The 115,343-nt window shown below is 40.0% G+C and carries 106 protein-coding genes, 6 tRNA genes and 1 pseudogene (2 of these 113 running past the window's edge); 60 read left to right on the top strand and 53 right to left on the bottom strand.

Features of this window, described 5'->3' with window-relative positions; all coding sequences use genetic code 11:
- The 4 genes from sufB to sufD form a co-directional block, all read left to right on the top strand.
- On the top strand, nt 1-281 hold the end of the coding sequence (sufB, locus tag ACGE0T_RS00625; RefSeq protein WP_459188641.1) for a Fe-S cluster assembly protein SufB. It extends 1,165 nt beyond the left edge of the window; 281 of the gene's 1,446 nt are visible here — the last part of the coding sequence; the start codon falls outside the window, past its left edge; its stop codon occupies nt 279-281.
- 196 nt (nt 282-477) lie between these two features.
- Entirely contained in the window at nt 478-1,230 is a 753-nt protein-coding gene (gene sufC, locus ACGE0T_RS00630) for a Fe-S cluster assembly ATPase SufC (RefSeq protein WP_459188642.1), read from the top strand.
- 82 nt (nt 1,231-1,312) lie between these two features.
- Complete coding sequence (locus tag ACGE0T_RS00635) at nt 1,313-1,753, top strand: GxxExxY protein (protein ID WP_459188643.1); 441 nt, start codon at nt 1,313-1,315, stop codon at nt 1,751-1,753.
- Nucleotides 1,754-1,756: 3 nt separating this feature from the next.
- Nucleotides 1,757-3,100, top strand: coding sequence for a Fe-S cluster assembly protein SufD (gene sufD, locus ACGE0T_RS00640; RefSeq protein ID WP_459188644.1), 1,344 nt, complete (start codon nt 1,757-1,759; stop codon nt 3,098-3,100).
- Between the two features lie 157 nt (nt 3,101-3,257).
- Here the strand turns inward: sufD and ACGE0T_RS00645 are convergent.
- The 7 genes and pseudogenes from ACGE0T_RS00645 to ACGE0T_RS00675 form a co-directional block, all read right to left on the bottom strand.
- Nucleotides 3,258-5,096, bottom strand: a pseudogene (locus ACGE0T_RS00645) (glycoside hydrolase family 13 protein).
- Nucleotides 5,097-5,158: 62 nt separating this feature from the next.
- Nucleotides 5,159-7,420 (bottom strand): ATP-binding cassette domain-containing protein, encoded by a 2,262-nt coding sequence (locus ACGE0T_RS00650; RefSeq protein WP_459188645.1) that lies wholly within the window; start codon nt 7,418-7,420, stop codon nt 5,159-5,161.
- Between the two features lie 114 nt (nt 7,421-7,534).
- The gene (locus tag ACGE0T_RS00655; RefSeq protein ID WP_459188646.1) at nt 7,535-7,705 is read right to left on the bottom strand and encodes a hypothetical protein; all 171 of its coding nucleotides are present in this window, start codon (nt 7,703-7,705) and stop codon (nt 7,535-7,537) included.
- Nucleotides 7,698-8,273 carry a zeta toxin family protein gene (locus ACGE0T_RS00660; protein WP_459188647.1) on the bottom strand — a complete coding sequence of 192 codons (576 nt, stop codon included), beginning with the start codon at nt 8,271-8,273 and terminating at the stop codon, nt 7,698-7,700. The genes ACGE0T_RS00655 and ACGE0T_RS00660 overlap by 8 nt, the downstream gene beginning before the upstream one ends.
- A gap of 162 nt (nt 8,274-8,435) precedes the next feature.
- Nucleotides 8,436-9,563, bottom strand: coding sequence for a radical SAM family heme chaperone HemW (hemW, locus tag ACGE0T_RS00665; protein ID WP_459188648.1), 1,128 nt, complete (start codon nt 9,561-9,563; stop codon nt 8,436-8,438).
- A 175-nt stretch (nt 9,564-9,738) separates the two neighbouring features.
- The gene (locus ACGE0T_RS00670; protein WP_459188649.1) at nt 9,739-10,125 is read right to left on the bottom strand and encodes an RNA recognition motif domain-containing protein; all 387 of its coding nucleotides are present in this window, start codon (nt 10,123-10,125) and stop codon (nt 9,739-9,741) included.
- A gap of 20 nt (nt 10,126-10,145) precedes the next feature.
- Complete coding sequence (locus ACGE0T_RS00675) at nt 10,146-10,589, bottom strand: cold-shock protein (protein WP_459188650.1); 444 nt, start codon at nt 10,587-10,589, stop codon at nt 10,146-10,148.
- Nucleotides 10,590-10,916: 327 nt separating this feature from the next.
- On the opposite strand from ACGE0T_RS00675, the gene ACGE0T_RS00680 reads away from it, so the two are divergent.
- The 3 genes from ACGE0T_RS00680 to ACGE0T_RS00690 are packed head-to-tail and all read left to right on the top strand — an operon-like array spanning nt 10,917 to nt 13,177.
- Complete coding sequence (locus ACGE0T_RS00680; RefSeq protein WP_459188651.1) at nt 10,917-12,131, top strand: aminotransferase class V-fold PLP-dependent enzyme; 1,215 nt, start codon at nt 10,917-10,919, stop codon at nt 12,129-12,131.
- Between the two features lie 24 nt (nt 12,132-12,155).
- Entirely contained in the window at nt 12,156-12,557 is a 402-nt protein-coding gene (locus tag ACGE0T_RS00685; protein WP_459188652.1) for a VanZ family protein, read from the top strand.
- 20 nt (nt 12,558-12,577) lie between these two features.
- A complete protein-coding gene (locus ACGE0T_RS00690) occupies nt 12,578-13,177 on the top strand; it encodes a ribonuclease HII (RefSeq protein WP_459188653.1) in 600 nt (199 codons plus the stop codon).
- A gap of 243 nt (nt 13,178-13,420) precedes the next feature.
- On the opposite strand, the gene nagB is transcribed toward ACGE0T_RS00690, so the two are convergent.
- The 5 genes from nagB to ACGE0T_RS00715 all read right to left on the bottom strand — a co-directional run bounded on the left by nagB (nt 13,421) and on the right by ACGE0T_RS00715 (nt 18,381).
- Nucleotides 13,421-14,233, bottom strand: coding sequence for a glucosamine-6-phosphate deaminase (gene nagB, locus ACGE0T_RS00695; protein ID WP_459188654.1), 813 nt, complete (start codon nt 14,231-14,233; stop codon nt 13,421-13,423).
- A gap of 72 nt (nt 14,234-14,305) precedes the next feature.
- A complete protein-coding gene (locus tag ACGE0T_RS00700; RefSeq protein WP_459188655.1) occupies nt 14,306-15,502 on the bottom strand; it encodes an FprA family A-type flavoprotein in 1,197 nt (398 codons plus the stop codon).
- Between the two features lie 91 nt (nt 15,503-15,593).
- Nucleotides 15,594-16,421, bottom strand: a complete 828-nt coding sequence (gene lgt / locus ACGE0T_RS00705; protein WP_459188656.1) for a prolipoprotein diacylglyceryl transferase — start codon at nt 16,419-16,421, stop codon at nt 15,594-15,596.
- 92 nt (nt 16,422-16,513) lie between these two features.
- Complete coding sequence (locus ACGE0T_RS00710; protein WP_459188657.1) at nt 16,514-17,410, bottom strand: diaminopimelate dehydrogenase; 897 nt, start codon at nt 17,408-17,410, stop codon at nt 16,514-16,516.
- A 167-nt stretch (nt 17,411-17,577) separates the two neighbouring features.
- On the bottom strand, nt 17,578-18,381 hold the full coding sequence (locus tag ACGE0T_RS00715) for a S24 family peptidase (protein ID WP_459188658.1): 804 nt from the start codon (nt 18,379-18,381) through the stop codon (nt 17,578-17,580).
- A 187-nt stretch (nt 18,382-18,568) separates the two neighbouring features.
- Between ACGE0T_RS00715 and ACGE0T_RS00720 the strand changes: the two genes are divergently transcribed.
- From ACGE0T_RS00720 to ACGE0T_RS00790, 15 genes are all read left to right on the top strand, one after another.
- Nucleotides 18,569-18,763 carry a hypothetical protein gene (locus ACGE0T_RS00720; RefSeq protein WP_459188659.1) on the top strand — a complete coding sequence of 65 codons (195 nt, stop codon included), beginning with the start codon at nt 18,569-18,571 and terminating at the stop codon, nt 18,761-18,763.
- 58 nt (nt 18,764-18,821) lie between these two features.
- The gene (locus tag ACGE0T_RS00725) at nt 18,822-19,037 is read left to right on the top strand and encodes a hypothetical protein (protein WP_459188660.1); all 216 of its coding nucleotides are present in this window, start codon (nt 18,822-18,824) and stop codon (nt 19,035-19,037) included.
- Nucleotides 19,038-19,397: 360 nt separating this feature from the next.
- Nucleotides 19,398-19,898, top strand: coding sequence for a hypothetical protein (locus tag ACGE0T_RS00730; protein ID WP_459188661.1), 501 nt, complete (start codon nt 19,398-19,400; stop codon nt 19,896-19,898).
- Between the two features lie 5 nt (nt 19,899-19,903).
- Nucleotides 19,904-20,389, top strand: a complete 486-nt coding sequence (locus ACGE0T_RS00735; RefSeq protein ID WP_459188662.1) for a hypothetical protein — start codon at nt 19,904-19,906, stop codon at nt 20,387-20,389.
- On the top strand, nt 20,332-20,640 hold the full coding sequence (locus tag ACGE0T_RS00740; RefSeq protein WP_459188663.1) for a hypothetical protein: 309 nt from the start codon (nt 20,332-20,334) through the stop codon (nt 20,638-20,640). The genes ACGE0T_RS00735 and ACGE0T_RS00740 overlap by 58 nt, the downstream gene beginning before the upstream one ends.
- Before the next feature lie 84 nt (nt 20,641-20,724).
- Complete coding sequence (locus tag ACGE0T_RS00745) at nt 20,725-23,358, top strand: hypothetical protein (RefSeq protein WP_459188664.1); 2,634 nt, start codon at nt 20,725-20,727, stop codon at nt 23,356-23,358.
- Nucleotides 23,355-24,275, top strand: a complete 921-nt coding sequence (locus ACGE0T_RS00750) for a hypothetical protein (RefSeq protein ID WP_459188665.1) — start codon at nt 23,355-23,357, stop codon at nt 24,273-24,275. Before ACGE0T_RS00745 ends, ACGE0T_RS00750 begins: the two co-directional genes overlap by 4 nt.
- A gap of 4 nt (nt 24,276-24,279) precedes the next feature.
- Entirely contained in the window at nt 24,280-26,763 is a 2,484-nt protein-coding gene (locus tag ACGE0T_RS00755) for a pyocin knob domain-containing S74 family peptidase (protein ID WP_459188666.1), read from the top strand.
- Between the two features lie 3 nt (nt 26,764-26,766).
- Entirely contained in the window at nt 26,767-27,279 is a 513-nt protein-coding gene (locus ACGE0T_RS00760; protein WP_459188667.1) for a hypothetical protein, read from the top strand.
- Nucleotides 27,280-27,290: 11 nt separating this feature from the next.
- Nucleotides 27,291-30,407, top strand: coding sequence for a hypothetical protein (locus tag ACGE0T_RS00765; protein ID WP_459188668.1), 3,117 nt, complete (start codon nt 27,291-27,293; stop codon nt 30,405-30,407).
- Between the two features lie 350 nt (nt 30,408-30,757).
- Nucleotides 30,758-31,363 carry a hypothetical protein gene (locus ACGE0T_RS00770; protein WP_459188669.1) on the top strand — a complete coding sequence of 202 codons (606 nt, stop codon included), beginning with the start codon at nt 30,758-30,760 and terminating at the stop codon, nt 31,361-31,363.
- A gap of 12 nt (nt 31,364-31,375) precedes the next feature.
- A complete protein-coding gene (locus tag ACGE0T_RS00775) occupies nt 31,376-31,777 on the top strand; it encodes a D-Ala-D-Ala carboxypeptidase family metallohydrolase (RefSeq protein WP_459188670.1) in 402 nt (133 codons plus the stop codon).
- A 1-nt stretch (nt 31,778) separates the two neighbouring features.
- On the top strand, nt 31,779-32,159 hold the full coding sequence (locus tag ACGE0T_RS00780; RefSeq protein ID WP_459188671.1) for a hypothetical protein: 381 nt from the start codon (nt 31,779-31,781) through the stop codon (nt 32,157-32,159).
- A gap of 180 nt (nt 32,160-32,339) precedes the next feature.
- Entirely contained in the window at nt 32,340-33,284 is a 945-nt protein-coding gene (locus tag ACGE0T_RS00785; protein ID WP_459188672.1) for a hypothetical protein, read from the top strand.
- A gap of 84 nt (nt 33,285-33,368) precedes the next feature.
- Complete coding sequence (locus ACGE0T_RS00790; protein WP_459188673.1) at nt 33,369-33,770, top strand: hypothetical protein; 402 nt, start codon at nt 33,369-33,371, stop codon at nt 33,768-33,770.
- A gap of 287 nt (nt 33,771-34,057) precedes the next feature.
- On the opposite strand, the gene ACGE0T_RS00795 is transcribed toward ACGE0T_RS00790, so the two are convergent.
- Together ACGE0T_RS00795 and recO are read right to left on the bottom strand one after the other, a co-directional pair.
- A tRNA-Arg gene (locus ACGE0T_RS00795) sits at nt 34,058-34,129 on the bottom strand.
- An 84-nt stretch (nt 34,130-34,213) separates the two neighbouring features.
- Complete coding sequence (recO, locus tag ACGE0T_RS00800) at nt 34,214-34,939, bottom strand: DNA repair protein RecO (RefSeq protein WP_459188674.1); 726 nt, start codon at nt 34,937-34,939, stop codon at nt 34,214-34,216.
- Between the two features lie 437 nt (nt 34,940-35,376).
- Between recO and ACGE0T_RS00805 the strand changes: the two genes are divergently transcribed.
- The 4 genes from ACGE0T_RS00805 to ACGE0T_RS00820 all read left to right on the top strand — a co-directional run bounded on the left by ACGE0T_RS00805 (nt 35,377) and on the right by ACGE0T_RS00820 (nt 41,446).
- Nucleotides 35,377-36,483 (top strand): helix-turn-helix domain-containing protein, encoded by a 1,107-nt coding sequence (locus ACGE0T_RS00805; RefSeq protein ID WP_459188675.1) that lies wholly within the window; start codon nt 35,377-35,379, stop codon nt 36,481-36,483.
- Between the two features lie 200 nt (nt 36,484-36,683).
- Nucleotides 36,684-38,162 (top strand): leucine-rich repeat protein, encoded by a 1,479-nt coding sequence (locus tag ACGE0T_RS00810; RefSeq protein WP_459188676.1) that lies wholly within the window; start codon nt 36,684-36,686, stop codon nt 38,160-38,162.
- Between the two features lie 789 nt (nt 38,163-38,951).
- Nucleotides 38,952-40,187: a tyrosine-type recombinase/integrase gene (locus tag ACGE0T_RS00815; RefSeq protein ID WP_459188677.1), complete on the top strand. Its 1,236-nt coding sequence runs from the start codon at nt 38,952-38,954 to the stop codon at nt 40,185-40,187.
- Between the two features lie 20 nt (nt 40,188-40,207).
- Complete coding sequence (locus ACGE0T_RS00820) at nt 40,208-41,446, top strand: site-specific integrase (protein WP_459188678.1); 1,239 nt, start codon at nt 40,208-40,210, stop codon at nt 41,444-41,446.
- Nucleotides 41,447-41,797: 351 nt separating this feature from the next.
- On the opposite strand, the gene ACGE0T_RS00825 is transcribed toward ACGE0T_RS00820, so the two are convergent.
- The 9 genes from ACGE0T_RS00825 to ACGE0T_RS00865 form a co-directional block, all read right to left on the bottom strand.
- Nucleotides 41,798-43,267, bottom strand: a complete 1,470-nt coding sequence (locus ACGE0T_RS00825) for a PqqD family peptide modification chaperone (RefSeq protein WP_459188679.1) — start codon at nt 43,265-43,267, stop codon at nt 41,798-41,800.
- A gap of 395 nt (nt 43,268-43,662) precedes the next feature.
- On the bottom strand, nt 43,663-44,067 hold the full coding sequence (locus ACGE0T_RS00830; RefSeq protein ID WP_459190390.1) for a GNAT family N-acetyltransferase: 405 nt from the start codon (nt 44,065-44,067) through the stop codon (nt 43,663-43,665).
- The gene (locus ACGE0T_RS00835) at nt 44,067-45,002 is read right to left on the bottom strand and encodes a DUF5712 family protein (protein WP_459188680.1); all 936 of its coding nucleotides are present in this window, start codon (nt 45,000-45,002) and stop codon (nt 44,067-44,069) included. Before ACGE0T_RS00835 ends, ACGE0T_RS00830 begins: the two co-directional genes overlap by 1 nt.
- A 4-nt stretch (nt 45,003-45,006) precedes the next feature.
- On the bottom strand, nt 45,007-45,591 hold the full coding sequence (locus ACGE0T_RS00840) for a BfmA/BtgA family mobilization protein (RefSeq protein WP_459188681.1): 585 nt from the start codon (nt 45,589-45,591) through the stop codon (nt 45,007-45,009).
- A 254-nt stretch (nt 45,592-45,845) separates the two neighbouring features.
- Nucleotides 45,846-46,196: a helix-turn-helix domain-containing protein gene (locus ACGE0T_RS00845; protein WP_459188682.1), complete on the bottom strand. Its 351-nt coding sequence runs from the start codon at nt 46,194-46,196 to the stop codon at nt 45,846-45,848.
- 148 nt (nt 46,197-46,344) lie between these two features.
- On the bottom strand, nt 46,345-46,812 hold the full coding sequence (locus ACGE0T_RS00850) for a hypothetical protein (protein WP_459188683.1): 468 nt from the start codon (nt 46,810-46,812) through the stop codon (nt 46,345-46,347).
- Nucleotides 46,769-46,996, bottom strand: a complete 228-nt coding sequence (locus ACGE0T_RS00855) for a hypothetical protein (protein WP_196039596.1) — start codon at nt 46,994-46,996, stop codon at nt 46,769-46,771. The genes ACGE0T_RS00850 and ACGE0T_RS00855 overlap by 44 nt, the downstream gene beginning before the upstream one ends.
- A gap of 93 nt (nt 46,997-47,089) precedes the next feature.
- Nucleotides 47,090-47,767, bottom strand: coding sequence for a haloacid dehalogenase type II (locus ACGE0T_RS00860; RefSeq protein ID WP_459188684.1), 678 nt, complete (start codon nt 47,765-47,767; stop codon nt 47,090-47,092).
- Nucleotides 47,768-47,822: 55 nt separating this feature from the next.
- A complete protein-coding gene (locus tag ACGE0T_RS00865; RefSeq protein WP_120151894.1) occupies nt 47,823-48,416 on the bottom strand; it encodes a TetR/AcrR family transcriptional regulator in 594 nt (197 codons plus the stop codon).
- Nucleotides 48,417-48,609: 193 nt separating this feature from the next.
- Between ACGE0T_RS00865 and ACGE0T_RS00870 the strand changes: the two genes are divergently transcribed.
- The 15 genes from ACGE0T_RS00870 (at nt 48,610) to ACGE0T_RS00940 (ending at nt 61,687) form a co-directional block, all read left to right on the top strand.
- A complete protein-coding gene (locus tag ACGE0T_RS00870) occupies nt 48,610-49,029 on the top strand; it encodes a helix-turn-helix transcriptional regulator (protein WP_459188685.1) in 420 nt (139 codons plus the stop codon).
- Nucleotides 49,030-49,376: 347 nt separating this feature from the next.
- Nucleotides 49,377-49,772 (top strand): DUF2721 domain-containing protein, encoded by a 396-nt coding sequence (locus ACGE0T_RS00875; RefSeq protein ID WP_459188686.1) that lies wholly within the window; start codon nt 49,377-49,379, stop codon nt 49,770-49,772.
- A 131-nt stretch (nt 49,773-49,903) separates the two neighbouring features.
- Nucleotides 49,904-49,975 (top strand) — tRNA-Glu (locus ACGE0T_RS00880).
- A gap of 44 nt (nt 49,976-50,019) precedes the next feature.
- Entirely contained in the window at nt 50,020-50,274 is a 255-nt protein-coding gene (gene rpsT, locus ACGE0T_RS00885) for a 30S ribosomal protein S20 (protein WP_459188687.1), read from the top strand.
- Nucleotides 50,275-50,339: 65 nt separating this feature from the next.
- Nucleotides 50,340-50,411, top strand: a tRNA-Glu gene (locus ACGE0T_RS00890).
- Nucleotides 50,412-50,578: 167 nt separating this feature from the next.
- Nucleotides 50,579-52,534, top strand: coding sequence for a DNA topoisomerase (ATP-hydrolyzing) subunit B (gene gyrB / locus ACGE0T_RS00895; protein ID WP_459188688.1), 1,956 nt, complete (start codon nt 50,579-50,581; stop codon nt 52,532-52,534).
- 76 nt (nt 52,535-52,610) lie between these two features.
- Nucleotides 52,611-54,386 (top strand): membrane dipeptidase, encoded by a 1,776-nt coding sequence (locus ACGE0T_RS00900; protein WP_459188689.1) that lies wholly within the window; start codon nt 52,611-52,613, stop codon nt 54,384-54,386.
- 16 nt (nt 54,387-54,402) lie between these two features.
- Nucleotides 54,403-56,253: a membrane dipeptidase gene (locus ACGE0T_RS00905; RefSeq protein ID WP_459188690.1), complete on the top strand. Its 1,851-nt coding sequence runs from the start codon at nt 54,403-54,405 to the stop codon at nt 56,251-56,253.
- 10 nt (nt 56,254-56,263) lie between these two features.
- Nucleotides 56,264-57,262, top strand: coding sequence for a M20 family metallopeptidase (locus ACGE0T_RS00910; protein WP_459188691.1), 999 nt, complete (start codon nt 56,264-56,266; stop codon nt 57,260-57,262).
- Between the two features lie 11 nt (nt 57,263-57,273).
- Nucleotides 57,274-57,699 carry a SufE family protein gene (locus tag ACGE0T_RS00915; RefSeq protein ID WP_459188692.1) on the top strand — a complete coding sequence of 142 codons (426 nt, stop codon included), beginning with the start codon at nt 57,274-57,276 and terminating at the stop codon, nt 57,697-57,699.
- 121 nt (nt 57,700-57,820) lie between these two features.
- Complete coding sequence (locus tag ACGE0T_RS00920) at nt 57,821-58,126, top strand: STAS domain-containing protein (protein WP_459188693.1); 306 nt, start codon at nt 57,821-57,823, stop codon at nt 58,124-58,126.
- Nucleotides 58,127-58,146: 20 nt separating this feature from the next.
- Nucleotides 58,147-58,557, top strand: coding sequence for an ATP-binding protein (locus tag ACGE0T_RS00925; protein ID WP_459188694.1), 411 nt, complete (start codon nt 58,147-58,149; stop codon nt 58,555-58,557).
- 1 nt (nt 58,558) lies between these two features.
- Entirely contained in the window at nt 58,559-59,680 is a 1,122-nt protein-coding gene (locus tag ACGE0T_RS00930; RefSeq protein ID WP_459188695.1) for a sensor histidine kinase, read from the top strand.
- Nucleotides 59,673-60,503: a sensor histidine kinase gene (locus tag ACGE0T_RS00935; RefSeq protein WP_459188696.1), complete on the top strand. Its 831-nt coding sequence runs from the start codon at nt 59,673-59,675 to the stop codon at nt 60,501-60,503. Before ACGE0T_RS00930 ends, ACGE0T_RS00935 begins: the two co-directional genes overlap by 8 nt.
- Nucleotides 60,504-60,523: 20 nt before the next feature.
- Nucleotides 60,524-61,687 (top strand): PP2C family protein-serine/threonine phosphatase, encoded by a 1,164-nt coding sequence (locus ACGE0T_RS00940; protein ID WP_459188697.1) that lies wholly within the window; start codon nt 60,524-60,526, stop codon nt 61,685-61,687.
- 81 nt (nt 61,688-61,768) lie between these two features.
- On the opposite strand, the gene ACGE0T_RS00945 is transcribed toward ACGE0T_RS00940, so the two are convergent.
- The 4 genes from ACGE0T_RS00945 to ACGE0T_RS00960 all read right to left on the bottom strand — a co-directional run bounded on the left by ACGE0T_RS00945 (nt 61,769) and on the right by ACGE0T_RS00960 (nt 68,027).
- Nucleotides 61,769-62,599 (bottom strand): hypothetical protein, encoded by an 831-nt coding sequence (locus ACGE0T_RS00945; protein ID WP_459188698.1) that lies wholly within the window; start codon nt 62,597-62,599, stop codon nt 61,769-61,771.
- Nucleotides 62,600-62,636: 37 nt separating this feature from the next.
- Nucleotides 62,637-65,549, bottom strand: coding sequence for an ATP-binding cassette domain-containing protein (locus ACGE0T_RS00950; RefSeq protein ID WP_459188699.1), 2,913 nt, complete (start codon nt 65,547-65,549; stop codon nt 62,637-62,639).
- A gap of 185 nt (nt 65,550-65,734) precedes the next feature.
- Entirely contained in the window at nt 65,735-67,528 is a 1,794-nt protein-coding gene (gene argS, locus ACGE0T_RS00955; protein WP_459188700.1) for an arginine--tRNA ligase, read from the bottom strand.
- 226 nt (nt 67,529-67,754) lie between these two features.
- Nucleotides 67,755-68,027 carry an HU family DNA-binding protein gene (locus tag ACGE0T_RS00960; protein ID WP_459188701.1) on the bottom strand — a complete coding sequence of 91 codons (273 nt, stop codon included), beginning with the start codon at nt 68,025-68,027 and terminating at the stop codon, nt 67,755-67,757.
- A gap of 187 nt (nt 68,028-68,214) precedes the next feature.
- Here ACGE0T_RS00960 and ACGE0T_RS00965 point away from each other — a divergent pair, with 187 nt between their 5' ends.
- The 6 genes from ACGE0T_RS00965 (at nt 68,215) to ACGE0T_RS00990 (ending at nt 74,694) form a co-directional block, all read left to right on the top strand.
- Complete coding sequence (locus ACGE0T_RS00965) at nt 68,215-68,925, top strand: rhomboid family intramembrane serine protease (RefSeq protein WP_459188702.1); 711 nt, start codon at nt 68,215-68,217, stop codon at nt 68,923-68,925.
- Entirely contained in the window at nt 68,906-69,784 is an 879-nt protein-coding gene (locus ACGE0T_RS00970; RefSeq protein ID WP_459188703.1) for a rhomboid family intramembrane serine protease, read from the top strand. Before ACGE0T_RS00965 ends, ACGE0T_RS00970 begins: the two co-directional genes overlap by 20 nt.
- Complete coding sequence (locus ACGE0T_RS00975; protein ID WP_459188704.1) at nt 69,781-70,893, top strand: endonuclease/exonuclease/phosphatase family protein; 1,113 nt, start codon at nt 69,781-69,783, stop codon at nt 70,891-70,893. The genes ACGE0T_RS00970 and ACGE0T_RS00975 overlap by 4 nt, the downstream gene beginning before the upstream one ends.
- 55 nt (nt 70,894-70,948) lie before the next feature.
- Nucleotides 70,949-71,716 (top strand): hypothetical protein, encoded by a 768-nt coding sequence (locus ACGE0T_RS00980; RefSeq protein WP_459188705.1) that lies wholly within the window; start codon nt 70,949-70,951, stop codon nt 71,714-71,716.
- A gap of 840 nt (nt 71,717-72,556) precedes the next feature.
- The gene (locus ACGE0T_RS00985) at nt 72,557-73,054 is read left to right on the top strand and encodes a hypothetical protein (protein ID WP_459190391.1); all 498 of its coding nucleotides are present in this window, start codon (nt 72,557-72,559) and stop codon (nt 73,052-73,054) included.
- A 26-nt stretch (nt 73,055-73,080) separates the two neighbouring features.
- Nucleotides 73,081-74,694, top strand: coding sequence for a flotillin family protein (locus tag ACGE0T_RS00990; RefSeq protein WP_459188706.1), 1,614 nt, complete (start codon nt 73,081-73,083; stop codon nt 74,692-74,694).
- 86 nt (nt 74,695-74,780) lie between these two features.
- Here ACGE0T_RS00990 and ACGE0T_RS00995 read toward each other — a convergent pair whose 3' ends face one another.
- Complete coding sequence (locus tag ACGE0T_RS00995; RefSeq protein WP_459188707.1) at nt 74,781-75,347, bottom strand: DUF4468 domain-containing protein; 567 nt, start codon at nt 75,345-75,347, stop codon at nt 74,781-74,783.
- 6 nt (nt 75,348-75,353) lie between these two features.
- Nucleotides 75,354-76,349 carry a DUF4468 domain-containing protein gene (locus ACGE0T_RS01000; RefSeq protein WP_459188708.1) on the bottom strand — a complete coding sequence of 332 codons (996 nt, stop codon included), beginning with the start codon at nt 76,347-76,349 and terminating at the stop codon, nt 75,354-75,356.
- A 162-nt stretch (nt 76,350-76,511) separates the two neighbouring features.
- Between ACGE0T_RS01000 and secDF the strand changes: the two genes are divergently transcribed.
- From secDF to hutH, 6 genes are all read left to right on the top strand, one after another.
- Nucleotides 76,512-79,508 carry a protein translocase subunit SecDF gene (secDF, locus tag ACGE0T_RS01005; RefSeq protein WP_459188709.1) on the top strand — a complete coding sequence of 999 codons (2,997 nt, stop codon included), beginning with the start codon at nt 76,512-76,514 and terminating at the stop codon, nt 79,506-79,508.
- A 203-nt stretch (nt 79,509-79,711) separates the two neighbouring features.
- Nucleotides 79,712-81,715, top strand: coding sequence for a urocanate hydratase (locus ACGE0T_RS01010; protein ID WP_459188710.1), 2,004 nt, complete (start codon nt 79,712-79,714; stop codon nt 81,713-81,715).
- Nucleotides 81,712-82,617 carry a glutamate formimidoyltransferase gene (gene ftcD / locus ACGE0T_RS01015; protein ID WP_459188711.1) on the top strand — a complete coding sequence of 302 codons (906 nt, stop codon included), beginning with the start codon at nt 81,712-81,714 and terminating at the stop codon, nt 82,615-82,617. Before ACGE0T_RS01010 ends, ftcD begins: the two co-directional genes overlap by 4 nt.
- Nucleotides 82,618-82,619: 2 nt before the next feature.
- On the top strand, nt 82,620-83,870 hold the full coding sequence (hutI, locus tag ACGE0T_RS01020) for an imidazolonepropionase (RefSeq protein ID WP_459188712.1): 1,251 nt from the start codon (nt 82,620-82,622) through the stop codon (nt 83,868-83,870).
- An 11-nt stretch (nt 83,871-83,881) separates the two neighbouring features.
- Nucleotides 83,882-84,505 (top strand): cyclodeaminase/cyclohydrolase family protein, encoded by a 624-nt coding sequence (locus ACGE0T_RS01025; RefSeq protein WP_459188713.1) that lies wholly within the window; start codon nt 83,882-83,884, stop codon nt 84,503-84,505.
- Nucleotides 84,506-84,507: 2 nt separating this feature from the next.
- Nucleotides 84,508-85,998 (top strand): histidine ammonia-lyase, encoded by a 1,491-nt coding sequence (gene hutH, locus ACGE0T_RS01030; RefSeq protein ID WP_459188714.1) that lies wholly within the window; start codon nt 84,508-84,510, stop codon nt 85,996-85,998.
- Nucleotides 85,999-86,083: 85 nt separating this feature from the next.
- Here the strand turns inward: hutH and ACGE0T_RS01035 are convergent, their stop codons facing one another.
- The 13 genes from ACGE0T_RS01035 to ACGE0T_RS01095 all read right to left on the bottom strand — a co-directional run bounded on the left by ACGE0T_RS01035 (nt 86,084) and on the right by ACGE0T_RS01095 (nt 98,798).
- Nucleotides 86,084-87,193, bottom strand: a complete 1,110-nt coding sequence (locus tag ACGE0T_RS01035) for an Mrp/NBP35 family ATP-binding protein (protein ID WP_459188715.1) — start codon at nt 87,191-87,193, stop codon at nt 86,084-86,086.
- A gap of 27 nt (nt 87,194-87,220) precedes the next feature.
- Nucleotides 87,221-87,979, bottom strand: a complete 759-nt coding sequence (trmB, locus tag ACGE0T_RS01040) for a tRNA (guanosine(46)-N7)-methyltransferase TrmB (protein ID WP_459188716.1) — start codon at nt 87,977-87,979, stop codon at nt 87,221-87,223.
- Nucleotides 87,980-88,045: 66 nt separating this feature from the next.
- Entirely contained in the window at nt 88,046-89,545 is a 1,500-nt protein-coding gene (locus ACGE0T_RS01045) for an L-lactate permease (RefSeq protein ID WP_459188717.1), read from the bottom strand.
- Nucleotides 89,546-89,909: 364 nt separating this feature from the next.
- Nucleotides 89,910-91,118, bottom strand: a complete 1,209-nt coding sequence (locus ACGE0T_RS01050; protein ID WP_459188718.1) for a S41 family peptidase — start codon at nt 91,116-91,118, stop codon at nt 89,910-89,912.
- A 36-nt stretch (nt 91,119-91,154) separates the two neighbouring features.
- Nucleotides 91,155-91,877 carry a porin family protein gene (locus ACGE0T_RS01055; protein ID WP_459188719.1) on the bottom strand — a complete coding sequence of 241 codons (723 nt, stop codon included), beginning with the start codon at nt 91,875-91,877 and terminating at the stop codon, nt 91,155-91,157.
- An 80-nt stretch (nt 91,878-91,957) separates the two neighbouring features.
- Nucleotides 91,958-92,031: transfer RNA gene (locus ACGE0T_RS01060), tRNA-Asn, on the bottom strand.
- Between the two features lie 35 nt (nt 92,032-92,066).
- Nucleotides 92,067-92,140, bottom strand: a tRNA-Asn gene (locus ACGE0T_RS01065).
- Between the two features lie 132 nt (nt 92,141-92,272).
- Nucleotides 92,273-92,443 carry a hypothetical protein gene (locus ACGE0T_RS01070; RefSeq protein WP_459188720.1) on the bottom strand — a complete coding sequence of 57 codons (171 nt, stop codon included), beginning with the start codon at nt 92,441-92,443 and terminating at the stop codon, nt 92,273-92,275.
- Nucleotides 92,444-92,449: 6 nt separating this feature from the next.
- Entirely contained in the window at nt 92,450-92,629 is a 180-nt protein-coding gene (locus tag ACGE0T_RS01075; RefSeq protein ID WP_459188721.1) for a hypothetical protein, read from the bottom strand.
- 45 nt (nt 92,630-92,674) lie between these two features.
- Nucleotides 92,675-94,885, bottom strand: coding sequence for a peptidase domain-containing ABC transporter (locus ACGE0T_RS01080; protein WP_459188722.1), 2,211 nt, complete (start codon nt 94,883-94,885; stop codon nt 92,675-92,677).
- Complete coding sequence (locus ACGE0T_RS01085) at nt 94,885-97,191, bottom strand: outer membrane beta-barrel protein (protein ID WP_459188723.1); 2,307 nt, start codon at nt 97,189-97,191, stop codon at nt 94,885-94,887. The genes ACGE0T_RS01080 and ACGE0T_RS01085 overlap by 1 nt, the downstream gene beginning before the upstream one ends.
- A complete protein-coding gene (locus tag ACGE0T_RS01090) occupies nt 97,181-98,524 on the bottom strand; it encodes a radical SAM protein (protein ID WP_459188724.1) in 1,344 nt (447 codons plus the stop codon). Before ACGE0T_RS01090 ends, ACGE0T_RS01085 begins: the two co-directional genes overlap by 11 nt.
- 58 nt (nt 98,525-98,582) lie before the next feature.
- A complete protein-coding gene (locus ACGE0T_RS01095) occupies nt 98,583-98,798 on the bottom strand; it encodes a hypothetical protein (protein ID WP_459188725.1) in 216 nt (71 codons plus the stop codon).
- 498 nt (nt 98,799-99,296) lie between these two features.
- Between ACGE0T_RS01095 and ACGE0T_RS01100 the strand changes: the two genes are divergently transcribed.
- A complete protein-coding gene (locus ACGE0T_RS01100) occupies nt 99,297-99,707 on the top strand; it encodes a hypothetical protein (protein ID WP_459188726.1) in 411 nt (136 codons plus the stop codon).
- Nucleotides 99,695-100,054 (top strand): hypothetical protein, encoded by a 360-nt coding sequence (locus tag ACGE0T_RS01105; protein ID WP_459188727.1) that lies wholly within the window; start codon nt 99,695-99,697, stop codon nt 100,052-100,054. The genes ACGE0T_RS01100 and ACGE0T_RS01105 overlap by 13 nt, the downstream gene beginning before the upstream one ends.
- Nucleotides 100,055-100,162: 108 nt before the next feature.
- On the opposite strand, the gene ACGE0T_RS01110 is transcribed toward ACGE0T_RS01105, so the two are convergent.
- The 5 genes from ACGE0T_RS01110 to ACGE0T_RS01130 all read right to left on the bottom strand — a co-directional run bounded on the left by ACGE0T_RS01110 (nt 100,163) and on the right by ACGE0T_RS01130 (nt 104,543).
- Complete coding sequence (locus tag ACGE0T_RS01110) at nt 100,163-102,490, bottom strand: outer membrane beta-barrel protein (RefSeq protein WP_459188728.1); 2,328 nt, start codon at nt 102,488-102,490, stop codon at nt 100,163-100,165.
- Nucleotides 102,490-103,824 carry a radical SAM protein gene (locus tag ACGE0T_RS01115; protein ID WP_459188729.1) on the bottom strand — a complete coding sequence of 445 codons (1,335 nt, stop codon included), beginning with the start codon at nt 103,822-103,824 and terminating at the stop codon, nt 102,490-102,492. The genes ACGE0T_RS01110 and ACGE0T_RS01115 overlap by 1 nt, the downstream gene beginning before the upstream one ends.
- Before the next feature lie 60 nt (nt 103,825-103,884).
- Entirely contained in the window at nt 103,885-104,052 is a 168-nt protein-coding gene (locus ACGE0T_RS01120; protein ID WP_459188730.1) for a hypothetical protein, read from the bottom strand.
- A 27-nt stretch (nt 104,053-104,079) separates the two neighbouring features.
- Entirely contained in the window at nt 104,080-104,232 is a 153-nt protein-coding gene (locus tag ACGE0T_RS01125) for a hypothetical protein (protein ID WP_459188731.1), read from the bottom strand.
- A gap of 113 nt (nt 104,233-104,345) precedes the next feature.
- Entirely contained in the window at nt 104,346-104,543 is a 198-nt protein-coding gene (locus ACGE0T_RS01130) for a hypothetical protein (protein ID WP_459188732.1), read from the bottom strand.
- A gap of 105 nt (nt 104,544-104,648) precedes the next feature.
- Between ACGE0T_RS01130 and ACGE0T_RS01135 the strand changes: the two genes are divergently transcribed.
- Nucleotides 104,649-106,010: a sensor histidine kinase gene (locus ACGE0T_RS01135; RefSeq protein WP_459188733.1), complete on the top strand. Its 1,362-nt coding sequence runs from the start codon at nt 104,649-104,651 to the stop codon at nt 106,008-106,010.
- Nucleotides 106,011-106,911: 901 nt separating this feature from the next.
- Here the strand turns inward: ACGE0T_RS01135 and ACGE0T_RS01140 are convergent.
- From ACGE0T_RS01140 to ACGE0T_RS01160, 5 genes are all read right to left on the bottom strand, one after another.
- Entirely contained in the window at nt 106,912-107,259 is a 348-nt protein-coding gene (locus ACGE0T_RS01140) for a hypothetical protein (protein ID WP_459188734.1), read from the bottom strand.
- 93 nt (nt 107,260-107,352) lie between these two features.
- On the bottom strand, nt 107,353-107,610 hold the full coding sequence (locus ACGE0T_RS01145) for a hypothetical protein (RefSeq protein ID WP_459188735.1): 258 nt from the start codon (nt 107,608-107,610) through the stop codon (nt 107,353-107,355).
- Entirely contained in the window at nt 107,595-107,774 is a 180-nt protein-coding gene (locus ACGE0T_RS01150) for a hypothetical protein (RefSeq protein ID WP_459188736.1), read from the bottom strand. The genes ACGE0T_RS01145 and ACGE0T_RS01150 overlap by 16 nt, the downstream gene beginning before the upstream one ends.
- 209 nt (nt 107,775-107,983) lie before the next feature.
- Nucleotides 107,984-109,318, bottom strand: coding sequence for a hypothetical protein (locus ACGE0T_RS01155; RefSeq protein WP_459188737.1), 1,335 nt, complete (start codon nt 109,316-109,318; stop codon nt 107,984-107,986).
- A 717-nt stretch (nt 109,319-110,035) separates the two neighbouring features.
- The gene (locus ACGE0T_RS01160; RefSeq protein WP_459188738.1) at nt 110,036-111,403 is read right to left on the bottom strand and encodes a hypothetical protein; all 1,368 of its coding nucleotides are present in this window, start codon (nt 111,401-111,403) and stop codon (nt 110,036-110,038) included.
- Between the two features lie 187 nt (nt 111,404-111,590).
- Here ACGE0T_RS01160 and ACGE0T_RS01165 point away from each other — a divergent pair, with 187 nt between their 5' ends.
- Both ACGE0T_RS01165 and ACGE0T_RS01170 read left to right on the top strand, forming a co-directional pair.
- Entirely contained in the window at nt 111,591-112,268 is a 678-nt protein-coding gene (locus tag ACGE0T_RS01165; protein ID WP_459188739.1) for a response regulator transcription factor, read from the top strand.
- Between the two features lie 511 nt (nt 112,269-112,779).
- The gene (locus ACGE0T_RS01170; RefSeq protein WP_459188740.1) at nt 112,780-113,898 is read left to right on the top strand and encodes a linear amide C-N hydrolase; all 1,119 of its coding nucleotides are present in this window, start codon (nt 112,780-112,782) and stop codon (nt 113,896-113,898) included.
- 77 nt (nt 113,899-113,975) lie between these two features.
- On the opposite strand, the gene ACGE0T_RS01175 is transcribed toward ACGE0T_RS01170, so the two are convergent.
- Nucleotides 113,976-114,049 (bottom strand) — tRNA-Asn (locus ACGE0T_RS01175).
- 106 nt (nt 114,050-114,155) lie between these two features.
- On the opposite strand from ACGE0T_RS01175, the gene ACGE0T_RS01180 reads away from it, so the two are divergent.
- Entirely contained in the window at nt 114,156-115,133 is a 978-nt protein-coding gene (locus ACGE0T_RS01180; RefSeq protein WP_459188741.1) for an adenosine kinase, read from the top strand.
- Nucleotides 115,134-115,187: 54 nt separating this feature from the next.
- On the top strand, nt 115,188-115,343 hold the start of the coding sequence (locus ACGE0T_RS01185; RefSeq protein WP_459190392.1) for a S41 family peptidase. 1,599 nt of this gene lie beyond the right edge of the window; only the first 156 of its 1,755 coding nucleotides appear in the window; it begins with the start codon at nt 115,188-115,190; its stop codon lies beyond the right edge, outside the window.

Genomic DNA, 115,343 nt, shown 5'->3' on the forward strand with positions numbered 1-115,343 from the left:
GCCAGTGCGATAGTCTGCTGCTTAGTTCCACCAGCGGGGCGCATACGTTCCCCTATGCCGATATCCAGAATGAAACGGCTGTTGTGGAGCACGAAGCAACGACCAGCAAGATTAGCGAAGAGCAGTTGTTCTACTGCCAACAGCGCGGTATCTCGGTCGAAGAAGCCGTGGGGCTGATTGTAAACGGTTATGCCCGCGAGGTGATGAACAAGCTCCCGATGGAGTTTGCCGTCGAAGCGCAGAAGCTGCTGACCATCTCCCTGGAGGGAAGCGTAGGATAAGACAGTACTGGTGAAGCAGTGCAGCATTGTTATGCTGCATGGCGCAGCAGACGAATGCTGGATAGTGCAGTATAGCAATGCTGCACAGTCGATACAGGACTGTTGACAGCAGGGCATCAACGCTGTATGGCTCCATACCTCCCGGGCGGGGAGAAACAGTGAATAACGAGAAGTATAACAAGCAATAACAATAGAGATGTTAGAGATAAAGAACTTACATGCCAACGTGAATGGCAAAGAGATATTGAAAGGCATCGACCTTTCCGTGAAGGCGGGCGAGGTACATGCCATCATGGGACCGAACGGTTCCGGGAAAAGTACGCTGAGCAGCGTGCTGGTAGGTAATCCGACTTTCGAAGTGACGGAAGGTGAAGTTATTTTCAACGGCAAAAACCTGCTGGAACTCGAACCGGAAGACCGTAGCCGCGAAGGTATCTTCCTGAGTTTCCAGTATCCGGTGGAGATTCCGGGGGTCAGCATGGTGAACTTCATGCGTGCGGCCCTGAACGAACATCGCAAATACAAAGGCCTGGAGCCTGTATCGGCTACCGACTTCCTGAAACTGATGCGCGAAAAGCGGGCCATCGTCGAACTGGACAACAAGCTGGCAAGCCGCAGCGTAAACGAAGGCTTCTCCGGTGGAGAAAAGAAACGCAACGAGATTTTCCAGATGGCGATGCTCGAACCGAAACTGGCTATCCTGGATGAAACGGACAGCGGACTGGACATCGACGCCCTCCGCATCGTAGCCAACGGTGTAAACCAACTGCGCACGCCGGAGAATGCAGCCATCGTCATCACCCACTACCAGCGTCTGCTGGATTACATCAAGCCGGATGTAGTGCACGTCCTCTACAAAGGCCGCATCGTAAAAACCGCCGGCCCGGAACTCGCCCTCGAACTCGAAGAAAAGGGCTATGACTGGATTAAGAAGGAGATGGGTGATTAAGAAATAAAGATAATAAGCAGACGCAGAGTTTATTGTTTGACGCGGATGATGCGGAAAACGCGGATTTTAAAGAATATGGATTATGTTGCATGAACAGGAGACAAGGGATATACTGAATGCTTTTTATGAAGTCTATAATGAATTGGGTTATGGATTTCTGGAGCAGGTATATCAGAATGCTTTCTATAAAGAATTACAGAAGCGGGAGATTCCTTGTGTTCCGCAACAGCCTATCAATGTCTACTACAAGGGGCAGCTTGTAGGACATTATATTACAGATATAGTTGTTGACGATACGATTATATTAGAATTGAAGGCTGTAAGTGCTCTTAAAGAAGAGCATGAATTACAATTGGTTAATTATCTGAAAGCAACAAGTATGGAGGTTGGTCTTTTGCTTAACTTCGGGAAAAAACCGGAGTTCAGGCGCAAGATATTCTCGGAAGAATACCGTGAGTCTTTAAAATCCGCGTTTTCCGCGTCATCCGCGTCAAATACTAATTCCGCGTCAAATAATGAGTAGCATATGAAAGCAGAACAACAATATATCGATCTCTTTGCGCAGTGTGAGGACTTGATTTGCCGCCATGCTGCGGGGGTGATGAATGCTCCGAGGGCAGAGGCTTTTGCCGACTTTGAGCGGGTGGGATTCCCTTCGGTGAAGAGTGAAGATTATAAGTATACCGACGTGGCACAGTCGTTTGCGCCGGACTACGGTTTGAATATTAACCGCCTATCCATTCCGGTGAATCCTTACGATGTGTTCCGCTGTGACGTACCGAACCTCAGTACTTCGCTCTATTTTGTGGTGAACGATACATTCTACGACAAGATGTTGCCGAAAGCCCATCTTCCCGAAGGCGTGTATGCCGGCGGGTTGAACGCTTTTGCCGAGCAGTATCCCGAGATAGCCGCCCGCTATTATGCCAAGGCAGCCTCTTCGAAACATGACGGCATTATCGCCCTGAATACGATGCTGGCACAGGACGGCTTCGTGCTCTATGTGCCGAAAGGCGTTGTGGTGGAGCGTCCGGTTCAGTTGGTCAATATTTTCCGCAGCGATGTGGATACGATGGCAAACCGCCGCATCCTTGTCATCATGGAAGCACAATCCAATGCCAAGCTGCTGGTTTGCGACCATAGCATAGACGATGTGAAGTTCCTTGCCACCCAGGTGGTGGAAGTGTTTGCCGGCGAAGGCGCCTACTTCGATTATTACGACCTGGAGGAAAGCAGCGATTCTACCACCCGTTTCTCTTCCGTCCATGTGAAACAGGAGGCAGGCAGTAATGTGCTGGTAAACGGTATCACCCTGAATAACGGGCTTACCCGCAACAACTATTATGTCGAACTGAACGGCGAACAGGCGGAAGCGACCCTCTGCGGAATGTCTATCCTCGATAAGGAACAGCAGGTGGACAGCTATAGCCATATCACCCATGCCGCACCCTACTGTACCAGCAACGAACTGTTTAAGAATGTCCTCGACGACCAGGCCGTAGGTGCATTCAGCGGACGTATCCTGGTGAAGGAAGGCGCACAGAAAACGGCCGCTTACCAGACCAACCGCAACCTCTGTGCAACCCGCGAAGCCCGCATGTACAGCAAACCCCAGTTGGAAATCTATGCCGATGATGTGAAATGCTCGCATGGCATGACTACGGGACAGTTGGACGAAAATGCCCTGTTCTATATGCAGAGCCGTGGTATTCCCCGCGACGAGGCACGTATGTTGCTGAGTGTTGCGTTTACTTCCGATGTAATCGACTATGTGCGGATGGATGCGTTGAAAGACCGCCTGCATAAGTTGGTGGAGAAGCGTTTCCGCGGCGAGTTGGCACGTTGTGCCGGATGCCGGATTTGTAAGTAAGTATCTAAGCAAAAGATATTACCGAACGCAGACGACGCAGAATACGCAGACAAACGCAGATAATAATTAAAATAAATTAGTCTGCGTAAATCTGCGTATTCTGCGTCGTCTGCGTTCAGTAATGTGATGAAACTCGCCTGTTGTTTTTTGTATGCGGCTATAGTTCGAGTATCAGGATGTCTTTCGGCAGGAGTTCGACGGGCTGTGTCAGATGAACCGTCTTTCCTGTGATAATATCCCTGCCTTTCTTCTTCCTGTGCAGGATTTCCGCATAGCGGTCTAACGGGAGGCTGACTTCCCGGCTGCTTCCGTTCATCATAATCACTACGCTTTTCCTGTTGAGGCGGCGTTCGTATACATATACACTTTGGTTTACCATGAAGTGCTTCATTTTGCCTCTGGCTATGATGTCATTCCCTTTCCGCTATTTCAACAGCTTCTGCATAAAGTTCCATGCTTCATTCTGTATATCGGTGCGTCCGGAGGCTTCAAACAGGTTCTTTTCGTCTTCGGCCCAGCCTCCGGGGAAGTCGCGGCGGATGTAGCCGTCGCCGTTTTCTTTGCTGCCGTTCATCAGTAATTCCTGCCCGTAGTAAAGCTGGGGGATACCCGGAATGGTCAGCAGGAAGGTGATGGCTTGCTTGAAGGCATCCAGATTCTCCGGCATGCCCGGCAGGAAGCGGTCCGTATCGTGGTTCTCGAGGAAACGCAGCACGTTGTAAATATCCGGATAGACAAAGTCGTAGCATAAATGTTCGAATAAAGTATGTAGCCCGCCGGCCCAGGTCGTTTCTTCGTGGAACGCTTTGCTGGTAATATTCAGCAGGCGGAAATCCATGACCGATTTGAGATGGGTGTTTTTCCCTTTATTCAACCGGCTGCCTCTTTGCCAGAAGGCGGAACCGATGGTGTGGTTCATCCACGCTTCCCCTACGATATTGAAGTCGGGGTATTCGTTCATTACTTCCATGCACCATTCCCGCATCATGTCTGCATCGGCATAGGGATAGGTATCTTGCCGGATGCCGTTGATGCCCGCATATTCAATCCACCAGATAGAGTTCTGGATGAGGTAGCGGGCAACGTGCGGATTCTTCTGGTTCAGGTCGGGCATAGACTGGACAAACCAACCGTCGGTCATTGTTTCGAGGTCGTACTTCGAGGCGTAGGGGTCGAAGAAGACTTCCTTGTCGTGGTTCGTCTGGACGTAGTGGTCCGGATTATTGAACCAGTCGTGACAGGGGATTTCCTGTACCCAGGGATGCGAACTGCCGCAATGGTTGAACACCATATCCATGATTACCCGCAATCCTTTCCGGTGGGCTTTCTTTATCAGACGGAGATAGTCATCGTTCGTTCCGAAGCGGGCGTCCACCTTGTAGAAGTCGGTGATGGCGTATCCGTGATAAGAATGGCCTTCCATATCGTTCTCCAGAACGGGGGTGAGCCAGAGGGCTGTAACGCCTAAGTCCTCGATATAATCCAAATGGTTTTCTATACCTGCCAGGTCGCCCCCGTGGCGTGCTCCCGGGTCTTCCCGGTCTACTTTATAGGGCATCCGCATGGGGATGACATTATTTCCCGGATTTCCTTTGGCGAAGCGGTCGGGCATAATCAGGTAGATAACGTCCGATGAATCGAAGCCTTTCACGGCGGAAGCGTTCTTTTTGCGTTTTTTCAGTTCATAGGGGTAAGAAATAGAAACTTCCCTTCTCCTGAAAGTGATATTGAAGTTGCCCGGTTTGGCCCCGGCAAGGTCGAGGTAGAGCAGGAGATAGTTCGGATTGTCCAAAGTTACGGTACGGGTAATGCGGATACCCGGATAGTCAATCTCCGGGCTGTAGCTGGAGATGTTCGTCCCGTAAACCATCAGTTGCAATTCCGGGTTCTTCATTCCACTCCACCAGAAAGCAGGCTCAATCTGTATAGTCTCTGCTGTTGCGGAGCTTTTGGAGAATAAAGCTAAGAGTATGCTTAGATATAGATTTCGGTTCATCTTGTTCGTTTTTTTATTCACATCTGGCGTTAAATGTAGTAAGATATTTGGTATAACTGCTATCAGGGCGGAGGTAATTCCTGTTTCAGATAGCTTGCTGTGACTGATTTCTTGCAATCCAGCATATCGGATGGCGTGCCGGCGAATAGCAGTTGCCCGCCTCTTTCGCCTCCTCCGGGACCCAGTTCGATGACGTAGTCGGCTGCTTTCAAGACGTCGAGGTTATGCTCAATCAGGAAAATGGTATTTCCCTGCTCCACCATAGAGTCGAACAGGTTGATGATGTGGCGGATGTCTTTCACATGTAGTCCGTCTGTCGGCTCGTCCAGAATAAACAGGCTGCCCTTGTTGTTGAGGTAAGAGGCCAGTTTTACCCGTTGCAACTCTCCGCCCGAAAGGGTTGAAAGCGCCTGGTTCAGATGCAGGTAGCCGAGTCCTACCAGCATAAGGGGACGCAGCTTTTCTTCGATAACCGTACCAGCAAAACGAAGGGAGGCTTTCCGGACGGTCAGGTCCATGACTTCTGCGATGTTCAATCCTTCTACCGTGTATTGCAAGGCTTCCGGGGAGTATCTGAGTCCGCCGCAGGCTTCGCATACCATTTCGATGGCATCCATAAAAGCCATGTCGGATACGATAACCCCTTTCCCGCCACAGACGGGGCATCCCCCTTTGCCGTTGAAGGTAAACAGGTTGAGGTTTACTTTATTCTGTTTGGCAAACAACTTGCGTATGTCGTCGGCAACGCCCAGATAAGTAGCCGGGGTGGAACGCAGGCTGATGCCTATATTCTTCTGGCTGATGTAGATTACTTCTTCCGGATACGTGTTCCGGAAACATTCCATCAATGAGCTTTTACCGGAACCGGCTACCCCTGCAATAACGGTGAGGATGCCTAAGGGGAAGCGGACGGTGAGGTCTTTTAGGTTGTGTTCGCCGGCATGTTCCAATGTGTACCAACCGGAAGGGGTGTGGACAGACTTTTTTAGCGGGGATTTCTCGGTTATCATCTGTCCTGTCAGTGTTTGGCTTTCCAGGAGTCCGGCGTAGGTGCCTTCGTACAGGATTTGTCCGCCGTCCATTCCCGAGCCGGGGCCCATATCTACGATGTGGTCGGCTATTTGTATCATTTCTTTGTGATGCTCGACCAGCAGGACGGTATTGCCGTGGTCGCGCAGTTTGCGGACGGAGGCTTTCAGCAGGTGTATGTCGTGGCTGTGCAGTCCTACGCTGGGTTCGTCCAGTACATACAGCATATCCGATAGGGAGGAGTTGATGTATTTGGCTATTTTGCAGCGTTGGGCTTCTCCGCCGGAGAGGGTTCCCATATTGCGTTCGAGTGTCAGATAGCCCAGCCCTATTTCTTCCAAGGCGGACAAGCGCCCGGCGATTGCCTGTTTCAGGTCTGCCGAGAGTGGGTCGTGGATGTTTTCCAGCCATTGCAGGATATCGGGGATAGACATCCGGGTTACCTCTGCTATGTTTTTGCCTCCGATACGGCAGGAGAGTACGGTGGGGTTGAGCCGTGCGCCGTTGCAATCCGGACAAGTGCCCATTGTAACCATGGGTTCCAGCAGCTTTTGATGCAGTTTGCCTTCTTCAGAGTTGATGATGCTTCGGTACATGCGTGTTACCAGTCCTTCGTATTTGGCTGTTTTGGGCCATCCGGCAGGCGGGTTCTTTAAACGGATTTGCGGGGAATAGAGGAATAAGTCCAGTTCCTCTTTGCTATAATCCTTGATTTTCTTGTCCAGGTCGAACAGGCCGCTATTGGCATATCGTATCCATCTCCATTCCCCGGGCTGGAAAGCAACGTAATGGATAACGTCTTCTTCGTTCAGTGATTTGTTGAAATCGACCAGCTTGTGGACATCCAACTCCCGGACTTCTCCTAATCCGTCGCACCGTGTACACCGTCCCTGCGGATGGTTGAATGAGAACGTATCCGAGTAACCGACAAACGGTTTTCCCACCCGCGAAAACAGCAAGCGCAGCAGTGAGTAAATATCCGTGTAAGTCCCAACCGTGGAGCGTGCATTCGGTGCAGGCTTGCGCTGGTCTATTACAATGGCTACCGGCAGATGCTCTATCTTATCTACATGCGGACGTCCGTATTTGGGCAAGTATTGTTGTACGAAACTGGGAAATGTTTCATTGAGTTCGCGCCGTGAACTGGCTGCTATCGTATCTAATACCAAAGAAGATTTCCCGGAACCGGATACTCCCGTGAATATGGAAATCTGCTTTTTAGGTATTTTCAGGGAGATATGCTTTAGGTTGTTCTCGTAGGCGCCGGTGATATGGATGTAGTTTTGTTCTGACATGAGGATTGTTTTAGTTGACAGTTGACAAGTGACAGTTGACAATTAAAATACAGCTTGAAATGCAAAAAGGCGGACAATCCGTGGACCGTCCGCCTTTTCTTATATTTTTTATAGTTAGAATAAACCTTTGTCTAAATCAGCAGCTTTTACACGGAAAATGTTTCCATTGCGTGAAAAAACCAGCTCACCGTTTTCTTTCTTTTTTTCGTTTACTAAACGTTGAAAAGCAATACTGGCACCTTTAACTATATTCTCTTCAAATTCTCTTATTTCTTGTTCACTCATGTTGTTCAAGTTTACAGTAAATATCCGGATTATATATCTCTTTTTTGTCGCTCTTGAATCCTTTGGCTATAACAGCCATCGGAGACATCGAGTTGTCCGTAATCATCCAATAATCACTAATAGGGAGATATAGTTCAAAGAGGTTATGTATACCCGCTTCATAACGACGGCGGATAGTACTTTCCGGAATATTATGCCCTCCGGCTGCAACTCTCATTTTAACTCGTTCCACTGCCAGGTCCGGCGTATTCAGCCAGAAATAGAGCAATGTAACATAATAACCTTCCCTTTGTGCTTCTCTTATCAAGTTCGCCACTGAACGAGTGGCCAGCGTGGTTTCCATTGCAAAAGTCTCACCAGCAGCGATGAGTTCTTTAATGCGCTTATACATAATTCGGCTTGCTTCTATGGCGACCGCGATGTTATCAGCATTAAAAGGGGAAAGCCCCTTGGCAATCTCGTCGGAATTAACAAATTCTTTACATTTCAACATTTCCGGTAGAATAGTAAAAGAAGCTGTAGTTTTTCCTGCCCCGTTGCATCCTGATATTATGTATAAATATGGCACCTTTTGCTGTTTTTGATGGGGCAAATATAGAGAATAGTTTTTTATGTTGGTTATTTTTCTTCTCAAAAATCGTGAAAATGTGCAATTTTGAGGTGTTTTAACTACTTATTTGCTAAAAAATTAGCTTTTAGCCTTCATTATTAACGATTCGGACGAATATACTTATATGTATAATAAGTCGCTCATGATGCCATCGGAAATGAAAATACCTTTCCGGGAAAGCGTTAATATGTTGTCCTTTTGCTCCAGTAGCCCTTGTTCCTGGTAGGGCTTTGCCTGTTTGAGGCAATAATCCAACATCTTGTCTCCAAACAAATGCCGGATGTCGTCTGTTTTGATGCCCCACATTGTACGCAGTCCGGTGATGATGAAGTCGTTATAGCGGGTTCTTTTGTCCAGTTTTTCTTTTTCTATTTCAGGTTTCCCATCCGAAATACCTTTCAGATAAAGAGGGAGCGAAGAGATGTTCCATTCCCGTTCCACTCCATTGAAAGAATGGGCGGAAGGTCCCAGTCCCAGATACTTTTTGCCGGTCCAGTAAGAGCTGTTGTGCATAGAAAAATAGCCGGGGCGTGCGAAATTGGATATTTCATAATGCTGGTATCCGGCTGCTGTCAGCCTGTCTATTAATGTGGAGAATAAAGAAACACTCAGTTCTTCATCGGCTTGCTGTACTTTTCCTGCCTGCATCAGTTTGTGAAGTGCTGTACCTTCTTCATAAATCAGATGGTAAGCGGATATATGGGGAATATCGAGGCGGATGACTTTTTCAAGGTTGGATTCCCATTCACCGAGTGTCTGACCGGGTAATCCGTATATCAGGTCGATACTTATATTATGTAGCCCGTTTTCTTTGCAAAGTTCAACGGCACGTAATGCCTGCTCTTTAGTATGGCGACGGTTCAGGAAGCGGAGGTCTTCTGCCTTAAAACTTTGTACCCCCATACTGACCCGGTTGAATGGTAGTGTCCGGAGTTCTTTTACGTATTGGGGCGTCATGTCATCCGGATTGGCTTCGAGAGTAATTTCTTTGCATGAATTGATGTCGAACAGTTGTCCGATAGCGTCGAAAATACGTTTGAAATCTGAGGAGTGTAGTTGGGAGGGGGTTCCTCCTCCGAAATAGATCGTTTCTAATGGCTCTCCGTTTATGTAATCGTGGCGTAGCTCCATTTCCCTGATAATTGCATTTATGTACGGTTCTTTATACTTCATTTCCGTATTCGAGAAGAAGTCGCAGTATAAACACCGTTTGGCGCAAAAAGGTATATGTATGTATAAACCAGCCATTGTATTATCCGAATAAGCGGGTTGCTATTTTTTGTTTGTCATGCAAAGGTAAAGATAAAAAACGAAAAGAGATAATGCCCAAGGTGAAGTTGCCGGAAATGAAAAGGCTGCCGGACTTGGAGTTAACTCCGTAAGTCCTGGCAGCCTTTTTTATTTTTTGACACCCAAAGGGAGATTAATATCTTCCGCGGTTGTATCCTCCGTTATCTCCACGGTCGCGATTGTAGCCACCGCCTCCGCCGCGGTTACCGCCACCACGGTAGCCACCGCCACCGCCATAACCGCCACCGCCGTTGTTAAAGCCTCTTGATGGTCTTTCTGTTTTGGGGCGTGCTACGGTTACGTTTATTGTTTTACCTTCAAATTCTGTTTCATGCAGTTCGTCGATTGCTTTCTGCCCTTCGCTATCGTTAGGCATTTCCACAAAACCGAATCCACGTGAACGTCCTGTTTCACGGTCGGTTATGATTTTAACCGAATCAACTTCGCCATATTGTGAGAATAATTCTTGTAAGCCGTCCGCGCTTGTGCCCCAGCTTAAATTTGAAACATAAATGTTCATTTTTTTGTTTGTTAAAATTGTTATTTAATGAGTGAAATCCGTACAGCGTTCATACCCCGCATGCCACGTTCTATTTCGAATGTTACTTTATCACCTTCGGCTATTCCGTCAAAAGCCATGGAAGCATGGAAAAAATATTTTTCATTATTTTCTGCATCTTTTATAAAACCATAGCCTTTAGATGTATTAAAAAATTCTACACGCCCGTTCAAGGGCAGAATTTCTTCTGTCTCTGTCTTTTTAGGGACAGATATCGCTATTGTTGAGGCATCAATTTCTTCTTTAGGCGCAATGTCCTGAGGAGTGGAATGAATAACCCCGTTTTCGTCGACATAAGCAAGCATTTCTTCAAAACTACGGCTTCCGCTGACGGAACGTTCTTCTTTTCGTTTCTGCTTGTCTTGTCTTTTTTGCTGTTTAATCTTTTCTCTGTCTCTTTTTCCTGTTGTAATTCTTTTTGTCATTTTAAATTAATATAATATATATCGCAGGCATACGTACAATCTGTATGTCTGCAATTTGTTTTGTTTTGAACAAAAGAGCTGATTATGATTCAATTTGGGGATGGTGTGGTCCGCAATAATAAAGCGGAATCAAGCATGCTCAAGAAGATTTCAGAATAACCCTGATTGTTTTTGTACAAACATACGGATAAAATTTTGTAAATCCATTCATTCTATGTTTTTTTGAGATATAGAAACTTAATACATTATATTTTCGCTCTTATTCACAATAAAAAGACGTTCAAACATCGTATCTTTGACACCGTGATAAAACAAAAAGATATGGTTATGTTTAATGTTGAGTCCATACGGAAAGATTTTCCTATTTTGGAACATAAGATATACGATAAGCCTCTTATTTATTTTGATAACGGAGCGACTACCCAGAAACCCCGTTGTGTGGTAGAAAAGATAGAAGACGGTTATTATAATGTAAATGCCAATATCCACCGCGGAGTTCATTTCCTGAGCCAGGCAGCTACAGAGGCTCATGAAGAAGCAAGGCGTACCGTGCAGCATTTTTTGAATGCCCGTTCATCCAACGAAATAATTTTTACACGTGGTACTACGGAAGCGATTAACCTGGTTGCTTCTTCTTTTACCGACGAGTGCATGTCGGCAGGTGATGAAGTAATAGTATCCGTTATGGAACATCATTCCAATATCGTTCCCTGGCAGATACAGGCTGCCCGCAAAGGTATTACCCTGAAAGTCATCCCGATGAATGAAAAGGGTGAGCTTTGTATGGATACCTACCGCAACCTTTTCTCTGAGCGTACGCGTCTGGTTTCGGTTACGCATGTTTCCAATGTATTGGGAACCGTCAATCCGGTAAAGGAAATGATAGAAGAAGCTCATCTGCATGATGTTCCGGTTTTGATAGACGGTGCACAGTCCGTACCTCATATGAAAGTGGATGTACAGGACCTGGATGCAGAGTTTTATGTCTTCTCTGGTCATAAAATATATGGGCCTACTGGTATCGGCGTTCTGTATGGCAAAGAAGAATGGCTGGATAAACTACCCCCATACCAGGGTGGCGGCGAAATGATTGCCACAGTTTCTTTCGACAAGACCGTATTTAATGAGCTTCCATTTAAATTTGAAGCGGGAACCCCCGACTATATAGGAAGTACAGCCCTGGCAGAAGCACTTCGCTATGTGGAACGGGTAGGCATAAACAATATTGCTGCCTATGAAGAAGAATTGCTTCATTATGCAACTGATAAACTGAAAGCGATAGAAGGAATGCGCATTTTCGGTCAGGCAGCTCACAAAAGCGGAGTTCTGTCATTCCTTGTAGGAAATATTCACCATTATGACATGGGAATGTTGCTGGACCGTCTGGGAATAGCAGTCCGTACCGGTCATCACTGTGCCCAACCGTTGATGCATGCTTTGGGAATAGAGGGTACTGTCCGTGCCTCTTTCTCTTTCTATAATACGAAAGAAGAGATAGACGTTTTCGCAGCAGGAGTAGAGCGTGTCCGGAAAATGTTTTAAAAATAAACCTTTGAAAAAGTTTTTATGTGGTATTATCTGAAGAAGTATCCGATATCATTAACGATTATTGCAATTGTTATTTATTTATCCTTTTTTAAACCACCGTCATTGGATGTCGGGAAGATTCCGAATCTGGACAAGTTGGTACATATATGTATGTATGGAGGAGTATCGGGAATGCTATGGATTGAGTTTCTGTTGAACCATCGCCGCTATGAAGATGTATTATGGCATGCTTGGATTGGGGCGGTACTTTGCCCGATAGCCATGAGTGGCATCATTGAAATCCTTCAGGAATATTGTACGACTTACCGGGGTGGGGACTGGTTCGATTTCCTTGCCAATACAATCGGGGTGACATTGGCTACGCTGGTTGCTTATTTTATCATCCGCCCGTGGATGATAAAGAAAAAAACAAACGAATAATTCAATAACAAAAACTCCTTATGTTACTTCCTTTTTTAGAAGCAAACCGTATAGAAGCCGGTTGCGATGAGGCCGGGCGGGGATGCCTTGCCGGTTCGGTGTATGCTGCGGCGGTTATCCTGCCTCCCGATTTTCAGAATGAGGACCTGAACGACAGCAAGCAGTTGAGTGAGAAAAAGCGTTATGCGCTTCGTCCTATTATCGAGCGGGAGGCAATTGCATGGGCGGTAGGAGTGGTAACCCCGGAAGAGATAGACAAAATAAATATACTGAAGGCTTCTTTCCTTGCAATGCACCGGGCGATAGAGCAATTGAAGGTGAAACCCGAGCATCTGTTGATAGATGGAAACCGTTTTACTCCTTATCCGGATATTTCGCATACCACTGTCGTGAAAGGAGATGGTAAATATTTGAGTATTGCCGCCGCTTCTATCTTGGCAAAGACCTATCGCGATGATTATATGAATGCTTTGGCCGAAGAATATCCTGCTTATCATTGGAATGAAAATAAGGGATATCCCACAAAAGCCCACCGGGAGGCTATCCGGGACAACGGAATCACTCCTTATCACCGTAAGACTTTCACCTTGCTTCCTGAACAATTGGAATTGAATTTTTAATACATTCTATTATTCGTTTCCATCGGGCATTTGCGAGGCTTTTTATTAAAGCACCTGTTGCGGGAAGTCGAACAGTACTGTTGCAGTACCCGCAACAACATTATTGCGAGTGTCGCAACAGGGGTATTGCGAATACCTTAACAGTACTGCTTGCATGAGAAAACAAAAAAGACCAAGTTCAGCCGAACCCAGTCCTTTTTTATCTATATGGCGGATTGTCCGCCCTTTATGTCCTGTGAAATATTATTTCAGTAAAGTGCAGGGACAAAGATTATCTTTTTCAATATCTTTGAAATAGTTATAAGTACCCACCTTTATCTCGGCACAAGCAGCTTCATCGGCTACGATGATACCTTTCGGGTGCAATTGCAATGCAGTGATTGTCCACATCTGGTTTACTGCACCTTCTACTACCTGCTGTAAAGCGCGGGCCTTATTGTGACCGTTTACCATAATCAGTACTTCTTTTGCATCCAGTACGGTACCTACACCAACTGTTACGGAAGTCTTTGGCACTTTGTTTACATCATTATCAAAGAAACGTGAGTTTGCAATGATCGTATCTGTAGTCAATGTTTTTACACGTGTACGTGAAGACAGGGAAGAGCCCGGTTCGTTGAATGCGATATGTCCGTCTGGGCCGATACCTCCGAGGAATAGATCGACGCCGCCTACAGCTTTCATTTTAGCTTCGTAAGCATTACATTCAGCTTCCAGGTCAGGAGCGTTACCGTTCAGGATATTTACGTTTTCCGGTTTGATGTCGATATGGCTGAAGAAATTGTTCCACATGAAAGAGTGGTAACTTTCAGGATGGTCTTTCGGCAATCCTACATATTCGTCCATATTAAAAGTGATGATATGCTGGAAGGAGATAACTCCTTGTTTATTCAATTCAATCAGGTTTTTGTACATTCCCAGGGGTGAAGAACCGGTAGGCAAGCCCAGTACAAATGGTTTTTCTGCTGTCGGATTCGCTTTTTTAATCTTTGCAGCCACATAATTGGCAGCCCATTTGGAAAGCTGCTCGTAATTAGGTTCAATAATAAGTCTCATAACGTGTTTTTTTTATAGGAGATTGAAAGCTGCCATACGGCGGCCGGCAATCTCCAGCGTTTATAAATAAGATTATCTTTTGCTTTTCAATTGTTCTGCCATAGCGAGACCCAGTTCACGGCAAGCGTAATATTTATCCGCTTTCAGCCCTTGTTTCTGTTCAACAGGCACACCTACGGTTTCCCATTTCATCTTTTCGCCGAATGCGGCCAGACGTTTTACGGCGGCACCCGCCCAGGTAAATGAACCGAAATAACCGTACAGGCGGTTTTTCACTTCACGCATTTCTATTTTGCTTAAGATTGCTTCCACTTCGGGGAAAAGGCTGTTGCTATAAGTCGGGCTGCCTACTATCAAAGCGTTATATTTGAATACATCCTTTAATATATAAGAAGCCGGGGTCTTGCTGACGTTGTGCATAACGATGTTTTTGATACCGCCTTCAGACAGGGCAGAGGCTATCGCTTCCGCCATCTGTTCGGTATTTCCATACATGCTGCCATAAAGAATAACCACGCCTTCTTCTCCTTCATAACGGCTCAGCCGGTCGTAAATATCTATAGCTTTAGCAATGTGTTCGCGCCAGACAGGACCATGTGTGGAACAAATGGTTTGAATGTCCAGTGCCGACAATTTTTGAAGGGCACGCTGTACCGGATTTCCATATTTACCGACAATATTGGAATAGTAGCGAATCATTTCTTCCCAGAAATGTTCGGTGTTCATATCGGTGTCGATAATTCCGCCATCCAATGTTCCGTATGTACCGAAAGCATCGGCAGAGAAAAGTATTTTATCTGTAGCATCATATGTCACCATAACCTCCGGCCAGTGTACCATCGGCGCCATATAGAAAGCCAATTGATGGTGCCCGATGTTCAGAGTATCCCCTTCTTTCACTTCATGCAATCCGGTAGTGATGCCATGATAACCATCCAGCATTCCGAATGTCTGCTTGTTGCCGATAATCTGTACGTCGGGATATTGCTGGCGCAACAGGCGGATGCTTCCGGCATGGTCCGGTTCCATATGGTTCACGATTAAGTAATCGAGCGTCCGTCCGTCCAGGGCATCTGCTATTTTTTTTAGGAAAATATCAGAATAACAAACGTCTACGGTATCGACGAGAACTGTTTTTTCATCAACAATCAGATAGGAGTTATATGATACGCCGTAAGGAAGCGGCCACATGTTTTCGAACAACGCTTTTTGGCGGTCGTTTACCCCTACATAATAAATTTTATCTGCGATTTCTTTTAACTTGTACATCTTTATTCAGTTGATAGTTGGCAGTTGGCAAGGGGCAGTTGCAAAGAATATTTGAGAGTCTAAACTGTGCTTGCCGGCTGTCAACTAAAAATTAAATTAGTTTACTTTTTTTTCTTAATGCTCTCCAGACGAAATAACAACCCATAAGCACGAACGGAATACTGAGCCATTGTCCCATATTCAGCATCATATCTGCTTCAAACTCTTCCTGATTGTTTTTCAGGAATTCGATGAAAAAGCGTGAACCGAATATGCAAATCATAAATACTCCGAATATTAACCCCTCTTTTTTCCATGCCTCTTTTTTGAAATAGAGCCACATACAAAGCGCGAATGTAGCAAGGTAGCAGCCTGCTTCATAGAGTTGTGTCGGATGGCTCGGGACTGTGAATATGGGTTCTGCTCCCTGTCTCCAGGCGTGCAGGTTTTCTATAAAACGGAATCCCCAAGGCTTATCGGTCGGATGACCGTATATCTCATGGTTCATCAGGTTTCCTAAGCGTATCATTGCGGCAACGAGTCCGGTAGGTACTACCAGTTTGTCGAACGCCCATAGCATGCTGCGGTGGCTGACACGTTTGGAATAGAAATAAATGGCGATGATGATACCCAGTGTACCTCCATGGCTGGCAAGCCCGCCTTCCCAAACCTTTAAGATTTCTACAGGATGGGCTAAATAATAACCGGGGTCATAAAAAAGGACATGCCCTAACCGGGCACCAACTACTGTTCCTATAATTGTATACAATAACAAGGAATCAATCCAGGCAGGATTCAGTTTTTCCTTTTTCCACATCTTTTCCACTATCATGTAACCGATAGCAAAACCGATGGCAAAAGCCAATCCGTACCAACGTATTTCACGCGAGCCGATAGTGAAAATAGCGGGATCGGCTGTCCAGGTAATAAAATCAAGCATATTCTTTTAAGTTGACAGTTGACAGTTGACAGTTGACAGTTAAAAATACAGTTCGAAAACTGTCAACTGTCCCTTGTCAACTGTCAGCTAAATTATACGAGTCTGCGTATCAGGCTTTCTTTCTCTCCGTAAAGCATGTCGATAACCGGTAGTTCGATCATTGTATAAGCTCCAGGCTGTTGTTTGAAGCTTGCGCGGGCAACGGAAACGAGGATTTGTGCAGTCAATGCCGGGTTGTTTATCTTCATGTCGAACTCAACCAGCTGATTCTGAGTTTTTCCAGAAACGCCTTTGCGTACAAGATTTACACCGTGTCCCATATCCAACAGGTTGTCTACACATTCCACCTGCATAACGTGTGTTTCATCGTGTGCGAAATAATCGTCAGCCTTGATAGCTGCTGCTACCTGTTTGAAATCGTAACCGTCTTTTACTTCGATATAGACCATCCGGCGATGAACGCCTGTGCCTAAAGGTATTGTCATGGACAAAGCTGCTTTTACGCCTTCGATAGCTTTAACGGCAACGGTGTGTCCCATACTCATGCCCGGGCCGAAGTTTGTATATGTGATACCTTTCGGAACCATCGCTTCCAACAGGGCACGAACTACAGAGTCGCTTCCCGGGTCCCATCCGGCAGAGATTACAGCTACTGTGTTGTGAGCTTTGGCAACTGCATCCAGCGATTTGCGCAAATCTACAATACCTCCGTGAATATCGAAGCTATCCACTGTGTTGATGCCTAAAGCCAAAATCTCTTTAGCAAAAGTCTCAACGCTGCGGGTAGGAGTAGCCAGTACAGCTACATCTACATTTTCCAGTTTAGTGATATGATCTGTTACGGTATGAGCTTTTAATTCGTCCGGGATATCGTTCGGGTTACGACGTACAACACCGGCTACTTCAAAATCGGGAGCGGCTTCCAAAGCCTCCAATACATACTTTCCAATATTGCCATATCCAACAATGGCAGCTCTAATCTTTTTCATACTTTAGTTTTAACTTTTTCTCAATCGCAAAAGTAGTTATAATTAAGTGATTGACAAGGTGGGTAGGTGTTGTTTTTGCTTAAAAAGAAGACGATACTATACTTTTATTAAGATAAAATAGACCGTCTTCGTACTGTTGATTCGTAAAATATGGCTATTGTGATTCGTTATTTCGGATTTATAGCTTTTCTGAATTGTTGGAACTGGGCTGATAAATCCTCCAAGCGGTCTTCCAGCTCAGCTTGTTTACGATAATATGTATCTTGAATATTAGGAATTTTTGCAGTGAAGTACCATTCGGCAAACCATATTGTGTTTATCTCTTCTTCATATAAGTTGAAATTGGAATAGTTTTGCTTATCCGCATTATCAGACATACATACAATAAATCCATGTTGCCGGAATCTGTTTTTCAGCCGTTTTACATAGGATCTTCCTTCTGAATCACTGACTACATACACGTAATTATCACGTATGCTTTCCCATTCGGAACGTTCCAGTTTATATATAATCAAGTACCCGCCATCCAGAATGGAAGGAGTCATGCTTTGCCCTTTGATACGGACACATAGATATTCACGCCCGTTTTTTGCCATGGTCTGAGGTAAGGAAATACATTCTACTTCCTCTATGAAGTCTGCATTATAATATCCGGCTCCTGCAGCAACAGAAATGTCTACAATTGGGATATGTATACATTCTGTTTCTTTTTCAGTGTGATTAAACTGGATGGGAGCCGGGTATATAGATTGCCCTTTTAGCATGGAACCGCGCCCGGCAAGTAACCAGGCTTCAGAGTATTGGGGATAATTTTCAACAATGGCTTGCAGCCACTTGCTTTGTATATCTGTTCCATTATGGATGGCACGAGACAAAACTCCTTTACTTGCTCCGATTGTTTTTTCAAACGCAGTGATTTTTATCCCCTCATTTATAGCTATCTTCTCTATTCTCTGTAAAATCGTGTCCATAATGTTGAAAATTATTTTCTATTACATTTGTTTTGTTGAAAATTATAAACTAATATTGCATCGTGCTTTTGTTGAAATAATGCCCTAAAGGTAGAAAATTTTATCCAAACTCTCCTGTTTAAAGATATTATATGTGATGAAGAAACAATTTTAATGAATAGCGGCATACCGCATAATATAGAAAGATATGGTCAAGATTAAGCAAGAAAAGAAAATTCCAACCCCAAAAGAGCGGGCAGAAATGGTACGGTTAGAAAAAGAAAGTGACAGAATTTTAGGATTATTGTCCGGTAATCCGACAAATAAAGGATTAATAGACGAACTTAACCGGATCGATATAGCTTATATCCGTTTGTCAGGCGAACTATCGATGGACTATTAGCTGTATGCTAAATATGTTCATACCAAATTTTGATGGATTCAATAACCACTGTCAGCTTATGTCTTATAATAGTAAAAATAGATTATTACGAATAATCGAAATACAGAATCTTGTGTTGGAACGTAAACGGAAAGGCATTACCCAGTTGCATGTTTACGAGACGGAGATATACCCCCGTTATTTCATCTCTTATGCAACTTTCAACCGTTATTTAGCTTATCCTGCCAAACAGGAATTGAGAAACATGGAAAAGAAAAAGGTTTGTGAAGGATAAATCTTTTATCATGTATACTTGTATAGTAATGTAGTCTTTAGTTTCTGATATTAGAATTTGTGGAAAATCAAGTCCTTGTATTTTTGTATATTTAAAAAGGGAAGCTTAAAAAAATAGGCTTCCCTTTGTTTTTGTGTATTGGTTTCCAGCGTTTGTTTTCCATAGCTGATAATAAAAATTATCATGTTTCAAACTTTGTTTTGAGCGAGTCCTTTATGACCTTTTCTTTGCTTCTGTAATCGGTTACAAACAAAATCCGGAGCCACTCCGGAGTCTGTGTAAATAGCATTACAAGCTGTGGAGCAGATATGTGGCAACAATAATAATTCAACATTTTATTAATTAAAAAAACAAACAGAAATGGCAAAATTTATTTTAGGTGCAAAATTAGTAAAACATGGTACACCGACAGCAGACGGAGGAATGGCAACAACATTAGATAAACAACTTCAACCATATCAGGAAACTGTGACTTTTGAAGATGAAGAGGGCGAAGTTGTAAAGCATTATCTGCAAGGATCACGTTATCCTTTCCTTACAATCTATAATGCGGCAGGAACTACCTTGAAATTCTCCGTGCCGATGGATAATGACAATCTGAAAGAGTGGATGGGGGGAGAAATTGTAAATGGCCAGTGGAAGGCTCCGCGTGGTAATTACCAGACAACCCGCAGTTTGCTTTTAAATACTGAATTCGACATTCCTATACGTATTCCGAAGGCAACCTGTTATGGTGTACGGAAGTTTGGAGCTAAAGCTACTGATATGTCTTTGATAGAAATCACTGCTATAGTAGAATTGCCCGATAAAGCGGATGAAGCTCCGATGCTAATAGGTGAAGTAGAAAATCCGGAAGCTTAAGGAATATGGAAAAGCGGTTAACTGAACAGCAAAAAACAGAGATTGAACTTAAAACAATCGATACCTTGCTGGATCAGGGCGTGCAGGTAACATTACCTGCACCCCGCTGTCTCCGGATATTTGGAAAACGTGCTATCCGTTTTCTTGTAAAGCGTCCTGACAGTGAAACCCTGTTCCGCATTTCCGGTCTGTATCTCCATATGCAACGTATGGCAACAACATTGGAACCCGGCAATATCAATGAGGCGCATCGTATGATTTATGAATGTATGATTCCTTCCAGTCGTATTGTTGCTTATGGGATACTTCCTTATTGCACGCCTTTAGGTATTCGTAATCGTTTGTTGGCATGGTTTCTGAGACGAAATTTAGATACACGCCAAATGACGGAATTATGGGTAATGTTGGCAAGTCTTTCGGGGGCTCATGATTTTTGCAACTATATCAGGTCAATATCAGCTCTGAGGATAACGAAGCCGAAGACGACCTGAGCCATGGTGAAAAGGGAGTTAAGGGGCACGTCGAAGGCTCCCATAGCCCTTTCGGACTCATCTATCAGATTGCTAAAGATACGGGTTGGAGTATGGAATATATAAAAAAAATTCCTTATCCGACATTGGTAATGATGCTTGCAGATGCTCCCAGATATGTAAGTAGTAGTGAAGACAAACCTGTTAGAATTACATCAAAAGAACAATTGTTTGGGATGTTTGGCAGGAAGGGAGAACATGTTCATCGTTGATAGCAGTGTGATAATACCAATCGACAAAGGCGGTGTCTTTTTCTGAGAGAAGCCTTTATTCATAAATATAATATCAAATTTATAATGGAACCAATCAAATTAGAAACTATAGCAGAAGGTGAAATCAGCAAAGAACTGGATAAAATACAGTTGGCTGTCGAAGGTATAGGTGATGTCAGTTATACTTCCTTCAAACGTTTACAGGACTGTAGTAACGAAGCGCTCGGCGGCTTGAACCGCGATATTCAGGAGATGATTACGGTTTATCGGAATTATGTTGCTGAATTGCGTAAGAATGAGATTGCAATGGAAGAGCTTAGGGAGAAAGTGAAACAGGGTACTGTTTCTAATGATGATTTTTCGTCTTCCCAATCCCGGTTATCTGTACAACAAGCCGATCTGAAGCAGAAAGCATTAGAATTATGTAATAAAATAGAACAGGAAGTTAAACAGACCTGGAAAATTACAGAGGCTATTAATAAGAAATCTTCAGCAATCACTTTACTGAATGAAAATTATGCGGATTTAAATAATCATCTTAAGTCTGTATCTGGCCTGCAAGCTTTAGGTTTAGAAAAGGATGGCAAGAGTATCCCTTTAGATGAACTGAAAGAAAAAGTGAAATTGCTGAAAGAGCAATATGATATAATAAATGCTTATGAGGAGGGTGAAGGGGCACTTGCGGCAAGAGAAGACTTCAATGGGCTAAAAGCGAATGGCCGGGATTTTACGGATTTTTTGAATAGAGGCATAGATGAACTGAGAAATAAACCAGACCGAACAGATGATGATAATATAAATTTAGGATGGCTTTATAAAACACGTGATGAAACTTCTTCCAATCCGGAGATTGTGGACTTTAAACAATCATTGGCTGAAAAGAGAGCTTTTTATAAAGAAAATCTGGATTTGTATATGGATTATCTTCAAAGTACACGTAGCCTTTGGGAGAAAGACATTACCTTGACCGGTAAGCAGAAAGTAGAAGTCGTTGATGTGGAAATCAAGGATGTGAAAGACGAGCAGCAGAAGAATCTGGATAATTTGCTGAAAAACTATCAGAGCTTTACTACTAAAATGGCAAGTTTAGACAAGGACTACCAAAGGGACATGGAGATTTTAGAGGAAGCAAGTCGATCTTCAACTGAAGAAAAAGAGAAAGATCGTTATAATGAAATAATGGCGTCCCGAACCAATGCTTACCAAACTTCGTTGACAGCATTGATATCTGATAATTCTGATTTTTCCAAGGTCCTTTTTGGCGACATGGAAAACCTTTCCCGATCTGCTTTGAAAAAAGCTATAAATGAAGCTAAACAGTTTGTTGCTGAGAGGAAGCAAATGATGGGGGAACTTTCTCCGGAACAACAAACCCTTATCTCTAAAATAGAGAAAGGAATTGATGCGGCTGAAAAAGAGAGCAGTAGTCGTTTGCCTGAAAAATTGAAGGCTACATCTTCTGCTCTTTCTGAGTGTGCTAAACTGGCAGAAGTTTTTGACAGTGATCTTGCCGATGTAATACAAACTGCGGCTGATGTTGCTGCAGCAGCTGAAAGTATTGCTACCGGTATTGCTAAAATGGGGCAAGGTAAATATTTAGAGGGGGCAGCGAGTATGCTTTCCGGTGTTACAAGCCTTATTAGTGGAATAGGTAAGCGGCTGAAAGAAAATAAAAAGGTTCGTGAAGAATATGAAAAAGGTTTGGTTGAAACCTACAGTAAGGAAATAGGATATAATGCTGTTTTGCGTGAGCGCCTCCGTCTTCAAAAGCAGATAGGTGAAACCAGTCTGGAATATTTTGACCGGATGCAAAATGAATTGGTACGACAGCAAGGTTCTATTCAGAATGAATACGATGAGGTCTGGCAGAAACTAATGGGAGAAGAGTATATTTCTGGTAAGGGATATCGGCATGGTACTTGGTTCCGTAAAGCAAAAACATGGAATGAATATGATAGTCTGGCTGGTAAAAGTTATGAAGAAATAGAAAGCCTTTATTCTCAGGAGAAACTGGAAGGTGAAGCGAAAATCCTGTTTGAACGACTTAAAGCTTTGAAAGAAGAAGGGGCTAATGTTGCTGAAATGATGAAAAATCTGGAGCAGGAGATGCAACAGGCATGGACAGGGACAACAGCTTCTTCTATAGCAGATAGTATTGCTCAGGGATTAATGAATGGCAAGAAAAGTGCAGCAGATTTTGCCAATGATTTTGAAGGTTTGATGCGGAGTGCAATGATACAGGCTATCAAGATGAAATATCTTGAGAAGCCTTTGCAGGATTGGTATGCCGCTTTTGCTGATGTTGCAGGATCAGAGAATGGATTGGATAAAGAGAATATCGCACGATTAAAAAATCAATATGATAGTATCATTGAAAATGCAGGAAAGGCTGCAGCAGATATTGAAAAGGTAACAGGATTGCAACTCGCTCCGGATGCAGGTAGAGAAGCAATAGCAAAGGGAATAGAAAGTATGAGCCAGGAAAGTGCAAATGAATTGAATGGGCGTTTTTCTGCGTTACAATATATTACCAGCAATATCGATACTCATGTCTCCAACATACAGTCTGTACTTTATCTGGCAGCCGAAAGATGGGTGATGATAGAAGAAAATACTCGTTATTGTCGTCGTCTGGAAGCTATTGAGGCAGATATACGTGGTATGAAAGGTGGAATAGATTCCATGGTGAATAAAGGAATATTAATGCGTACACAATGAATGGGACTTTTTATATAGATGGCATTGATGCCTATGAAGAATATGGAATCCGGATTACCAATGGTGGTTATAATGATTTTTTGATTTTCCCGGAGTTGGCAGAGCCTGTTAAAAATGACTGGCCGGAAGAGGACGGAGTGGAAGTTGACTTGGAGAATCCTGTGTTAAAACCGAAAGAAGTGGCTATTACTTTTGTTTCACATCTTCCTTTTAAATCATCCTACGATTTCATTAAATATTTGCTTGATCCTGGGTATCATGCATTTAAGATACCCGTATTGAACAGGGAATGGAGACTACGTTTATTATCGCATCCGGATAACAGAGAGTGGGGGGAGAAAACTTCTTTGACATTGACTTTTGCTGAAGATTTGCCGGATAGACCGGATTATCTCAACTCTTTTATTCCAGGTATTTTTATTCCGAAGTCGGATTACGAACTGGATGATATTTCTTTTGAGCGGTATGGTATTGTGGTTGAAGATGGACTGGATGCCGTGTTGAAATCTCCGACAGTGAAACAAAACTTGTCTCGTGCATTTTCTGGTAGTGATGGGCGTTTGTACGATGTAGGTATGGTGATGCTACAGCCTAAAGATGTGACTCTTAAATGTGTGATGGCTACTGATTCTCTGGAACATTTCTGGCAATGTTATGACGCTTTTTTTCATGCTTTGATACAACCGGGTGAACGTAAACTCTTTTGTAATTGGAGCTATGAAGAATATCCTTGCTATTATAAAAAATGCTCAGGTGTTAACATTGTAAATCTGGGCAAGCCGATTGTGGTAGAGTTTAATCTGACACTTGCATTTACGGTGTTCCGCACAAACGAAAAAGATTATTTTCTTGCAACAGAAAGTGATGAATTAATAGTAACAGAAGATAATGAATTTTATATAGACTTAAAAGAATAAAGATATGCCGATTAAAAGAAGAAAAATATCAGAATTGGAAGAAGCTAAGGATTTGACTGGCTTTTTTACGATAGGTTACCGAGTACTAAACGGGGTAAAGAAGAGTGTTAAGTATGGACTTGAGCATATTCAAACTGCTTACGAGAATATGCTTAAAGCGATGGATGAAGCCAAAGAAGCTACAACGGACATGCGCCTACTTGAGGCGACCGTTCAAGAAAATGAGGAAGATCGTGAAACAGTCGAAAGTCGGCGTGATGCTTCTGAACAGGGACGCTGTAATGAGGAAGAAAAACGTGTAGAAGCAGAAAATATCCGTAAGATAGCAGAAAGTAAACGAGTTGAAGCAGAATCAGGACGTGTTACGGAAGAAGATGCTCGACATAATTCTGAATTAGTCCGTATAAATGCGGAATCTTTACGTGTTAGCCAGGAGAATACTCGGAAGGTTACGGAGACAAATCGAGTAAATGTGGAGGCTACTCGTGTAGCAGAGGAAGGTAAACGTGTTATAGCAGAAAAAGGACGTGTTGATGCTGAAGCTATTCGTATTGCAGAATTTACTACATTAAAACAAAATGCAGAAACAGCGACATCTGATGCAAATGAAACGGCGAATCACCCGACTTATATAGGTACGGACCATTACGTATACAAATGGAATAAATCAACCAAGGCTTATGATAAAATGGATATTTATTGTAAGGGTGATGCATTCAGTATAAAGAGAGTGTATTCTTCTATTGCTGCTTTACAGGCGGATGTAAACAATATGGAAGTTGAGATTGGAGATTTCGTATTAGTCAATACAAATAATGTGGAGGATCCGGATAATGCAAAATTGTATGTTAAAAACAAAAAGATTGACGGGACATACTCTTATGATTTTCTGGTTGATATGTCTGGGGCAATTGGCTTTACGGGAAAAACTCCCCAGATTTCGATAGGGACTGTATCCAAAGGTTCAAATCCTGTTGTCACTCTTTCGGAAGATGGTGTTGATGGTGATGGAAACCCCAAGTATAAATTAAATCTTGTATTGCCCCAGGGGGAAAAAGGCGAGGCTCCTGTTTTAGAAGTAGGAACTGTTACAACTGGAACGTCAGGAAGTCAGGCATCTGCTACATTGGAACCAAATGGTTTAACATCAACCGGTGCTCCCAAATACCGTTTAAATATGGCTATCCCACAAGGACCACAGGGTACAGGAAACATGCAGGTATCTGTATCTGGGCTGGTCTCGGGAAAAACTTATCTGTTCAAACCTTCTGCTAATAATAGCGCTGTTGGTACACTTGTGGAGTTTTCACAAGCTCAGGCAGATTGGGATGTAACGGATACAAGTCTTCCTTCTTTTATAAAAAATAAACCATCTTCGTTCACTCCATCTGCACATAAGCATAAGAAAAGTGAGATAACTGATTTTCCAACTTCGATGCCTGCGTCGGATGTTTATGATTGGGCTAAACAACAGAATAAACCGTCTTACACAGCTTCGGAAGTTGGCGCATTGCCTTCTGATGGTATTGCTAATGCTGCTATAAAGTTACAGACAGCAAGGGCTATTAATGGTGTCGCTTTTGACGGGACCAAAGATATCGGCATTAATTATCTGTACCCAGCTCCAATATTTGCTAATATGAATCTTAATGCTATTACAGTACCGGGAATGTATTATTGTGGAGCCAATGATATTGCATCAACTGTTGTGAATAGTCCTACAAATCATGCATTTTCTTTGCTTGTAGAGCAACATGCAGGATTTAAACAAACTGTTACTACTTATGATTCGGATACAACACAAATAAAAACATATAGTCGAAATTATAATGGACAGCAATGGACAGCTTGGTATAGAATATATACAACAGTAGATAATCCAATTATGGATGATATTGGAGACGCTACTCAAGGTCCGGTTGCTTTAGTGCATGGTTCTTACAAAAGGAAGGTTATAGTTTGTGCTACTAAACCAGATGGTTGGGTTAGTAGAATCGCATTAGGTATATTTGGCCAAAGAGGTTCTTTTGGACCCTGTTTATTATCAGTTGGAATTAATGATTCTGGTACTTCATACAGAGATTTCGTATTTTATAATAGTGGACAATTACATTGTGAAGGTGGTTTCTTTAAAGATTCAGATATTAGGTTGAAGAAAGACATTAAACCACTTAATCATACTTTAGATCAGATTCTAGCAATACCTACTGCTAGTTTTATTATGGATGGTACTCGACAGATCGGTACTATTGCCCAGAAAATAGAAAAAATTTGTCCTGAAATTGTCTCTGATGGTGTTAAAAGAAAATCTGAAGTTCCTGATAATGATGATTGGGAAGTAGAAATTAGAGAAGATAAAGGAGAAAAAATAGAGTATGTAAAGACTAAGAAGGTAGAGTATGAAATGCTGGCAGTTCTTGCACTTGAAGGACTTAAGTTGCTTAATCGAAAGGTTGAAGATTTGAGAAATGAAATATTAAATAAATGAGATATGGCATCAAATGAGATAGCTTCAGTTAAGATGTTACATGATAAATTTGGTTCTGGATATTGGTATCAGTGGGATGAGGCATATTGTGTTATGAATAATGAAATACCTAAAAATGTATTTGATGTTATTGGTAACTATGGTGATACAGAGTGCGTTAAAATAGATGATATAATAAAGAAAGAAGTCAATACAACAGATTACTATATAAGCACAAACACGCGTGGCCTTTATTGGCAAGGTACAGATACTACGACAAAACAGATAATAGTCACATCTTCAAAGCGATATTTTACGAATGGTGTATTAACGAAAACAGAACCAATCGATTGGGACTACACCATAGATGGAGATGAATATCGTTTCGTTTTCAATAGAGTGGGAAATATTTTAAGGGTTAATCCAATTTCTCGTAATCCTTCGGCTAGTGCTTGGAATGTCGGTATAACATTTTCCACAGTTCCTGCGGGTGACCATGTCATCGTAGGATTATCACAAGATAAAATCATAATTTAAAATAGATAAATATGACTATATACGATAAAACAGGCAAGCAAATACTCGACATACAGGTAGACGATAGTAGCTACCGGTATCGTGCAATTAAACAAGGAGATAAGGTTTATCTTTATTTTTCCTTGACTGAACATGTAGAAATACCTTTAGGTGCCTATGTTGACTATCAGGGACAGCGTTATATCCTTTCTCAACCGGAGAACTTGACAAAGCATTACAGTCGGAATATCGAATATACGGTCGAGTTCTGGGGCTGGTGGGAACTATTGTACAGGACCAAATACAAACTGTTATCAGAGAAACCTCATAAGTTGAAATTCAGTTTAACGGCAACGCCTCAAGCCTTCATACGGTTAATGATTGATAATCTGAATTTGCATGATTCAGGTTGGAGGTTTGGAACCAGTGTTGAAGCGACAGAAAAGCTGTTCTCATTCTCCCATGAGAGCTGTATTGATGTCCTTAACCGACTTGCGAATGAGTTTAATACAGAGTTTGAATTTGAAGGAAAAACGATTCACTTTTGCAAAGTTGAGAAGTTCAAGGACTCCCCAATATCACTTAGTTATGGTAAAGGAAAGGGCTTTAAATCCGGTGTTGGCAGAACGAATCAGGGTGATAAGTCTCCGGTGACTTTGTTATATGTTCAGGGCGGTGAACAAAACATTGATAGAGCTAAATATAATAGCCCTACCTTGCTTCTTCCTAAGAATCAGGAGTTGGAATATCAAGGTAGGCGTTATAAGACGGACCCGGACGGTATGTATATCACTCGTGCAGAGAAAGACCTTGTGATCTTTAATGAGGACAGTTACGATGCATCAAATATTTATCCAAGTCGTGTAGGTGAAATCACAGGAGTTGAAACTGAATCGAATGTTGATTCAGATGGTAACTCGGTTATTTTCTATAATATCATTGATGTGACAATACCGGATGCTTTGAATTTCCGTGATTGTAGGTTGAATGGCAATAGGGCGACAATTATCTTTCAGAGTGGCAAATTGGCCGGACGTGAGTTTGACATCATGCAGTCAGACAGTGACCTTACCGGATATAACCATACCACCAGAACATTTAAACTTGTGTCCATGCAGGAGGATGGTATTTATTTTCCGAATGAACATCTTTGCCCGTCCATTGGCGATAAGTATGCTGTATTTAATATTTCTTTGCCGGAAGCATATGTCTGTGACAATGTAACTAAGTCTGGTGCAAGTTGGGATATGTTTCGTGAGGCAGTTAAATATATGTATGAAAATGAAAATACCCCTTTCACGTTTAAGGGGGAACTTGATAGTATCCATACAAAAAAGAATTGGTTAGAAATAGGCAGTAAATTATTACCTGGTGGTTATGTGTTATTCCACGATGATCAGTTTCAACCGGAGGGCATTAATATTCGTATTACAGGTGTAAAAGATTATATCAATAAGCCTTATAGTCCGGAGTTGGAATTGTCCAATGTTCCAGTTGGAGGTTTCGTTTCTTCCGAATTAGGAAAGATAGATGCGAATGAAGTAACAGATGCAGACAAACATAAGCAGTCTATCCAATATACAAAAAGACGCTTTAGGGATGCTCAGGAAACGATGAGTATGCTCGCAGATGCTTTGCTTACAAACTTCTCAGAGTCAATCAATCCTATCGCCGTTGCCACTATGCAGATGCTTGTAGGGGATGAGAGTTTGCAGTTCCGGTTCGTAAACTCAAAAATGAATCCTGCAGTAGTGAATCTGAATGTTACATACAATAATGATTCAAAGATACTATCTGTTCCAGCGGGCATTCTTCAGCATATGACATTAGACATTAAAGAGATATCATCTGTTCACAAATACAAGTTTTGGGATATGGGCTTTTATACTTCACCTTATCTGGAACCGGATAAGAAATATTACCTATATGCAAAATGTAGTAAGAATGACGGGGTCGGGACATTCCGGATAAGTGATAAGGCTATAGCGCTTGAACAGGAAGTCGATTATTACCATTTCCTTGTTGGAGCACTTAACTCCGAGTATGATGGTGAAAGGAGCTATGTATCCCTTTACGGATTTACGGAGATATTGCCTGGTCGGATAATGACTGACCAGATAGTTTCAAAAGATGGGAAGACTTATTTCAATCTGGCGCAAAATGAAATAGGAGGGAATATCAAGTTTATTTCAACGGATGGTAGTTTAAAGAATGTCGCAGATACGGATAAAGTAGCTTGTGAAGCAGAAAAACAGACAAAGGAAGATCTGGCAAAAAAATTAGGGTACAACAATTATGCCGCATTGGAAACAGCAGCGAAAGCTGGTAGTACAATTATAGAAGGAGCTCATATAAGAACTAAATTGATAGACACAGATGATTTAGTTTGTAAAAACCTTGCGGCAGTAAAAGGTAGTATTGCTGGGTTCAGTATCAATGGAAACGGGCTTTCTAATACCCCGTTTAATAATGATGCGTATGTAATATTTCGTAATGATACACATAAATGTTTTGCAGGTATTGGTGGAAACGTATTGCCAACAACATCGGGGCTGAGATCCGTAGCAAGATTTGAAAATGAGGACACTTCTGATTGGTGGGAAATGGGACGGAATATCGCCATGTATCTTTCTGCTAAAAACGGAGCATATAACCATGCTTTCTGTGGCGAGGGCAATGGCACCCTGGACGGATGGATAGAGGGTTACAAGTACAGTAAACTCACACTTACCAAAGCAAATACGATTTATAACAGTTATTCCTGCCTTAAAGATAATAACCGCTGGATAATTTACAGCAGTGTGGATAGAGCCGGCATCATCTTGCCCAAGCTTTCGGAGGTAAGGGGTGCTCTTGGCATAGGAACAAACACAAAGTTCTGCGTGGAATTCACCGTTATCTCGGACCTTGATTCGAGGGACTTCGATATATACGGGAGAAACGGCACTGAAAGCAATGATGGAACCTATCCGTGGAATACTTCCGAATATCCTAATCTTGTACACTGGGATGGTGACCACTGGGATAGCGTGCCAATGGGGATGGGCGACAGCCTTACAGTACTGCTGATTTATGACCCGAATAAAGGGGGGACTAAAGGTGGTTATCCCCTAATATATACGGCAAGAATCATCAATAGGCAGCATTAATGTTTATAATGGAAAGTTGCTAAAAGTGAGTATATTGTAATTTCATTAGTTCTTATTCTAAGGATAGTATATTCAAACTATTTTCAACAACCTTGTAAGTACAGTTTTTTTACTTTTTGTCTTAAAAAAACTCTACTCGTTGTTTTGTCAATTATATATACTAAAAGAAATAGATGTATGAGATTTACATTAAAATACAGGATGCATTATAGGATTCATTTCTTGAAAAGAATTGTAATGATCCTCCTCCGGGTTATCACAGCAGAGAGGCGGCACTGTTTTTTACTAATATGCAAAAAATAGGGTAATGCAACAAAGATAGTAAACCTATATATAATGGAATGGCAGATATGAATACAATACATGCAGCCCTGGAAACAGGCAAGGGCATTTCTGAATTTGGAATGATGGCAATAACTGCAGGCTTTTTCCTTGTGTTATCGGCCCTGATGATGATAGCCTGTTTCCGATGGTTTATGAAGATGATTAATGATATGCTTGTTGCACAAAAGGATACAATGAAACAGTTACTTGATGAAACTCGTACACAAAATGACCGGTTAAATGATATATCGGAAGGGCTTATCCCTGAGACTCAGATGCGTATCAAGACTATTTCTAATATGGCATTTGATTTATCGGTTGAAAAGGTATGTAGGATAATCAAGAAAGTTCGGGCAGAAAACCATATTGCTGACAAACGGGCTACAGTGGTTAAGATAAGGACATTGCTGACGAATCTACATGAAGATCGTAATAGTAAATTTGATTGTTTTGTATATCGTGGGCGGAAACTGTCCACATATACCAATGCTGCTTGGATAGAACAGATTACTTCTGTCATAGAATCTGAAATCTATAATAAAGCAGAAGAGAACAATAGTAGAACATATACAAATGTAAAGTCTGCATATGCGAATATACGATTGGAATTTTATCATAACTTAAACAAATAGGAAGGAACAGAAATGAAAATAAGTGAAAATTTTGAATTAAAAGAGTTTACAAAGAGTAGTACCGCAAAGTTAAAAGGTATAGAAAATAATCCGGGTATCAACGAAATCAGAGCAATTGAAAACCTTGTAACGATGCTGTTGGAGCCGCTTCGGGAAAAATACGGGAAAGTAATGAGAGTTAATAGTGGTTATCGATGTTCAGCGTTGAATGCAGTGGTCAATGGAGTTCCTAACAGCCAGCATGTGAAAGGTGAAGCAGCTGATATAGCTTGCGAGAAACCTGTAGAACTTGTGGAATGTTTGAGAAAGTCAGGGTTGGATTTTGATCAATGTATTCAGTATTCGACTTTTGTCCATTTGTCTTTGAAATTGTCAGGACGGAACAGGCGGCAATTTTTATCCGGGAGATACTGATATGAATTTAGTTAGAATAATTTTTGGAGTTATATTTCTATTTATTGTGTATGGATGCAGAACTAAAGAAATATATGTCCCTATAGAAAGTGTAAAGACTGAATATCAGGATAGGGTTATCCGGGATTCAACTTATTTGCAAGACTCTATATTCTTGAAGATAAAAGGAGATACAGTTTATTTGGAAAAATATAAAACCTTGTATAAGAATACATATTTGCGTGATTCTATTTTTGTTCAGGATACAATATGTGTTCCATATCCAGTAGATAAAATAATAGAAGTGAATCGGTTACATTGGTATCAAAAGCTTCTGGCTTGGATAGGAGTAGGAGGGATAGTCATATGCTTATTCTGGTTGATAAAACGAATTAAAAATTAAATCTTCATGATATTAGTTTTGAGGAAGGAATGAAAGGCTGCTCTGCTTGTGAAAGTAGGGTGGTCTGACTTTTGTTTTTTAATGTGTTTCTTTGTTTTGAAATAAAATCTGTAAAAACTTTCTTAATCTCATTAATAAATGTTTTCTTTGCTGCGATAACAAATACAAAAAAACTTAGCTATGAAGAAAAATGCAGTGTTCGCACTTGCCGGTGTGCTATTATGCCTGGCAGGTTGCAGTCGTAACTCCTCTACTGAGGAACCCGAATTTCCGGCAGATAAATCTTATCCTCTCCAATTCTGCCTTCAAATGAAAAAGGAAGTCTTATCGTTTCCTTCAACCAAAAGTATTCCGGACAATCCTATTCCAGAACCTACAGTGAAAGCTGGTGATGCTACAGAACAAGAATTGAGTGAGCTCTGTAATGCGATCGAGTATGTGGTTTTTGAGCAGGGAGAGACTCCTAAGTTTGTGAAATACAGGCGTGCAGTTGTGGGAGATTTGGATTTCGGTATTGTTTATGATACATTACCCAAAGGGAAGTATCAGTTTTATTTTCTGGCACATAATTCGAAAAAGCCGGAGTTAGCTGGTTCGGTCTTGAACTTTGATGAGGTTTCAGATTCTTTTTATGCTGAATTGGCGAGAGATATTACGGCTGCTGAGTTGGTGGAGGAAGATATATCTTTGCACAGGGCTGTCGGACGAATTGAGTTCAAAGCAATCGATTCTGTTCCTGAAAGTGTAAATCATTTCGATATGCTTGTCTCTAAAAAAATAAAGCAATTTGATTTATCCACTGGTCAAGGAATAGTCAGTGAAAGCGAACAGACCCTTTCTTATCAGTTTACTTCCGAGGATGTAGGGAAAATGGATATGGTTCATTCTTTTTATACATTTATCCCTGCGGTTGTTACTTCTTTTGATGTTAAACTGTCTGCTGTGGATGGTAGTGGTAAATTATTAAGAGAGAGAAATATTACGGGCGTAACTCCTGAAGAAAATAAGATTATTCGGTATACCGGACGTTTATATCGTCATTCGGAATCTGACGATGCTTTCCAGTTGTCGGTTTTTGAAGGAGGGAAGTGGGATCTTGTTGTTGAAAATGAACTGCCGGATTGATAGGATTATAAATAGGAATAGTAATTCTGCATCAATTTATTCATTACCTTTGTTATTGGTATAGAATAAAAAAGATATGGAGTTATGGAAAAAATGAAAATATCAGGATTACTGTTCCTGTTTGCGATATTAGTTGGCTTTACAAGTTGTGACCCGGATCCTTATTTTCCGGAAGATCCGGATTACTGGTTGTGTAATAATGTTTGGGTAGATGATTTTGCTGTAGATAGTAATACTGATTGTTATCAGGAGTTGGTGTTTTACCCCAATGGCAGAGGAGTAGACCGCCGTGAATATTATTCCTATTGGGAGAATGAAACGGAAAGGGTCGTGTTTAATTTTTATTGGAGTTGGGATCCTTCACTCCCTAATTCTTTAATCATGGAATATCCGGATGGTGATTCTTATTTTGATAATGTTCGGATCACCCAGTATCAATTGAGTGGAGTACTGGATGGTGAAAGGGTTATTTTTGATGCGAAATGAATCTTGAAAAAGTAGCTGTTGTTTTTTATATTCGACGGTATCTTTTCTGAAAAAGTAACCGAACAAAAGTTCTTTTGATGGTTGTTGTTCTTTTTTTTGATAGTTATAAGAATTTCTTTTGATAGTTATGCTTTTTTCTTTTCATATATTTCAAAAGAATAAATCATAGGCTGCTTTTTGAAGAAACAACGGCATCTTTTTTTTAATCATCGGGACCTTTTTTGCAAATCGATGGGAAGATTAAAAAAATGGACTGTCTAACAAATCGTAGACAGTCCATTTTTTTGTACCCCCGAGCAGAATCGAACTGCTATCTAATGTTTAGGAAACATCTATTCTATCCGTTGAACTACAGGGGCAACTTTTTCCTTAAAGTGCGGCAAAAGTATAATCTTTTTCGCAAACTGGCAAGTATTCGGGTTTTAATCTATGGAAAGCAGTTTTTAATCAAACAGGCTTTGCATGACTGCAAGAGATTTTATTTCCGGAAAATCGGGAAGGTGCAGACGGTAATATTCAAGCAGACGATTGATTATGTTTACTCTGTCTTGGCGGGAAAATGAGTATAAGGACATGTTTTCAAAACTTATTTTCAGTAAACGGGCAAAGAAAATACTTTCTGTGGGATTCAGATAATGACGGTGCATAGGTGTACAGTTTACGAATGTCCCATTCAATAGATCAAAAAAGGCTCCGGAAGTATATGACTCGGAGTTCGGGTAAATACCCATATAGTGTAATAGATGCAGTAAGAAAACTAAATGGAAGTTGGATACTCCTTTGTCTGTGACTTCTAATAGGCGGATTGATTCATACAGAAATTCAAATAAACGAGGGTCAGGCTCGGTTTCTTTGATTACACGGAAAAGAATTTCAGCAAGGAAAAGAGCCAGTACGTTTTTGACCGGATTGCAAAACAATTCGTTTAGCGGATAACACGATCTGGTTTCACGAATACGGTGTAAATCCCGTTTGTTAAGATGTTCCACTTCCATTTCGACAACAGATAGCGGCATAAATAAAGCTTTAGACACTGTTGATTTTTTCCCCCGGCTGCGCGTGACCAAATAAGAAGCTCTTCCAAAAGCTTCCGTGTACATATATATAATAGAATATTTATCGTTGTATGGAATAGCGTGTAAGACTATCCCGCGCGTTTTACATAACATGTCATTGGTAATTAGGCGTCAAAGATAAGCAATAAAACTGAGACTAAGAGCAGAACGCATAAAGAAGGCTGTAGGATAGCGATTGTGATAGAATGAGAAAGGAACGAAGCCAACGAAAACCCTTAAAAAGCTAATTGAAATCGGAGTTACATTACTATCCCGCTACTTTCTTTTGGTTGGCAGGAGGTTTTATCAAGCTTTCAAAGTTTCTTTTCCTTCCTTGTAATCTGTATTATGGAATTACGTAAAAGTCTATGTTGACATATATTTCAATGGGGTCATTTTTATTTTGGTTAGAAAGGTCAACCTTATTTTGGAGTAAGGGGGCAAATTCGTTTGGTTTACGGGGTCAATCTGAACTGGATTTTCCAACACCGAATGAAAGCGTTATCTTTGCTTGTATAAACAAGTTAAATCGTTGTATAAATATTAGTTGTATGCCCCATTTCACACTCTATACACTCACGACATTGCTCTCTGCGGCAATAATCCTCGTTATGGGGATTTGTCTGTTGGTGCTCTTTGTTCCGAGGGATGCGGAGTTGAAGAATTACCGCATTTCGCGCCGCCTTCTTGCCGGAGCCTATATGGTACTCTCTTCTGTGGGATTGTGGGAGGTTTTCGGGGAGACAGATACCGGTCACAGGCCTATGCTGATGGTATTTACACTGCTTACTGCCTCGTATCAGGCACTGCTGTTCACGCTATCAACCATTACCCTTATCAATATACAGTATATGACTGCTCGCAGGGTCTGGCTGGGAAATGTTCTGCCGATAACATCGCTTGGTGTTGTCCTGTTTGCAATTCTCGGTCTATTGCCGGAGCATCTATTCTATACCTTGTTTTATATAATGTTGGGGCTCTACTGCCTGCAACTAATCTACTATGTAACGGTGTTCATTCGGGAATATGACAGGTATCTTCGCCGATTCGATAATTTCTTCTCCTCAGACGAATACCGCCGATTGCGGTGGATACGAAATGCATTTTTTATGGCAGCCAGTGTGGGTGTTGCCGCTGTATCTTCGCTCTTTGTAAGCACATTTGTATATACCATTTTCACAGCTGCTTACACCATCTTCTACCTCTATTTTGCGGTCAAATATATCAACTACCTGACCATCTTCCACCGTATAGCTCCCGTTATTGCGGAACATATACCCATAACACCGGGTGGCAAAGAGGCAACGGAAGAATTTATCAGCACTGCACTCAACGGGTGGATAGAGCGCAAGGAATTTCTTCGACAAGACATTACTTTAGAAACGCTTGCCAATGAATTGGTAACAAATCAAACCTATCTGTCACGTTATATCAATTCACACTATGGGCAGAACTTTCGCTCGTGGATTAATTCATTGCGTATCGGAGAGTCTATGCGGCTCATAGAATCGGATACCGAATTGTCGTTGGATGAGATTGCCGAGCAAATAGGTATTCCGAGCCGAAGTACGTTCTTTCGTCAATTTACCTCCGTTGCCGGAGTTACCCCTGCCGAATATCGCCGAAAAGTGAAAAGTGAAAATACTCCGACAAAATAAAACCTTCCACCAAAAGTGCGGTGAAGAGTCTTGCCAATGCGGTTTCCTGAACAGGAAATCGCATTTTTTTGCCTGAAATCGCAAAAGTCCCAAAACCCGACACCGATTTATAAGTTTTGGGACTGATGCTCCAACCGCTTCAGAGTACCTTTGCACTGTATTAATTACAAGAGAATTAAATAACGTAATATCATAGAATTATGAAGACATTAAAACTATCAACCCTACTGCTCTTCGGAGCAATCTTACTGCTTACGGGATGCGACAAGGATAAAGACAACGACCCGATAGTAGTAAATTCGGTGGTCATAACTCCGGCAACGCTGGAACTGAATCTCGGACAAACCGAACAATTGACGGCAAAAGTGAGTCCCGACAATGCGGACGATAAGACCGTAATGTGGAGTTCCGCCAATCAAACTATTGCCACAGTCGATGCTTCGGGTAAAGTAACAGCCGTCGGATTGGGGCAGACAACCATCACCGTCACGGCAGGCGGCAAATCAGGAAACTGCACTGTAACGGTCAAAGCGTCAACTCCTCCGGGCGATATCGATATGAATGGCAAAACCACCATTCAAGTGAAGGAAGCTATTCAGGCAGCCCTCGATGCAGGCATCACCGAGTTCAAACTAACGGGCAACATTGCCAACAGTGGCATAGATGGTGACATATTGGACAACAACAATCCTTTTTATAAAAACACCTTAGTCACGAAGGTCGACCTGTCGGGAGTAATCGGCTGGACGGCAGTGGAACTTGACGGAAATAAGCTGACTGTAGATAACACGGTAGGGCTGCCCGGCTACGCATTTTTCGGATGTAGTGCCTTGCAAGAGGTGATACTCCCCGCCGAAGTGAAAGCCCTTGGAATACAAGCTTTCTCTAATTGCAAATCGCTCACCACCGTCAACCTCGAAAACGTTACGCATGTCGGAGTAGTGGCTTTTAGTAGCTGCGCTGCATTGACCTCCGTTGCTCTGCCCGAAGCCATCGCCATTTATGGAGAAGCTTTCGGATCCACCAACCTGACCACTGTCGACTTGCCGAAAGTCACAGCCATCAGCGTGGGTTCATTTACGGGGAACGGAATAAATGGCTCTTTTGCCAAATGCAAGAAGCTGACAGCCATCTCAGCCCCGTTACTGACAGATGCCGGAAACGGCACTTTTAGCGGCTGTGATATTCTCAGCACTATAACTATCCCCTGTATGAAGGCAATTGGTGAAAATACATTCTACGGCTGCAAGTCGCTGAGTACAGTCTCTTTCGAAAATGTAGAAGCTGTCGGGAAAAACGCTTTCAGGGCTTGCTCCGCAACAGTAATCAACCTGCCGAAAGCCACCACGATCGAAGCGTATGCTTTTCTGGAATGTGGCGCACTGACGACGCTTAAATTGCCTGCCGCCACCACGTTTGACAACTATATCGTATCCGCCTGCAACCAGCTTACCCGAATAGAGATGACTGCTGCCGGAGATTTTGGCGGAATCGGAGGAGGTTCGTTAGACAACATGGGTGTATTCGAGAATGCTTTTAATCCGTCGGTTAAGTTCAATAGCACAAACTGCGAACTCGTGTTGAACACGGACAAGCAACCGGGTGGTGCGGCTTCGCCCACCGCTTCGGGCAATTCGTGGGCAAGCGGCACCATCTGGAAGAGCATCACCTTCAAGTGATGGGAGGCGAACGGAGTATCACCTTCATCGCCACACCCGCAAAGTCCGCAGTCCGCAGCATCTCCTCCTATGGCGACCTGATACTGAAATGTACAAGCGTGGATTAGCATTGGCAGACCGTTTCACTCTCGCATGGTAGTCCGAAACAGAAATGTTTCGGACTACTTTCATTTGTGGAGGGATGAATAACTTTATAAAAACAACATCATTAAAAAGATTCTATCATTTATACTGCTCTGTGCAGCCATCGCATTCACCTCTTGCCAAAAGAGTGCTATATTCAGCAACCTGACAGCAAACGGTAGCACAACCGAAGCCACTACAATCCTGACCCTGACCTTCGACAAGGCTATCAAGGAACTTTCGGCCGACGACCTGATTCTGACCGCAGCAGAAACCGGAGCCGTGAAAGGACTACTGACCGCTCCGAGTTCACTGCAAACGCTTATGAACGGTGTATCGTCCTACATTAACGATGAGAAACACGACCTGCATATCTGGCACTTAGAAAACAAGGAGTGTAAAAGGAGAAAGAGAGAAAACAAGGATAATTGATTGAATGATAGAAATGTATGTCTTTTAGTGTCTTTGGATGCCGAGTAGCGAAATAGCAGGAAAAAGCGGATTAGAGCAGACTTTCCGTTTCTAAATCGTTACCCGTTCCTACAGGCGAAAAATACGGCAAACTGGTGACGTTGAATGTCTGGTTATATCACTGTTTGTCTGTGGTTTACATTGTTCGGATAACTCACAAAGAAAGTAATTTTACAAACTAAAAATGTGAGCGTTATGAACAACGAACTGAAAGTATCTTTTTACCTCAAACGAGAGGGTAACACGGAAAGAACAGAAACAAACCAAAATGCCGTTTTTCCGATAATCGGAAAAATCATCATCGGTAACACTATCGCCCAATTCGGTTCAAAACTGAAAATCGAAGAACGGCTTTGGAGTGTAAAATCAGGTCGAGCAATCGGCAAAAGCCGTGTTGCCGTTGAACTTAACAGAGAGATTAATAAAATTAATCTCTCCATACATGCGCATTACAGGGACATTTTAAAGCGGACAGGAAAAGTAACCGCTATCGAAGTGAAGAACGCCTTTCAAGGAATTGCCACAGCACAAAAAAACCTCCTTGTCCTGTTCGGTGAAATGATGGAGGACTTCAAAGGGAGAATAGGCATTGACAGGGCACAATCCACCTACAAGCAGTATGAAGTCCTTTATAAACAGCTTAAGCAATTTCTTCGGGAAGAATACCACGTAGAGGATATTTCTCTTACCGAGTTAGATTTGCCTTTCATCGAAGCATTGAATTTCTTTTTTAGGGTGAAACGCAAGATGAAGCCGAGAACCGTTAAGGCTCGGATTGTCTTGTTAAACAAAGTGATACGTTTGGCATTGCATCGAAGAATCATCACCCGTCCGCCTTTTGACGGTTTTGAATTGGAAAAGACGGAACTTAAAAACAAGTCGCTCACCAATGATGAACTGGACTTACTTATGAAAACTCCCCTTAAATCGGGAACACAACGGTTTATCCGTGATATGTTCCTGTTTTCAACCTTTACCGGCTTGGCTTATGCGGACGTGCACAAACTTTCTTGGAAAGATATTATTACCGAAGATGATGGCAGTTTGTGGATTTCAGCCAACAGGCAAAAATCACATACGGAGTTTAATGTAAAACTATTAAATATCCCTATCCGAATCATGGAGTATTACAAGGGACTTGCTCCCGATGGAAAAATATTTCCGCACATGAGTTTAGGACAAGTGAATGTAGGTTTAAAACGTATTGCAAGAAACTGTGGTATCAACCGGGTATTATCCTATCATGTAGCAAGGTACACGTTTGCTTCTCAAATCTGCCTTTCACAAGGTGTTCCGATTGAGAGTGTGAGCCGGATGTTGGGGCACAAGCATATTGAGACAACCCAACGTTACGCACGTCTTAACAATGAAAAGATAGGCAACGATATGCAGCAGCTATCTGCACGTCTTGCCACTAAATTTAACTTTTAACAATTCCAAATACAGATATTATGCAAAACAATAGAAGCACTTTCGCTATACTCTTTTACTTGAATACCAGCAAAAAGAAAAAATCAGGTAATTGCCCTGTCATGGGGCGTATCAGCGTGGACGGGAAAAGCTCGGCTTTCAGCACGGGTTTAGAGTTATCTCCCGAAAAATGGGATGCCAAACAGGGAATAGCCATAGGCAAATCAAAGGAAGAAACAACTATCAACAAACAGATAGAAAACTATCGGGCTGAACTTGTCCGCCACTATAAAACCTTACTGGAAAACAAAAGCTACATTACTGCTGAAATCCTGAAAAACGCTATCAAAGGAATTGGAATTAAACAAAACAGCTTAATACAGGAGTTTGCTGCATTAGTTGAAGAGAAACGGCAGTCTGTCGGCATTTTGATAGTAAAAACCACCTATACACATCTTTATCGTGCTTATCAGCATTTAAAAGAATTTTTGGGGTATAAATACGGGGTAGCGGACATTCCGTTTACCCAAGTTGATTTTGATTTTATTGAATCGTATGTTTACTATCTAAAAGTCAATTTGCAATTAAGCGCAAGCACAACCAACAATACGATAAAACCATTACGCAGGGTTGTAATGAGAGCCTTAAACAAAGGTTTGATGTATCAAGACCCGTTCTTTGGCTATCGTCCCCAGCGGATAACCATTACGCGGAAATGGCTATCTATGGATGAGATAGAACGGTTGATGCAAATAGACATGAAACATGAGAGTGCTAATTTTATTCGGGATATGTTTCTGTTTTCGACATTCACGGGGCTTGCTTACGTGGATTTAAAGAACTTACGGCATGATAATATTGTACGGCAAAAAGATGGCAAACAGTGGATTGTCTTAAATCGCCAAAAGACCGGAACTACTTCCTACATTCCCCTACTTGATATTCCGTTACGGCTTATTGAGAAATACCGAAATACGGCTTTTACCGGGCTTGATGGAAAGGTTTTTAGGTTATGCACAATAGAAAATGCTGATATTCAGTTGAAAAAGATAGCCAAAGCAGCCAATATTGATAAACGGCTTACCTATCACATGGCAAGGCATAGCTATGCAACCCTTTGTCTTTCAATGGGTGTTCCAATAGAAACGATTAGCCAAACACTGGGGCATCGAAGCATTTCCACTACTCAAATATATGCGGATATAACCCGCACCAAAATCAATGAGGACATGACGAATCTTGCAGAACGGATTGAGGGAAAATATGAATTGGCAAAGTAAGCACATCACAACCAACATATTTTTTCCTTTTTTTCTCTGATAAACATCTCCTATATGGAAAGAATAAATAAGGCAACACTTTTTGGAAATTTACTCTTTTGAGGAACGAAAAAGGAAGAAATTTTCAAAAACCGCTTGCGGCTTGGTGTTGCCGTTTTATTCTTCGAATATACCTTTGTGTTCAGAGAAAGAAAGGATTAGTTCAGTGCGTTTCATTTGAAACGCATTCGAAATTGGCTAACCTAAATAAATCTTTTCTTTAATATCATCAACATAATAAAGTTATGTTACATTTTTGGGGGAGATAAAAATCTACCTAACATGTCTAATCTGCATACTAAAATTAAGAATTTAAAAGATATCCTTTCTTTCAAGCACTAACTTCTTGTTATATTTTGCGATTTTACAAAAATATTCATTAACAACTAAAGGGTCTCCTTGAGGATTCTCGTTTGCATTTCTAACCATACACATAGTACAGAACTCTTTAGCTGAACATTGAAGACATTTAGGGAAATTATGTTTGCGCAAATCTCTTAGGTATTGTACTTTTTCAGAATTATTCCAAATATAATTAATAGAGTTTTCTTTAACATTGCCAAGAATATAATCTTGCCAGCCAGCACATGGATATATATTTCCGTTTTCTGCTATGCAAATAGAGGAATTACAAACACTACAAACAAAATCATTAGGTTCTATGCCTTTTTTCTTTTTAGCCTCAATTTCTATTTGTTTCAAATAAAGTGGATTATTAGTGGCTTTGATATAAATCAACTCTTTTACTTCATCATCTGATAAACGACAATTCAAATTGTTTATAGTATGATTGTATCTTGCGATAATAACGTAATCATCATTGACTTGAATATTATGATTTCTTGCCCACTCAATAACATCACTATAGCAGTCTTTATTTTGTTTCATTATCGGACAACTAATCTGTAATGGAATATCATTTTCAATTAGTTTTAAAATTGCATTTTTTGTTTTTTCAAAACTGCCCTTCATTTGAGTTATCTCATCGTGAATATTAGGATTCATTGAATATAATGAAACTTGAACGCCTAAAAGAGGATTTGCCCTCATCTCACTGATAATTTTATCGTCAAGCAACGTTAGATTGCTGAGAACATTTACTGAAAAATTATATTCGTTGCATTTTTGTAAAAATTCGCAAAAACTTTTATGAAGCATGGGCTCACCGCCACTTAAGGTCAGATGCAATAGCTTCATGTCTTTACATTGCTTCAAAATATCATAAAATAAATCAGAATCAATATGACTTATTTTATTTTCATGCGGGATATAGCAATGTATGCATCTTTCATTGCACTTACTTGTTATTTCTACGTGCAAACTTATGAGTTGAGGTCTGCCATTAAAGTATTCTTCCAAAAAATCCTGTGTGGATTTGTTGGGATGCATAGTTTTTGATGAAAAACTTTTATTTATTATTTCAGGTTCTGAATTTCTGTATGAAAATCTAATATCTTTTTTATAACACTCCTGTATAGTTTCACCTGATACAATAAATCCATCTTGCTCAAGTGTATAAAAGAAATCTATTACATCACTCTTTATAGTGTCAATATCAACATCTATAAACTGCTTACTAATTTTTTTTGTAAGTTCATCAATAGTTTGTGGCTCCATTTCCAATACAGAAAAGAAGACCGCACCACTCTCTGATAAAATTTTATCTCCAATGTTGTTATCATTACTATTTACTTGTTTATACCCAAAATTTCTATTATCAGTTATATACCCGAAAGCTTCATAGTTTCTGAATATAATATTAGATTTTCGTTTGAAATACATAATAATTCCTTTTTAATAATCAGGCGACGATTTTAAAATCGTCGCCTGAATCAATTGATAATTAACGTCCGCCAGGTCCTGGAGGATTACAAGGTCTTCCACTCGGTTTACTATTAGGACGACATTCTGCCATCTGCGTAGTACTTTGCGCTAAAATTTCAGGTTTTTTGTAGCTCATAATTTAATATCTGTTTTAAATTAATACTAATGCCGCTAAGCATTTACAAAGATATAAAAACAGAGTGGCTTTTCAAAGAGTTATAGTGTGTTTATTTAGGTATATTTAAATATAATCTCAATTTTGATAAAAGATTAGCTATACTATCACGCTCCAAAAGTTTATTTTTTCTTTGAAATATACCTTTGTGTTCAGAGAAAGAAAGAATTAATTAAGATTATTCCATTGAAAAATAAGATATTAGATTGGTTACTGCTATTGCGTAGTTCTCACCATCTATAGAATAAAAGCCTGATTTTTTAGCAAATGTACTGCTTTTGATGTTGGCACACTCAATGCCGATATGGTTAAAACCGTACTTTCGGGCTATTCTTGTCAGAAATCGGATAAAGTGCGTTCCGTGCCCTATCCGTTCTTTGCTAAAACTCAATCGGGCGATAATCAGGCAATCAGGTGGAAAACGGCTTTCAACCTTTCTAATACGCAAATATAAATCTACCCGGCTATTTCTTCGGGTGGCTATTATATTATCCACTGTCAGCCATACAAGCGATTTTCGATACTTAAAACGTTCCATCAGATAGCGGTCTATATCGGCCCTTAGTTCTTCATATTCAGTCATCATCTAATCCCTTTCTTCTTTTTCTTCTTGCGTTTCTGTGCTTGTAATTCTTCTACTGGTGCAGCATTATTATTGCCCTCTTCCAATGAGAAGATAGATAATAGAGAATCGCCACTACCGTTATTTTGCTGGTTGTAAGAATGTTTTTCATCTGCCTTGCTATCAAGGTTGCAAGAAATATTGTTTTCTTTTTCACTGGATTGGAATACATCTTTTTTCTTTTCGCCAGTAAAATATTGTTTTGGCTCTTTCAACTCCTGCTCCTGCATTCTCAGTTTATCATCAATGCTTCCGTTCTTCATCGTGTTGAAATACTCAAAGGATTCGGATAATTGGCGGTTGTAACTGAATAGTTTATCAAAGCCTTGTTCCGCTTGTCGAAAGAGATTCACACGGTCGAAGCCACCTTTTATTACTCCGTTCTTGGTGTTTTTGTGGTTGGTAAGCGGTGATAGCTTCTTTTTGTTGGTTTGGTCTTTACGGCTGACAATCAAATGGCAGTGCATATTTAGTTCGTTATTGGAACGGCTACGGTCAAAATGAATTTTGCCATAAAACTTTATATCCGCTTCAGATAGTCCTTTGTTGAAGTTCTTGGCATATTCAGGAATAAACACTTCCCGAACATACCGTTTCATGGCTTCGGCTTTCTCCTGTTCGGTGTTCCCCATTGCCCGAAGCTCGCTTTCCGATGGGCTGACATGGATAGCGTAAAACTTAGCATCTGTTTTCAACAATTGCCCGATATTGGTGTCTATATCTTTAACAACCTTTGATTTGTAGATATTATCCTCCGTCAGATTGAAAAAGCCATCGGTATAGATTCCTTTCTCCATCCGTTCCAAGTCCTCATGTTCCATGTATGAAGCTAATTGACGGCTGCTGCCTGCATTGTCATATGTTCCTCCCGATGGTGGTGCAAAATCTATGTGCATGGTTCTATGTATTTATCAAATTAACGATTTCCGCTTTTAGGTTCTCTTTGCGTTTGCCGTCCATCACGCCACAAATTGATAACTCCGAATAGAGTTGTATCAGTTGGAGCAGCTTCTTATAATCCCGTTGGTGTATCTGATACAGGGCTGTGAGTTGCTTCCTCTGCTGGTTGATTACATCGGCATGTTTGCTGAATTGTTCACTTACTTTTTGCAATACGGCTGTTTGTTTCCCCTGAGTGGATTCCAATTGGGAAAGAATAAGTGTTTCTAATGTTTTACCGATGGTATCAAACCGAACTGCGATAGAATTAGCGGTTCGTATCATGGGATTCAGTTGTTCGTCCTCGTAATGACGGATAAACCGGATAATATCGTCCTGCCGTTTGTTTATCTTCGCCAGCTCCGATTTTACGGATTCCGGTGCTTCCGATGGATTGATACACGCTTTATCAATATAGACAAATACCAAACGGACTATTTCCCCTTTTTTCAGTGAATAGCGTTTGCAGAGCTTATCTATCAGCTTTCCCGTCTGTCGGTCTATCCCGATGGTGGTAAGTGTGGATATATTACTGGTCTTATCCATGATTATAACTTTTTTATAAGGAAAATGAGATTCATTCAGTTGATTATAAGCGAAATACATTTCAGCCTTATAATCACTGTTATAAACGGTTACGAATGTAACTTCTTAAAGCCGAAGGCTTTGCCCCGCAGGGCAAGAGGGAAGAACAGGACTTGTCCAGTTCCCTCTTGCTTCATTTAGCGAAATGAGCCGAGCCACAAGGCAAGGCGATTTCTGCTAAATGGGGAATGGTAGCACTTCATCAGGCGGCAATATTACCCACCTTGTTTTGCTTCGGTTTGCTTATCGAGTTGATTTTCTTTTTTGAACCGTTCATAGGTCTTGCTATCAGCATTTTCTTGAACAAATGTCCGGATGTCAGCCGAACGATAATAGGTCTTATGACTTATCGTAAAGTATGGGAGCTTACCACTTGCCCGATACCGTTGCAAGGTTCGGAAAGATACTTTCAGTAAAAACGCTAAATCCTGATTGTCTAACAGTCGGTCGTTTTCATCCAATACTTTATCAGTATTGATAAGTGATTGCAGGTTCTGACCTATCTCACCCAGTTTTTTCGATAGCTTCTCCATCCACTTATCGAAGTTTTCATTGTCTATATACATTTTGCTTCATTTTTTTAGTTCAACATTATTGTTTTCAATCGATTGATGAAGCAAAGTTCGGCAGAATAGAGAATTTAAAATAGAGGAGTCCGGTATTGACCCCTCTATACATTAAAGGCAAATGGCTATTTATCAATCTATTGCAAAATCATCTTTTTTCATCTTTATTTTTCAGTGCTTCCGCTTGTCGTTTCTTATATTCTTTAATAAGGACGGCTTTTAAAGCATCCAATGTTTTGGTGAGATTACATGATTTGCGTTTGAAGAGTTCGCTTTGACGGTCATAGATACCGTTAAAACTAAATCCGAAAGCCTGTTCAAAAACTTCCGAAAAAGCAATGATAGTTGGATTCTTGCCTGTGTTGTCGATGATACCACCCAACAACATCAAAGCTGAAAGAATTTCAGTCATACCCATAATTCCAAGATGTTGGAACTTAGGTATGACCGATAAAGGTGATTCAAATGTCAATGGAGTTGCCGAAGGAAACGATTCGGGGTGTGTGATTTTGAAATTTAGCAGTTCCAGTTCTGCGTTAATAATCGCCTGTGTCTTTTGTAAGAACAGTTTTTTAAGCGCATTTTTCCCCCTGCCCGTAAAGAGGTGCTGTTTCAAGTGAAGCTATCTCAATACGGGTAGCTACAAGAATCCGATAAGTAGTGGAATAATCATTTCCATTGCTCACCATTCTTATTTGTTCAATAAACTTGCCATAGGCATTTTGCATTTCTTCGTTTGTAACTTCTTGTGAAGTATCAGCCAGTAGGCTGAAAAACTTCGTTTCTAATAAATCATACATAGGAATAATTTTTTTTAGATAGTTAATATTGCTTTTAGTAGAATTAATTCCTAATAATGATATTGATGCTATACTTGTGATTTGATTTATCCTTTACAATCTCTCAGCTAATGAAAATAAGTTGTCCACTTTCAATTCAGGTTCTACAGATAAGAAATAGGTATCTATTCCATCTCTTTTCACAAATGCAGCTCTTAATCCTGAACATAATGCTCCAAATATATCCCAGTCGTGAGCTGCAATTAGCATACATTCTTCTGCTTTTTTGTTTAACAATTTAGTTGCTTCTTGATAAACTTGCTTGTGTGGTTTATATTTGCAAAATAATTCCACACTAATCTGTTCGTTAAACAAGTGGTCTATTTTTGCATTTGCCAGTTGTTTTACCAATAGACTTTGCGAAGAATTAGAAAGAGCCACAATGATGTATCCTTTTTGCCTTAATATTTCGAGAGTATTTACAACATCAGGATAAGGGGGTAATGATGAAAGGGTATCTGACAATTTGACAAATATATCATCGGTAAGATTTACTCCTTTCACCATAGATACTTGCTTTAGAGTATGTACTGCTATTTGAGTAAAACTTTCAAAATTTTCAGTAATTGTAAACACTAATGATTTATGTAATAATTTTGCAAACCACAAATCAAAGATGTCTTGACCAAAAAGATTATTAATCTCTGTTCTGAGTAAATTTAAATCCAAAATGGTTTCATTTATGTCGAAAAACAAAACCTTTGGTTTCTTAAAATTGATTGTATTTTTCATTTTACGACTTGTTTTTATAAAACATACATATATGTATGTTTTATGGTAAAAAAAATTATAATTCTCGTATATACTTAATTATAGATTCAATACATTGATTAAACTTTTCATCATTTTCGTCAATTTTTCGAATCATTCTCATTCCCTCATACGCACTTATCAGGAATAATGCAGTGGCACTAACATCTGTATTTTTGTCAATTTTTTGCTCTTTTTTTGCCCTATAAAGAATATCTTCAATTCCACTTTTCCACTTATTTATGGTGTTCATTAACGCTAAATTGTATTGTTTGGTATTACCTAATTCTGTAATGAATTTATTTAATGGACAACCCAATTCTTTTTCTTTTTTTGTGAAAAGATTTAATCGTTCAGAAAAAGTGTTGCACAAAATCAAAATTGGGTCACCTTCATTATATAAAGGTAATATCAATGCGTCATAAATTCTATTATGAACCTTCGAATGTATTACAGCTAAGATAAGTTCCTTCTTGTTTTTGAAATGATGGTAAAAAGCACCACGTGATAAGTTTATTTTAGAGGTAATCGAATCAATACTTGTTCGCTGTAATCCATTTGTATAAAACAGATTATATGCAGTATCAACTATCAACTGACGAGTGGCTTCCGATTTTTCCTGTTGCTTCATAATGCAAATATAATAAAAACATTCATCTGTGTATGTTTTTATTATATATATTTTCTATTTTTGCAAAAGAGATTATTTGAAACAATGGAAAACCCCAGCAAACTAAAGCAGTTCGCTCGTTTCTATATCGTTACCCATTGTTATACTCTTCTTCTTCAAAAATCTATTATTCAATAGATTACAATCACATTTCTTGTTATTTGAAACACAGGGAGCTGATTTGGTTGTTCACTCGCTACTTCACCCCCCCGAAGAACTGCGCTCGTTCTTCCACCCGATGACCGATGAGCAAGTGCCATTCAAAAGTCTTGTTTTGACCCACTATCGTAAAGCCAACAGCACCGAAGAATTAGCAGATTTATGCGGATATGGGGTACACACCTTTCGTAGAGTATTCAAAAGTGAGTTCGGCACACCCGTCTACCGATGGTTGATACAGAAACGGGCGGAACATATCAAATACCGTCTTTTACAAGTGTATATTCCTTTTGTGGATATTATGGATGAGTTTAATTTTTCATCCCCACAACACTTCAATAGCTTTTGCAAGAAATATCTTGGTGACACACCCGGAAATATCCTTACGGATATGCAACCGAAATTACGAGAATAGGACTCATAAAAAACAATGCCAGTAACTATTTACGGTTACTACCGTTAAGCATATTATGTATGAATTAAGCTTTATATAATTCGAATGCTTATTGTTTATTTCCTGATTATGCGTATCTTTGTGTTAGAGTTGTTTGAGGCTACGCAAATCACTGATATTTAACGCAGTCACACTGTCGCCAAATCGTTACCAGCAACTTCCCGCTTCTCTACTTGATTCTGTCATTCAGGCAGATAGTCAAAAGTTTCTTATCCAAAACAAAGATAACATAATGCGGGAAATATTTGTTTCTGTTTTATCTTTGTCGTTGTATTGTTGAATATAAATTATCTATACATATTAAATTTATGCAGGAGCTTACTCTTACCACCCCGTCGCTGCTGTTTTCGGCAGTATCACTGATATTGTTGGCTTATACCAATCGGTTTATTTCCTATGCAAGCCTTGTCAGGACATTAAAAGAAAAGCATAAGCAGACACATGATCCAAAGGATATGGCACAAATAGATAACCTTCGGAAACGATTGTATTTAACCCGTTCCATGCAGATTTTGGGCTTGCTTAGTTTGTTGTTTTGTGTGGTGTCCATGTTCTTTATCTATGTATCCTGGCAAATTATTGCAGCTTGGGTATTTGGTGTCGGATTGTTGCTTTTAGCAGCTTCCTTGTGTGTATGTATCTGGGAAATAAATATTTCCGTTAAAGCTTTGGAAATTCATTTGCAGGATATGGGTTCTAAATAGAAGTTAAAATGAGATTCTTTATTAAAATTTCCTTTAGAATGTTTTGGTAGTTTATAAAGAAGGTCTATCTTTGCACTCGCAATCAGGAAAACGCTTTCTGAAAGTGCTTAAAGTGAGAGCTTTGACATGATGGCCCATTCGTCTATCGGTTAGGACGCAAGATTTTCATTCTTGAAAGAGGGGTTCGATTCCCCTATGGGCTACAATAAACAGGATTAAAGAATAAATAAAGAGAATATCTAAAAAAATGGCAAATCACAAGTCATCAATTAAGAGAATCAGACAGACTAACGCAAAACGTCTGCATAATAGATATTATGCAAAGACTGCAAGAAATGCAATGCGAGTTTTGCGCGCTACTGAAGACAAGAATGAAGCTCAGGCTTTATTCCCGAAGGTGTGCTCTATGTTGGATAAGCTTGCTAAGAAAAACGTTATTCACAAGAATAAGGCTGGCAACTTGAAATCCAAAATGGCAAAGCACGTAAATAATCTTGCGTAAGACAAACGGTGTAATACTGTATATAGTATAAAGCTGGACTTAAGCCCGGCTTTTTTTAACCTGATGGCCCATTCGTCTATCGGTTAGGACGCAAGATTTTCATTCTTGAAAGAGGGGTTCGATTCCCCTATGGGCTACGTTAAGTAAGAGATAAGGTTTTAAACTTTATCTCTTTTTTTTGTTGTACCTGTTTGTGTTGGCTATTTTTTACGTTTCTTATGTGGTCTAAGTCGATTATTTTCACTATATTTGTTAGCTTTTTGGCAGAAATAGATAAAAACAGAATTAAAAGGATAAAAGACTCATGAGTGAAGAATTAAAGAATACTTCTACGGGCTATTCTGCAGATAGTATTCAGGTACTTGAAGGGTTAGAAGCAGTAAGAAAAAGACCCGCCATGTATATTGGCGATATTAGCGAAAAAGGTCTGCATCATTTAGTTTATGAAGTAGTTGACAACTCTATTGACGAAGCCTTAGCCGGATATTGTACTCAGGTGAATGTGGTTATCAATGAAGACAACTCTATTACGGTTACGGATGATGGGCGTGGTATCCCGGTCGATATTCATGAGAAAGAAGGGAGATCTGCATTGGAGGTCGTTTTGACTGTTCTTCATGCCGGTGGTAAATTTGATAAGGGATCTTATAAAGTTTCCGGAGGTTTGCATGGAGTGGGTGTGTCTTGTGTGAATGCTCTTTCTACTTATCTGCGTGCAGAAGTTCGTCGTAACGGTAAAATATATATGCAGGAGTTTTCTTGCGGTAAAGCGCTTCATGATGTGGAAATAGTCGGTGAAGCAGATTCTACTGGTACGACAATTACGTTTAATCCGGATGCAAGTATTTTTACTGTAACCGAGTACAAATATGAAATCCTGGCGACTCGTTTGCGCGAGCTTGCTTTCTTGAATGCCGGGATTACATTGAGGTTGACGGATAAACGTGTTGTAAAGGAAGACGGTTCTTATAAATCTGATATTTTCCGCTCGGAAGAAGGTCTGAAAGAATTTGTCCGTTATGTAGACCGTTCCAAGGAACAACTTATTCCGGATGTAATTCATATTGTTACGGAAAAGCAGGGCATTCCTGTAGAGGTTGCCATGACTTACAACACTTCATTTAATGAAAGTGTATTTTCTTATGTGAATGATATTAATACGATAGAAGGTGGTACTCACCTGGCTGGTTTCCGCCGTGGGTTAACCCGTACGTTGAAAAAATATGCGGAAGATTCTAAATTACTGGAAAAAGCGAAGGTGGAAATCCAGGGTGATGACTTTCGTGAAGGATTGACTGCTGTCATTTCGATTAAAGTAGCAGAACCCCAATTTGAGGGTCAGACAAAGACCAAGTTGGGAAACAGTGAAGTTACTGGTGCTGTAGACCAGGCTATCGGTGAAGCTTTGGGGTATTATCTGGAAGAACATCCGAAAGAAGCTAAGATTATAGTAGATAAGGTCGTTTTGGCTGCTCAGGCTCGCCAGGCTGCCCGTAAAGCTCGTGAATTAGTTCAGCGTAAGTCTCCGATGACAGGAGGAGGACTTCCAGGCAAATTGGCAGACTGTTCTTCGAAAGATGCTGCACAATGCGAATTATTCCTTGTCGAGGGAGATTCTGCAGGTGGTACTGCAAAACAGGGGCGCGACCGTAATTTTCAGGCAATTCTTCCGCTTCGCGGTAAAATCCTGAATGTGGAAAAGGCTATGGAGCACAAAGTATTTGAAAGCGAAGAAATACAGAATATTTACCGTGCTATGGGAGTTACTGTTGGAACGGAAGATGACCCGAAAGCATTAAATCTAAGTAAACTTCGTTATCATAAGGTGATTATCATGACCGATGCCGATGTGGATGGTAGCCACATCGCAACATTAATTTTGACCTTCTTCTTCCGTCGTATGCGTGCTTTGATAGAAAACGGATATGTTTATCTGGCTACGCCTCCACTCTATCTTTGTAAGAAAGGTAAAACAGAGGAATATTGCTGGACTGAACAACAACGCCAGGCATTTATTGATAAATATGGTGGCGGTAATGAAAATCAGATTCACACACAGCGATACAAAGGTTTGGGAGAAATGAATGACCACCAATTGTGGGATACGACCATGAATCCTGAAAACCGTACGTTAAAGCAGATTACAATTGACAGTGCTGCTGAAGCTGATCAGATTTTTGCGATGTTGATGGGTGAAGAAGTGGGTCCGCGCCGTGAGTTTATCGAAGAAAATGCTACTTACGCAAATATTGACGCCTAAATAGTTTGCTGCCAGTCCTTCCGGCTGGCAGCTTTTTTACATATATTTTATTTATTCATTGTTCAAATTCAAGGCTATGAATATACAAGTCCGCCATCCGAATTTAAAGAACCTGTTCAAGGAAGTTGATAATTTTATTCCAGCAAAAGAAAACCGGCAACCTCCTCGAATAGGAATATCCTCAAACCGGAAAGACGGACTTTCTTGTATAGCGGAAACCTATGTACAGTCTGTACTTCAGGCTGGAGGTGCTCCTGTTTTAGTGCCTGTAATTACAGATATAGAGGCACTTACTGCGGTGGTTAATGGCTTGGACGGCTTGGTGATGAGCGGAGGCGGAGACATTAATCCGCTTTATTTGCAGGAGGAGCCCTGCCCGGAATTGCAAGATGTGGACACCTACAGGGATGAGTTTGATTTGATATTGCTTCGTTTGGCTACAAACAGGCAACTTCCCGTTATGGGAATATGTCGCGGACATCAAATATTGAATGTCGCATTCGGAGGTAGTGTATATCAGGATATATACTCTCAACATGAATGTAAATTGTTGAAACATAGTCAGGCACAGAGCCGTGAACAGGCATCCCATTCTGTGCGTATCACAGATAAAAATTCTAAACTTTATTCCGTGATGGAAGAGGAAGATACTCTTTTGGTTAATTCTTTTCATCACCAGGCTATTAAGGAACCTGCCCCTGAATTTATAGGGACGGCTTTTGCCGCCGATGGAATCAATGAAGCAATGGAACATCCGGAAAAAGATATCTTTAGTATCCAGTGGCATCCCGAAGCTATGGCTTCGAACGGGGATGAACAGATGCTGAAACTTTTTAATTATCATGTAGAGGCTGCACGGTTGTTCAAAGAAGCGAAACGTATTCATCACAGAAATGTGATATTGGATTCCCATACGGATACTCCGATGATTTTTCCCGGTGAATTTAATATTGGAAGGAAAGAAGGCGGAAAAGTAAACTTGCCGCTGATGGAAGAAGGGTTAGTCGATGCTGCTGTTATGGTTGCATATATTCCGCAGGGTCCTCGTGATGATAGTTCTTTGCAGGAAGCTACGGGATTTGCAATGAACCGGTTGCAAGAGATACACCGCCAGATGGAGTTGAACCGGCTCCGTATGTGTATAGCCTATACTCCCCAAGAGGTTCATGTTTTGAAAGCTGCTGGTAAAAAAGCGATTATGGTGGGTGTGGAAAATGGATATGCCATCGGAAAGGACTTAGAGAATATTAACCGTTTCAGGAAGATGGGAGTTTCTTATATAACGCTTTGCCATAATGGTAATAATGATATTTGTGATTCGGCAAGAGGCGAAGCTGAATGGGGTGGTCTTAGTCCTTTTGGAAAAGAAGTAATTCAGCGAATGAATGAAGTCGGAGTGCTGGTGGATATTTCACATGCTGCGGAAAGTACGTTTTATGATGCATTGGAGGCCAGCCGCTATCCGATTATAGCTTCTCATTCGTCAGCTCGTGCTTTGTGTAATCATCCCCGGAATTTGTCGGATGAACAATTGAAAGCGTTAGCGGCTCAGGGGGGTGTCGTTCAGGTTTGTTTGTATAAAGGCTTTATTAATGAGGATGCAGAAAAAGCTTCGGTGAGTGATGCCATCCGCCATATCAATCATATCGTTAACTTGATTGGTATTCATCATGTTGGAATCGGTTCGGATTTTGACGGGGATGGTGAATTAATAGGTTGCCGTGCAAGTAATGAATTGATTAATATTACGATGCGGCTTTTAAAAGAAGGATATAGTGAAAATGATATACAGAAGATCTGGGGTGGTAATCTGTTGCGCGTAATGAATATTGCACAGTCAGGATGTGAATGATAAAAAATACTCTTATATGAAAAAACAAGTCTATATTTTTTGTATCTATTCTCTAATCTGTTGGGGAATTGTACCGTTTGTCTTTGCTCAACAGCAAATGGACGTGAAGAAATTATATGAGCTGACAGACTCTTGTGAAGTAAATCTTCGTTCTTCTCATTCTCCATTGATCGGCTTATCTGCTAACCGGTTGAGTAATGACGGCTCACGAATTTCCGGAACGTATGTAAAGGCTGTACAGATGGCAGGGGGAATCCCTGTAATTATCCCTGTTACGACGGATGGGGAGGTTTTGCGTGCAATTGTTTCCAACTTGGATGGAATAATAATGACAGGAGGAGAAGATATAGACCCTGTATGGTATAAGGAATCGCATCGGAAAGAGTTAGGGGAAGTCGATTCTATCCGTGATATTTATGATTTGAAATTACTGAAACTGGCAATGGACCGGAATATACCCCTTTTAGGGATTTGTAGGGGAGAACAATTAATTAATGTTGCTTTCGGCGGTACGCTTTATCAGGATATACCTTCCCAACGTGAACAGCATCTTAAGCATTATCAGGAATTGCCGGGGAGTAATCCGACTCATAAAGTTGTAGTCAAATCCGGCTCATTGCTGGCAAACATATTAGAAGAGGATACATTGTCCGTAAACTCTTTTCACCACCAGGGAATAAAAGACCTGGCTCCTGGATTTACTCCGGTTGCATATTCCACGGACGGAATAATCGAAGGAATAGAAGCCTGGCCGGATCGTCCTGTTCTTGCCGTACAATGGCATCCTGAAAGCCTGACTTCGGCTGGTGATACGACCATGTTGAAACTATTTCGCTTTTTAGTTGAAAAAGCAGAAGTTTTTTATCAAGCGAAGGAAATGCATAAACGTTTTCTTTCTGTCGATACACATACTGATACGCCTTTCTGGTTTAAGCGTGATGGGTTCAGCATTGCTGACCGCGAACAAAACCGGGTGAATCTTCCGAAGATGGAAGAAGGTTATCTGGATGGTGTCTTTCTGGCTGCATTTATTTGGCAGGGGAAAAGGGATGAAGCATCTTTAAATAAAGCTGTGGCTACTGTTACTTCTTTGGTTAAAGGCATTCATAAACAGGCGGAATTGCATAAAGATCTTTGTGGTATCGCTTATACTCCGGAAGATTTTGCCCGTTTGAAAAAAGAAGGGAAAAAGACATTCTTTATTGGTATAGAGAATGGATATGGCATAGGAAAAGACTTATCCAATATTGCCCGTTTTAAAAAGATGGGAGTGAATTATATTACACTTTGCCATTCTTATGATAATGATATCTGTGATTCGTCCACTCATACGAATAACGAATGGGACGGATTAAGCCTCTTTGGAGCGGAAGTGGTAAAAGAAATGAACAGGCAGGGAGTAATGATAGATATGTCCCATGCGTCGGAAAAGTCTTTTTATGATGTTCTGAAATTGACAAAAACTCCTATTATTTGTTCTCATTCCTCTTCGAAGGCATTGCGTAATCATGACCGTAATTTGACTGACAATCAATTACGTGCATTGGCAAAGAATGGAGGAGTTGCACAGGTTTGTTTGTTGGATGCTTATCTAAATCCGAATAAGAAAAAGGCTTGCTTGTCGGATGCAATCCGCCATATAGACCATATGGTGAAAGTTGCCGGGATTGACCATGTGGGCATTGGTTCGGATTTTGATGGAGGTGGAGGCATAATAGGCTGCCAGGGTGACAACGATTTCATTCAGATTACTGTTAAATTAATAGAGAAGGGATATACAGAAGAAGATATTGCTAAAATATGGGGCGGCAATCTGTTACGTGTATTGAGTGAAGTACAGGCTGCAGCTACAATTAACCAGTTATAAACGATAAAAAATGACGAGACTTATTCTATTAGCACTTAGTGTTGCCATGTGTTCATGTGGACAGAAAAGTTCTTCGGCAGGAACGACTGCCGATACGGAAGTTAAGAAAGAGGTAGAGTCGCCAACTCCGGCGTTTGATGCTGATAGTGCATATGCTTATGTGGCGCGACAGGTGGAATTTGGCCCTCGTGTACCTAATTCTGAAGCACATAAAGCTTGTGGAGATTATCTGGCATCGGAACTTGGACGTTTTGGAGCCAAGGTATATCAGCAGGAAGCGATACTTACTGCTTATGATGGAACAAAACTGGAATCCCGGAATATTATAGGGTCGTTTAATCCGGATCACTCAAAACGGATATTGTTGTTTGCCCATTGGGATTCCCGTCCTTATTCAGATCACGATCCGAATCCGGCTAATTACCATAAACCGTTGGATGGAGCTGATGATGGTGCCAGTGGAGTAGGTGCTTTATTGGAGATTGCGCGTCAAATCGGAATGAAGGCTCCTAATGTGGGGGTTGACATTATTTTCTTTGATGCGGAAGATTATGGAATCCCTGAATTTGCCAGAGAAAAATATAGTAATACCAGTGATACCTGGTGTCTTGGAAGCCGCTTTTGGGGGAAGAATCCGCATACTCCTAATTACAGGGCCGAGTTTGGCATCCTGTTGGATATGGTAGGTGCTAAGGATGCCTTGTTTTATAAAGAATATATATCCATGAAATATGCTGCCCGTTATGTAGATGAAGTATGGGAAACAGCTCGAAATTTGGGATATGGCAAATATTTCATTAATGCAGATGGAGGTGGAGTGACTGATGACCATGAAGCGGTAATTGAAGAAACCGGCATCCCTTGTCTGGATATCATCAACTATGATCCGAATTCGGAAAAAGGGTTCCGCGACCATTGGCATACACAGAATGACAGTATGAGTAATATTGATAAAAACGTACTGAAAGCTGTTGGCCAAACAGTATTGGAAGTAGTATATAACAGATAATAATAAAGACGATGACGATTAACGAACTTCAGGACAATGTAATCGAAGAGTTCTCTGCTTTCGATGATTGGATGGATAAGTATGCATTACTTATTGATTTGGGAAATTCTCTTCCTCCGTTGGAAGATAAGTATAAGACAGAAAGCAATCTGATTGAAGGTTGCCAAAGCCGTGTTTGGTTGCAGGCTGATTATGAAGATGGAAAAATTATTTTTAAAGGTGAGAGTGATGCTGTAATAGTGAAAGGTATTGTGTCTTTGCTTATTGGGGTTTTAAGTGATCATACCCCGCAGGAAATATTGGATACAGACCTTTATTTTATAGAAAAAATAGGTTTGAAGGAACATCTTTCGCCAACTCGCTCCAATGGATTGGTTGCCATGGTGAAGCAGATGCGTATGTATGCTCTTGCTTTTCGTACCAAAGAGCAATCATAGATTGGTGGTATTGCTTCAATCAGAAGAAGTTGGGCATAAATAAATCTTCTAAATAGCTTGTTCGCTTGGATGTTTCTCTTTATTTTTGTCCAACTTGATAATCAATAATGAACGATAACTTATGAAAATAGCAGTTGAAACAGGTACGGATAGGATTCGTATCAAACTTTCCGGACAATTAAATACGCTTACCTCTGTCGATTTTGAAAAAGAGGTGGTGAATGCGATCAATAGTCCTTTCTTAAATGTTGTACTTGATTGTTCCGAACTTAGTTATATAAGCAGTGCCGGATTACGCCTGTTGTTGACTTTATATAAAGGACAAAAAGCAAAAGGAGGGACATTCGTACTTCAATATGTGCGGAAAGAAATTGTGGATTTACTCAAAACTACAGGTTTCTCCTCTTTTCTAGTGATAGAAAATTAAGTTAACAGGAACTCCGGTACATGACAACCACGCTACATATAAAGAATGAGTTGGGAAATCTTACCCTTCTGTCTGAATTCCTTGAACAAAATATGCAGGGAAAGATACTGGATGAAACGTTGCAGATGCAATTGCAACTGGTCCTTGAGGAAGTTGTGGTCAATGTGATTTCGTATGCATATCCCGGAGAAACTGATAAAGATATTTTTGTGGAAATAGGCTGGAATGGCGGGTGTATGGAAATAACAGTTATTGATTCTGGCATTCCTTTTAACCCGTTGGAGAAAGAAGACCCGGATCTGACCCTTTCAGTAGAAGAGCGTCCTATTGGAGGATTAGGCATCTATCTTGTGAAGCAATTAATGACAGATGTCCATTATATCCGCCGGGATGGAAAAAATATATTGACAATGATTAAAGACATGAACTGAAATGGCTGATTTTGACATTAAAGATATAGCGAAACTAAAGCTTAAGCAACAGATTGTTGAGAAGGCATTTCTTGTAGATGTTGTAGCAATCATTTTAGGTTTTTATTATAATTGGGATGCGATAACCGGATTTCTTATACTTGCTCTTGTTATCTTGCAGATTTTTAAGAGCCGCTTGAAAAAACAGCTGAAACAGAAAGAATATCTGGCTAAGATTGTGGAAGAACGGACGATAGAACTGCGTATACAGCGTGACCAGGTATTGAAAGAATCAAAAAAACTGTCAGAAGCGCTTGATGCATTGGCAAAAGCGCAGGATGAACTGGTTCGTAAAGAGAAGTTGGCAACTGTTGGGCAGTTAACTCAAGGTCTGGTGGACCGCATTCTTAATCCAATCAATTATATCAATAATTTTGCAAGTCTTTCTTCCAATCTGATAAAAGATTTGAAGCAGAATATCTCGGGTGAACAGGCTGTCATGTCAAAAGAAATTTTTCAGGATAGTATTGAAATACTTGATCTGTTGAATGGTAATCTGCAAAAAATTAATGAACATGGTTGTAATACGGTTCGTATCGTGAAAGCTATGGAAGAACTGTTGAAGGACCGCCATGGAAATACAGTTCTGACCGATGTATGTGATCTTTGCAGGGTTAACATTGATGTAATCCGTAAATCTTATCAGGAAGAAATTGAAAAACTGCAAATACAGATTAATTTAAATAGTCCATCCGAACCTTTGATGGCGGAAATAGACATTGAGCAGATGAACAAAGTTATGCTTAGTCTATTGAAGAATAGCATTTATGCACTTATGCGTAAGGCACGTAAAGAAGCTTTCCAGCCCCAAATAGACTTGGTGCTGGAAAAGAGGTTGAATGGGACTTTTGTCCTGACCATCCGTGATAATGGCATAGGTATAGAAGATAGTATTAAAGCGAAAATTTTTGAACCGTTCTTTACAACTAAGCCAACAGCCGAAGCTGCCGGCGTAGGTCTGTATCTTTGTCGTGAGGTGATATTGAACCATCAGGGTTCTATTATTGTGAAAAGTGAGAAAGGTCACTTTACTGAGTTTATGATAACTATTCCCATTCATCAAAACAACAATAACAATGAGTGATGAACATTCTGAATTAGAACGCCTGAAAAAGCAGGCAAGCCAGCAAGAGAAAATGGCCTCACTTGGACTGTTGAGTGCCGGTATTGCGCATGAAATCCAGAATCCGCTTAATTTTGTGATTAATTTCAGTAAATTATCCTGTAAATTGTTGCAGGATATGGAAGATATTCTGGATGAATTGCATGGTCAGCTATCCTCTGAGGCAGATGAGGAACTTCGTGAGATTATGTCTGATTTGCAGGGGAATATGTTTAAAATAGAGGAGAATGGGAATCGGGCATCCAGTATAGTCCGGGGAATATTGCTTTATTCCCGGGGAAAAGATGATGAGTTTATTCCTACAGACCTGGCTCAATTAACGAAAGAATATGTATGGCTTTCTTACCATGCGGTCCGTGCAAATAATAAGAGTTTTAACGTTACAATCAGGGAAGACTATGAAGTTGGGTTGCCTTTAGTGAAAGTTGTACCTCAGGACTTTAGTCGTGCCGTTTTGAATTTGATGAATAACGCTTGTTATGCAGTGTTCAGTAAAGCTAAAGGGATATCGGAAACACCTTATATACCGACAATTCAAATTTCTTTGAAGCGGCAGCAGGATCAGATTCTTCTTTCTATTGAAGATAATGGAATGGGAATCACTCAGGATGTAAAAGAGAAACTTTTTACTCCGTTTTTCACAACAAAGCCAATAGGTGAAGGAACCGGACTCGGTTTATCGATTACCAAATCTATTATAGAACAGAAGCATGGGGGGAAGGTTGAGGTGGAATCGCTTCCGGGCGAGTTTACCCGCTTTACAATTATCATCCCTATTCAATAATAAAAACGAAAATAAATGCTATGGCAATAAAAATATTGAGTGTAGACGACGAACAGGACCTGGAAATATTGCTTACCCAGTATTTTCGCCGTAAAATAAAAAAAGGGGAATATGAATTTTTATTTGCCCATAATGGTTTGGAAGCGCTTCAAATGCTTCTTGCCAATCCGGATTTTGATGTTATCCTGAGTGATATCAATATGCCGGAAATGGATGGGCTGACTCTGCTTACCCGGATTAATGAGATGCGTAATCCTGCCTTGAAATGTATTATGGTTTCGGCTTATGGCGACATGGAAAATATCCGTACTGCCATGAATCAAGGCGCATTTGATTTTACTACAAAGCCTATCAACCTGGAGGATTTGGAACGGACGATAGAGAAGGCGGCCGAACAGATCGCTTTTATTAAACAGGCACAGCAGGAGCATTCCCAATTGGAATCAATACAAAATGATTTGCATGTGGCCCAGGAAATACAGCAAACTATTTTACCGAAGACTTTCCCTCCTTTTCCGGAGCTGAAATCATTTGATGTTTATGCTTATATGAATGCTGCCAAATATGTAGGTGGCGATTTCTATGATTTTTTCCGTATCGATCATGACAGGTTAGGGTTTGTAATTGCAGACGTATCAGGGAAAGGGGTGCCTGCCGCTATTTTCATGGCTATAAGCCGGACTGTAATACGGGCAATTGCATTGACCGAGAATTCTGCCGCAATGTGCATGCAACGTTCAAACCTGCTTCTTTGCCAGGAGAGCGTGAACGATATGTTTGTCACTGTATTCTATGGAATACTGAATATCCATACAGGTATGGTCACTTATTGCAATGCAGGACATAATTCGCCCGTTTTGCTCAAGAAAGACGGTGCTGTGTCGGAATTGCCCTTAACCGGTGATATGGTGCTGGGGGCTATTAATGATGCCGTTTATCATGAAAAAGAATTGAAGCTTTTACCCGGTGATAATTTATTCCTTTATACGGACGGAGTGACGGAAGCAGTGAACATTAAGAATGACTTTTATGGAGAGCAACGTCTTTTGGATAATTGTAAGAAGCTGACAGGAAAAGATCCAAAAGAAGTAGTTGAACGGATTACCGAAACAGTTGGCGAATTTGTTATAGGTGCTGTTCAGTCCGACGATATAACCATGTTGTCTATTGCTTACAAAGGATAAGAGAATATTTTAATCATAAAAAAAGCGCTGGTTTTGCTTATATGCTAAACCAGCGCTTTTTTTATTGTATGTTATTATTTCTTATTTCAGCAAAGTATCACGGATACCCAAGATTTCTGCATTAGCAGCTCTTGCTTCCTGTACTGTAGCTGTTTTTTCTTTCAGAGGAGCAATAGTTTCACTGAGTTGTTTCAAATCAGGATAGTAAGCGGAAAGATCTGATACGATTTCGCCCAGCATGTCAACACGTTTTGCCATAGTATCGGAAAGACCTGCAGATGTGGCATCGCCTTTAACTACCAATGAAGGATTTGCCAGCAGGCAAGCATTTTCAGCAGTCATACCTCCCAACATTTCGATAGCTACATCCATTTTGTCTTCAGCAGCCATTCTGTCGATAATTTTGTCTTCCTGTGCATTTATGAATTTCTGTAAATTTTCTTTGCTTGCATCTTTCGGTGCCTGTTCTTTCAGTATATCCAGAACGAAAGTAACATTCAGGGCAGTAGCCAGTTTTGAGATTGCACCTTCTACTTCGCTTGTCGGTTTTTTCATTGCTTTCAGGATATTGCAATCGGACAGATACATACCCAGGGCACGTGCCTGTTGCGCTTTTGTTGTCAGTTCGGAAACTTTTGCAGCAGGCAACATATAGTTGATGCTTCCTACGTTGATAGTAACGTCACCTGTTGAAATCCGGTAAGGAACATCTGAATCCGGCATGTCTTTTAACAGTTGGATTGTTTCTGTTTTCAATTCTTCTGTCAATAAGTCTTTAGGCGCATTTCCTGCGATAACGGCTGCCTCTTCTGTTTTTTCGGCTTCATCATTTGCCTTTTTGGTACCGTTACAAGAAGTCATACCAAACACTAATGCTGCTACAGTGAGCATGCTTAATACACTCTTTTTCATAATATATAATTTAATAATTTATATTCTTTTCTATTTTTTATTCGTCTCTTTTGAGGATACGTCCCGGAAACTCTGCGAATATAGCGATAATCGCTAATAATGCAAAGAATCCGATAACCAATAAATTAAATATATAGGTAGAAAAATAGATTCCTCCTATATTTTTTTCATGGCTGTAGAAGGCGGCTCTTCCCCATTGATTGTCAGGTTTTATGTAAATCTGTCCGATTGCAGGGTAAATGCGATGATTGGCTTCTTTAAACAGATGTGGGTTACCTGTACCCATCACAAGGTCCTCGATTGCGGAATTATGATTATTTTTCTTTAAATTAACAAGCCATTCCTTGCCGTGCTCATTATCAATATTTTCAACTGTTTGTTCCGATAGTGCTGTAAAGTTACGTGCCCGGATATGCAAAGCTTTGTCTACTTTATCCAAGTAAGAGAGATAAGACTCATTTTCTTTTCTGGGTGCAATACGGGCAGCACGACTTAATGCGGCAAGTTCGTTTTCAACCGTTTTCCGTATGTCCGGATTATCTTTAGTCTGTAATTCTTCAGCCAAATGGCGGACTTCCGGGGCATGGATATTTTCATAATACTGTGCCAGATATTTTTCCTTGTCTATAAGGAAGAATATCTTATTATATTCATTGTCCCTGAATTGTTCGACCATTAGCGCTTCAAAAGCCCAACGAGACGGAATCACTTCACCGATAAGCGGCACGATATTTTCGTCGGCAGCCTTGGTGTTCAGGTCATCAAATTTGATAACTAATCCACATAAAAGGATTTGTGGAATTAATAATAGAGGGATTGTTATATAAATGGCAACTACGGAATTCATGGATTGAGATAAAATCAATCCTGTAAGATTGGCTAAAAATGAAATAGCCCATAAAACACTCCACCAGATAAAGAACATCCCAGCGCCAACCTGTATAATAGAATTACCAACCGCAATAAACAGCAATGTTTGGATGCCGGAGATGGCGAAAAGATAAATTATCTTGGAAGTAAGGTAACTGCTCCTGCTTAACCGGAGGAATTTCTCCCTTTTCAGTATAGTCCTGTCTTTTATAATTTCCTCGGCGCTGATACTAAGTCCCATGAATGTGGCAACAATCACAGACATGAAAATGTAAGAAACAAAATTCTTATTTCCTAATAAAGTATACCCTCCATCATCGGTAAATCGGGTAAGAAGTGCAACGATCAAGGCCAGCAGAGGTGCTTCCAAAAGGACAATCAACAGATATTGCCGGTTTACTATTTTAGTCCGGACATTCCGTTCCAGGAAAATGAAAAATTGTTTTAGCCACGACGGTTTCTTTTGATTATTTTCGGGAAGCTCTTTTTCTATAGTTAACCGGTAATCCGGACGGGATGAAATATATTTCTCATGCCATTCTTCCGGAGTGAATTTGCGGATATTGGTCAGATTTCCCGAATCATCGATTTTTTTCGAGTCGATGATATTCAGTATAAGTTCCGGGTTTACATTCCCGCATGTACTGCAAACGCTTATATCTTCGTCGGTATATTTGGCCGCATGTTTAAAGTAGGTAATCGCTTCTATAGGATTGCCGTCGTAAATGGGATACCCCCCGCGGTCCAATAACCAGAGTCTGTCGAATAATTTATAAATTTCGGAAGAGGGCTGGTGGATATTCACAATAACCAGCTTCCCCCGGTGAGTCTGTTCTTTCAGTAACATAATCACTTTTTCCGAGTCTGTAGAAGATAATCCGGATGTCGGTTCGTCAAGATAGAGAATGGCCGGTTCGCGAATAAGTTCCTGGGCAATGTTCAGGCGCTTTCTCTGTCCGCCACTAATTGTTTTACGGATAGGAGAGCCTACTTCCAGGTCTTTTATTTCTTCCAAATCCAGTTCGCAAAGTACGGTTTTTACACGTTGGTCAATTTCCTGTTCAGAGAGATTGGCAAAACAAAGGCGTGCTGTAAACCATAAATTCTGGTATACGGTAAGTTCTTCTATCAATAAATCGTCCTGAGGTACAAAGCCGATCAGTTGGCGTGCTTCAGGCGAGTTAAGCGGATGTCCGTTTATCGTTAAGCTCCCTTTGTCCGGAAGAATTGTCCCGTTTAAGATGCCTAAAAGAGTTGATTTTCCGACTCCGCTGCCTCCCATAATAGCAACCAGTTGCCCGGATTCCAGATTGAAAGAAAAGTTATGAAGCCCATTGTGGCTGTTTTTGAAAGTGAAATCGATATTCCTGCCGGAAAGGGTAATCGTTTCTTTCTTTTCTTTTTTATAAAAGACGGAGAGTAAATCACTATAGTAAACAGGCAGGAACAGAGGGCCTTTTAATACACTGCTTCGTTGCCAGGCATAGAACATATCCGAAGAAAGCGGAATATCGTTCATGAATACGAGTCCGTTGCCATGATAGGTGAAAATCAGTTTGTCGAAGCGGCGGATATACCAGACACGTATAGAGCCTTCCATGCCTTTACGTATGATATGGTTTTCCGTAATATTTTCTTCTTCGCTGATTGTGAGTATAGAAGATGAGGCGGATGTTCCTGTAACGAAATCCATTGTTTCATTGAACTCTTCCTGCGAGATAGAAAAGATATCGGCTACGAGATGGAACAGATTCAGATGGTTCTTAAATTCATCACTGTTGGTATGGGCAAACTCGACAAAGCGGATTAGGAGAAGCAACTGTTCTTCCGCTCTTAACTTGATTTTCATTTGCTCGCATATGTTTCGGATTACATCTTCCTTGTCGATAGGAAAGAGGGAATCGTCATACATACCCCGTAGTTCTGTGTATAATTCAATATATTCTTTGTGGGAACGAACACCGAAATGACTGGAAAGATAGGAATGGACAGCGCGGCTTGCCTGTTTTTCTTCTATCCGGACGACAGAAGCGAAAATGGCAAACAGATTTAATAAACCGTTTAATATGGTTTCATTCATTTTTCGGAATCCTGTAAATTATGTTGCAAATATACTAAGAATGCCGGTTACAGGATTATAAGTGAGTCCTTTATTTTCTTGAGGTAAATACTAAAAAGTAAGGCTCTCCGTAATTTCATATTTCTGAAATCGAAGGAGAGCCTGTAATGTGTATGGTTTTCTATTTGTTATGGAATAATTTTTCGTTACATCCTTTCCGGAACTTCAATGCCCAGAAGCGACATACCCGACTTAACAATCTTTGCTACATTTGCAGATAAAACAAGGCGGAATTTCTTTAACTCCTCGTTTTCTTCACGCAGAATAGAAAAATCGTGGTAGAATTGGTTGTATTCTTTTACCAAATCATAAATATAGTTGGCTATGTAGGCCGGGCTGTATTCTTTTCCTGCCTCACGTACGATGGATGCATAATCTGCAATCATCTGAATTAAAGATTCTTCTTTCTCTGAGATTCCGGTAGTTGTCGGCAACTGTTCCGGAAGTACGATACCCTGTTCTGCCGCTTTGCGTAGTACGGAACGGATACGGGCATAGGTATATTGGATGAAAGGACCTGTGTTTCCGTTGAAGTCGATAGACTCTTTCGGATTGAAAGTCATGTTTTTGCGGGGATCTACTTTCAGGATAAAATATTTCAGGGAGCCTAATCCAACGATTCGAGCGATATTTTCAGCCTCTTCCTGTGTCATCTCATCCAGTTTTCCCAGTTCTTGTGAGATTTCACGCGCTGTATTAACCATTTCTTCCATCAGGTCGTCTGCATCGACAACTGTTCCTTCACGGCTTTTCATTTTTCCTTCCGGAAGTTCTACCATGCCATAAGAGAAATGGACTAATCCCTTTCCGAACTCAAAACCTAATTTATCCAATAGGATTGATAGTACCTGGAAATGGTAGTTCTGCTCATTTCCAACCACATAAATCATTTTATTGATGGGATAGTCGTCAAAACGTAATTTTGCCGTACCTATATCCTGTGTCATATAAACAGAAGTACCATCTGCACGGAGTAACAGTTTTTCATCCAGTCCCTCCCCTGTCAGGTCGGCCCAGACAGAACCGTCTTCACGGCGGTAGAAGATACCTTTATCCAGTCCTTCCAGCACTTTTCCTTTACCTTCCAGATAGGTTTGTGATTCGTAATAAATCTTATCGAAATCAACCCCCATCTTTTTATAGGTTTCGTCAAAGCCGGCGTATACCCAGTTGTTCATCATTTCCCAAAGGGCACGTACTTCAGTGTCTCCGGCTTCCCATTTACGTAGCATTTCACGGGCCTCTGCCATTAAAGGCGAGGCTGCTTCAGCTTCTTCTTTTGTCATGCCCTGTGCTTCAAGAGCGGCTGTTTCTTCTTTCAGCTTATTGCTGAATAAAACGTAGAAATCACCAATCAGGTGGTCGCCCTTTTTGCCCGAAGTTTCAGGAGTTACCCCGTTTCCCCATTTTTGCCATGCCAGCATGGATTTGCAGATATGGATGCCACGGTCGTTTACAATGTTGGTTTTGACAACTTTGTTTCCGTTTGCTTTCATAATTTCCGATAAACTGAAACCAAGCAGATTATTACGGACATGACCTAAGTGTAGAGGCTTGTTTGTATTCGGGGAAGAATACTCAATCATAACCAGAGGCGATTGTTCTGTTACGGGAACAATACCGTATGTAGGCTGCCCGTTTATATTGTTCAGCAGGTCGATCCAGCAAGAGCAATCGATTGTCAGATTCAGGAACCCTTTGATTACGTTGAATGAAGCAATCGCCGGTTCATTTTTTTGCAGATATTCTCCGATTTCCTGTGCAGTCTGTTCCGGAGATTTTTTGGACATGCGAAGGAATGGAAAAACTACCAGAGTGAGGTGACCTTTAAATTCTTTCTTTGTCTTTTGCAGCTGTATTTGGTTGGCAGTAACATCTGCCCCATACAATTCTTTAATTCCGGCAATGATTGCACCGGTAATCTGTTGTTCAATAACCATATCTGTAATACTATATACGGATTTTTATTTTGGACGCAAAGGTACGCGTTTATTTTGTAAAAACCATAAAATCGTTTTGTATAGAAGAGCTCATAGTTATGGTTTTATAAAATCATAGTTATGAATTGGAAAAATCATAACTATGAATTGATAATGTCATTCTTACCCAATAAAAAAGGCACCTTGTAACTCAAGACGCCTTTTTTATTGGGTAAGTAAACGGTTTTTACTTAACGATTTCTGCTAATTCAGCTCCCGGTTTGAATTTAACCGCTTTGCGAGCAGGGATTTCAATGGTAGCTTTAGTTTTCGGGTTAACACCTTTGCGAGCAGCTTTTTCTGTTACAGAAAAAGTTCCAAAACCTAACAGTGCTACTTTACCGCCAGCTTTCATTTCTTCGCCAACTGTTTCAACGAATGCTTCTACTGCTTTTTTTGCGTCAACTTTACTTAAACCGGCCTTTTCTGATACGGCATTAATAAATTCTGTTTTGTTCATGATGGTTTGTTAGTTAATATATTAAACAATTATAGTGATAGTCTGATTATTGGTGCCAAATGTAGTTTTTATTTGATATACGACAAAGGAAAAAACTGTTTTTTTTCTTGATTTACTATGTTTTAATGATGATTTTACAGGAAACTGCCAAAATATATATACCTTTGTGCTTAAATTAGTAAGACATATGATGAATCAAAATAATTCGGGATTTTTGAACAGTATCCCGATGGTTACGAAAAACCTTATCATTATTAATCTTTTATTTTGGCTGGCAAGCCTGGTTCTGCCTAAAGTGGGCATCGATTTGGTTCAATTGTTGGGATTGCATTTTCCGGGGGCCAAAGATTTTTACCCGTTCCAGTTGATTACTTATATGTTTATGCATGATACCCATTCCTTTACGCATGTATTCTTCAATATGTTCGGGGTATATATGTTCGGGCGGGTACTGGAAAATGTCTGGGGGCCAAAGCGTTTTCTTACTTTCTATTTAATTACCGGTATTGGTGCCGGTATCACTCAGGAGTTGGTATGGCTTTATTCGGTTCATTCTTTTGCCAGTGCCAACGGTGTCACATTGGGACAGCTCATTGCCAATGATCCTTCTTTGAACTATCTGATAACAATTGGGGCATCCGGTTCCGTATTCGGTATTTTGTTGGCATTTGCCATGTTATTCCCGAATGTACCGCTTTATTTGATGTTTATACCGATTCCTATTAAAGCTAAATATTTTGTTGTATTTTACGGATTAGCCGAATTGTTTATGGGAGTTGCCAATTATAGCGGCGACTCGGTGGCGCATTTCGCTCACTTGGGTGGTATGATATTCGGTTATTTCTTAGTTCGGTATTGGAAAAAGAAAGACTCAAACAATGGGAGATATTTTTATTAATATGAAACAGATGTTTCGTTCGGGAAATATTCTGGCGAAACTTATATATATAAATGTAGGGCTATTTATTCTTATCAGGCTTGCTGCAGTAATCCTGAAGTTGTTTAATCTGAGTTGGTTCCCTTATTTGCAATATTTGCAAATGCCTTCTTCTCCGGAAGAGTTGCTGTATCATCCCTGGACAATTATTACTTACATGTTTACCCATTATGATTTTCTGCATATCTTATTTAATATGCTTTGGTTGTATTGGTTCGGAGGACTGTTTCTCTCTTATTTCAGCGAGCGGCAGTTGGGAGGTTTATATGTATTGGGGGGAATAGCCGGAGGATTACTGTTTATTGTATCTTATAACATATTCCCGTATTTTAGTAGTGTGGCTGCCAATAGTTATCTGATGGGAGCTTCTGCTTCTGTGATGGCAGTTGTTTTTGCCGTTTCTTTTTACCGGAAGGATCAGGAGATACTGCTTTTCTTGATAGGCAGAGTTAAATTGATTTATCTGGCGTTGTTCACTTTTGTGATAGATTTACTGGCTATTACTTCGGAGAATGCCGGCGGGCATATTGCACATATTGGCGGTGCTTTGTTTGGCATATGGTTTGCCATGCGTATCAAAGAAGGAAAAGATTTGACGGCACCGATGAACCGGATCATAGACTGGGCGGTAAATTTAGGGAAAAGAAAACCAAAGATGCGTGTTACTTATAAACGTCCGGAGACCGACTATGAATATAATGCCCGCAAGCATCAGGCAAATGTGGATATCGACGCAATACTGGACAAGCTGAAACGGTCCGGCTACGAGAGTTTATCTGCTGATGAAAAGAAAAAATTATTTGATGCCAGTAAAAAATGAATGAGGGGTTTAAAGCTGTAAAGATACTATTCAAGTCTATTTTCGGCATAGCCAATGTAATAGTAATTTTGCTGTTTATCGCATCAGCTTTTTCAGATCGTGTGTCTCCGGAAAAAAGTGTTTTATTTTCTTATCTGGGCCTTGGATTTCCGGTTTTCTGCACATTGAATCTACTATTTGTTATTTATTGGCTGTTCCTTTGGGAATGGCGGTTTGTCCTGGTCGGATTGCTGTCTTTTCTGATATGCCAGAAACCAGTAAGGCATTATTTCCCATTTCACGACAGGGTGGAAGAGATTCCTAAAGAAAATGTGTTGAAAGTGTTGACCTATAATGTCATGGGATTCGGGTATAAGGACCACACAGGGGATTCTCCCAATCCGATAGTTCAATATATCGCCAATTCCGGTGCGGATATTGTTTGCCTTCAGGAATATGCAGTAGGCAAATCCCGGAATTTTCTTACGATGGAAAAATTGAATAAGGCTTTTTCGATGTATAAGTATCGTTCCGTGATTCCGGTTGGAACTTCCGGCGACCTGAAATTCAATGTGGCGGTTTTATCCAAATACCCATTGTCCAAATCCCGCAAAATAAAGTATGATAGCAAGTTTAACGGTTCTTCCGTACACCGGGTAAATATAAAAGGTAAAACATTGACCCTGGTAAATAACCATTTGGAATCATTTAAGCTGACAACGGAAGACCGTAGCCATTATTCCGCTTTTATTAAGAATATTAATTCGGAAACGTTCGACGGGCTTCGCGGCTCTATCGAGCAAAAGTTAGGACCGGCTTTCCGTGTCCGTGCGAAACAAGCCGAAGCAGTAGCTGAAGAAATCCGAAAAGCAGACTCCGACTATATCCTTGTTTGCGGCGACTTTAACGATACGCCGATTTCGTATGCCCACCGTACGATACAAGGGCCATTGGTGGATGCGTTTGCTGCGTCGGGACGCGGGATAGGTGTTACCTATAATGAAAACTTCTTCTGGTTCCGCATCGATAATATCCTTCATTCTTCGAATATGAAACCGATGAACTGTACGATTGATAAGATTCGTTATTCGGATCACTATCCGATGTGGTGTTATCTGGAAATGGAATAAACAAATAATAAACATAACTCTGCCGTATATGAATGTCGGCATAAATTAAGTTTGTATGCAGTTGAAACAGATCGTTCCTTCACGTAACTGGTGGAGTTCTTTGCTTGTGAATTTTCTTGGAGCATTGCTTGGTATCATTGTTACATTCGGTTCTTCTTCCTGGTTGGAATATAGAAGCAGGCAGGAAATGGCTTACAAAATTAAGCTATTAACCATCAGTGATATTAACACTTCGATTAAAGCAATGGAAGACCATTGCAAAAAGATAGAACACATTGATTCCATCTTTAGAGCCGTGAATGAATCTTATCCGGATAATCTGAACCGGATGAGCAAAGATACTTTAAATGAGTTTCTAACTTGTTTCGCTTCTCCATCCTTAAGTATAAAAGAAAATTCCGTAGAAAAAACCTTTTCTCAAAGTTTTGAGATCTGGAAAAATTTCGATGATTTGGATTTGCAACATTTGATAAATGGTATTTATGCCATACGGACTAACTTCTATATTCAATATGATGAGTTTTACCAAAAGAAAGCTGCTTTATTTTCCCGTTTCCTGGATAAGGGAAGCATTTCCAGTTATAAAGGAAATGCTCATAAAGGAGTAAAAGCAATGATGGAAATTCCTCAGCTCGAATATTTTGTAGGAGGCGAGATCCGGATCTATATGTTATGTATGAAGATGGACTTGGATATGTTGAAAGCTGCACGCGATCATCTTTACAAGCGGACAAAAATTACAGAGCAGGAGATTGATAGTTTTTTGGGCAGTGAGGACCCATTTGAATATAACAAATCCTATTCAGAAGAAGGAGATTTATAAATAGAATCTTTTTCCTTTCGGGTTGTGGACTGTCCGGTATATCCGGATGGTCTTTTTTTACATAATGTCGGCTTTTTCTCCATTATGTGTTATTTTGATTGAATTAGGCCCTTTGTGGTAACTCTGCATCTATGTATAAAATGCATTTCAGGAGGAATTGAGCCTTTTTTAACGCTAAACCGGAGCTTTTTGTACCGGATCGGGCACCTTTTTCCATTTACTCGGAGGGTAATTTCAATTAGTAGCGGTACTAATTCCAACTATCTGCGCATAAAAATCCAATAATCTGCGCGGCAAAACACCTATATTTTAACTTTAAAACATATATGTTTCGATTTCAAAGCATATATGTTTTGTTTTTGGATGATATTGGGCGGGGGAGCGGTTCTGGAATGGCAAGAAAACCAAACTGTGCTTGGATGATAAATAGATTATTATTCCATAAAAAAAATAACAATATGATTAGGCACGGATTTCACGGATAACACGGATTAATAAAGATAAATCCACATTAATCCGTGTTATCCGTGAAATCCGTGCCTAATAAATCAATTTTCATCCTATATCAATTAGTAAATGCTTTGCCTTCTATTTCTACAAACTGACAAACCTTAACCCCGCGAGAATCGCCTGCTTGCAACCCCTCCCGCGTCTGCATCCATATAACTCGCATATCAACAGGGTATTTTGTCTTTTTGTCATTTTGATAAAAAGAAATCGGCTATGCCGGGCTTGCCCTGTTATATGGCATACAAATAGATATTATTTAGGTTGGACGCTTTTTTCTATGCGCTAATCCGTTTTTTTTCTATCTTGTAGCCAAAATCTAATTTAATGGCTATGACTACTACGGTATTCCTTTTTGTTGCAATTGTCGCTACGGCAATTTTCCTGATACAGTTTATCATGTCGATTTTCTTCGGGGATTTGGATATAGATACCGATGTCGATACGGATATCGGCAGTGTCTTGTCTTTTAAGGGGCTGACTCATTTTTGCATAGGGATGGGATGGTATATGTATATATCCAAAGGGTCGGATATCATGTCGTATGCGGCAGGAATCCTGGTAGGCCTTGTTTTTGTTCTTATCCTATGGTATTTATATAAAAAGGCTTATCAATTGCAGAAAGAAAATAAGCCGGAAAAACCGGAAGCTTTGGTGGGACGCGAATGTACCATCTATTCCCATAGTGATGAAGACCGGTATGTGGTACAAATCGCTATTAATGGTGCATTGAGGGAAATTGAAGTTCGCTCGCTCGGTAACACCCAATATCGTACCGGGGATAAAACAATGATAAGTAAAATAGAGTCCGGCGTAATGTATATTCAATAAAAATCAATATTAATCTACTTAATTCTATGACACAAGAGATGTTAATTATGGTCGCTATCCTGGTGGTAGTGGTCATTGTATCGTTTATCGGTATCCTTTCCCGCTACCGGAAATGTAAGAGTGATGAGGTTCTGGTAGTATATGGTAAGACTACAGGGGAAAAGTCGGCTAAACTTTATCATGGTGGCGCTGCCTTTGTCTGGCCGATAATCCAGGGATATGAATTTCTTTCCATGAAGCCCCTTCAGATTGATTGTAAATTGACCGGAGCTTTGTCTGCCCAAAATATCCGTGTGGATGTGCCGACTACGATTACGGTAGCAATCAGCACTGATCCGGAAGTTATGCAGAATGCAGCCGAACGTTTGTTGGGATTGCAGGCGGAAGATAAACAAAACCTGATTACCGATGTGGTATATGGGCAAATGCGTCTGGTAATTGCGGATATGACAATTGAAGAATTGAACTCAGACCGTGATAAATTCCTGTCGAAAGTACGTGACAATATCGATACGGAACTTCGTAAATTCGGTCTTTATCTGATGAATATCAATATCAGTGATATCCGTGATGCTGCCAATTATATTGTCAATCTGGGAAAAGAAGCGGAAAGCAAGGCGTTGAATGAAGCCCAGGCTAATATTGAAGAGCAGGAGAAGTTAGGAGCTATTAAGATTGCGACCCAAATAAAAGAACGTGAAACAAAAGTAGCAGAAACCCGGAAAGACCAGGATATCGCCATTGCAGAGACAAAGAAGCAGCAGGAAATCTCGGTTGCAAATGCGGATAAAGAACGTATATCACAGGTTGCAGTGGCGAACGCAGATAAAGAGTCGCAAGTTGCTAAAGCGGAAGCCGATAAGAATATTAATATAGAAAAGGCAAATACTGAAAAAGAAAGCCGCATTGCCGAGCTAAATTCTGACATGGAAATCAAGAAAGCAGAAGCAGAGAAAAAAGCGGCCATCGGACGGAATGAAGCCGGTAAAGATATCGCGTTGTCAAATTCCGAACTTGCCGTTACTCAGGCTGATGCAGACAAGAAAGCCGGTGAGGCTGCTGCCCGTTCTGAAGCATCTATTCAGACAGCCCGTGAAATAGCTCAAAAGGAAGTGGAAGAAGCGAAAGCAAAAAAAGTGGAATCTGCTTTGAAAGCCCAGAAGATTGTTCCGGCTGAGATTGCTAAACAGGAAGCTATTTTACAAGCGGACGCAGTGGCTGAAAAAACTATCCGTGAAGCGGAAGCGCGTGCAAAAGCATTGCTTGCGCAGGCAGAAGCGGAGGCGCAATCTATCCGTATGAAATTGGAAGCAGAGGCGGATGGTAAGAAGAAATCTTTGCTTGCAGAGGCTGACGGTTTCCGTGCAATGGTGGAAGCTGCGGAATCTAATCCGGCTATCGCTATCCAATATAAGATGGTAGACCAGTGGAAAGAAATTGCCGGCGAACAGGTGAAAGCTTTTGAAAGCATTAATCTGGGTAATATTACAGTTTTTGACGGTGGTAACGGGTCAACCGGTAATTTCCTCAATCAGTTGGTTAAAACGGTAGCTCCGAGTTTAGGTGTATTGGATAACCTGCCTATCGGTGAAACTGTAAAAAATCTGATTAAACCGGAAGAGAAGGGTAAAAACAGTTGACAGTTGACAAGTGACAGTTGACAGTTATGCTTCGCGCTCGATTTACAAATCGGCTGAAAGCCGAAATAACTGTCAACTGTCACTTGTCACTTGTCAACTGAATCGTCTACTGCTTCTTGTACTGCATCGAATACATTTCCGAATAGTTGTTCGGCAAAGAAGAATGTGGCGTTGCAAAAGAGTTTCGGGTCTTTGATTAAAGCAATTTTGTTGCTCTTTCCGTTGTTTGCAATTACATCTTCTGCGGGGTAAGTTTTGAATTTCTTTTCATCTTTCGGGTCATACTGATAGGTGATATTCCCCAATTCGATGGAATAACCATCCTTGTGGCAGGATATTTTCATTCTGTATTTGACAATCGTCTTATCCGTGTCATTCAGTAGCAATTCAACTTTCGAACTGATTGAAATCGTTCCTTGAGATTTGTTGGAATTAAGGTTCGACATGAAAACATCTTTACCATAATTTTTCTTTGCCCATTTATTAATGATATTGAATAATGTCAATTGGTCCGTATTTTCTACTTCCACATCATCACTATAGCATACTTTGCCATCTTTCATAGGGGCACATACATCTACGTCCCCTTTATGTCCCTGTGCTGTCGCCAACACAGGGAACAGGATCAATAACAGGATAATTAATTTCTTCATAATTTCTTATTTTACCCAGACGTGGATTACTTCACCCATTAATGTTTTCTGTCCGTTTTCGTCTGTTTCGCCAACCTTGCGACATTCGAAAATCATCCAGGCACTGTCTTCTCCTTGCTTGAAGAAGGATATGTTATATAGGTCATTGTTCCCTATATTCTTGTAAACCGTACTTTCCGGATTGATAGAAATCGTAGTAACAGATTTGCCGAACATATTGCCTACACCTTTCCAGGTGGCAGCAGTTTCTTTTACGGTCTGGTATTTATCCGTAGTCACCTGCATTTTACTTTCCGGTAGCATTTGTACTAATGTGGAAGGTACTTTGTCTGCAGTAAAATTAGTATAGCCTTCTTTGCTTGCTGTTTTATTGATGTCGGGAGTCGGGCTTGCTATTGTAGCTGGCATCACTGCTGTAACTTCCTGTTTGGGTGCAACAGATACGGCTTGTACTCCTAATGCAGCAGTAGCTTCTTTAAACAAATTTTCTGCAAAATCGATCGTCTTTTTACGGAATTTGCCGTTGCCCCGATACAGTTTTGTTTTGTTTTTGTTTAAGGCATATTCATCGGTAATCCATTTTTCTGCTGTGTATTTCTCGGGATCGCGTTGGTAAGATACATTATATGAATAGCGGATACCGTTCATTTTAATGGAACAAAGATGGTCTTTGCATTCGATAATAACTCTGTAATCCATCAAACTGCGGTCTAATGATAAGGCGAGGTTTTGGAATACCAGATAATCTTGTCCCACGACTGCGATTTCTCCTTCTTCCTTGTTTGTATAAACAACACGTTCAACTTTAGTGTTGAAACGTGTTTGCGCCCAGTCGAGCATTATATCGTAAATTTGATCTTTAGAAAGTGCAGGAGCATTTATTTGTTCGCTGAACACGACTTTACCGTCTTCTTCCGGCACTGCACCAGCCAAATACTTTGAATCTTCTTGAGCCCAAAGAAGGGATGGGATAAATAGTGTTAATAATAAAAGTTGTTTCATGGTCATTATTGCTTTGTTTTTTTACGAGCAAAGATAAATAATTGTACTTGAAATAAACTAAGAGTGTGACAAATAATTAATCTAATTACTGTTGGACAAAGAAAAAAAGCCTATATTTGCACCCTGTGAAAAAATGAATAATAACATAAATATAAGATTCAAATGCAAAACAAAGGATTTGTAAAGGTCTTTGCGGTCTTACTTATGCTTGTCTGTGCGTTCTATCTGTCCTTCTCATTTGTGACCAGATATTACAATGGAAAAGCCATTAAGTATGCGGACGGAGATCCGGCAAAAGAGAGTGCCTATTTGGACTCGCTATCTACTCAAAAGGTATGGCTGGGCTATACGCTTAAGCAGTGCCGCGAAATGGAAATTAGTTTAGGTCTTGACTTGAAGGGCGGTATGAACGTCGTTCTGGAATTGGATGTGGCTGATGTTATTCGTTCACTTTCAAATAATAACCAGGATGAAAACTTCAACAAAGCATTGGATTTAGCTTATGCTCACCAGGCCGGCAGTCAGAAAGACTTTATCGATCTGTTTGCGGAAGAGTACAGGAAGTTGGATAGCGGTGCTCGCTTATCTGCTATTTTCAGTACTTTTGAGTTGAAAGATAAAATTACTCCGCAGAGTACAGATGCACAGGTAATTGCCATTTTGAAAGAAGAGTTGAAAAGCGCAATCGATAACTCTTTTAACGTACTTCGTACTCGTATTGACCGTTTTGGTGTGGTTTCTCCTAATATCCAGCGTTTGGAAACAGCAGGTCGTATTCTGGTGGAACTTCCGGGTGTAAAAGAACCTGAACGTGTTCGTAAATTGTTACAGGGTAGCGCTAACCTGGAATTTTGGGAAACTTATAATCTTCCGGAAATTTACCAGCAGTTGGTATCTGCCGATAATATACTTGCAACTATTCTGAAATCAGATAATGCAACAGATTCAACAACTGTTATTGCAGAAGAAACTGTTACTACAACAGACTCTGTTCCTACAAATGAAGCAGATTCATTGTTGGCTAAGATTGGTCAGGAAAAACCGGATACACAGCTTTCTCAAAATCAGGCGGAATTTGCCAAACAACATCCCTTGTTTGCTTTGTTGCAACTTAACCAATATAATGGACAGTTAGTTCCTACTTCGGCAATAGCTATCGCTCATACAAAAGATATTCCCAAGATTAATGAATATCTGAATATGAAGCAGGTGAAAGATGTTCTTCCTCGTAACCTGTCCCTAAAATGGGGTGTGAAGGCTATCGATGAAAAAGAACAGTTTTTCTATTTATATGCGATTAAAGTTACAAACCGTGACGGTTCACCGGCTTTGGGCGGAGATGTTGTAACTGATGCAAATGCAGACTTTGTTCAGCAGGCCGGACGTTCAGAACAGCAGGTTAGTATGGCTATGAATGCAGAAGGCGCAAAAGCATGGGCTCGTTTGACTAAAGATAATATCGGACGTCAGATTGCAATTGTGCTGGATGAAATGGTTTATTCCGCACCGAATGTAAACGATGAAATTACAGGTGGACGTTCTTCTATTACCGGTCACTTCACTCCTGAAGAAGCGAAGGACTTGGCAAACGTATTGAAGTCCGGTAAGATGGCTGCATCCGTACACATTGTACAGGAAGATGTTGTTGGTCCGTCATTGGGTCAGGAAGCTATCAGCTCTGGTGTGATTTCATTTGCTTTGGCTTTGATCCTGTTGATGTGTTACATGTGCGCATTCTATGGCATTCTGCCGGGTCTGATTGCTGACGGTGCATTGGTTTTGAATATTTTCTTTACGATGGGTATTCTTGCCTCTTTCCAGGCTGTGCTCACTTTGCCGGGTATTGCCGGTATGGTGTTGACGCTGGGTATGGCAGTCGATGCTAACGTGTTGATATATGAACGTACAAAAGAAGAGCTTCGTGCCGGTAAGTCTTTGGGTAAGGCTATTGCAGATGGTTATTCAAATGCCTTCTCTGCAATTTTCGACTCCAACCTGACTTCTATTATTACGGGTGTCGTATTGTTCTATTTCGGTACAGGTCCTATCCGTGGTTTCGCAACTACAATGATTATCGGTCTGTTTGCTTCATTCTTAACAGCTGTGTTCCTTACTCGTATTGTTTATGAAGCATTGCTGGCTAAGGATAAATTGAAGAATGTAACTTTTGTTACTCCGATTACAAAAGACTTGCTGACTAATCCGAAAATCAACTTCCTTGCTGCTCGTAAGATCGGTTATATCATTCCGGGTGTTATTATTGTGTTGGGTGCAATTTCTATGTCGACAATCGGTTTGAATAACGGTATCGACTTTACGGGTGGACGTAACTATGTGATACGTTTTGACCATGAAGTGAAAACGGATGATGTTCGCGACTTGTTGGATGACCAATTGGCCGGATCGGTTAGCGTAATCCAGATTGGTACTCCGGATCAGGTCCGTGTATCGACTAACTATAAGATAGATGATGCAAATCCGGCAGTCGATCAGGAAATTGAAAACAAACTGTTTGAAGGTTTGAAGACTCAGTTGCCGGAAGGTACGACATTGGAGCAGTTTACGACCCAGTTTATCCAGAGTTCCCAGAAAGTAGGTCCGAGTATGGCGGATGATATAAAGAATAGTGCGATACTTGCCGTTGTTTTTGCAATGTTCTGTATGGCAGCTTATATCTTGCTTCGTTTCCGCGACTTCTCTTTCTCTGCCGGAGCTTTTGCTTCTGTAGCAGTGACAACGCTTTGTATCATTTCTTTCTATACATTGCTTTGGAAGGTATTACCTTTCTCCATGGAGGTAGACCAGACGTTTATTGCGGCTATCCTGACGATTATCGGTTATTCTATTAATGATACGGTGGTTGTATTCGACCGTATCCGTGAAACGATAGGTTTGTATCCGAAGCGTGACCGTTATCAGGTTATTAACGATGCATTGAACTCTACCTTATCCCGTACATTTAATACATCATTGACTACATTGGTAGTTGTATTGTGTATCTTTATCCTGGGTGGTAGTACAATTCGTAGTTTTACATTCGCTATCCTGTTGGGTATTATTATTGGTACTTATGCTACTCTTTTCATTGCAACTCCGATTGCCTATGAATTGCAGAAGAAAAAGATTAATAAAAAAGCTGCAGCAGAGACAGGAAAATAAGAATAAATATTCCATAAATATGAAAAAGGATATGTCCAAAATTGGCATATCCTTTTTTGTTTTTGTAAGGAAAATAGTATATCTATCTTTATGCTTCTAAACATACAAAGGAAGTTTGTTTTGGTCGCTGATTTTCATAACTTGTTGGCCTGTTAAGCCGTTTTGAGCTTACAGATTGTAAGTAACACCTTAATTGTTATATTATGGAAGTACTCCTTGATAAACAACTGCCGGCTTATCCTTCTTTTATTGCCGGAATCCGCCGTGCTCCTGACCGCGGCTATTCACTTACGCCAGCACAAACAGAAGTTGCTTTGAAGAACGCCCTTCGTTATATCCCCAAAGAACTTCATGAAACGCTTGCTCCCGAGTTTATGGAAGAACTTCTTACCCGGGGGCGTATTTATGGTTATAGGTATAGACCGGAAGGGGATTTGAAGGCTAAGCCTATCGACGAATACAAAGGAAGTTGCATAGAGGGTAAGGCTTTTCAAGTCATGATCGATAATAATCTTTGTTTTGATATAGCCCTCTATCCATATGAGTTGGTTACTTATGGGGAAACCGGACAGGTTTGCCAGAACTGGATGCAATATCGTCTTATAAAAAAATATCTTGAAATCCTTACAAATGAACAAACACTGGTGATTGAATCCGGTCATCCGCTCGGACTGTTCAAGTCGCGTCCGGATGCTCCCCGTGTGATTATTACTAATTCCATGATGGTGGGGATGTTCGATAATCATAAGGATTGGCACATCGCTGCACAGATGGGGGTTGCCAACTACGGGCAGATGACAGCTGGAGGGTGGATGTATATAGGTCCCCAAGGTATCGTGCATGGAACATTTAATACTTTATTGAATGCCGGACGCAAGAAACTGGGTATACCCCAGGATAGAGATCTTCGGGGACATTTATTTGTCTCTTCCGGGTTAGGCGGTATGAGTGGTGCCCAACCGAAGGCGGCTGTGATAGCCGGAGCCGCATGTCTTATCGCAGAGGTGGATGCTTCCCGGATAGAAACCCGTTATACCCAGGGATGGGTTCAGCATGTAACAGATAATATGGCAAAAGCGTTTCGTATGGCTGCAGATGCTATGCAGGCAAAAGAACCCGTATCGATTGCATACCATGGGAATGTGGTGGATTTGTTGGAATATGCAGAAGCACATTCTATTCCTATTGATTTGCTGAGCGACCAGACCTCATGCCATGCCGTTTATGAAGGAGGGTATTGTCCGGTGGGCATCTCTTTTGAGGAACGGACAAAATTGTTATCAGATAATATAGATAAGTTTTGTGAGTTGGTAGATGCTTCTTTGCAACGTCATTTTGCTGTAATAAAAAAACTGGTGGCACGCGGGACTTATTTCTTTGATTATGGAAACTCTTTCATGAAAGCAATCTATGATGCAGGCGTTCGTGAAATATCCCGGAACGGAGTGGATGAGAAAGACGGCTTTATCTGGCCTTCCTATGTCGAGGATATTATGGGGCCTGAATTATTTGACTATGGATACGGTCCTTTCCGCTGGGTATGCCTGAGCGGCAAGCATGAAGATTTGATAAAAACAGACCATGCGGCAATGGATTGCATCGACCCGGACCGGCGTGGACAGGATATGGATAATTACAACTGGATAAAAGATGCGGAAAAGAATCAGTTGGTAGTCGGCACACAAGCGCGTATCCTGTATCAGGATGCTTTAGGGCGGTTGAACATTGCACTCCGTTTTAACGAAATGGTCCGGAATGGTGAAGTGGGTCCGATTATGCTCGGACGCGACCACCATGATGTAAGCGGAACCGATTCTCCTTTCCGCGAAACCTCAAATATTTATGACGGCAGCAATGTGATGGCAGATATGGCAGTGCAATGCTTTGCCGGAAATGCTGCCCGGGGAATGAGCCTGGTAGCCCTTCACAATGGGGGTGGCGTAGGAATAGGCAAAGCGATAAACGGAGGCTTCGGTATGGTATTGGACGGTAGCCGGAGGGTGGATGAAATTCTTCGTTCGGCTATGTTGTGGGACGTGATGGGAGGAGTGGCGCGCCGTTCATGGGCACGTAACCCGAATGCCATGGAAACCAGCCATCTGTTTAATGAAAGCCATGCCGGAGATTATCATATCACAATGCCTTTCGTACCGGAAGAAGATCTAATTAAAAAAGTAGTAAGTACCACTTTAAAACACAAAATATGAGCACCTGGAGTAAAATAATGGAATGTGTCCCCAATTTCAGTGAAGGACGGGATCTTGAAAAAATAGAAAAGATAATTGATAAGTTCCGAGCTAAAAATGGTGTAAAGCTATTGGATTATAGTAATGACACCGACCATAACCGTCTGGTAGTAACTGTAGTTGGCGAACCGGAAGCTTTGAAGGATGCTTTGCTTGAAGCAATCGGACAGGCTGTGGAATTAATTGATTTGACGAAACATACCGGACAGCATCCTCGCATGGGAGCTGTGGATGTGGTACCCTTCATTCCGATTAGAGGATGTACGATGGAAGAGGCTATCGCTTTATCGAAAGAAGTTGCCGGAAAGGTGGCATCTTTATATAATCTACCTGTTTTTCTCTATGAAAAATCGGCATCGGCTCCTCATCGTGAGAATTTGGCAGCTATCCGTAAAGGGGAGTTTGAAGGGATGGCAGAGAAAATTAAATTGCCGGAATGGAAACCGGATTTTGGCCCGGTAGAACGTCATCCTACGGCAGGTACTGTGGCGATTGGTGCTCGTATGCCATTGGTTGCCTATAATGTGAATCTGGGAACGGATAATCTGGCTATAGCAGACAGTATCGCTAAGAAAATCCGTTTTATAGGAGGAGGACTCCGTTTTTGCAAAGCGATGGGAGTAGAGTTGAAAGAGCGTGGAATTGTACAGGTTTCTATAAATATGACGGATTATACACGTACCGCTCTTTACCGTGCTTTTGAATTGGTACGTATTGAAGCCCGTCGTTATGGTGTACCGGTAGTTGGCAGTGAAATTGTCGGATTGGTTCCAATGGAGGCGCTTATCGATACGGCTTCCTATTATCTCGGGTTGGAGGATTTCTCATTGAATCAGGTATTGGAAGCAAGAATAATGGAATGAGTATGGAGGAAGAAAATATACTAATACGCAATGCCTCGCAAGTGGTGACCTGTTCCGGGTTTGCTGCTAAAAGAGGAGCGGAAATGTCAGAATTAAATATCATAGAGAATGGTGCCGTTGCGATAAAGGATGGTATTATAACGCATGTTGGTTCGACTGAAGAGGTCTTAAAACAGGTTAATATAGACGACTATCTGGAAATAGATGCATTCGGCCGGGCTTTGATACCGGGATTTGTAGACAGCCACACGCATTTTGTTTTCGGAGGCTACCGGGAGGAAGAATTTTCCTGGCGGTTGAAAGGAGATAGCTATATGTCCATAATGGAGCGTGGCGGAGGAATCCGGAGTACGGTACAGGCAACCCGGAATAGTTTTTATGATGAATTGTTCGTAAGCGGCTATGAAAGGCTGGATGAAATGATGAATATGGGAGTCACTACCGTAGAAGGGAAAAGTGGTTATGGCCTGGAACTGGCAACCGAACTCATCCAGCTTCGGGTAATGAATGAATTAAACGATGAGCATCCGTTGGATGTTGTTTCAACTTTTCTGGGAGCACACGCTGTCCCGGAGGAATTTGAAGGGCATCCGGATAAGTATATAGATCATATAATTGAAGAGATGCTTCCGCATGTCCGCATGGAGCGTTCGGTTACTTTCTGTGATGTGTTTTGCGAGAAGGGTGTTTTTTCACTTGAACAAAGCGAACGCCTGCTGAGGGCGGCACGCCATCATCGTTTCAAATTAAAATTGCATGCAGACGAAATGGTTACGTTTGGCGGTGCGGAACTTGCCGCACGCTTGAAAGCCGTAAGTGCAGACCATTTGTTGCATGCTTCGGATGCCGGAATTAAGAAACTGGCCCGCTCCGGAGTGATTGCAACGTTGTTGCCACTCACGGCTTTCTCATTGGATGAACCTTTTGCCCGTGGAAGAGAAATGATAGATGCCGGTTGTGCAGTAGCATTAGCTTCCGATTTCAATCCGGGCAGTAGCTTCAGTTGTTCCATTCCGTTGCTGTTTTCCTTGGCTTGTATTAAGATGAAACTGACGCCGGAGGAAGCATTAACCGCATTGACTATTAATGGTGCAGCCGCTGTAGGGCGAGCTGATAAAATAGGAAGCATCGACGTCGGTAAAAAAGCGGACCTGGTACTTTTGAAGTACCCTTCTTATAAATTCCTGCCGTATAATGTAGGGATGAATGCCGTGGATACAGTAATAAAAGATGGATTTGTATATATTATTTAAATTAAAATACTATGCTTGCAGACTTGACAATCAAAGGCTTTTTAGCCGAAACAGCCGGTAGCGCCCCAGTACCCGGAGGAGGAAGTATTTCAGCTCTCAACGGCGCGATAGCAACCGCGCTGACTGAAATGGTGGCAAACCTTACAATCGGTAAAAAGAAATATGCCGAAGTCGAAGGCCAAATGAAAGTGATAGCAACCGAGGCTGCTTTAATCCGCGAGCGCCTGATTCGTGATATAGACCGCGACAGTGAAGCTTACGACCGGGTTTTTGCCGCATTTAAATTACCGAAGGATACGGAAGAGGAAAAGGAGGAACGTGCCCGTGTGATACAGGATGCCACAAAAGAAGCCGCTTTAGTCCCGATGGAAGTGGCGGAAGAGGTTGCTTCCGTAATGGAAACGATTATTTATGTCGCCCATAAAGGGAACCAGAATGCAGTTACCGATGCTTGTGTAGCCATGATGGCAGCACGGACCTGCGTATTGGGAGCGTTGCTGAATGTACGTATCAATCTTTCTTCCATTAAGGATGAAAAGTTTGTCGATAAACTGAAGACCAAGGCTGATTTCCTGGAAAGTGAAGCCATACGCATCGAACAAAAGTTACTGGATTGGGTTAAAACCGTATTATAAGTATGAGCAATGTCCATTATATAGGTTCGGAACCGCTTTCCTTTGAGAATATAGAACGGATTCTTACAGGCAATATGAAGCTGGAGATGACGCAGGAGGTGAAAGAACGCATCCAGCGTTGTCGTGATTATCTGGACCGGAAAATCGAACAACAGAACGAACCGCTCTATGGTATAACCACAGGTTTCGGTTCTTTATGCAACAAGAATATTTCGCCGGATGAACTCTGTGTATTGCAGGAAAATCTGGTGAAGAGCCATGCTTGCAGTATCGGGGATGAAGTAAGTCCCGTGATTGTTCGCCTGATGATGTTATTGAAGGCGCATGCCCTTTCTTTGGGATATAGTGGCGTTCAGGTGATTACCGTACAACGTATTCTGGACTTTTTCAATAATGATGTATTGCCGATAGTCTACGACCGAGGCTCTCTCGGTGCATCGGGCGACCTGGCTCCATTGGCAAATCTTTTCCTTCCGCTTATCGGAGTGGGCGATGTGTATTATAAAGGAAAGAAGCGGGAAGCTATTGCCGTGCTGGATGAATTTGCATGGAAACCTGTGAGGTTAAAAAGTAAGGAAGGACTTGCTTTGCTGAATGGGACACAGTTTATGAGTGCAAACGGCGTCTTTGCTTTGATGCGTGCTTTCCAGATATCCAAGCGTGCGGATTTAATAGCAGCTCTTTCCCTGGAGGCTTTTGACGGGCGTATCGATCCGTTTATGGATTGTATCCAGCAAATGCGTCCCCATCCCGGACAGATTGAGACGGGTAAAGCTTTCCGTGAAATACTGGAAGGCAGCGAACTGATAAACCGGAAAAAGGCGCATGTGCAGGACCCCTATTCTTTCCGCTGTATTCCTCAGGTACATGGGGCGACAAAGGATGCCATCCGGTATGTTTCGGGTGTGTTGCTTACGGAAATCAATTCAGTTACCGACAATCCCACAATATTCCCGGATGAGGATAAAATAATATCCGGAGGTAATTTCCACGGACAGCCACTCGCCATTTCCTATGATTTCCTTGCGATAGCTTTAGCCGAACTGGGCAATATTTCCGAGAGGCGTGTTGCGCAATTGATTATGGGACTTCGCGGGCTTCCCGAGTTTCTGGTGGCGAATCCGGGATTGAACTCCGGCTTTATGATACCTCAGTATGCAGCCGCCAGCATGGTGAACCAGAATAAGATGTACTGTTTTGCCGCCAGCAGCGATTCGATTGTGTCGAGCAATGGGCAGGAAGACCATGTGAGCATGGGAGCGAATGCTGCAACCAAGCTATTCAAAATTATGGATAATCTGGATCATATTCTGGCTATCGAGTTGATGAATGCCGCGCAAGGTCTGGAATTTCGCCGTCCGGCACGGACTTCGCCTGTCCTTGAAAAGTTCCTGAAAGCCTATCGGAAAGAAGTCCCTTTTATTGATGAAGATATTATCATGTATCCGGAGATACACCGTACGGTAGCGTTTTTGCGCCGGTATCCGGTTTAGATGGATATAGATTTAAAAGAAAGATGGCGCAAACCTGTATATCTGCGCTATCTTACTTTTAAATCTATATTTGTTATTATCTTTTTTATTTCTTCGTAACAACCACCCGTTTGGTCGGGTCCAGATGTTCGTTGCGGTAATCAATCTGTTTCACTACATTTTCTGCAAGGTCCTGGAAGGCTGCTCCGGTAATTGAATCCGGATTAAGAGCTACCGGTTTACCTGTGTCGCCTCCCTCGCAAATACTTTGTACAATGGGGATTTGTCCCAGTAAAGGAATATCCAGTTCTTCAGCCAGGCGTTTGCCGCCTTCTTTCCCGAACAGGTAATATTTGTTTTCCGGCAGTTCGGCAGGAGTGAACCATGCCATGTTTTCTACAAGCCCAAGCACCGGGACATTTATCTTTTCGCCCATAAACATACTGATACCTTTGCGTGCATCGGCAAGGGCGACTTCCTGTGGTGTGCTGACAACAATAGCGCCTGTGATGGCAAGTGTCTGGACCATCGTTAAATGAATATCGCTGGTTCCCGGCGGCAGGTCAATCAGGAAGTAATCCAAATCGCCCCAGTTTGCATCAGCTATGAGCTGTTTCAAAGCATTGCTCGCCATAGCGCCACGCCATAAAACCGCATCTTCCTTATTCACAAAGAAACCGATGGATAATAGTTTAACGCCATAATTCTCTGCCGGCTGGATTAACTCGCGTCCGCCTATTTCTTCCAGATAAGGACGGGCATCTTCCACATGAAACATTTTGGGTTGTGACGGACCGAATATATCTGCGTCCAGCAAGCCCACTTTGTATCCCTGTAAAGCCAAAGCTACAGCAAGGTTCGCTGCCACCGTACTTTTACCAACACCTCCTTTGCCGGAAGATACGGCGATAATGTTTTTTACATCCGGCAGTAGTTTATCCGGCTCCGGACGCGCTACCTGACGTGAAATTACTTCGATATTACCTTTGATTTCCACTTCCGGTCCTACGTAAGTGAGAATTGCTGTTTCTGCAGCTTTCACTACGGATTTGATAAACGGATCATTCGGCTTTTCAAACAGAAGGGAAAAGCTCACTTTGTTGCCGTCGATCCGGATATTGTCTTCTACCATGCCCATTTCGACAAGGTCTTTGCCGGTTCCGGGGTAACGCACCTTAGCAAGTGCATCCATGATAAGTTGAGGATATATTGCCATAATAAAATTATTTTGAATGAATCTTTTTTATTTGCCGGAAGCCAGTGCACTGCGCTTGCTCCGGTTGAAACTGCGGTAAGGGTCCAGTTCTATTTCCACATCCGGTTCGACCAACTCTTCCCGTTCTTCACAAACAAACTTAATGTATTTGATGTTCAGTCCCCGGTCCAGCCATTGCTGTTCATAGTAGGTGCGGATAGAAAGGATATCGTCTGTAAGTCCCGAATGATATAAATCGTCCGTACTGAACAGTACCGGATAATTATTTGCTTTTACCATCTCGCAAGTATAGGTGTACATAAAGTTACTGTCTGTTTTGAGATGGATGATGCCGTCTCCACTCAATATCTCGCGGTACATTTTCATAAAGCGGGTGGAAGTAAGACGTTTGCTTGCCTTTTTCATTTGCGGGTCGGGGAAGGTAATCCATATTTCAGCCACTTCTCCAGGAGCAAAGAAATGGGAAATTAATTCGATACTGGTACGGAGGAATGCAACGTTGGTCATTCCTGCTTCCAGTGACTCTTTTGCACCGGTCCACATACGTGCCCCTTTGATGTCGACACCGATAAAGTTTTTGCCGGGAAACAATTTTCCCAGTCCTACCGTATATTCTCCTTTCCCGCACCCAAGCTCAAGAACAATCGGGTGATTATTTTTAAAGAACTGTTCATGCCAGTGACCTTTCATTTCAAAGCCTTTTTCCTGTAATGCGGCAAACGGATATTGAAAGACATGCGGATAGCCCGCCATGTCGTCGAATTTTGCTAATTTATTCTTTCCCATGCTGCAAAGATAGTATATTTTTAATTCAGTGCAGGCGCTAAGTTGTATTCTATGCAGGCACGAAGGTTAGCTGAAAATATAGACAATCAGTCCGGCTATTATTACATACGCCAAGGCATACGGGATAGCAGCTTTCAGTATCTCGCCTTCTTTTCCCTGTTGGTTTCCTGCAGAGGTAGCGATAGCAATACTTTGTGGGGAAATGATTTTTCCTCCCGTAGCACCGACGGTATTTGCTGCCGATAGCCAGTTCGGGTCTACATGTATTTGTCCGGCAACACTGGCTTGTAGTTTCCCGAAAAGGATATTGGATGAGGTATCGCTACCGGTGATAAAAGTTCCGAGGCAACCGATAACCGGGGCAAACAGCGGATAAAAACTACCAGTGGTGGTTGCTAATGCAGTAGCAATAACGGAAATCATCCCTGCCATATCCATAATGGTGGATAATCCGACCAGACAAATTACTGTAACGAATGTCTTTTTTAATTGTTTGGCGGTATTCCAAAGCACGATAAACAGTTCTTTTACTTTCGCTCCCTGTATTAATCCGCCGATAAACGTTCCGACGAAAAGCAATACGCCGGCATGGGTCAACCATGAGATTGTGTAATTTACCGTCGAATCTTTAATCGGGAGACTGATATGTGTTACCCAGCTATTCACCAGCGTAGTTCGCAATCCGGGAAATAGAGGGCTCGTAAGAATAATTAAAAGCAGGATGAGCAAGTAGATACTCCATGCATTTAAAATATCTTTTCCTTTCAAATGACTTTGCCGGGCTTTTTCTTCTTTGCCGGCAGTCAGTTTGCCATAAGCAACAATTACCGCAATAGAAAGAATGCTTCCGATGATGGCAGGAGATTCCGCACCCATATAACGGGCAGCAAGATACTGGCTGGCTAATGATACTCCTCCGACTAATAAGGCTAAAAAAAGATTCTTAGGTAATGATTTTACTTTCGGGTCAGTCAGGAAGAGCAGTACAAGCGGAATTAAAAACATCAATACCGAGAGTTGTAATACGGTATTAGCACTCAACACCTGGACATCCAGATTCGTCTCTTTAGCCAGAACCAACACCGGTGTGCCAATCGCCCCGAAAGCCGTAGGTACACTGTTGGCTATCAAGCTGACTGTTGCTGAAAAGACAGGCTTGAACCCTAAACTGATAAGGATAGCTGCGGGAATAGCTACCGCAGTACCAAAACCCGCCATTGCTTCCAGTAATCCTCCAAAGCCCCATGTTAATAATAAAACCTGAATACTTTTATCTGTGGAGATGGAAGAAAACTGTTGTTTAATAATCTCCATCTTTTCCGTCTTCAGTAAAACATTATAGCTGAAGATGGCCATCAGAATAATGAGCAGGATAGGGGAAATGGCTTTCAATGTACCGTACAGGAAAGAATAAAACAAATCATTCGCTGCAAAATGAAAACCGAAAAGGGCTATCAACATAGTGGCGATAAGCGAAATAACACTACTCTTGTCTCCGGGCATCTTGAAAAAGGCCATGAGCACAATTAGTAGTAGAACCGGAATAATAGCAATAATCAGGGTCATAAATAGTTTGTTTTAATTGGAAGGCTAAACATTGTTGTCGGATAATCTTTTTTGTATAACAAATAAACAAGGCATTTTGGTTGCTGTTTATATGCTTTTTTGATAAAAATGGACCAATCCGGATTTATGGAGTTTAAAATGTCTGTTTAATCGTTTGAAAGTGTAAGAGATTCATTGTATGCTAAGAGTTAGTTCTCGGCTAAAAGGAAATGGGCGGTCTATAGTTTATGAGTAAGCAGGTATAGTTCCAACCAAAGTAAAAAAGCTTAACGACCCCGGCTGGTTATTTTAACCACCAAAGTCGTTAAGCTTTTTATCAGGGTCGCAATGTGAGAGGAAAACAGTGTTTGCTCTACACCTGTCCTTATTTTCCTGTATTAATATATTGTATGGCACGCTCCAATTGGGTATCGTTGCCTCTGAGGAATTCAGCTTTATTATATAAAGCCTCTATATCCGGAGTAAGTCCGACACCCTCATAAATATTACCATCTATATTTTTTAATACAGAGGTTGAAGTATATACATATAGCGCATTATTTTCAAAAGTTCCGGTATAGTTGTCATTGAAATTATTATTCAACGGCCCATGCCCGCCTTCTGTCCGTTCTCCGATAAGGCATCCGTTAGGTAAGGCACAGATAGCCATAGGGGTCATTTCTCCCATGCTTAGAGAATTAATGTCGGCTAATGCAACGATAGGTATATTGTCGATGTTCCTGTCAATATTAAGGTCCGGATTCGGATAAATGATGACAGGGGACCAGGGGGTATAATCAAGTCTTCCCATACCGTTTTTAGATTTAGTATATCCGGCAACAACTTCTTTGCTGATTAGCGGTGAAATAATCAGGTTCATATCTGCCAGATATCCACCTCCATTCCCTCTTGTATCAATAATAATACCTCTTAAATTTGGAGTTTCGGCTACTAACTCCAAATAGTTTTCGATAGTGTTTTTTATATTCCGGTTATTTAAATTTGTTTGGATATTGAAAGCACTAAGATATAAATATATAATACCGTTGTCTATATTATAGGAGTAGGTGCTCATGCCATTGCTCCCCTCTGATATTCCGTATTTTAAATTTCTGATACGACCTTTTCTTATATTTGCCGTAATTGTATTTTCTAATTCCTCCATTGAAAAAGGATCATGGTAATATTTTCTTTTTCTGATTTCTTTGTCTCCCGGATTGATTCCCCACCAGACAGATTTACCGGATTTGGACGAGGGATCGGTTTTATATAATAAAAGAGCATAATGATGGTCGATGAGGTTTTCTGTAATTTCAGTAAATAACTCGGTCGCTGTGATCGAATCCTTGCTATTCTCCATTTCCAATGCTTCGAAGCGGGGTTTGTATTCTTTGTAGACCTTATCCCAGTCAGTAGGGTCGACATCCCAAAATGCGTAACTATAATTCATGCCATTCCAGAAAGATTCGAAGATCTCATCCCAGGTCGTCAGGGATTTTTGATCCTGAGGATTTAAGATTGCAGGATTATCTTCTCTGCAAGCGTATAATAGGGAGGTTACGAAGAGTAACAATAATATTTTATAATGTCTCATTTGTCTTGTATGTTAATGTGAACTTTTATAGTGAGTTTATTTCTTTTTGCACCAGTCTCCCAGTGTGAACATGCAGCCCAGCTGGAGGGTAAAGGTATCATTGTAGCGATGTACCTGGTTCAGCATATAGTTTTTCTGTAAATCAGTCAGTCCACGATAATAACGTCCTTCTGCCAATAGTTGGATTTGTGGGGTTAGTTGATATTTCAAACCGAGTCCTATCATTAAACCACCGTCGAAACGGTTATCCCGCCGGGAATCAAAGGGAACTTTTTCATCGAAATGATAAGGAGCCGTGGCATTCGGATCTATGAGACTATAGAAATATTGGTTTTGGTTTCCTTTTGTTTTGCTTGAAACCCAATATCCGGCGTAGGCTCCGGCATTTACAAAACCTCTAAGTTTTTCGCCACCGAATGAGAAATGAGCGTAAACCGGTAATTGCATGAATCCGTTTTTTGTCTCACTGTTGATATCCCGGTACTGATGGCTCCGGTAGGAAAAGTAGTTCTTTTGTGTGTAAGATAAATCTGCTTGTAGTGCAAACCAATCGACGAATTCATATTGAACCGGTATACCTACGGTAAAACCTCCTTTGGAATCATAGTTACGATCGTAGGCATAGCCGGATGTTGTCGACAGGCTGTTGTGTGTGTATCCGGCTTGAACGCCGACTTTCCATTGTGCGGAAACATTGGCACAGTGGAAGGTTGCCAGTAAGACCAGCATCCATCGTAAATAAATCATGTTTGTTTTCATACAAAGAATTTATATTAGAGAGTGTTATTTCAAAAAAAAAGAGATACCATTTGATGATACCTCTCTACTTCTATTGTTCGCTCTTCCTCTTGGACTTGAACCAAGGACCCTCTGATTAACAGTCAGATGCTCTAACCAACTGAGCTAAGGAAGAAAATATGTCTTTCAGTCTTTCCCGATGTCTTTTTGCTCTTCCTCTTGGACTTGAACCAAGGACCCTCTGATTAACAGTCAGATGCTCTAACCAACTGAGCTAAGGAAGAATATATCTTTCAGTTTGAAGCTTTATTTTAGAACCTCTCTGAAATTGCACTGCAAAAGTAGAGGAACTTTTTGAAATATGCAATATCTTTGCTAAAAAATAAAGTAAAAAAGATATCTTCCCTTTAGACTATTTATTTTAATTCATTCGCTATTTGCTGATACAGAGCTGTTTTCTGATCTTCATCCAGGTAATAATATCCGAAGCCATTCTGGTGGGTATTGTCATTTTTGTAACCTTCGTAACGTATTTGCATAATAACCAGATGCGTATCAATGGGAACAATTGTTTTATAGGTGAGCATGTGCGTTTAGCAATAAAAGAAATAGCCTGCGGCAAGCAAGAGTATGAAAATTATGAGCAGGATGGTATTGCCCCAACGGATAAGGAAAGGAGGCATCTGTCCGATTATATTGCGTACTTTTTCACTGCGGAGTTCTATCCGGTCCTGTTCGTCGGAAGCCTGTTGTTTCATCTCGTCGTATTTCATAAGTAGTGCCTGATTATTTAATGAATAAACGGTTTTTAGTATAGTTCAACTCCCTAATTCCAATTGGTTCCGTACCAGATTGAAATAAGCGCCTTTTTGTTCTATCAATGCTTCATGTGTGCCCACTTCCTGAATACATCCTTTCTCCAATACTACAATTTGGTCGGCATTGCGTACGGTACTAAGGCGGTGTGCCACAATAATAACGGTTTTGCCCCGGTAGAAATCCGCCAGATTTTCCACTATGGCACGTTCGTTGTTGGCATCCAATGAATTGGTCGCCTCGTCGAAGTACAGGAAAGACGGATTTTTGTAAACAGCCCGGGCGATCAGGATACGTTGCCGCTGCCCCTGGCTTACACCCTGGCCATCCGGACCGATTACCGTATTATATTTTAAAGGCAAGCGTTCGATAAACTCTTCAATATTCGCAATTCGTGCAGCCAATAACAGGCGTGCCTTGTCTATTTCTTCATCGTCTACAGCTATGTTGCGGGCAATTGATTCGGAAAAGATATAACCGTCCTGCATTACAGCCCCGCATTGTTCGCGCCACCAACGGAGACTGAATGCCTGCAAATCATTGTTGCCGACAGTTATCAGTCCGTCTGCCGGTTTATAATAGCCCAGCAACAACTTGATTAATGTGGTTTTTCCACTGCCGCTTGTCCCGACAATAGCCGTGATTTTACCTTTCGGTATCTTTAAACTGACATCATCCAGTACTTTCGGGGAATGAATGCCTTCGTATTGGAAAGTGACATGTTTTAATTCGATATCCCGTTGGTTCCCATTGAAACCTGTAATCTGGCGTTCGGTAGATTCCTCTTCTTCACGTTGCCGTATCTCGCTCATGCGTTCCAAGCTGATTTGCACATCCTGCCAACCGTAAATAAACTGTACGAACTGTTCGACCGGAGCGCTCAACTGCCCGATGATATATTGGATTGCCAGCATCATACCCAGAGAAAGGCTTCCGCTAATGACGGAAGTTGCAGCAACAATCGTAATTACAATATTCTTTACTTCATTAATCAGGATGCTGCCGGCTTCCTGGCTTTGTTGCAATTTCATGGCTGCGATGTTTGTCTGGAATAGGTCGGCCTGTATATCTTCCCATTCCCACCGGCGGCGGCGTTCGCAATTTTGCAACTTAATTTCCTGCATTCCGTTCAGCATCTGCATTGTTTTACTTTGATTCCGTGCGCGTTGTTCAAAATAGGTATAATCCAGCAGGCGCCGTTTTTTCAGGAAGAGAAACACCCAGGCAGCATATAAGGCGCTTCCGAAAAAGAAAATCAGAAAGATAATCAGGTTATAATACAGCAATACCCCACCGAATACAACGAAACTGAATGCCGAAAAAAGTACGGTCAATGTTTGTGCTGTAAGAAACCGCTCCACCCGCTCATGGTCGTTAATCCGTTGTAATAAATCCCCAACCATCTTCGTATCGAAGAATGCCATCGGCAACCGCATCAGCTTAATCAGGAAATCCGAAAGTAGCGAAATATTCACCCGTGTACTGATATGCAACAATATCCAACGCCGGATAAAATCTACCGAAGCCCGGCTCAGTACCAGCATCAACTGTCCAATCAGAATCAGGTAAATCAGGTTCAGGTTTTTGCCGGCAATCCCTTTATCCACAATAGCCTGTGTCAGGAAAGGGAAAATCAATTGTAGAATACTGCCTAACGCCAGTCCGAGCAATAGTTGTACAAAAAAACGTTTGTATGGTTGGATATAGCTCCATAAGAAGCGTATAGGCTTCTCCATCTTTTGCCGTTCGTCTTTTTTTTCATAGAAAGCCGGTGTGGGTTGCAGCATCATAAGGACTCCTTTTTCTTCACCATGTGTACGGGTACTAATCCATGCGTTGCGAAATGTGTCCTCATTTACTTGAAGAAGGTTCTTACCCGGGTCGGCGATATAAAAAATATGTTCTCCGTTTCGTTTGGTCTTCACGTTATATAATACCACAAAATGTTCCTGGTTCCAATGAAGGATACAGGGGAAAGGTTTTTGTTCGATCACTTTATCCAATGCAATTCGCCCGCATACGGTACGAAAACCTAAATATTCCGCGGCATCGCTGACACTAAGTAAAGAAACACCTTCACGAGTAACCAGGCAAAGCTGTTGCATGGTCTCGGCGGTGTATTCTTTACCATAGTATTTCGCAACCATGCGAAGGCAGGTAGCTCCGCATTCCATTGCGTCGGGTTGCTGTATATGTGGAAAGGGATTTTGCATTATAACCTGTTTATTTCTTCTTTAGCTGCACTTGTGCCTTTATATTTTGAGCGAGTGGAATTAAAACGATAAGTTAATGTCAAACGAACTTGTCTGGTGTCATTATAATTCCACTTTGTGAAATCAGATTCTTCGCCATATAATATTGTAGAGCTTTTTTGAGTTGCTAAAATGTCAAATACTTGTAATTTGATATTAAGCTTTTTCTGAAGAAAAAATTTTTGTATGCTAAAATCAATGCTACCAGAAGACTTTGTATAGTATACATTCCAATTACAGGAGGTTGCATAATTCATATCTACGGATAAAATGAAGCCATGTGGTAGATTTAGTAAATTTTCCCAATAAAAAGTCCATCCCATCTTGTTAAAAGACTCTTTTTGCTTGTTTCTATACATTGAAAAATAAGGCTTGTTTAGGTAGATGGAAAAAGAAGGTTCCCAAATACCCCATTTGGGAGAATAATTAAACATCCAATTTAAAGATTGAAATTTAGGATAATTATTTACTGAAAATAGGATAATTCTATTGTCTTTTGGATATGGAGTAATGCTAAGTGCAATGTAATCCTTAATATTTGAGTAGTTAGCAGCTATTACAAAATCTTTATATCCAATATATAAACCCGCATTACGATCTAATTGAGGCTGTAATGCCGGATTTCCTGTTTCATACGAAAAACGATTGTTGTATTGAATATCACTTCTTAACTGATAAAAATAAGGACGTTTTGTTGTCTCTGAGTAGCTAAGTGAAATTCTAAAATCATTTTTATTGTATGATGCTGAAAAATAGGGGTATATATGGTTGTATATCCGGCTTTGATCAGGCATGTAAAAATTGTTTTCAAAATATGTATAGGATATATTTTCATAACGTATTCCAAAATCAATATTAAAATCTTTTATATTAGCGCTTATATTAAAAAAAGTAGCCAATTTGCGATCTTTTATATAACTGTTTTGGCTTGGAAGAATGTTTTCTGTATTAATAAAAATATTTTTTCTTTCAATAAGACTCAACTCATTTCCTATTTTTAGATTAAAGATGTTTACTTTATATCCTCCTACGATTTTATATGCATATAGCCAGTCTGTTGTTTTATTTATTGTATTGATATCTCTGTTATTATTGATAATACTGGATTCTTTGACAAATTGATCTCGTTCATTATTTCCATTTATATAGTCCATGTTGAAATCAATAGTCCATTTTTTGTTCAAAAATGAATTGTAATACATATTTATCTTATGTCTATTTCCTTTTACATCTTGAATACTGGAGGTGTTTAAATCATCGATTAAGATTTGATCCCCCCAATATTTGGAGACCGTTTCCATATTATGTTTACCGGGAGTTTTTGAATAGTCATAACGTATTCCAATATGATGATTTTGCAAAAAGTTGTAATTAACGCCTACTTGTGTACTCAGATTTTGATTTTTGTTAATTAAAATGTCGTTATCCTCTGAGTGGAAAATCGAATCAAGATATAATTTTTGTGATGAATTTTGTTTTTGCTTTTTTTGGCGATGAAGATAAGAGACAGAACCAAAAACATCAAGCTCTTTATAACGATAATTTAAGTTCAATTGTTCATATCCTGAGTAGCGGTAACCTTTTGAACCGTATGTGCTTGCGTAACCGCTGAAACCTTCACCCTGAGGCTTTATTGTTTTAATTTTCAATACGGATTTTATGGATGCGTCATATTCAGCCCCCGGATTCAATAATAATTCAACTTGAGCAATATCTTTTGCGCTTAGTTGAGACAACTCCGAATTGTCTCTGACTAAGCGATTATTTATGTAAATTTCAGGGGCTCCTTTGCCAAAGACCTGGAAATCTCCTTCGGAACCTAACACTCCAGGTATACGCCTTAGTAGATCGTTTGCTGTTCCAATATCCTGCAATAATGAATTTTGAACATTTGTAACTAACGTAGAGCCTTTCATTTGGTAAGTCGGTCGCTTCGCCTTTATTATAACATTTCTGATTTCTTGTGAGCTCATAGACATATTTATCTTAATCGGTGTTTTATTCTTATACAAATAGTATAAATCATTATAACCGATGTATGATATTTTCAATATGTAATTATTTGGTTCAGGAGGGGATAATGTAAAGCGCCCTTCTTCATTACTTACACATCCTAAAATAAATGTGGTATCTTTTTTATTGCATAGCAGTACATTTGCATAGCTTAAAGGATTATTGTGTTCATCGTAAACAAATCCTTCAATTTGCTGGGCATTAACATCCAAACAACAGATAATAAATAGAAGTAATAATCGGCTAATCTTCATCTTTTTTCTTGTTTATTGATTTGTAATGTAGCAGTAAACATTTTTTTAGCGCATTTTCATCCTTATATAAGGAGCAGAGGTCATATTTCCCATCTTCGTAAAGATTTCTTAATTTAGACCAGGCACATCCTCCCATACATAAAGGAAGGAAAAAGCATTCTAAGCATTTAGGATCATTAAAACAATTACATGCAATCATATAGCGAGTATATAATTTGCTATTGGTAAATTCATTTTGATTAATGTAACCCACAATCTTATCATGGTTACTGACATCGTTCCAACATTTGTATATTTCACCTTCAGGTCCTATAACATAAGAGTTTAATCCTGTCGCAGTACACGTCTTTGAATGTAAGCGAGGATAAAAATCAACTTTTAGGCCATCATTATCATTTAATTCATAATACAAGTTTCTAATATCGCTATGAGACATAGCAATGCAAGATAAACAATTACGTTCTTCATTGTCTATTCTCAATATTCCGGGATAAATTTCAAGATTGAACCCTTTCCACTTGTTTTTTAATTCTTTATAAATATCAACAAAATCATTTTTATTGTTTTGGTCTAAGTTAATTCTTAAGGATAATAATGTATCTGGAAGCTCATGTAAAATCAAATCGATGTTTTTTATTAATCTGTCGTAAGAGCCAGCATGTGATCCCCTAACTTTTCTGATTGTATCATGTCTGTCTTTTTTTCCATCTAATGTGATTTGAATACTGTTTAATGGGTGTTTTTTGAAAAAATCAATGACAGTTTGGTCTAAATTGTAACCGTTTGTAATGATATTATGGACATTGAGTGTGATTGGCAACTCTTCTTTTATGCGGGATATAATTTTTTGTATAACATCAAAAGCGAGTAGTGGCTCTCCTCCATACCATACCAGATTTATTTTTTTTGCCTGTTCATGAGATTTAATAAAACAAAGTAAGTATTCTATTGTCTTATCAGACATTTTTTTATATGTTTTATTTTCTTCAAAGCAATATGGGCATTCAAAATTACAGCTTGTTGTAGGTGCGATTACTAAAGAAAGTGTGTTCTGAGAATATGCTTGAATATTATTCTCTAACCTCATTTGTTGTAAAAAATCATCATCGTCATTTTCTGAAACAATTATATAACTTTTCTCTAATGAAAGAAGTAATTGCTTATCTATACTCTTTAATAGTGAAATATCTCTTGTTTCCTTGAACTTAAGAAGTGTATTGAACAAGGATATGGATATCTGATAGAAACTATTATTCTTGGATACGTAAATTAGATGCTTATCATTGCTTTCATTACTAAACAAGTAAGCATATTTGGAAATTGATTTTTTCATAATAAAAAAATAATTTTCTCGCAACTTTTTTTAGTTGCGAGAAAAGATGATTAAAATATTATCCAAATACCAAATCTGTTCCTGAAGGTATAATGCTGACATTATTATTGCCGCTACCACAAGTACAATCGCCTTCTTTGTCTTTGTTTTTGTTACTGTTAGCTTCTCCACAGCCACAGTTTCCTGGTGCATTACCAGCTTTCACCATACTTAATAGATTTGTGTCCAGCTTTTCATTTTCTAAAAGAACTAAATCGTTTAATTGCTTTTTCATGATGTTCTGATTTTTTTAGTTAATAAATTTATTATTTAGTGTCTTGGAAAATATGTTTTGCAAAACATGATAATGTTATATATCTTTAATTTGTTAGATTGTTATATTTCGATACTCTTCATATCTCTATTTCAATCTTTCTCAATATCTAAATCTTCAGTTTCAACCTAAAACTATTCGTCTAACATGCTATCGTATATCCAGCGTCCTCCTTTGATAAGAGTTAATTCTTCTATCGGAAGAATTTCTAAATTTTTAGTATGCATAATTCTTTTGTTATTTGATTCTGGATACAATATTATACTAAAAAAATCAGATGTTACATAATAATAATCTCATATTTACCTCATAAACCTAAAATATGTCTATTTTTATCTTGTAAAAAGTGGCTCTTATGAAAAATCAATATTGATATTTTCAGTCGCTATAATTACTTTATTATGTTTACAGGGATTTTGGCTTTATGTTGAGTATGCTAATTTACAGTAAGAAGTACAAGTGAAAACAGGCTTAATTTTTACTTATTCTATTCAGGAAGAAGTTAATATACGTTTGGGTGGACTATATAAAAAGACGAATAATTCTAAATGGATTATTAAGTCAGCTAAGGATATGATTTCAGAAGAACGGGCAAAGTTAAAAGGAGATACAATTACTTTAAATCGAGCACGTAAAGACAATTTGGGAGAAACATTGCCTGAAATTTTTACTCAAACACTTCAGAATAAATATTTATTCACAAATCTCATTCGTTTGTCTGCTCTTGACAGCATTTTTCAGGAACGCTTGCAAAAGGAGAGTTTGTCTTATCTTCGTTCTTTTATAACATTATATAATGGGGAGCAAGTAGTTCAGAAAAGATCGGATAGAAATTTTATCCGTTTTTTCCAACTTGTATGGCAGAGATGAGACCTGTCGGGGCGAAAGGACTGATGTTTGTACAAGCTCAAATACAAATTTTACCGAAACAGGTATTAGCAAAATTGTTTTTTATTTTGATTGTATTCTGTTTGATGGCTGTACTTCTTGTTTACTGTCTCTACCTCCAGTTTGTAGTTATCCGGCGTACCTGCAAACAATTGGAAGAGCGTGAAAGTGCAGTATATCGTGCCATTCATGATTTGAAGGCACCTTTGAATTTAGTGTTTACCATTTTGGTTTATACACAGACAACGGTTTCTTTTATCACTACCGATGTTGTCTGTTTGGAACATTTTACGAAACCTGATGGAAAATACTTTGAAATATTCGGATGACGGAGTGGAAATAACTGTTATTCTGAAAGAAGAGGAAGACTTGTTGCAGATAGCTGCATTCTATTACCTCAGGTTGCTGTATATGTGGATTTTGTATATTCTTTTCATTTATAGTCGACCTGCCTCATCTTCCGCAGCAGATTTTCCATTGTAGTTTTTCTTATAATTATTAAATTTCCATGTCAATGTGAGTGAAATAGAACGTGAATCCCTGATTGATTTTACAAAGTACTGAATATTGTTTATTCCACCATAGCGACGTGAATTCATCCATTTGAATAAATCTGTTCCTTGTAATGAAATTGTCACCCCCTTTTTGTCAAACGACTTTCTTATTCCAATATCTATTTTGCCTTTAGGCTTATAGTTCTCATTATCCATGCTTCCTCCTGAATAATATGCCATATCGAGGTTTGCAACAATATCCAATGGAAAATTAAAAGTATTGTTACAAATGACAGTGCCATAAGGCTTGTTGTAATGGAAATCTCCGTTAAGTCCGGGAACTGTCAAAAAGGGCTTATATATGCTTCCGGTTAATTCCCCTTTCCAGCGTCCCCAGTCTTTTTCCAATATGATAGTAGCTCCCAGAAGTTGATAATCCGGAAAATTTGCAGGCTTAGTAACAGTGACTAATACGGATGAAGGCAAAGTAGACTTATTATCCATAATATAATCCTTTATATACTGATAGTTCAGCTTAAACTGTAGAAAGCGATACCCCATAAAAAAATCGATATCATAAATTTTCTGGGGTAATAATAATTGATTGCCGGACCAATAAGTGTATTTGTCGTAGTAACTGACATCATTACTTAAATCACTTAAAAAAGGACGTTTGACACGTTCTGCGAAGTTGATGCCTAATTGAATAGATTTGTATGGATACTTTATTGAGATGAAAGGGAATAAATCCGAATACGATTTATTGGCAATAACTTTATTCTGTTCATAATTTGTAGCTTTAAGATTTTCATATCTTAATCCGACCTCAATTTGAGCTTTTACAAGAGTGAAAGCATAAGAGGCGAAAAGGGAATATTTGTTTTCAATATTCAAGAAATCATTGCTGTTTACGATATTTTGAGGGTTTTGGAAACTGCCATTGGCTCCGATATGACTATAATCCATTCCGAAATTCAGTTTTCCCGCAGACTGTAAATCATAATCAAAATTCAATTTCCCGGCAGCTAAATAATTGTCTCTTAGCCTGTATATATCAACAATGGAAGAGTCCGTTTCTGACTGTTCGATTACATACGAGTGTGCTTTATGGCGTATTTTCATATAATCGGCATCTATCTGCATTTTAAAATGTGGGTTGAAATCTACATGATAGAAAGCGTTTATATAATGATGGATATTTGTGGCATCCGTATAATTATCTTTTTGTAGAGAAGAATATAATTTATCATTCACATAAATCATTGTTTCTCCATCATACAGGTTCCAATGGAAAGGAGAACGTGCATATGTATATCGCATACCAAAAGAGCTTGTCGCGTTCAAATTATAATTGAAACCTGCATTAATGATGTGCCAGTTCGATTTCTCTGTATTGGGCTTGTAGCTGTTTTGTAGACTGACAGTATCCATACCTATATTTGTTTGCTCTGTATATTCAGTATGTTTTGTCTTGTAGTAACTGTGTGTGTAGTCACAGAATATGTTGAATCCATTCTTTGTGTAATTCATATTGACAGTTTCCATATTGTTCAGGAAATATCCTTCCCTAAGTCTGGATAAGGAATATAATGAAAAACCATTATTATTTTTCTTGTTTGTAATGATTTTCAGGACTGCTCTGTTTTCTGCATCGTATTTGGCAGACGGCATGGTTATTAACTCTATCGATTTTATATCGGAAGAACTTAGCCGTTCCAAAACTGTTAAATCCAATACTTTGTGATTGTCGATATAAATAACCGGGTTCCCTTTTCCGATTACTTTTAGTTCATCATCTGCATAAACGACTCCCGGCACATGTTTCAATACATCTTGTGCGGTGCCTAATGAGTTTAGTAATGTGTTGCTTACATTAATCAGCGTATTTCCATTTTTCATGGTCGCGATTGCCCGCTTGGCATTAACCGTGACTCCTGTTAAATTGATATTAGAACTTTCTAAAAAGAACTTTCCTAAAGTTATTATTCCTGCTTCTGTTTTGATGTTTTGGAAAACATCATTGTATCCTAAATAAGAGATCTTTAATAAAAAGGTTCCTGCTTTTTCCGTTTCAAGATGAAACAGACCTTGCTCATCAGTAATACTACCAGAAATAAAACTGGAGTCATTGTTTAAAAGTAGTACGTTGGCATAAGAAGCCGGCGTGTTCCTGTCAAGAAAAACACTCCCTTCTATTTCTACTTTATTCTGTGATTTGATAGTTATCAAACAAAGAAATAGACCTGATAATATATAGATGAATCGTAGCATTATTTGAATGGTATAGGTTTTTGGAGATTTTTCTTACTTTTCAATATGTCGTAATAGTTTTTTAGCGCATATATTAAAGCATTATTATCTTTATAAAGGCAACATAAATTATGTTTTTCTCCAAAAAATAGATTGTTAACTCTACGGCGGGGGCATCCTCCACTACAAATAGGGAATAAATTGCATTCTTTACATATGTCATCATCAAATAGACTTGATGCTGACATATATTTTGATAGTAGGGGTAAATTAACTATTTTGTCATTACATATATTACCTATTATTTTTGTTTTGTCTCCTACTTCGTTCCAACATTTATAAATTTCTCCTTCCGGACCAATTAAATAACAATTCAGTCCGTTCATGACGCATCCTCTGTTTATCGGTGTATAAAAGAAAGAAACATCAATTCCTTTTTGAGGCAGAGAAAAATAGAAATCTTGAATATTTTTGTGAGTAAGGTCCTTGCATTTATTATCAATGCATTCGTTTTCTTCACTTCGTATAAAACCAGGATAAATATAGATATTGCTATAATTCCATTCTTCGATTAACTTTCGTATATAAACAAAATCTTCTTTATTCTCATTATCTATATTGACTCGAATTGTTATATGTGTATTACTCCATGCCTTGCTGACCTTTTTAATATTGTTCAAAATGACATCAAAGGTTCCTTTATGGCTACCCTTTAAAACACGGCGGCTATCATGGATTTCTTTACGCCCATCTAGTGTTATTTGAATTTCAGTTAAAGGGTGCAAATTAAAGAAATCGATAACTTCGTCTGTGATTAAATATCCATTTGTGATTATTTGATGATTTCTTAGCTCTAATTTAATTTCTTTTTCTAACTTACTCCATATTTTCTTTATTACATTAAATCCCATTAGCGGTTCTCCTCCGTACCAACATAAATCTAATGTTTTTGCATTTGTATGTTGGTGTATGAATGATAATAGGTTGTCAATAATGTTTTCTGACATCATTTTTGTTGATTTATTTTGTTCAAAACAATATGGACAATCACAATTACAATTTGTCGTAGGTAAAATGGTTAGTGATAGTGTGTTTTGGGAATAGCATTCCATGTTGAATTGGAATTTCTTTTGATAATAATAATCATGTATAGTTGATTTTTCTATTATTATTTTAGATTTTAACAAATATTCTAATGTATGGTTGTCAAAGTCATCTTGACAAACGTGTTTGCTATTTAATTTGTTGTATAACTTATTCTCTAACTTTATGAAAGCATTTGTTTCTGTATTATATAATAGCCTTACCCCATTATGTTCGAAGAATATGTTATATCTTGATACTTCTAAATTCATATCTTATTGTATTAATAAGGTCTTTAGTCTAAAAAATAGACTAAAGACCTTAATGTTGTTTTATTTTACCAAAGTGGTACCTGCTCCATTGCAAGCACCATGATCGCATTCACAATCTTGATTGGGGGCAATTCCTGCTTTTAATTCAATCATAGATATTGTGTCTAAAATTTCAGGTTGAATCAATTCTTCAAAATCTATGTTTTTGTTGTAGTTCGTTTTATCCATAATCTATTGATTTATATGATTAAATTACTATTTAAGGGTTGCTCCATTGTTGCAAGACTGGTGATCACATTCACATTCTTGATGAGGGGATGATCCTGCTTTAATGTCTCTCATAGATAGTACATCTAGCACTTCGGCTTGTACAATTTCTTCAATTAGTTTGTTTTCTTCTGTTTCCATAATTGCTTGATTTTTAATAATTAATATATTCCATCCTAAAATATTTATTAGTCAATTAGGGATGGGGAATACTCGCTCCCTTATTGGCATTTGGGGAATAGAAATTAGGTTAATTATTTTCTTGTCATCCAAACTTGTGGGTTATTTGTAGTGGTACCTTCAATATCTAAATCATTAGGTTCATACCAATACCATTCATTAGCTCCACTATCATATACCCAGATTCCCCCTTTAATAAGGGCTAATTCTTTCACTGGAAGAATCTCTAAATTTTTAGTACACATAATTCTTTTTGTTATTTGATTTATCATTGGTTGCAATATTATACTAAAAAAATCGGATGTTACATAATAATAATCTCATATTTATCTCATGAACCTAAAATATCTCTATTTTTGTCTTGTAAAAGATATTTTATGAAAAAGTCAATCTGGATATTTTTGATCGCTATAGTAACCCTGTTATGTTTGCAAGGGTTTTGGCTTTGTGTTGAGTATGCCAATTTGCAGCAAGAAGTACAAATGGAAGCAGACTTGATATTGACTCATGCTATTCAGGAAGAGGTGAATTTACGTAGGTCTGGTCCCTATAAGAATCGTAAAAATCCAGGATGGGTCATTCGGTCAGCTAAAGATATGACTCCGGAAGAACGAGCAAAACTCAAGGGGGACACTATTTTCTTAAGTCAGGCGAGTAAAAAGAATATAGGTGAAACATTGCCGGAACTCTTTACTCAAACACTTCAAGATGAGCTTTTGGTTACAAATCCCATTCGCTTGTCAGCCCTCGATAGCATTTTCCAGGAACGCTTGCAAAAGGAGGGTTTATCTTATCTTCGTTCTTCTATTACATTATATAATGAAGAGCAAGTAGCCCAGAAAACGATCGGACAAAAATTTTATCCGTTTTTTCCAACTTGTTTGACAGAGATGAGACCTATTGGGACGAAAGGGCTGATGTTTGTACAAGCTCAAATACAAATTCTACCGAAACAGGTTTTAGCCGAGTTGTTTTTTATTTTGATTGTATCCTGTTTGATGGCAGTGCTTCTTGTTTACTGTCTCTATTACCAGTTGGTTGTTATCCGGCGTATCCGTAAGCAATTGGAAGAGCGGGAAAGTGCAGTATATCGTGCCATTCATGATTTGAAGGCTCCTTTGAATTCAGTGTTTACGATTTTGGATTATACACAAACAACGGTGGACGACAAAGAAGTGTCCGGCTTTATCTCCAAAGGGATAAAACATATAGCTAAGCTGACGGCTACTATAGAGTCGATGATGGAATTGATAAAAAATAGCTCTGGAAAACCTCAGTTAAAAAAAGAACCGGTCGATTTAATAGAAACAATACAATCTATTTATGAAGGGCTACAGGCGCAGTATCCTGAGAAGAAGTATTCTTTTGAAATAAAAAATCAGACATCGGTTTCTTTTATAACTACTGATGTTGTCCGTTTGGAACGTTGTTTACGGAACCTGATGGAAAATGCTTTGAAATATTCGGATGACGGAGTGGAAATAACTGTTATCCTGAAAGAAGAAAAAGGCATGTTACAGATAGGCATTCAGGATACCGGCTGGGGGATTCCAAAGAAAGCACAAAAACGCCTGGGAGAACAGTTTTTCAGAATCCGCCAGGCTGATAAACCTGCGCGTGAAGGGATTGGCATCGGCCTAAGCAGTGTTCGCCAACTGGTGAAGGATTTGGGTGGCAAGTTTAGTTTTGTAAGCCGGGAAGGAGAAGGTTCTACTTTTTTTGTTAACTTGCCACTCTAACATTGATTTTGCCAACTACGCTGTATCAAGATAATCTTTTTTATTGTAATATACCATTCACAGTATCCGAATTTTGAAGTGTCTGTCTTTTGTTGCTGGCCTTTCTTCCCCAATCTAAGTTAAGCGATAATGAGAGATTAACGCTCGGATAATTATTATTCATATCTGTAACTGTAGAGTTGGGGGTGAATCGGCTGTAATCGTACGACTTACTGATGCCTTTCTCGCCGAATAAGTTGTAGGAGGAAATACCTATCTTACCCCAGGAAAACCGATAACTGATTCCGTATGAATCAAAAAAATTGTGAGGGGATACAGTTTCTCCCCAGAATGGCGTTGTATCATCGAGAAAAATGAATGTTAGCTCCCAGTTTTTATAATTTGCCATGATTTGAATCATATAGTAGAAATGTCTATTGTATCTTTCTGAAAACCGCTTTGTTTTGCAGTTCCAAATACATGAGAACGTGATATATCATTTGATTTCATAGCTAGTTATTTAGTTAGTGATAGCAGGTATTGTGAAACACATAATTTCCATTCCGGAATATATATCTTACTTTCGCTTTTATCGGTAAGGTAACGAGTACTTTTTCCTATATTTTTTTACATATAGAAAGAAAGTTGTCACTTAACTCTAGCTGTTTTTGTACACGTGAAAGTATAAACCCAGCACGTTGGCAAAGGGCCTGTTTATTATATAGTGACAAGTAACGTAAGAGCTTATTTTCATCTACCTTATCCACAAAATCAAGATTATATAAGAACTCTTCATACCCTCCGGCAAGGTCTAACCTGTCTGCACAGTCTATGATTGTCCGCTCGAGCTCGGTATAATATATATTCCTGGCTACATCCTTTACAACACCTTCCCGAAACTTGTCAGGGGCATATATATAATCTACATATTCGAATTCAAAAGGTCGAATCTTTTAGGAGCAGATAAATAAATTCGGTTGAACACTTGGTTCTCCCATCCATAAAAAGCCATTGCGGAATGATATGATATATAGGAAAAAGGAACAGATCCACATCCAATTTCATATTTGTTTCCATCTATATATCCATCTTCAGGGTTTAATAGTAAATATACATTCTTCCTTATTTGAGTAATTATATTCCTTTTTTTGTATAATAATGATGAAACTGTTCCCTTATTTGGAATAGGGAATATTTCTTTAGAAGAAACGAAGCGTTTATTTTGTAAGTTTGATGTATATTTACCCATGGCTCTTTTATATATCGTCATAGATAGTAAATATTATATCAAGATTGCAAATATTATAAAGAGATATTTTGAGGGATAAAGATAGTGAATGTGAGTAAATGGAAATAATAATAATCATTTTCTTTTATTAATGATTATTCCTTCTAATCTTAAATACTTATATAATGTAGCACGGGCTATGCCCACTTTTGTACATACGTCATCTATCGTTTTATATTTCCTTTGTTGGTAGGCTTTATATTCTTCGGCTGCTAATTTGGCAAGTTGTTCTGCCTGTTTACTTAAGCCAGGTCTACGACCACCAATACGTCCTTTCGCTTTAGCAGATCTTAAACCGGCTATTGTGCGTTCTGATATTATATTTCTTTCCATTTCTGCAAAGCTGCATAGAACCTGGAATACAAATTTTCCAGTAGGGGAGGAGGTATCAATATCTTCTCAGAAAAAATATTATTGACACCATTCTCTTTTAATGCATCAAGTTGAAGGCCAAGACTTTGATCCGGGGTTGATACGCGTGCATAACCGTATTTCATGTGTTTTTTAATGACAAAAATAGTATATATATGTCTTTTAAGAAATACAAAAAGATATATATCCTGTTTAAGTTACCCGATTTGCTTTTCTATACTCTAATACTTCAAAAGAGTAGAAGTATATTCTTCATTTTGTATTCTCATGGTGGCTCTGTCCCTGAAAATACTTAAAATCATCATCTGATAGACGTTCCTCCATCCATCCCTGATTAAACAGGAGAAATATTTCTAAAAATAGGAGTCTGAGCCGGGTCCCAGTATTTCATTTTTGTATTATAATGCTCTTGCATAGCCTCAAATTCCGGAGAATCAATATCATATTCAGGCTTTTGCCTGCCACAGTTCTGTTTCCCATATACAAATGTCATTGGTGTAGGATAGTCTTTTTTCATCACCTCATGAAACGACTGTTTTTCAGGCCCATACATTTGAAAGAAATAACGGGGATCTTTGTTCGAGACACAACCGTCTTCCCTTCTTGCATAATTTTCCATCGTAATATAATCACTGCCAGATTTGGCTATAACAGAAGCATAATGATAGGGAAACGGATCTTTGATCTCTGTACCCGTAGAGTGATCCATTATATACATGTCGGGGCCGTCTACTCTGCAATCTTCATCGTGAGAGATAGCTCTAATGGATAACATTTCACCAACTTCAGGGTCACAAAACTGATTTATACCTATCTCCTGAATAATATTTTGTAAAATTCCTGTATTAATACTTTCGACATATGGTAGAATATATGCTAGCGGATTTTTTTCAAAGTCAGCCCATATAGTGTCAATATTTTCAATTTCTTTTGGTGGAAAGAAATAATGAAAAATAGCCTTTATAATGGCTAGTATTCTGTACTCTTGCTTTTTTTTTATTTGTTGTTTTAAATAATTTAAAATAAAGAATATTGCCTCATTAGTCCGCATACTTTCTATACCATCTGCCCAGCCATGTTGATTTAATTTTGGTTTTAAAGAAGAGTCGATGGAAGTATTTAATATATGTGGTCCGGCTTCATTGCAGTTTTCGGGAACCTGGACATCTTCTCCTATCTTTTTGGCAATAACATCAATAGGATAAATAGCATATAATGTTTTGTGCTGACCTGTAGCACTTGTAACAGAGATGGTTGCCGAAGAATTAATTCCTAGTCTTATTGGAGAACCTATCTCTTGCAGGACGCTGTTACTTGCGTCCTGAATAGCTCTTGTACCATAAAAAATTTTTGCTTCACGTTTATCCATTCCATCTTCAATGGCAAGATCACCTGTGTCTGATACTCTTAGATTAACTTTATGGTTGATTCTAAGATTTGCTTTTCCGGGTTGATCGGATAAGAATGTGTCTGTTCCTTTTTGAGTACGCCTGAGTTCCTGTGCGAGGAATATACCTTTTGTATCATCCTGAATATGGTATCGCTGTACGATATTCTTATTCGTAGAAGATAAGTGGATTAAAGCAGAGAGCGGAGCTTGCCGGGATGCTCTAGGCTGTTTGTCTAAATTACGGGATACACTTTCGGGTTGTTTGGCATATTCTTTCATAACACAGCGACTTTTTTGTAAGGTGAATATTTAAAAAAGAGATAAGTTATTGAACCATAGGTGTTAACTTTGTGCCCACATCATAATAGGTTACGAATTAGTTATATACAGAATCTTTAGGATTTCTGTGCGTTGCATACTTCAAAAACCTTATGTTGCAAAAGTAACTTAAAAAAATATATATCAAAACGAAGTTCCACCTAATTTTTAGTAGATCCCCTCTTCATCGGTATCTCTTATCATTGTTTATCCATCCCTTTTTGATACCCATAGTGGGTAACTACTATGGAAAAAACAAATTGGTAAAGCAAAATATCAAGAGTTTATGAAACGGCTAACAGTCTAAAAAAGCGCATCGCACAAATTGTAATTACCCTTATATTTAATAGGGGTAATTGTTACTCACCTATTAGATGATATCACCATATTGAAAATCAATAACTGCTCTGGCGCTTTCATCAACCGGCTCAAACCGGGTGCTTCCCCGCTTGGTTCTCATAAATTAGTTCAATCGCAGAGAAATCATCCGGTAGTTCTTCCATATATTCTACTCTGTCCACTCCATCTAATAATATATTATCATCCGAAGAATATTGATAAAGCCCATCAGTACAAAGTATTATATGAGAACAAGGGGTAAGAGTTATCTTTCCTGTTGGTGGATCTTCTCTAAATTTTTTTCCTTTGATGCACCTTGTAAGGTATGTGTCGCAATTTCTATCTTCTTGTTTCGAATTTGTAAGTGCCTGTGTATAAGTTTTTAGTGTGCCCTCCGGTATATCTCAATCCTCCGGTCAGGACGCCTTTTGTATATTTTTTTTCGTAACAGGCTTCTGCAATCAATGAATATCGGCGACCATCCACATTGGATAGATAAGAGGAAAGAATAGAACCTTTATTATCAAAGTATTCAGTATATTGATTTCCATTATTATTTTTCGAATAAGTACCAACTAAATTTATTGATAAGGTTTGTTGTTTAGGGAGTGAGCGGGAATAGTACAAACCGAGAGAAGGACGGTTGGTGGTATATTCCAGATAAGAGTCGCTTGCAAAACCCGAATACAGCTTATTAGTATAGGATAAAGAGCTGAATAGGTCCGAATGGGGAGTATTCACAAAAAGACCATTGAATTTGGCATTAAAAAAATCTTTGTCTTTGATATAGCTGTAAGTCATATTTACAGAGTGGACAATTTGATTCCAGTGATTTTCTCCGTTTTCTATCCTGTTTATGTTATTATTGTCCGGAAAATTGAAGGATTGCTCTCTGTAATGTCCCGAATACATATTATTATGGCTATATAGGTAACTAAATTTTAATTGAGAATGCTTCATGTTTACACCTCCGGAAAAGTAACCGAAGCCCAAACTTCTTGTCAGGGTTTCATTTACTATAGCCGATAAGGAGCCTCCGGTTTCTTGTTTTTGAGTGATATAATTGATAATGCCTCCGATTTCTTCGCCATAGCGAAGTCCCGGATTGTCAAAATATTCTACTCTTTTTATATCTTTAGGCAACAATGATGCAACCTCTTGCGAAGAGGCTTCTACTCCATTGATTAATATTTTTAATTGCTCACCTCCTAACATGGATATTGTATTTTCCTGGGGATTGACAAGGATACGGGGTAATCCTAAACGCCGGGTAGCTTCAAGTCCGTTAATTGATTTTTTGATTTGGTCGTCCGATAGAAAAAAAACTTGCCTGTCGACGGAATGAATCACACTGGATGCTTTTATTTCAACTCCGGTGAGTGATATACTGGAAGGAACTAAAAATAATTCACCTAAATCCACTGATTTATAAATCCCTTTTACATCCATGTATAATTTATCGTATCCGATGCAGGAAATACATACTATACCATCTTTCTCCTGTATGGGAGTTAAACGAAAAGTTCCATTTATAGTTGTAGTGGTACCTGATACAAAGGATGAATCGGGTTTCATCCAGACTATATTTGCATTGGGAATGGCTTCTTTAGTTCTTATTTCTTTTACTAATCCTTTCAGTGAAATAGTTTGGGATACACAGAACTCTGTAACCATAAAGTATATGAGTAGTATAAATGTTTTTTTCATGATTTGTTGTATTAAAAAATTAAAATGCTTTTTATGCTCTCTACTATAAAGACACAATACATGCTTATTCATAACATCTTTAATTCAATCTATGCGATGAAATTGGGTGGCAAATTTGGTTTTGTAAGCCAGGAAGGGGATGGTTCTACTTTTTTTGTTAACTTGCCGCTCTAAGCAATATATACAAATGATGGCGAAGAAGATACTGTTTGTGGAAGATGACCTGGAAGTAGTAGGTTCTCTTATCACTAAAGGGTTGCAAAATGAGGGATATGAGGTCTATTATATGAATTCGTTGGTAGGGCTCAGGGATACATTGCATGCTTTTTTGCCGGATTTACTTCTGTTGGATTTGGAAATCGGTAACCGGAATAGTGCTGAGGTTTTGCCTTCTATCCGTGACATGTACCCGTCATTGCCTATATTGATAGCGTCCTCCCATAATAATGATAATGAAATTGCATATTGTCTCCGCAAAGGCGCAAATTATTATATCAAAAAGCCATATCAAATTAGGGAGATTGTAACTCTGATTCGTATGTTCTGTCCGGACACGCCTTCTCCGGGTATCTTTTGCATACCTGTTGGAAAATATTTTTTGGATAAACAAAATCATACACTTCTCGGACCGGACAAAAAGGAAATAATATTGAAACCAAAGGAGTATCAACTGTTGTGTATGTTGCTTGAGCGCGCAGGAAAGGTTATTTTACGAACGGACCTGTTAGAACATATTTGGCAGCATACAGAAGCAAATGATAGTTTGAATAATTGTATAGCTTGCCTGCGTAACTATTTGAAGCAAGACCCAGACCTGGAAATTAGAACGGTTAGAGGCGTCGGCTATGTATTACTCATGTCTTAATATCTTTGTATTTGATGCGTCTGTTTAAAGTGCGCTTTCTTTTCCAAAATCCTCCCGTTGATTTAAAAAAAAGACCCGATCTTTCCCGGAAAAGATACTTTTGAATAAATCTTTTGATGACTGTGCTTATTCTTTTTGATAGATGTGTTTCTTTCTTTTGATAATTATGTGTTTTTCTTTTTATGATTGTCGAAAGAATGACTTTTTGTGTATTTTCGAAGCAAATGCTTCATGGTATGATGTGCTTTAAAGCCTTGTAAATGAGTATGGCAAATATAAGCAATATATTGTGGATCTCAAAAAAATATTTATCCGGTGTGAGTATTTTTATTTTCATCATCTTCATAGTACGTTTGAGTGCTACTTTTCTACGTTTGAATCAATTAATGCAGGTATTATTAAATTCATTTGTGTACTTTTCGATTGTTTAATAGGGGTTCTGTAGGAACCAATTACTGTCAAACAAGAAGATTGGTAATTTAAATTGTTAAATCAAAAAAACTTTAGCGCAATGAAAAAAATCAAAATGTTTATGGTAGCCGGATTCGCAGCTTTATTACTTGTATTCGGACCTGTAGTGGAGGCTTGTACAGGAACAACAATTCGGGCCACCAATGGAGATGTAGTATTTTGCCGTAATATGGAATGGGATGATGGGTTTGTCCCGTCTGAAATTTTAGTTTCTCCCCGGCATTGTATTTATCAGGCGCATATGCCGGAGCTGATGCCCGGTTTGTCTTGGAAGGGGCAGTATGGTATCGCCGGATTGGCCATAGCAATTACTTCGGTTAATGCTTATATAGATGGAATGAATGAAAAAGGTTTGACAGTCGGTGGATTTTATCATGAAGGTTTTGCTGAATATGCCAACTATTCGCAGGAAAATGCAGAACGTTCGATTTCGTCTCTGGATGTAATTAGTTATTTACTTTCAACCTGTGCCAATATTGATGAAGTACATAAGGCTTTGGAAAAGGTCGAGGTTGTTTATACCGGAAAAACGGTGCTTGGCATTGAGGCTCCGTTGCATTATATGGTAACTGAGCCGGATGGCAAGCAGGTTGTTATTGAATGGAAAGAGGGAAAGCCGAAGTTTTTCGACAGCAAACTTGGGGTAATTGCAAATTCGCCGACCTATGATTGGCATGTGCTCAATGTGGGGAATTATATAGGTCTTCCGTCTATAGAAGTCCAAAAACGGAAAATGGAACATCAGATGATTTCGGCATTGGATGCAGGAACGGATTTGATTGGCTTGCCAGGTGATTTTACATCACCGTCACGTTTTGTCCGGGCAAGTATTTTAACCAATTATGTTCGTCGTACGCCGGATGCGAAAGAAGCCGTTTATCAGGCGTTTCAGATTATGGATAGTTTCAATTCACCAATTTACAAAGATGCTGTTTTAAAAGAAGGTTCGAAGAAAAGCCGTAGCGAAACGTCGTGGACACTTGCCCATGATTTGACAAACCGTGCTTTTTATTATCACACAGCTAATGATCGTATGGTTCAAAAGGTTGATGTTGCACAAATCAATTTTGGAAAGTTGGTTAAGCAAGTTCACCGGGATCTGGATAAAGACGAAATGACTATACTTGACAGGACGGGTGAGATTTCTGAAGGACTATAACCATTACAAGTTGTAGGGGATTAATAAATAATTAGTTAAATAAAAAGAGAATTACCGAACGGTAATTCTCTTTTTTGCTCTTCCTCTTGGACTTGAACCAAGGACCCTCTGATTAACAGTCAGATGCTCTAACCGACTGAGCTAAGGAAGAATTTTGTTTTGTTGGAAAGGTTTATTAATACCTTCCTGAAAATGCACTGCAAAAGTAGAGGTTCTTTTTGAAATATGCAATATCTTTGCCGAAAAAAATAGAAAAAATGAATACGATAGGTTTGGGAAATGCTTTGGTAGATGTATTATTAAAGCTGGAAAGCGATGATGTGTTGGCTGAAGTGGGCATAGCAAAGGGGGCAATGGATATGATTAACCGGGACCAGATGGTTACAATCCGTAAGACACAGGAAAATCTGGAACGTAGCCAGGCTCCCGGCGGTTCGGTCTGTAATACGATGCGTGCAATGGCTTGCCTGGGGAGTAAGACCGGCTTTATCGGTAAAATCGGCGATGATACCGTTGGCGAATATTATGAACAGGAATTGAAAAAAGCTGGCGTAACTCCTTATTTCCTGCGGACCGAGGGTATTTCCGGTAGCTGTACCGTATTGATTTCGCCTGATGGCGAACGGACAATGGGTACTTTTCTGGGCCCGGGACCGGATATCACATCCGAAGAAATCAAAGACGAAATCTTGCGTAATTATAACTGTATATATATCGAAGGATATCTTTTAGTGAATGAAGAATTGGTAAAAGGAACTATGCAAAAAGCGAAAAATGCAGGATTGAAAGTGGCTCTGGATTTGTCGAATTTTAATATAGTCAATGCTTTCCATGGATTGTTGGAAGATATTATCCCGAACTATGTGGATATTCTGTTTTCCAATGAAAGCGAGGCGGAAGCCTTTACCGGATTAAAAGCGCAGGATGCCGTTAAAGCACTTTCCGAAAAAGTGGAAATCTCACTGGTTACCCTGGGGAAAGAAGGAGCTTTGGTCGGTAGTAAAGGACAAGTGATTTCAGTTCCTGCCGAGGGGGGAAAACCTGTGGATACGACAGGGGCCGGTGACCATTTTGCAGCCGGATTCCTATACGGGCAGTCTATCGGCGCTACATTGGAACAATCCGCCCGGATAGGTTCGCTTCTTGCCGGTTATATAATAGACGTAGTTGGAGCACAGATTCCGGATGATAAATGGGAACAAATAAAGTTAAAAGTAAATAGTATATTGGCCTGACTTGCGTTTATTATTTTACATTTACACCGCTAATTAACATATTAATTTTATATGATGCAACGAAAAAAGATAATCATCCTGTTTGGTCTGTTGCTGCTGTTTGGTGGCACAATGCCGGGACTGGCTCAGAAGAAAGATAATCGTTTTGAAGTGAGTAAGAACCTTGACATTTTTAACGCTCTGGTTAAGGAGATGGAGATGTTTTACGTC

The sequence above is a fragment of the Parabacteroides sp. APC149_11_2_Y6 genome (assembly GCF_054506995.1).

Bases quoted from the DNA above. Each gene is read 5' to 3' on its own strand.
- sufC (WP_459188642.1), top strand. From the start codon at position 478: ATGTTAGAGATAAAGAACTTACATGCCAACGTGAATGGCAAAGAGATA.
- ACGE0T_RS00635 (WP_459188643.1), top strand. From the start codon at position 1,313: ATGTTGCATGAACAGGAGACAAGGGATATACTGAATGCTTTTTATGAA.
- sufD (WP_459188644.1), top strand. From the start codon at position 1,757: ATGAAAGCAGAACAACAATATATCGATCTCTTTGCGCAGTGTGAGGAC.
- ACGE0T_RS00650 (WP_459188645.1), bottom strand. From the start codon at position 7,420: ATGTCAGAACAAAACTACATCCATATCACCGGCGCCTACGAGAACAAC.
- ACGE0T_RS00655 (WP_459188646.1), bottom strand. From the start codon at position 7,705: ATGAGTGAACAAGAAATAAGAGAATTTGAAGAGAATATAGTTAAAGGT.
- hemW (WP_459188648.1), bottom strand. From the start codon at position 9,563: ATGGCTGGTTTATACATACATATACCTTTTTGCGCCAAACGGTGTTTA.
- ACGE0T_RS00670 (WP_459188649.1), bottom strand. From the start codon at position 10,125: ATGAACATTTATGTTTCAAATTTAAGCTGGGGCACAAGCGCGGACGGC.
- ACGE0T_RS00675 (WP_459188650.1), bottom strand. From the start codon at position 10,589: ATGACAAAAAGAATTACAACAGGAAAAAGAGACAGAGAAAAGATTAAA.
- ACGE0T_RS00680 (WP_459188651.1), top strand. From the start codon at position 10,917: ATGTTTAATGTTGAGTCCATACGGAAAGATTTTCCTATTTTGGAACAT.
- ACGE0T_RS00685 (WP_459188652.1), top strand. From the start codon at position 12,156: ATGTGGTATTATCTGAAGAAGTATCCGATATCATTAACGATTATTGCA.
- ACGE0T_RS00690 (WP_459188653.1), top strand. From the start codon at position 12,578: ATGTTACTTCCTTTTTTAGAAGCAAACCGTATAGAAGCCGGTTGCGAT.
- nagB (WP_459188654.1), bottom strand. From the start codon at position 14,233: ATGAGACTTATTATTGAACCTAATTACGAGCAGCTTTCCAAATGGGCT.
- ACGE0T_RS00700 (WP_459188655.1), bottom strand. From the start codon at position 15,502: ATGTACAAGTTAAAAGAAATCGCAGATAAAATTTATTATGTAGGGGTA.
- lgt (WP_459188656.1), bottom strand. From the start codon at position 16,421: ATGCTTGATTTTATTACCTGGACAGCCGATCCCGCTATTTTCACTATC.
- ACGE0T_RS00710 (WP_459188657.1), bottom strand. From the start codon at position 17,410: ATGAAAAAGATTAGAGCTGCCATTGTTGGATATGGCAATATTGGAAAG.
- ACGE0T_RS00715 (WP_459188658.1), bottom strand. From the start codon at position 18,381: ATGGACACGATTTTACAGAGAATAGAGAAGATAGCTATAAATGAGGGG.
- ACGE0T_RS00720 (WP_459188659.1), top strand. From the start codon at position 18,569: ATGGTCAAGATTAAGCAAGAAAAGAAAATTCCAACCCCAAAAGAGCGG.
- ACGE0T_RS00725 (WP_459188660.1), top strand. From the start codon at position 18,822: ATGTCTTATAATAGTAAAAATAGATTATTACGAATAATCGAAATACAG.
- ACGE0T_RS00730 (WP_459188661.1), top strand. From the start codon at position 19,398: ATGGCAAAATTTATTTTAGGTGCAAAATTAGTAAAACATGGTACACCG.
- ACGE0T_RS00735 (WP_459188662.1), top strand. From the start codon at position 19,904: ATGGAAAAGCGGTTAACTGAACAGCAAAAAACAGAGATTGAACTTAAA.
- ACGE0T_RS00745 (WP_459188664.1), top strand. From the start codon at position 20,725: ATGGAACCAATCAAATTAGAAACTATAGCAGAAGGTGAAATCAGCAAA.
- ACGE0T_RS00750 (WP_459188665.1), top strand. From the start codon at position 23,355: ATGAATGGGACTTTTTATATAGATGGCATTGATGCCTATGAAGAATAT.
- ACGE0T_RS00755 (WP_459188666.1), top strand. From the start codon at position 24,280: ATGCCGATTAAAAGAAGAAAAATATCAGAATTGGAAGAAGCTAAGGAT.
- ACGE0T_RS00760 (WP_459188667.1), top strand. From the start codon at position 26,767: ATGGCATCAAATGAGATAGCTTCAGTTAAGATGTTACATGATAAATTT.
- ACGE0T_RS00765 (WP_459188668.1), top strand. From the start codon at position 27,291: ATGACTATATACGATAAAACAGGCAAGCAAATACTCGACATACAGGTA.
- ACGE0T_RS00770 (WP_459188669.1), top strand. From the start codon at position 30,758: ATGAATACAATACATGCAGCCCTGGAAACAGGCAAGGGCATTTCTGAA.
- ACGE0T_RS00775 (WP_459188670.1), top strand. From the start codon at position 31,376: ATGAAAATAAGTGAAAATTTTGAATTAAAAGAGTTTACAAAGAGTAGT.
- ACGE0T_RS00780 (WP_459188671.1), top strand. From the start codon at position 31,779: ATGAATTTAGTTAGAATAATTTTTGGAGTTATATTTCTATTTATTGTG.
- ACGE0T_RS00785 (WP_459188672.1), top strand. From the start codon at position 32,340: ATGAAGAAAAATGCAGTGTTCGCACTTGCCGGTGTGCTATTATGCCTG.
- ACGE0T_RS00790 (WP_459188673.1), top strand. From the start codon at position 33,369: ATGGAAAAAATGAAAATATCAGGATTACTGTTCCTGTTTGCGATATTA.
- recO (WP_459188674.1), bottom strand. From the start codon at position 34,939: ATGTTATGTAAAACGCGCGGGATAGTCTTACACGCTATTCCATACAAC.
- ACGE0T_RS00805 (WP_459188675.1), top strand. From the start codon at position 35,377: ATGCCCCATTTCACACTCTATACACTCACGACATTGCTCTCTGCGGCA.
- ACGE0T_RS00810 (WP_459188676.1), top strand. From the start codon at position 36,684: ATGAAGACATTAAAACTATCAACCCTACTGCTCTTCGGAGCAATCTTA.
- ACGE0T_RS00815 (WP_459188677.1), top strand. From the start codon at position 38,952: ATGAACAACGAACTGAAAGTATCTTTTTACCTCAAACGAGAGGGTAAC.
- ACGE0T_RS00820 (WP_459188678.1), top strand. From the start codon at position 40,208: ATGCAAAACAATAGAAGCACTTTCGCTATACTCTTTTACTTGAATACC.
- ACGE0T_RS00825 (WP_459188679.1), bottom strand. From the start codon at position 43,267: ATGTATTTCAAACGAAAATCTAATATTATATTCAGAAACTATGAAGCT.
- ACGE0T_RS00830 (WP_459190390.1), bottom strand. From the start codon at position 44,067: ATGACTGAATATGAAGAACTAAGGGCCGATATAGACCGCTATCTGATG.
- ACGE0T_RS00835 (WP_459188680.1), bottom strand. From the start codon at position 45,002: ATGCACATAGATTTTGCACCACCATCGGGAGGAACATATGACAATGCA.
- ACGE0T_RS00840 (WP_459188681.1), bottom strand. From the start codon at position 45,591: ATGGATAAGACCAGTAATATATCCACACTTACCACCATCGGGATAGAC.
- ACGE0T_RS00845 (WP_459188682.1), bottom strand. From the start codon at position 46,196: ATGTATATAGACAATGAAAACTTCGATAAGTGGATGGAGAAGCTATCG.
- ACGE0T_RS00855 (WP_196039596.1), bottom strand. From the start codon at position 46,996: ATGTATGATTTATTAGAAACGAAGTTTTTCAGCCTACTGGCTGATACT.
- ACGE0T_RS00860 (WP_459188684.1), bottom strand. From the start codon at position 47,767: ATGAAAAATACAATCAATTTTAAGAAACCAAAGGTTTTGTTTTTCGAC.
- ACGE0T_RS00865 (WP_120151894.1), bottom strand. From the start codon at position 48,416: ATGAAGCAACAGGAAAAATCGGAAGCCACTCGTCAGTTGATAGTTGAT.
- ACGE0T_RS00875 (WP_459188686.1), top strand. From the start codon at position 49,377: ATGCAGGAGCTTACTCTTACCACCCCGTCGCTGCTGTTTTCGGCAGTA.
- rpsT (WP_459188687.1), top strand. From the start codon at position 50,020: ATGGCAAATCACAAGTCATCAATTAAGAGAATCAGACAGACTAACGCA.
- gyrB (WP_459188688.1), top strand. From the start codon at position 50,579: ATGAGTGAAGAATTAAAGAATACTTCTACGGGCTATTCTGCAGATAGT.
- ACGE0T_RS00900 (WP_459188689.1), top strand. From the start codon at position 52,611: ATGAATATACAAGTCCGCCATCCGAATTTAAAGAACCTGTTCAAGGAA.
- ACGE0T_RS00905 (WP_459188690.1), top strand. From the start codon at position 54,403: ATGAAAAAACAAGTCTATATTTTTTGTATCTATTCTCTAATCTGTTGG.
- ACGE0T_RS00910 (WP_459188691.1), top strand. From the start codon at position 56,264: ATGACGAGACTTATTCTATTAGCACTTAGTGTTGCCATGTGTTCATGT.
- ACGE0T_RS00915 (WP_459188692.1), top strand. From the start codon at position 57,274: ATGACGATTAACGAACTTCAGGACAATGTAATCGAAGAGTTCTCTGCT.
- ACGE0T_RS00920 (WP_459188693.1), top strand. From the start codon at position 57,821: ATGAAAATAGCAGTTGAAACAGGTACGGATAGGATTCGTATCAAACTT.
- ACGE0T_RS00925 (WP_459188694.1), top strand. From the start codon at position 58,147: ATGACAACCACGCTACATATAAAGAATGAGTTGGGAAATCTTACCCTT.
- ACGE0T_RS00930 (WP_459188695.1), top strand. From the start codon at position 58,559: ATGGCTGATTTTGACATTAAAGATATAGCGAAACTAAAGCTTAAGCAA.
- ACGE0T_RS00935 (WP_459188696.1), top strand. From the start codon at position 59,673: ATGAGTGATGAACATTCTGAATTAGAACGCCTGAAAAAGCAGGCAAGC.
- ACGE0T_RS00940 (WP_459188697.1), top strand. From the start codon at position 60,524: ATGGCAATAAAAATATTGAGTGTAGACGACGAACAGGACCTGGAAATA.
- ACGE0T_RS00945 (WP_459188698.1), bottom strand. From the start codon at position 62,599: ATGAAAAAGAGTGTATTAAGCATGCTCACTGTAGCAGCATTAGTGTTT.
- ACGE0T_RS00950 (WP_459188699.1), bottom strand. From the start codon at position 65,549: ATGAATGAAACCATATTAAACGGTTTATTAAATCTGTTTGCCATTTTC.
- argS (WP_459188700.1), bottom strand. From the start codon at position 67,528: ATGGTTATTGAACAACAGATTACCGGTGCAATCATTGCCGGAATTAAA.
- ACGE0T_RS00960 (WP_459188701.1), bottom strand. From the start codon at position 68,027: ATGAACAAAACAGAATTTATTAATGCCGTATCAGAAAAGGCCGGTTTA.
- ACGE0T_RS00965 (WP_459188702.1), top strand. From the start codon at position 68,215: ATGATGAATCAAAATAATTCGGGATTTTTGAACAGTATCCCGATGGTT.
- ACGE0T_RS00970 (WP_459188703.1), top strand. From the start codon at position 68,906: ATGGGAGATATTTTTATTAATATGAAACAGATGTTTCGTTCGGGAAAT.
- ACGE0T_RS00975 (WP_459188704.1), top strand. From the start codon at position 69,781: ATGAATGAGGGGTTTAAAGCTGTAAAGATACTATTCAAGTCTATTTTC.
- ACGE0T_RS00980 (WP_459188705.1), top strand. From the start codon at position 70,949: ATGCAGTTGAAACAGATCGTTCCTTCACGTAACTGGTGGAGTTCTTTG.
- ACGE0T_RS00985 (WP_459190391.1), top strand. From the start codon at position 72,557: ATGACTACTACGGTATTCCTTTTTGTTGCAATTGTCGCTACGGCAATT.
- ACGE0T_RS00990 (WP_459188706.1), top strand. From the start codon at position 73,081: ATGACACAAGAGATGTTAATTATGGTCGCTATCCTGGTGGTAGTGGTC.
- ACGE0T_RS00995 (WP_459188707.1), bottom strand. From the start codon at position 75,347: ATGAAGAAATTAATTATCCTGTTATTGATCCTGTTCCCTGTGTTGGCG.
- ACGE0T_RS01000 (WP_459188708.1), bottom strand. From the start codon at position 76,349: ATGAAACAACTTTTATTATTAACACTATTTATCCCATCCCTTCTTTGG.
- secDF (WP_459188709.1), top strand. From the start codon at position 76,512: ATGCAAAACAAAGGATTTGTAAAGGTCTTTGCGGTCTTACTTATGCTT.
- ACGE0T_RS01010 (WP_459188710.1), top strand. From the start codon at position 79,712: ATGGAAGTACTCCTTGATAAACAACTGCCGGCTTATCCTTCTTTTATT.
- ftcD (WP_459188711.1), top strand. From the start codon at position 81,712: ATGAGCACCTGGAGTAAAATAATGGAATGTGTCCCCAATTTCAGTGAA.
- hutI (WP_459188712.1), top strand. From the start codon at position 82,620: ATGGAGGAAGAAAATATACTAATACGCAATGCCTCGCAAGTGGTGACC.
- ACGE0T_RS01025 (WP_459188713.1), top strand. From the start codon at position 83,882: ATGCTTGCAGACTTGACAATCAAAGGCTTTTTAGCCGAAACAGCCGGT.
- hutH (WP_459188714.1), top strand. From the start codon at position 84,508: ATGAGCAATGTCCATTATATAGGTTCGGAACCGCTTTCCTTTGAGAAT.
- ACGE0T_RS01035 (WP_459188715.1), bottom strand. From the start codon at position 87,193: ATGGCAATATATCCTCAACTTATCATGGATGCACTTGCTAAGGTGCGT.
- trmB (WP_459188716.1), bottom strand. From the start codon at position 87,979: ATGGGAAAGAATAAATTAGCAAAATTCGACGACATGGCGGGCTATCCG.
- ACGE0T_RS01045 (WP_459188717.1), bottom strand. From the start codon at position 89,545: ATGACCCTGATTATTGCTATTATTCCGGTTCTACTACTAATTGTGCTC.
- ACGE0T_RS01050 (WP_459188718.1), bottom strand. From the start codon at position 91,118: ATGAGACATTATAAAATATTATTGTTACTCTTCGTAACCTCCCTATTA.
- ACGE0T_RS01055 (WP_459188719.1), bottom strand. From the start codon at position 91,877: ATGAAAACAAACATGATTTATTTACGATGGATGCTGGTCTTACTGGCA.
- ACGE0T_RS01070 (WP_459188720.1), bottom strand. From the start codon at position 92,443: ATGCTCACCTATAAAACAATTGTTCCCATTGATACGCATCTGGTTATT.
- ACGE0T_RS01075 (WP_459188721.1), bottom strand. From the start codon at position 92,629: ATGAAATACGACGAGATGAAACAACAGGCTTCCGACGAACAGGACCGG.
- ACGE0T_RS01080 (WP_459188722.1), bottom strand. From the start codon at position 94,885: ATGCAAAATCCCTTTCCACATATACAGCAACCCGACGCAATGGAATGC.
- ACGE0T_RS01085 (WP_459188723.1), bottom strand. From the start codon at position 97,191: ATGAAGATTAGCCGATTATTACTTCTATTTATTATCTGTTGTTTGGAT.
- ACGE0T_RS01090 (WP_459188724.1), bottom strand. From the start codon at position 98,524: ATGAAAAAATCAATTTCCAAATATGCTTACTTGTTTAGTAATGAAAGC.
- ACGE0T_RS01095 (WP_459188725.1), bottom strand. From the start codon at position 98,798: ATGAAAAAGCAATTAAACGATTTAGTTCTTTTAGAAAATGAAAAGCTG.
- ACGE0T_RS01105 (WP_459188727.1), top strand. From the start codon at position 99,695: ATGGCAGAGATGAGACCTGTCGGGGCGAAAGGACTGATGTTTGTACAA.
- ACGE0T_RS01110 (WP_459188728.1), bottom strand. From the start codon at position 102,490: ATGCTACGATTCATCTATATATTATCAGGTCTATTTCTTTGTTTGATA.
- ACGE0T_RS01115 (WP_459188729.1), bottom strand. From the start codon at position 103,824: ATGAATTTAGAAGTATCAAGATATAACATATTCTTCGAACATAATGGG.
- ACGE0T_RS01120 (WP_459188730.1), bottom strand. From the start codon at position 104,052: ATGGATAAAACGAACTACAACAAAAACATAGATTTTGAAGAATTGATT.
- ACGE0T_RS01125 (WP_459188731.1), bottom strand. From the start codon at position 104,232: ATGGAAACAGAAGAAAACAAACTAATTGAAGAAATTGTACAAGCCGAA.
- ACGE0T_RS01130 (WP_459188732.1), bottom strand. From the start codon at position 104,543: ATGATAAATCAAATAACAAAAAGAATTATGTGTACTAAAAATTTAGAG.
- ACGE0T_RS01135 (WP_459188733.1), top strand. From the start codon at position 104,649: ATGAAAAAGTCAATCTGGATATTTTTGATCGCTATAGTAACCCTGTTA.
- ACGE0T_RS01140 (WP_459188734.1), bottom strand. From the start codon at position 107,259: ATGACGATATATAAAAGAGCCATGGGTAAATATACATCAAACTTACAA.
- ACGE0T_RS01145 (WP_459188735.1), bottom strand. From the start codon at position 107,610: ATGGAAAGAAATATAATATCAGAACGCACAATAGCCGGTTTAAGATCT.
- ACGE0T_RS01150 (WP_459188736.1), bottom strand. From the start codon at position 107,774: ATGAAATACGGTTATGCACGCGTATCAACCCCGGATCAAAGTCTTGGC.
- ACGE0T_RS01155 (WP_459188737.1), bottom strand. From the start codon at position 109,318: ATGAAAGAATATGCCAAACAACCCGAAAGTGTATCCCGTAATTTAGAC.
- ACGE0T_RS01160 (WP_459188738.1), bottom strand. From the start codon at position 111,403: ATGAAAAAAACATTTATACTACTCATATACTTTATGGTTACAGAGTTC.
- ACGE0T_RS01165 (WP_459188739.1), top strand. From the start codon at position 111,591: ATGATGGCGAAGAAGATACTGTTTGTGGAAGATGACCTGGAAGTAGTA.
- ACGE0T_RS01170 (WP_459188740.1), top strand. From the start codon at position 112,780: ATGAAAAAAATCAAAATGTTTATGGTAGCCGGATTCGCAGCTTTATTA.
- ACGE0T_RS01180 (WP_459188741.1), top strand. From the start codon at position 114,156: ATGAATACGATAGGTTTGGGAAATGCTTTGGTAGATGTATTATTAAAG.